General features: G+C 37.4%; 103 protein-coding genes, 1 tRNA gene, 1 pseudogene and 1 riboswitch (2 of these 106 cut by a window edge). Of the genes and pseudogenes, 14 read left to right on the forward strand and 91 right to left on the reverse strand.

Annotated elements, in window-relative coordinates:
* From chbG to OC533_RS07595, 16 genes are all read right to left on the reverse strand, one after another.
* Window positions 1-137, reverse strand: the start of a protein-coding gene (gene chbG / locus OC533_RS07520; RefSeq protein WP_010990287.1) for a chitin disaccharide deacetylase. 601 nt of this gene lie to the left of the window's left edge; the window shows 137 of its 738 coding nt (coding positions 1-137); the start codon lies at window positions 135-137; its stop codon lies beyond the left edge, outside the window.
* A gap of 21 nt (window positions 138-158) precedes the next feature.
* On the reverse strand, window positions 159-1,034 hold the full coding sequence (gene ispE, locus OC533_RS07525) for a 4-(cytidine 5'-diphospho)-2-C-methyl-D-erythritol kinase (protein WP_003759978.1): 876 nt from the start codon (window positions 1,032-1,034) through the stop codon (window positions 159-161).
* A gap of 138 nt (window positions 1,035-1,172) precedes the next feature.
* Window positions 1,173-1,430 (reverse strand): biofilm formation stimulator Veg, encoded by a 258-nt coding sequence (gene veg, locus OC533_RS07530; RefSeq protein WP_003718261.1) that lies wholly within the window; start codon window positions 1,428-1,430, stop codon window positions 1,173-1,175.
* 119 nt (window positions 1,431-1,549) lie between these two features.
* A complete protein-coding gene (gene rsmA, locus OC533_RS07535) occupies window positions 1,550-2,437 on the reverse strand; it encodes a 16S rRNA (adenine(1518)-N(6)/adenine(1519)-N(6))-dimethyltransferase RsmA (protein WP_003772508.1) in 888 nt (295 codons plus the stop codon).
* A complete protein-coding gene (rnmV, locus tag OC533_RS07540; protein ID WP_185325156.1) occupies window positions 2,430-3,005 on the reverse strand; it encodes a ribonuclease M5 in 576 nt (191 codons plus the stop codon). The genes rsmA and rnmV overlap by 8 nt, the downstream gene beginning before the upstream one ends.
* 101 nt (window positions 3,006-3,106) lie before the next feature.
* Window positions 3,107-4,324 carry a ubiquitin-like domain-containing protein gene (locus tag OC533_RS07545; RefSeq protein ID WP_194323770.1) on the reverse strand — a complete coding sequence of 406 codons (1,218 nt, stop codon included), beginning with the start codon at window positions 4,322-4,324 and terminating at the stop codon, window positions 3,107-3,109.
* 291 nt (window positions 4,325-4,615) lie between these two features.
* Entirely contained in the window at window positions 4,616-5,389 is a 774-nt protein-coding gene (locus OC533_RS07550) for a TatD family hydrolase (protein ID WP_194323772.1), read from the reverse strand.
* 99 nt (window positions 5,390-5,488) lie between these two features.
* Window positions 5,489-7,150: a glycoside hydrolase family 13 protein gene (locus OC533_RS07555; protein ID WP_194323774.1), complete on the reverse strand. Its 1,662-nt coding sequence runs from the start codon at window positions 7,148-7,150 to the stop codon at window positions 5,489-5,491.
* Between the two features lie 3 nt (window positions 7,151-7,153).
* Complete coding sequence (locus OC533_RS07560) at window positions 7,154-9,445, reverse strand: glycoside hydrolase family 31 protein (protein ID WP_194323776.1); 2,292 nt, start codon at window positions 9,443-9,445, stop codon at window positions 7,154-7,156.
* A 2-nt stretch (window positions 9,446-9,447) separates the two neighbouring features.
* Window positions 9,448-12,750 (reverse strand): glycoside hydrolase family 31 protein, encoded by a 3,303-nt coding sequence (locus OC533_RS07565; protein ID WP_226894234.1) that lies wholly within the window; start codon window positions 12,748-12,750, stop codon window positions 9,448-9,450.
* Between the two features lie 82 nt (window positions 12,751-12,832).
* Window positions 12,833-14,089 (reverse strand): ABC transporter substrate-binding protein, encoded by a 1,257-nt coding sequence (locus tag OC533_RS07570; protein ID WP_194323778.1) that lies wholly within the window; start codon window positions 14,087-14,089, stop codon window positions 12,833-12,835.
* Window positions 14,090-14,116: 27 nt separating this feature from the next.
* Window positions 14,117-14,965 (reverse strand): carbohydrate ABC transporter permease, encoded by an 849-nt coding sequence (locus OC533_RS07575; protein WP_003759946.1) that lies wholly within the window; start codon window positions 14,963-14,965, stop codon window positions 14,117-14,119.
* Entirely contained in the window at window positions 14,965-15,843 is an 879-nt protein-coding gene (locus OC533_RS07580; protein WP_003722709.1) for a carbohydrate ABC transporter permease, read from the reverse strand. The genes OC533_RS07575 and OC533_RS07580 overlap by 1 nt, the downstream gene beginning before the upstream one ends.
* Before the next feature lie 34 nt (window positions 15,844-15,877).
* The gene (locus OC533_RS07585; RefSeq protein WP_010990281.1) at window positions 15,878-17,092 is read right to left on the reverse strand and encodes an ROK family transcriptional regulator; all 1,215 of its coding nucleotides are present in this window, start codon (window positions 17,090-17,092) and stop codon (window positions 15,878-15,880) included.
* 163 nt (window positions 17,093-17,255) lie between these two features.
* Window positions 17,256-19,256: a methionine--tRNA ligase gene (gene metG / locus OC533_RS07590; RefSeq protein ID WP_255299986.1), complete on the reverse strand. Its 2,001-nt coding sequence runs from the start codon at window positions 19,254-19,256 to the stop codon at window positions 17,256-17,258.
* A 65-nt stretch (window positions 19,257-19,321) separates the two neighbouring features.
* Window positions 19,322-20,182, reverse strand: coding sequence for a GRP family sugar transporter (locus OC533_RS07595; RefSeq protein WP_003759937.1), 861 nt, complete (start codon window positions 20,180-20,182; stop codon window positions 19,322-19,324).
* A 276-nt stretch (window positions 20,183-20,458) separates the two neighbouring features.
* On the opposite strand from OC533_RS07595, the gene OC533_RS07600 reads away from it, so the two are divergent.
* Window positions 20,459-21,697 carry a MucBP domain-containing protein gene (locus OC533_RS07600; protein WP_194323780.1) on the forward strand — a complete coding sequence of 413 codons (1,239 nt, stop codon included), beginning with the start codon at window positions 20,459-20,461 and terminating at the stop codon, window positions 21,695-21,697.
* Between the two features lie 60 nt (window positions 21,698-21,757).
* Here the strand turns inward: OC533_RS07600 and OC533_RS07605 are convergent, their stop codons facing one another.
* Window positions 21,758-23,023 carry a DUF1254 domain-containing protein gene (locus tag OC533_RS07605; RefSeq protein WP_262265255.1) on the reverse strand — a complete coding sequence of 422 codons (1,266 nt, stop codon included), beginning with the start codon at window positions 23,021-23,023 and terminating at the stop codon, window positions 21,758-21,760.
* 62 nt (window positions 23,024-23,085) lie between these two features.
* Entirely contained in the window at window positions 23,086-23,943 is an 858-nt protein-coding gene (locus OC533_RS07610; RefSeq protein WP_003759931.1) for a GRP family sugar transporter, read from the reverse strand.
* A gap of 114 nt (window positions 23,944-24,057) precedes the next feature.
* Here OC533_RS07610 and OC533_RS07615 point away from each other — a divergent pair, with 114 nt between their 5' ends.
* The gene (locus OC533_RS07615; RefSeq protein ID WP_003759929.1) at window positions 24,058-24,342 is read left to right on the forward strand and encodes an AbrB/MazE/SpoVT family DNA-binding domain-containing protein; all 285 of its coding nucleotides are present in this window, start codon (window positions 24,058-24,060) and stop codon (window positions 24,340-24,342) included.
* 45 nt (window positions 24,343-24,387) lie between these two features.
* On the opposite strand, the gene rsmI is transcribed toward OC533_RS07615, so the two are convergent.
* Genes rsmI through holB form a run of 6 tightly spaced genes read right to left on the reverse strand, consistent with a single transcriptional unit; the run spans window position 24,388 to window position 28,563 of the window.
* Window positions 24,388-25,269: a 16S rRNA (cytidine(1402)-2'-O)-methyltransferase gene (gene rsmI / locus OC533_RS07620; protein ID WP_003772523.1), complete on the reverse strand. Its 882-nt coding sequence runs from the start codon at window positions 25,267-25,269 to the stop codon at window positions 24,388-24,390.
* Window positions 25,266-25,538, reverse strand: a complete 273-nt coding sequence (locus OC533_RS07625) for a GIY-YIG nuclease family protein (protein ID WP_003759922.1) — start codon at window positions 25,536-25,538, stop codon at window positions 25,266-25,268. The genes rsmI and OC533_RS07625 overlap by 4 nt, the downstream gene beginning before the upstream one ends.
* Window positions 25,522-26,274, reverse strand: a complete 753-nt coding sequence (locus OC533_RS07630; protein ID WP_010990276.1) for a tRNA1(Val) (adenine(37)-N6)-methyltransferase — start codon at window positions 26,272-26,274, stop codon at window positions 25,522-25,524. The genes OC533_RS07625 and OC533_RS07630 overlap by 17 nt, the downstream gene beginning before the upstream one ends.
* A 57-nt stretch (window positions 26,275-26,331) precedes the next feature.
* Window positions 26,332-26,721 (reverse strand): DNA replication initiation control protein YabA, encoded by a 390-nt coding sequence (gene yabA, locus OC533_RS07635; RefSeq protein WP_010990275.1) that lies wholly within the window; start codon window positions 26,719-26,721, stop codon window positions 26,332-26,334.
* Between the two features lie 10 nt (window positions 26,722-26,731).
* Entirely contained in the window at window positions 26,732-27,565 is an 834-nt protein-coding gene (locus tag OC533_RS07640; protein ID WP_003772526.1) for a stage 0 sporulation family protein, read from the reverse strand.
* Window positions 27,566-27,570: 5 nt separating this feature from the next.
* A complete protein-coding gene (holB, locus tag OC533_RS07645) occupies window positions 27,571-28,563 on the reverse strand; it encodes a DNA polymerase III subunit delta' (RefSeq protein ID WP_070751981.1) in 993 nt (330 codons plus the stop codon).
* A gap of 213 nt (window positions 28,564-28,776) precedes the next feature.
* Between holB and OC533_RS07650 the strand changes: the two genes are divergently transcribed.
* Complete coding sequence (locus OC533_RS07650) at window positions 28,777-29,613, forward strand: STAS domain-containing protein (RefSeq protein ID WP_160464723.1); 837 nt, start codon at window positions 28,777-28,779, stop codon at window positions 29,611-29,613.
* Between the two features lie 48 nt (window positions 29,614-29,661).
* On the opposite strand, the gene OC533_RS07655 is transcribed toward OC533_RS07650, so the two are convergent.
* The 9 genes from OC533_RS07655 to OC533_RS07695 all read right to left on the reverse strand — a co-directional run bounded on the left by OC533_RS07655 (window position 29,662) and on the right by OC533_RS07695 (window position 42,563).
* Window positions 29,662-31,422 (reverse strand): SpaA isopeptide-forming pilin-related protein, encoded by a 1,761-nt coding sequence (locus OC533_RS07655; RefSeq protein ID WP_194323782.1) that lies wholly within the window; start codon window positions 31,420-31,422, stop codon window positions 29,662-29,664.
* A gap of 187 nt (window positions 31,423-31,609) precedes the next feature.
* Window positions 31,610-33,655, reverse strand: coding sequence for a SpaA isopeptide-forming pilin-related protein (locus tag OC533_RS07660; protein WP_194330381.1), 2,046 nt, complete (start codon window positions 33,653-33,655; stop codon window positions 31,610-31,612).
* A 210-nt stretch (window positions 33,656-33,865) separates the two neighbouring features.
* Entirely contained in the window at window positions 33,866-34,684 is an 819-nt protein-coding gene (locus tag OC533_RS07665; RefSeq protein ID WP_185551023.1) for a M55 family metallopeptidase, read from the reverse strand.
* 14 nt (window positions 34,685-34,698) lie between these two features.
* Entirely contained in the window at window positions 34,699-36,348 is a 1,650-nt protein-coding gene (locus tag OC533_RS07670) for a peptide ABC transporter substrate-binding protein (protein ID WP_003759898.1), read from the reverse strand.
* Between the two features lie 21 nt (window positions 36,349-36,369).
* Window positions 36,370-37,149 carry a serine hydrolase gene (locus OC533_RS07675; RefSeq protein ID WP_194323786.1) on the reverse strand — a complete coding sequence of 260 codons (780 nt, stop codon included), beginning with the start codon at window positions 37,147-37,149 and terminating at the stop codon, window positions 36,370-36,372.
* Window positions 37,150-37,158: 9 nt separating this feature from the next.
* Window positions 37,159-38,037: an NlpC/P60 family protein gene (locus OC533_RS07680; RefSeq protein WP_194323788.1), complete on the reverse strand. Its 879-nt coding sequence runs from the start codon at window positions 38,035-38,037 to the stop codon at window positions 37,159-37,161.
* A 16-nt stretch (window positions 38,038-38,053) separates the two neighbouring features.
* Window positions 38,054-39,136 (reverse strand): dipeptide epimerase, encoded by a 1,083-nt coding sequence (locus OC533_RS07685; protein ID WP_226894235.1) that lies wholly within the window; start codon window positions 39,134-39,136, stop codon window positions 38,054-38,056.
* A 230-nt stretch (window positions 39,137-39,366) separates the two neighbouring features.
* A complete protein-coding gene (yidA, locus tag OC533_RS07690; protein WP_003772536.1) occupies window positions 39,367-40,179 on the reverse strand; it encodes a sugar-phosphatase in 813 nt (270 codons plus the stop codon).
* A 44-nt stretch (window positions 40,180-40,223) separates the two neighbouring features.
* Window positions 40,224-42,563 (reverse strand): ATP-dependent DNA helicase, encoded by a 2,340-nt coding sequence (locus tag OC533_RS07695; RefSeq protein ID WP_194323792.1) that lies wholly within the window; start codon window positions 42,561-42,563, stop codon window positions 40,224-40,226.
* Between the two features lie 272 nt (window positions 42,564-42,835).
* On the opposite strand from OC533_RS07695, the gene OC533_RS07700 reads away from it, so the two are divergent.
* Complete coding sequence (locus OC533_RS07700; protein ID WP_003772539.1) at window positions 42,836-43,516, forward strand: Crp/Fnr family transcriptional regulator; 681 nt, start codon at window positions 42,836-42,838, stop codon at window positions 43,514-43,516.
* Between the two features lie 3 nt (window positions 43,517-43,519).
* Here the strand turns inward: OC533_RS07700 and OC533_RS07705 are convergent, their stop codons facing one another.
* Genes OC533_RS07705 through OC533_RS07715 form a run of 3 tightly spaced genes read right to left on the reverse strand, consistent with a single transcriptional unit; the run spans window position 43,520 to window position 45,931 of the window.
* The gene (locus OC533_RS07705) at window positions 43,520-44,326 is read right to left on the reverse strand and encodes a metal ABC transporter permease (RefSeq protein ID WP_010990266.1); all 807 of its coding nucleotides are present in this window, start codon (window positions 44,324-44,326) and stop codon (window positions 43,520-43,522) included.
* A complete protein-coding gene (locus OC533_RS07710) occupies window positions 44,275-44,979 on the reverse strand; it encodes a metal ABC transporter ATP-binding protein (RefSeq protein WP_185485051.1) in 705 nt (234 codons plus the stop codon). Before OC533_RS07710 ends, OC533_RS07705 begins: the two co-directional genes overlap by 52 nt.
* 13 nt (window positions 44,980-44,992) lie before the next feature.
* Window positions 44,993-45,931 carry a metal ABC transporter substrate-binding protein gene (locus OC533_RS07715; protein ID WP_185505089.1) on the reverse strand — a complete coding sequence of 313 codons (939 nt, stop codon included), beginning with the start codon at window positions 45,929-45,931 and terminating at the stop codon, window positions 44,993-44,995.
* 222 nt (window positions 45,932-46,153) lie between these two features.
* Here OC533_RS07715 and OC533_RS07720 point away from each other — a divergent pair, with 222 nt between their 5' ends.
* A complete protein-coding gene (locus tag OC533_RS07720; protein WP_112120343.1) occupies window positions 46,154-47,809 on the forward strand; it encodes a peptide ABC transporter substrate-binding protein in 1,656 nt (551 codons plus the stop codon).
* A 137-nt stretch (window positions 47,810-47,946) separates the two neighbouring features.
* On the opposite strand, the gene OC533_RS07725 is transcribed toward OC533_RS07720, so the two are convergent.
* The 12 genes from OC533_RS07725 to OC533_RS07780 all read right to left on the reverse strand — a co-directional run bounded on the left by OC533_RS07725 (window position 47,947) and on the right by OC533_RS07780 (window position 56,393).
* Window positions 47,947-48,258 carry a hypothetical protein gene (locus OC533_RS07725; RefSeq protein WP_153648479.1) on the reverse strand — a complete coding sequence of 104 codons (312 nt, stop codon included), beginning with the start codon at window positions 48,256-48,258 and terminating at the stop codon, window positions 47,947-47,949.
* A gap of 85 nt (window positions 48,259-48,343) precedes the next feature.
* Window positions 48,344-48,673: a ribonuclease toxin immunity protein CdiI gene (gene cdiI / locus OC533_RS07730; protein WP_185511092.1), complete on the reverse strand. Its 330-nt coding sequence runs from the start codon at window positions 48,671-48,673 to the stop codon at window positions 48,344-48,346.
* Window positions 48,674-48,810: 137 nt separating this feature from the next.
* Window positions 48,811-48,993 carry a hypothetical protein gene (locus tag OC533_RS07735; protein WP_153648481.1) on the reverse strand — a complete coding sequence of 61 codons (183 nt, stop codon included), beginning with the start codon at window positions 48,991-48,993 and terminating at the stop codon, window positions 48,811-48,813.
* 521 nt (window positions 48,994-49,514) lie between these two features.
* The gene (locus tag OC533_RS07740; protein WP_003732237.1) at window positions 49,515-49,748 is read right to left on the reverse strand and encodes an Imm74 family immunity protein; all 234 of its coding nucleotides are present in this window, start codon (window positions 49,746-49,748) and stop codon (window positions 49,515-49,517) included.
* A 5-nt stretch (window positions 49,749-49,753) separates the two neighbouring features.
* A complete protein-coding gene (locus tag OC533_RS07745) occupies window positions 49,754-51,160 on the reverse strand; it encodes a T7SS effector LXG polymorphic toxin (protein ID WP_194323794.1) in 1,407 nt (468 codons plus the stop codon).
* Window positions 51,157-51,525 carry a DNA double-strand break repair Rad50 ATPase gene (locus tag OC533_RS07750; RefSeq protein WP_160464711.1) on the reverse strand — a complete coding sequence of 123 codons (369 nt, stop codon included), beginning with the start codon at window positions 51,523-51,525 and terminating at the stop codon, window positions 51,157-51,159. Before OC533_RS07750 ends, OC533_RS07745 begins: the two co-directional genes overlap by 4 nt.
* Entirely contained in the window at window positions 51,526-51,810 is a 285-nt protein-coding gene (locus tag OC533_RS07755) for a DUF3130 domain-containing protein (protein WP_160464710.1), read from the reverse strand. It lies immediately after the preceding gene.
* A gap of 200 nt (window positions 51,811-52,010) precedes the next feature.
* Window positions 52,011-52,904 (reverse strand): ABC transporter permease, encoded by an 894-nt coding sequence (locus OC533_RS07760; protein ID WP_003724035.1) that lies wholly within the window; start codon window positions 52,902-52,904, stop codon window positions 52,011-52,013.
* Window positions 52,905-52,914: 10 nt separating this feature from the next.
* A complete protein-coding gene (locus OC533_RS07765; RefSeq protein WP_003724034.1) occupies window positions 52,915-53,865 on the reverse strand; it encodes an ABC transporter permease in 951 nt (316 codons plus the stop codon).
* Between the two features lie 101 nt (window positions 53,866-53,966).
* The gene (locus OC533_RS07770; RefSeq protein WP_194323796.1) at window positions 53,967-55,541 is read right to left on the reverse strand and encodes an ABC transporter substrate-binding protein; all 1,575 of its coding nucleotides are present in this window, start codon (window positions 55,539-55,541) and stop codon (window positions 53,967-53,969) included.
* An 85-nt stretch (window positions 55,542-55,626) separates the two neighbouring features.
* Window positions 55,627-55,729: riboswitch (SAM riboswitch) on the reverse strand.
* Between the two features lie 140 nt (window positions 55,730-55,869).
* A complete protein-coding gene (locus OC533_RS07775; protein ID WP_033533702.1) occupies window positions 55,870-56,148 on the reverse strand; it encodes a GNAT family N-acetyltransferase in 279 nt (92 codons plus the stop codon).
* Between the two features lie 11 nt (window positions 56,149-56,159).
* A complete protein-coding gene (locus tag OC533_RS07780; protein ID WP_003772567.1) occupies window positions 56,160-56,393 on the reverse strand; it encodes a (4Fe-4S)-binding protein in 234 nt (77 codons plus the stop codon).
* A gap of 166 nt (window positions 56,394-56,559) precedes the next feature.
* On the opposite strand from OC533_RS07780, the gene OC533_RS07785 reads away from it, so the two are divergent.
* Complete coding sequence (locus OC533_RS07785) at window positions 56,560-58,068, forward strand: IMP dehydrogenase (protein WP_033533703.1); 1,509 nt, start codon at window positions 56,560-56,562, stop codon at window positions 58,066-58,068.
* A 70-nt stretch (window positions 58,069-58,138) separates the two neighbouring features.
* On the opposite strand, the gene OC533_RS07790 is transcribed toward OC533_RS07785, so the two are convergent.
* Window positions 58,139-58,888 (reverse strand): EAL domain-containing protein, encoded by a 750-nt coding sequence (locus tag OC533_RS07790; protein ID WP_194323798.1) that lies wholly within the window; start codon window positions 58,886-58,888, stop codon window positions 58,139-58,141.
* A 187-nt stretch (window positions 58,889-59,075) separates the two neighbouring features.
* Here OC533_RS07790 and OC533_RS07795 point away from each other — a divergent pair, with 187 nt between their 5' ends.
* Window positions 59,076-61,433, forward strand: coding sequence for a bifunctional metallophosphatase/5'-nucleotidase (locus tag OC533_RS07795; protein ID WP_194323800.1), 2,358 nt, complete (start codon window positions 59,076-59,078; stop codon window positions 61,431-61,433).
* A gap of 34 nt (window positions 61,434-61,467) precedes the next feature.
* Here the strand turns inward: OC533_RS07795 and OC533_RS07800 are convergent, their stop codons facing one another.
* The 15 genes from OC533_RS07800 to lmaD form a co-directional block, all read right to left on the reverse strand.
* Window positions 61,468-62,196 carry an N-acetylmuramoyl-L-alanine amidase gene (locus tag OC533_RS07800; RefSeq protein ID WP_194323802.1) on the reverse strand — a complete coding sequence of 243 codons (729 nt, stop codon included), beginning with the start codon at window positions 62,194-62,196 and terminating at the stop codon, window positions 61,468-61,470.
* Window positions 62,177-62,599, reverse strand: a complete 423-nt coding sequence (locus OC533_RS07805; protein WP_003728927.1) for a holin family protein — start codon at window positions 62,597-62,599, stop codon at window positions 62,177-62,179. Before OC533_RS07805 ends, OC533_RS07800 begins: the two co-directional genes overlap by 20 nt.
* An 18-nt stretch (window positions 62,600-62,617) precedes the next feature.
* Window positions 62,618-63,154: a hypothetical protein gene (locus OC533_RS07810; RefSeq protein WP_070752025.1), complete on the reverse strand. Its 537-nt coding sequence runs from the start codon at window positions 63,152-63,154 to the stop codon at window positions 62,618-62,620.
* The gene (locus tag OC533_RS07815; protein ID WP_194323804.1) at window positions 63,151-63,630 is read right to left on the reverse strand and encodes a hypothetical protein; all 480 of its coding nucleotides are present in this window, start codon (window positions 63,628-63,630) and stop codon (window positions 63,151-63,153) included. Before OC533_RS07815 ends, OC533_RS07810 begins: the two co-directional genes overlap by 4 nt.
* 14 nt (window positions 63,631-63,644) lie before the next feature.
* Window positions 63,645-64,220 carry a hypothetical protein gene (locus tag OC533_RS07820; RefSeq protein WP_010990250.1) on the reverse strand — a complete coding sequence of 192 codons (576 nt, stop codon included), beginning with the start codon at window positions 64,218-64,220 and terminating at the stop codon, window positions 63,645-63,647.
* 14 nt (window positions 64,221-64,234) lie between these two features.
* Window positions 64,235-64,534, reverse strand: coding sequence for a hypothetical protein (locus tag OC533_RS07825; RefSeq protein WP_010990249.1), 300 nt, complete (start codon window positions 64,532-64,534; stop codon window positions 64,235-64,237).
* Entirely contained in the window at window positions 64,524-65,660 is a 1,137-nt protein-coding gene (locus OC533_RS07830) for a phage tail protein (protein ID WP_070752029.1), read from the reverse strand. The genes OC533_RS07825 and OC533_RS07830 overlap by 11 nt, the downstream gene beginning before the upstream one ends.
* 9 nt (window positions 65,661-65,669) lie before the next feature.
* Entirely contained in the window at window positions 65,670-66,488 is an 819-nt protein-coding gene (locus tag OC533_RS07835; protein WP_010990247.1) for a phage tail family protein, read from the reverse strand.
* Window positions 66,485-68,353, reverse strand: coding sequence for a hypothetical protein (locus tag OC533_RS07840; RefSeq protein WP_070752031.1), 1,869 nt, complete (start codon window positions 68,351-68,353; stop codon window positions 66,485-66,487). Before OC533_RS07840 ends, OC533_RS07835 begins: the two co-directional genes overlap by 4 nt.
* Window positions 68,340-68,675, reverse strand: a complete 336-nt coding sequence (locus tag OC533_RS07845; protein ID WP_003759834.1) for a hypothetical protein — start codon at window positions 68,673-68,675, stop codon at window positions 68,340-68,342. The genes OC533_RS07840 and OC533_RS07845 overlap by 14 nt, the downstream gene beginning before the upstream one ends.
* 110 nt (window positions 68,676-68,785) lie before the next feature.
* Window positions 68,786-69,088: a hypothetical protein gene (locus OC533_RS07850; protein WP_003759832.1), complete on the reverse strand. Its 303-nt coding sequence runs from the start codon at window positions 69,086-69,088 to the stop codon at window positions 68,786-68,788.
* A gap of 47 nt (window positions 69,089-69,135) precedes the next feature.
* On the reverse strand, window positions 69,136-69,639 hold the full coding sequence (gene lmaA / locus OC533_RS07855; RefSeq protein WP_194323806.1) for a protein LmaA: 504 nt from the start codon (window positions 69,637-69,639) through the stop codon (window positions 69,136-69,138).
* A gap of 12 nt (window positions 69,640-69,651) precedes the next feature.
* On the reverse strand, window positions 69,652-70,041 hold the full coding sequence (locus OC533_RS07860; RefSeq protein ID WP_010990245.1) for a DUF5072 family protein: 390 nt from the start codon (window positions 70,039-70,041) through the stop codon (window positions 69,652-69,654).
* Between the two features lie 279 nt (window positions 70,042-70,320).
* A complete protein-coding gene (locus OC533_RS07865; RefSeq protein ID WP_194323808.1) occupies window positions 70,321-70,737 on the reverse strand; it encodes an ArpU family phage packaging/lysis transcriptional regulator in 417 nt (138 codons plus the stop codon).
* An 11-nt stretch (window positions 70,738-70,748) separates the two neighbouring features.
* A complete protein-coding gene (gene lmaD / locus OC533_RS07870; RefSeq protein ID WP_185323900.1) occupies window positions 70,749-71,177 on the reverse strand; it encodes a protein LmaD in 429 nt (142 codons plus the stop codon).
* 216 nt (window positions 71,178-71,393) lie between these two features.
* On the opposite strand from lmaD, the gene OC533_RS07875 reads away from it, so the two are divergent.
* From OC533_RS07875 to OC533_RS07885, 3 genes are all read left to right on the forward strand, one after another.
* Window positions 71,394-71,729 (forward strand): helix-turn-helix transcriptional regulator, encoded by a 336-nt coding sequence (locus OC533_RS07875; RefSeq protein ID WP_003764864.1) that lies wholly within the window; start codon window positions 71,394-71,396, stop codon window positions 71,727-71,729.
* Between the two features lie 5 nt (window positions 71,730-71,734).
* Entirely contained in the window at window positions 71,735-72,187 is a 453-nt protein-coding gene (locus tag OC533_RS07880) for an ImmA/IrrE family metallo-endopeptidase (RefSeq protein WP_003764863.1), read from the forward strand.
* Window positions 72,188-72,360: 173 nt separating this feature from the next.
* Window positions 72,361-73,056, forward strand: coding sequence for a Crp/Fnr family transcriptional regulator (locus OC533_RS07885; protein WP_003759822.1), 696 nt, complete (start codon window positions 72,361-72,363; stop codon window positions 73,054-73,056).
* Here the strand turns inward: OC533_RS07885 and OC533_RS07890 are convergent.
* Together OC533_RS07890 and OC533_RS07895 are read right to left on the reverse strand one after the other, a co-directional pair.
* On the reverse strand, window positions 73,026-73,724 hold the full coding sequence (locus tag OC533_RS07890) for an EAL domain-containing protein (RefSeq protein ID WP_003759821.1): 699 nt from the start codon (window positions 73,722-73,724) through the stop codon (window positions 73,026-73,028). The genes OC533_RS07885 and OC533_RS07890 overlap by 31 nt on opposite strands.
* Before the next feature lie 150 nt (window positions 73,725-73,874).
* The gene (locus OC533_RS07895; protein WP_003772584.1) at window positions 73,875-74,708 is read right to left on the reverse strand and encodes an AraC family transcriptional regulator; all 834 of its coding nucleotides are present in this window, start codon (window positions 74,706-74,708) and stop codon (window positions 73,875-73,877) included.
* Window positions 74,709-74,850: 142 nt separating this feature from the next.
* On the opposite strand from OC533_RS07895, the gene OC533_RS07900 reads away from it, so the two are divergent.
* Both OC533_RS07900 and OC533_RS07905 read left to right on the forward strand, forming a co-directional pair.
* Window positions 74,851-76,593, forward strand: coding sequence for an ABC transporter ATP-binding protein (locus OC533_RS07900; RefSeq protein WP_033838291.1), 1,743 nt, complete (start codon window positions 74,851-74,853; stop codon window positions 76,591-76,593).
* Window positions 76,586-78,367, forward strand: a complete 1,782-nt coding sequence (locus tag OC533_RS07905) for an ABC transporter ATP-binding protein (protein WP_194323810.1) — start codon at window positions 76,586-76,588, stop codon at window positions 78,365-78,367. Before OC533_RS07900 ends, OC533_RS07905 begins: the two co-directional genes overlap by 8 nt.
* A gap of 136 nt (window positions 78,368-78,503) precedes the next feature.
* On the opposite strand, the gene OC533_RS07910 is transcribed toward OC533_RS07905, so the two are convergent.
* From OC533_RS07910 to OC533_RS07930, 5 genes are all read right to left on the reverse strand, one after another.
* On the reverse strand, window positions 78,504-81,458 hold the full coding sequence (locus tag OC533_RS07910) for a MucBP domain-containing protein (RefSeq protein WP_194330383.1): 2,955 nt from the start codon (window positions 81,456-81,458) through the stop codon (window positions 78,504-78,506).
* A gap of 635 nt (window positions 81,459-82,093) precedes the next feature.
* Entirely contained in the window at window positions 82,094-84,364 is a 2,271-nt protein-coding gene (chiB, locus tag OC533_RS07915; RefSeq protein ID WP_194324002.1) for a chitinase ChiB, read from the reverse strand.
* Between the two features lie 292 nt (window positions 84,365-84,656).
* Window positions 84,657-85,028 (reverse strand): hypothetical protein, encoded by a 372-nt coding sequence (locus tag OC533_RS07920; RefSeq protein ID WP_194323812.1) that lies wholly within the window; start codon window positions 85,026-85,028, stop codon window positions 84,657-84,659.
* 94 nt (window positions 85,029-85,122) lie between these two features.
* Window positions 85,123-85,755: a nitroreductase family protein gene (locus OC533_RS07925; RefSeq protein WP_033838294.1), complete on the reverse strand. Its 633-nt coding sequence runs from the start codon at window positions 85,753-85,755 to the stop codon at window positions 85,123-85,125.
* 13 nt (window positions 85,756-85,768) lie between these two features.
* Window positions 85,769-86,059 carry a putative quinol monooxygenase gene (locus tag OC533_RS07930; protein ID WP_010990237.1) on the reverse strand — a complete coding sequence of 97 codons (291 nt, stop codon included), beginning with the start codon at window positions 86,057-86,059 and terminating at the stop codon, window positions 85,769-85,771.
* Between the two features lie 111 nt (window positions 86,060-86,170).
* Between OC533_RS07930 and OC533_RS07935 the strand changes: the two genes are divergently transcribed.
* Together OC533_RS07935 and OC533_RS07940 are read left to right on the forward strand one after the other, a co-directional pair.
* On the forward strand, window positions 86,171-86,464 hold the full coding sequence (locus OC533_RS07935; RefSeq protein WP_003759790.1) for an ArsR/SmtB family transcription factor: 294 nt from the start codon (window positions 86,171-86,173) through the stop codon (window positions 86,462-86,464).
* Window positions 86,465-86,570: 106 nt separating this feature from the next.
* Window positions 86,571-88,088: pseudogene (locus OC533_RS07940) on the forward strand (polysaccharide pyruvyl transferase family protein).
* Between the two features lie 39 nt (window positions 88,089-88,127).
* Here the strand turns inward: OC533_RS07940 and OC533_RS07945 are convergent.
* The 20 genes from OC533_RS07945 to OC533_RS08040 all read right to left on the reverse strand — a co-directional run.
* Complete coding sequence (locus OC533_RS07945; protein ID WP_194323814.1) at window positions 88,128-88,478, reverse strand: DUF2200 domain-containing protein; 351 nt, start codon at window positions 88,476-88,478, stop codon at window positions 88,128-88,130.
* 133 nt (window positions 88,479-88,611) lie between these two features.
* The gene (locus tag OC533_RS07950; RefSeq protein ID WP_003728941.1) at window positions 88,612-89,001 is read right to left on the reverse strand and encodes a DUF956 family protein; all 390 of its coding nucleotides are present in this window, start codon (window positions 88,999-89,001) and stop codon (window positions 88,612-88,614) included.
* 126 nt (window positions 89,002-89,127) lie between these two features.
* The gene (locus OC533_RS07955; protein ID WP_003728942.1) at window positions 89,128-90,039 is read right to left on the reverse strand and encodes a PTS system mannose/fructose/sorbose family transporter subunit IID; all 912 of its coding nucleotides are present in this window, start codon (window positions 90,037-90,039) and stop codon (window positions 89,128-89,130) included.
* Window positions 90,040-90,060: 21 nt separating this feature from the next.
* The gene (locus tag OC533_RS07960; protein WP_003764836.1) at window positions 90,061-90,867 is read right to left on the reverse strand and encodes a PTS mannose/fructose/sorbose transporter subunit IIC; all 807 of its coding nucleotides are present in this window, start codon (window positions 90,865-90,867) and stop codon (window positions 90,061-90,063) included.
* 23 nt (window positions 90,868-90,890) lie between these two features.
* Window positions 90,891-91,856 carry a mannose/fructose/sorbose PTS transporter subunit IIA gene (locus OC533_RS07965; protein WP_003772614.1) on the reverse strand — a complete coding sequence of 322 codons (966 nt, stop codon included), beginning with the start codon at window positions 91,854-91,856 and terminating at the stop codon, window positions 90,891-90,893.
* A 296-nt stretch (window positions 91,857-92,152) separates the two neighbouring features.
* A complete protein-coding gene (locus OC533_RS07970) occupies window positions 92,153-92,791 on the reverse strand; it encodes a hypothetical protein (protein WP_070752043.1) in 639 nt (212 codons plus the stop codon).
* A gap of 161 nt (window positions 92,792-92,952) precedes the next feature.
* A complete protein-coding gene (locus tag OC533_RS07975; RefSeq protein ID WP_194323818.1) occupies window positions 92,953-98,934 on the reverse strand; it encodes a bacterial Ig-like domain-containing protein in 5,982 nt (1,993 codons plus the stop codon).
* Between the two features lie 143 nt (window positions 98,935-99,077).
* A complete protein-coding gene (locus tag OC533_RS07980) occupies window positions 99,078-99,638 on the reverse strand; it encodes a hypothetical protein (protein WP_194323820.1) in 561 nt (186 codons plus the stop codon).
* On the reverse strand, window positions 99,635-99,952 hold the full coding sequence (locus OC533_RS07985; RefSeq protein ID WP_070752049.1) for a F0F1 ATP synthase subunit epsilon: 318 nt from the start codon (window positions 99,950-99,952) through the stop codon (window positions 99,635-99,637). The genes OC533_RS07980 and OC533_RS07985 overlap by 4 nt, the downstream gene beginning before the upstream one ends.
* A 12-nt stretch (window positions 99,953-99,964) precedes the next feature.
* Entirely contained in the window at window positions 99,965-101,335 is a 1,371-nt protein-coding gene (gene atpD, locus OC533_RS07990) for a F0F1 ATP synthase subunit beta (protein WP_003772623.1), read from the reverse strand.
* Entirely contained in the window at window positions 101,336-102,208 is an 873-nt protein-coding gene (locus OC533_RS07995) for a FoF1 ATP synthase subunit gamma (protein ID WP_045553699.1), read from the reverse strand. It lies immediately after the preceding gene.
* The gene (locus OC533_RS08000; RefSeq protein WP_262265244.1) at window positions 102,205-103,701 is read right to left on the reverse strand and encodes a F0F1 ATP synthase subunit alpha; all 1,497 of its coding nucleotides are present in this window, start codon (window positions 103,699-103,701) and stop codon (window positions 102,205-102,207) included. Before OC533_RS08000 ends, OC533_RS07995 begins: the two co-directional genes overlap by 4 nt.
* On the reverse strand, window positions 103,698-104,729 hold the full coding sequence (locus OC533_RS08005; RefSeq protein WP_194323822.1) for a F0F1 ATP synthase subunit delta: 1,032 nt from the start codon (window positions 104,727-104,729) through the stop codon (window positions 103,698-103,700). Before OC533_RS08005 ends, OC533_RS08000 begins: the two co-directional genes overlap by 4 nt.
* 11 nt (window positions 104,730-104,740) lie before the next feature.
* Complete coding sequence (locus tag OC533_RS08010) at window positions 104,741-104,983, reverse strand: ATP synthase F0 subunit C (RefSeq protein WP_003721714.1); 243 nt, start codon at window positions 104,981-104,983, stop codon at window positions 104,741-104,743.
* 56 nt (window positions 104,984-105,039) lie between these two features.
* Complete coding sequence (locus OC533_RS08015) at window positions 105,040-107,319, reverse strand: hypothetical protein (protein WP_194322811.1); 2,280 nt, start codon at window positions 107,317-107,319, stop codon at window positions 105,040-105,042.
* A complete protein-coding gene (locus OC533_RS08020; protein WP_194323824.1) occupies window positions 107,316-113,162 on the reverse strand; it encodes an ATP phosphoribosyltransferase regulatory subunit in 5,847 nt (1,948 codons plus the stop codon). The genes OC533_RS08015 and OC533_RS08020 overlap by 4 nt, the downstream gene beginning before the upstream one ends.
* A gap of 113 nt (window positions 113,163-113,275) precedes the next feature.
* A complete protein-coding gene (locus tag OC533_RS08025) occupies window positions 113,276-113,935 on the reverse strand; it encodes a Crp/Fnr family transcriptional regulator (RefSeq protein ID WP_010990230.1) in 660 nt (219 codons plus the stop codon).
* Between the two features lie 410 nt (window positions 113,936-114,345).
* Entirely contained in the window at window positions 114,346-114,702 is a 357-nt protein-coding gene (locus tag OC533_RS08030; protein WP_185501676.1) for a hypothetical protein, read from the reverse strand.
* Between the two features lie 172 nt (window positions 114,703-114,874).
* Window positions 114,875-114,947: transfer RNA gene (locus tag OC533_RS08035), tRNA-Lys, on the reverse strand.
* An 85-nt stretch (window positions 114,948-115,032) separates the two neighbouring features.
* On the reverse strand, window positions 115,033-115,343 hold the 3' portion of the coding sequence (locus OC533_RS08040) for a 2-hydroxyacid dehydrogenase family protein (protein ID WP_010990187.1). It continues 646 nt past the right edge of the window; only the last 311 of its 957 coding nucleotides appear in the window; its start codon lies off the right edge, out of view; its stop codon occupies window positions 115,033-115,035.

Consider the following 115,343-nt stretch of genomic DNA (forward strand, 5'->3'; position numbering starts at 1 on the left):
TCTACAGCCAAATCAAAAGCTGGGCTGTTAGCAAGAAGTGTCGTTGATTTTACAACACCTCGTCTATACGATTCTAAAATACCATAAACTGCTCCTGGGCTAATTCCAAAGTCATCTGCATTAAAAATAATTTTCATTTGTCTGACCCCTCTCATCCATTAATTAATCGTATCGTTTTCGCTTTCACTCCACGGTCTAACCATATAAACTTCCTCACAAAAGCCACGCAAGCCATTATAGACACGTTTCGCTCTTGAATACTGTTTGATGAGCGCAAACACTGTCGGGCCGCTACCACTCATTAGAGCCGCCTCAGCACCAAATGCTAACATCCGGTCCTTAATTCGCTTAACTTGTGGATTTTTTTCTAGCGTTACAGACTCTAATACGTTTCCTGTTGAAGCAAAAATTCCGTCTAAATCACCATTTTTGATAGATTCAATCATTTTTTCTGTGTTAGGGTGTTCTACATTATCTACTTGTAATTCTTTATAAATCGTTGGTGTCGACACGCTAATGCTAGGTTTAGCTAGTACTATCCAACAACCAGGCATATTAGGCAATGCAGAGATTTTTTCTCCACGTCCAGTCGCAAGAGCAGTTCCACCATATACGCAAAAAGCTATGTCAGACCCGATTTCGGAACTTATTTCTGCTAATTCTTCTATCGAAAGACCGAGCTCCCAAATGATATTTAAACCTTTGAGCGCAGCAGCAGCATCCGAACTCCCACCAGCTAATCCCGCTGAAACTGGAATGTGCTTATCAATTGTGATGCGCACTCCCATTTTTATGTTAAAACGATTTTTTAAGAGGAGAGCCGCTTGATAAATCAAATTACGACGATCTTCCGGAATAAAATGCGCTTTTACATCTAGCACAATCTTATCCTCGTCTAAGCGTTCTAAGAATAATCTGTCAGCAAGATCTATTGTTGTCATCACCATTTCCACTTCATGATAGCCATCTTCACGTTTGTATAGCGCATCAAGTGAAAGATTAATTTTAGCTGGTGCTGTTATGCTTATTTTCATTTTTCTTGGCCTCCGCGTTCAAAATCTCTTTTTCTATTCTATCATATGAAAGAAAAAATATGTAGCTAGCGGTCCAAAATGGTTTCTATGTAAAGCAAAAACCGAACCATACTAAACGGTTCGGTTACTTCAGCTTCATTATAAAGCTAATTCTTTATTATCATCTGTAAATACAAGTTCTACTGCGTCTGTTAAGATATCCGTATAACTATAGGATACTCTTTCAAAGTTGTTTTCATCTTGATCAAGCTCCACAATGAAAACGGATGGATATGTTTCAGCTAGGATACCGCAACGTTCAATCGTTTTCTTACGACCGCCGTTTGCTTTCAATGTCAATGCTTTACCTAATCTAGAATCTAAATTCGTCTTAATGCTTGCAATGGTTTTTGGCATTTATTTTCCACCTCACTAATATCAATTATAGCACAGATGGGCTCGGAAATCAATAACCAAATATTTTAACAGTTGGAAGGGCTAGCTGTCAACTAAGAAAGCGCTCTTTTTGAAAAAAATTATTTTTCTGCGAGGAAATCAGCAAGAAAGTTACTTAATTTAGCGAATTCTGGTATATCAAGCGTTTCTCCGCGTCTAATTAAGTCTATACCAATTGCATTTAAACCTTCTACCAACTCTTCTTTACGCGGTTTTAAGGCCGGGAACTTGGATGCTAAATTATTCCATAGCGTTTTTCTTCTTTGAGCAAAAGATGCTCTTGTTACTTCAAAGAAAAACTCTTCGTCATTTACTTTAGCTAATGGTTCTTTACGGCGTTTTAAATGAATGACGGCAGAATCGACATTGGGTTGCGGCATAAAGACAGTTTTTGGAACAATAAATGCTAGTTCTGCTTCCATGTAAAATTGGATAGCAATGGTTAAGCTACCGTAACTCTTTGTGCTTGGAACTGCGCTAATTCGGTCAGCAACTTCTTTTTGCAACATAAAAGTCATCGAGTCTGCTGGGATATTATCATGAAGTAATTTCAAAATAATCGGGGTAGTTACATAATAAGGCAGGTTTGCCACAATCTTAAGAGGCAGTTCAGGTTTCGCAAATTGTTCAGTGATTACTTCAGCAACATCGGCTTTGAGCACATCATTATGGACAACGCGCACATTATCGTAGTTACTAAGTGTATCATCCAGAATCGGTAACAAGCGTTGATCAATTTCGAACGCAACGACTTCATTTGCTGTTTTGGCCAACTGCTCAGTTAGCGCACCAATTCCTGGTCCGATTTCGATGACATTCGTTTCTTTCGTAATTTCAGCTGTATCGGTAATCCGTGTCAAAATATTGCTATCGATGAGAAAATTTTGACCGAGACTTTTTTTAAATAAGAAACCATATTTTTTTAAAATTTCCGTAGTTCTTCCGGGAGTTGCAATATCTTTACTCATTTTCTTCCTCCTGCATAATCGTTTGGCACGCGGCTACTAATCGTTCTTCACTAATGGCAAATGATTCCAACCTTGTTTGCAATTGTTTTCCATTCGTATAGCCGATTTTTAAAATGTTGCCGAGTTTTTCTCTACGTTCTTTTGCTCCGATTCCACCTAGAAGACCTAAGTGAATCAGGGTTTCTTTGGAGATATATTGTTTTTCAGTCGGTACGCTGCTTGTATGAAAGTGCTCCAAAGCTTCTCTAATATGGGCGCTGCTCGCATGTTCTACACCGAGTCCACGTCCTGCTTTTGGTAGAGCGTCTTGTCGATTAATAAATGCATGTTTACATCCTGGTACCGCTGAATCAATTTGTTTTCTAATTTTTTCGCCTGGGAAATCTGGGTCCGTAAAAATAATGACTCCCCGCAGTTCTTGAGCGTGTCTAATCTTTTCAATTGTTTCTTGTGAAAGTGCTGAGCCATTGGTTTCGATAGTATCTGCAATAACTGAACGATTGATTGCAGTTGTATCGTCACGTCCTTCTACAACAATAAACTCATGTATTACAGGCTTCCCGCTCATATTGATAACATCCTTTTTTATAAAATAAGTAAATACATCATACCACATTTTGGGCAAAGAAAAAACGAGGCCCTATGAGTCAGCCTCGTTTTTATACGAAATTAGTTTAACACTTTTACAGTAACCATTCTTCTACCCCATGAGTAGCATTGGCTTTCATTTGGGAAATAAACGTCAACGATATTTCCTTTGATAACGCCGCCAGTGTCTCCAGCGATTGCTTCGCCGTAACCTTCAACCCATACTTTAGAACCTAGTGGGATAACGTTTGGATCAACTGCGATTACTTTCATTCCAGGGTTAGCACTTAGGTTAATACCATAAGCTGTCATACCGCCACCTGAATATGCTGTTGATTCCATACGATAAGTTTTACCACCTGATGGAGCTGATGAAGCGTTAGAAGTGGTTGCTTTTGAAGATGAAGCATTTGCGATTTGTGATACTTTCGCTTTTTCTTTTGTGCCACGTACAACTACTTTATCTGTCTTTTCAGAAGTAACGTTTTCTTTAATGATATCGCGTTTTGTTTCTTTGTCATTTTCAAAAGTTACATTATACTCGACAACTTTTTCGCCATTTTTACCTTCTTGAACGACTTTTTCAACGCCTTTATTTAGGCTATCGTCTTCTTTATAAACTGTTTCAAATTTGATTTGTTCATTTTTCTTTTCTGCTTTTGAATTGACGTATGTAACTTGTACGGTCATTTTTTCCTTTAAGTTACTGTCTTTAGCAGGTGACACGCGGTCATCTTTATCAAGTTTGATGTTTTTCTCTGTTAGTAAATCACTAACTTTTTTCTTAGTTGTCCATACTGTATCTTTTTTAGTTCCGTTTTGTAAGGAAAGTTCAATGGCACGGTTAATGTTAACCTCTAGGCCATTTTTTAATTTAGTATCTAATGCAACATTTAAAACATCTTGTGGACGAGTAGTAATATTTTCGTCTTTAAGCAAGTCTGCTACGTTTGTTTTTGTGCTCCAAACGTTTTTCTTTGTACCATTATCATTTATTGTAACTTGACGAGCTGGAAGATATTTAATTTCCATACCGTCTTTAATTTCCGCATTTTTTCCTGGCGCGATTTCATCTTGTGCACTTACTTTAATTCCTGCTTCATCTAATGCTTCAGAAACTGTTTTAGCATGTGTTCTTGATTCAATTTTTTCACCAGCGTTTACTATAGTGATATCGTTTTTAGTTCCTTCGAAAACGAAATAAAAAACCAATGCTACTACAATAACAAATCCTGCAATCATGATTGGTAATTTCCATTTTGATGATTGGGCTACGTTACTGCTGTTTTCCATGGTCATGTATTTCTCCCCTTTCTACTTCGCTAGTGATTATATACAGGGGACTAAAGAACTGTCAATTTTTTCTATAGTTTGTTCACACCTTCGCAAACTTAAAGCATAAACGTTGGTATAAAGCCATTTTTAAATATAAAATTTTTAAAAAGTGTCAAATGTAACAGAAATGTGTCATTTTTCTACGTCTCTGGTCGTAGGCATGAAATAAGGGTTTTTGTCCAAGTAGTGATTTTTATCTTCTAGAAGCTTAAGATTGGGTTACAGACTCGGCCTTATATTACAATTATATTACAATCAGTCTTTAATTTTAAAAAGCCTTATCGCGTTATCTGTTGAGTGCGTGGCGATTTCGCTATATTTCATTTCTTTCAGTTCCGCGATTTTTTCGGCAACTAACTTGACGTATCCTGGTTCATTTCTTTTTCCACGATTTGGGGTTGGAGCGAGATACGGGGCGTCAGTTTCTATTAATAAACGGTCAATTGGTATAGCTTGGGCTGCGATTTTTGGTAATTTTGCGTTTTTAAAAGTGACTGTTCCTCCGAATGAAATATAAAAATTCATTGCTAAACATGCTTCCATCACTTCGACTGTTTCGCCAAAACAATGCATAATTCCGCCTACTTCTTCAGCATGTTCTTCTTGCAAAATGCGAACTACATCTTCTGTAGCTTCGCGGTTATGAATGACTATCGGTAAATTCACTTCTTTAGCTAAACGAATTTGCTTTCTAAAAACTTCAAATTGCGTTTCTTTTGGCGAAGTATCCCAGTGATAGTCCAAGCCCATTTCGCCCAAAGCAACTACTTTCGGGTGCGTTAGGGCTAAATCGCGTAACCATTCTAAATCTTCGTCTGTGAAGGTAATAGCGTCTGTAGGGTGCCAGCCGACGATTAGATAGATAAAATCATATTTATCGGCTAATTTAAGTGCCCGGTCAATTGTTTCTTTATTAAAGCCTACAACGGCCATACGGGTCACGTCGTTTTCTTTTGCGCGTTTTATTACTTCTTCTATATCATCATCAAAAGCCTCGTCATTGAGGTGTACATGCGTATCAAATAGCACGAGAATTCCTCCTAATAAAATCATTTCCTTCTATTATACTATAATTTTTGACGCAAACAAAAAAAGCCACTTAAAACGCAAGTGGCTTTTCTAGTCTGTTTATTTAATTTGATAAACTATCGCTTCGTATGGTCGTAAAGTTCCTTCTATAATATCAGGAACATTATTTGCAAGTACGGAGCCTTTTTTGATGTCGTTTAAAATATTTTCATCGGTAATAACTTGCTCTTCTTCTGTGAAATTACATAAAACGACTAATTTTTCATTTTCTGTATAACGTTCATATGCGAAAATCGCTTCGTCTTTTGGTAATAACAGGCGATAATTACCAGTTGTGATGATTTCTGTTGTTTTGCGTAACTTAATTAGATTTTGGTAGTAGTAGAAAATCGAATCTGGATTTTTCAGCGCTTCTTCGTTGTTGATTTCTGTATAACGCGGGTTAACTTTAAGCCACGGCGTTCCGGTTGTGAAGCCAGCATTTTCGCTATTATCCCACTGGTACGGTGTTCTTGCGTTGTCGCGTCCTTTAGTGTAAATAGACCGCATAATGCTTTCGTGGCTATGTCCTTGCTCTTTACGTTCTTTATACATGTTTAATGTTTCTATATCTCGATATTCTTCCAGCGTTTCAAAATGAACATTAGTCATCCCGATTTCTTCACCTTGATAAATGTACGGTGTTCCTTTCATCATGTGCAGACATGTTGCAAGCATTTTCGCCGAACGAACGCGGAAACGATTATCATTCCCAAAACGAGAAACAATACGTGGTTGGTCATGATTGTTCCAATACAAACTGTTCCAGCCGTTTTCTTGAAGCGCTACTTGCCAATCGGACATGTTTTCTTTTAAATCTGGTAAATAAATTGGTTTTAGATCCCATTTGTTATCACCATCGGAGTCTAGGTTCATATGTTCAAATGTAAAAATCATATCCACTTCATTATTTGCTGGATTTGTATAAATTTGCGCGTCAGTTGTGCTAGCACCTGGCATTTCGCCAACAGTCATTACATCATATTTGGAAGTTACTTCTTGGTTCATCTCTTGCAAGAACTCATGAATACGTGGTCCATTGCAAAAATCGTTACCTGCATCTCCGTAAATTTGACCGTCTGCAACTGGTCCATCTGGGAAAGCTGTGTTTTTGGAAATGAAGTTAATTACGTCCATACGGAACCCATCGATACCTTTATCAAGCCAGAATTTCATCATATTATATACATCTTGGCGTAATTTAGGATTTTCCCAGTTTAAATCTGGTTGTTTTTTAGAGAAAAGGTGTAAGTAGTACTCGCCTGTTTTCTCGTCCAATTCCCATGCTGGACCACTGAAAATCGAGCCCCAGTTGTTGATTTCATTTTCTTCACGCCAGAAATAGTAATCACGATAAGGATTATCTTTGGATTTCCGAGATTCTTCAAACCATTTATGTTCGTCGGATGTGTGGTTAACAACTAAATCCATTACGAGTTTCATATCACGATCATGCAAGCCTTGTAACAATTTGTCAAATGTTGCCATATCGCCATATTCTTCGTAAATTTTTTGGTAATCGCGAATATCGTATCCATTGTCATCTTGTGGCGAATCATACACCGGAGATAGCCAGATAACGTCTACACCAAGCTCTTTTAAATAATCTAATTTCTCAATAATCCCTTGAATATCACCGACTCCATCGCCATTTGAGTCATTGAAACTCTTTGGATAGATTTGGTAAACTACGCTTTTTTTCCACCAGTCTTTTTCTTTCATCGATTAAATTCCCGCCCTTGTAATTTTGTCTGTTTTTTTACCGAAAACTTGTATAGTAGTAACTTTTTGTTGTAAGTTTTCTTCGCCATGATGGTCACCATTTATCTGTACTTCGCCGTTTTTGAAAGTAGCAGTGAAAGCTGTTTTGGATATTTTTCCGCTTTCGTATTGGTAGCTTTTGCCATCATCATTATACACGTATCCGCTTGCCTCGTCGTTATCTAAGTATATTTCTAATGCCAAATCTTGTGTTTCTTTTGTATTTTGAACGCTGGTACCTAATGGTAAAATCGTTCCTGCTTTAATATAAATTGGCATAACGTCAATCGGAGCGTCAGCGATAATATAGTCTCCGCCTTCTACTTGCTCTTTCGTCCAGTAATTAAACCAAGTCCCTTTTGGTAAGCGAACTAAACGCTTCACTTGGCCTTCGCGAACGATTGGCGCAACGAGGATATTTTCACCTAGCATAAATTGATCGTTCACTTGAATTAAATCGCGTTCCTCTTTAAACTCCATATAAAGTGGTCTAACTATCGGCAAGCCATTCTCCGCAGTTTTTTGGAATTCTGTATAAATATACGGTAAAAAGGTGTAGCGCATTTCAATATATTTCTTCACAATTTTCTCCGAGTCTAGCCCGAATGCCCATGGTTCTTGATAAATGCTATCTTGCACGCAATGGTTTCTAAAATATGGTAAAAACGCGCCTGCTTGTGTCCAGCGTATTAGCATTTCTTTCGTACAGTCAGAAGAAAATCCACCAACATCCGCACCTGTAAATGCGACACCAGATAAACCTAAATTCATAATCATTGGCAGCGACATTTCTAAATGCTCCCAGTGACTACGATTATCCCCCGTCCAAACTGCTGAATAACGCTGAACTCCCGCATAACCAGCACGAGTGAGTGAAAACGGACGTTCGTTTGGCACAAGACGTTTTAATCCTTCAAAAGTCGCTTTACTCATATACAATCCGTATAAATTATGCGCTTCTTTATGGGTTACATTTTTTCCGTCCAGATTATGCACAACATCTAAATCCATCGTTTTACTTTCATTAAATACAGAGGGTTCATTCATATCATTCCAAATCCCGCGAATGCCTAAGTCTGTGTAAAACTGATGCAAATCTCCCCACCAGCGTTGAACAGTCGTACTTAGGAAATCCGGGAAAGCACTGACACCTGGCCAAACATCACCATAATAAATCGCACCTTCAAGTTTACGGCAGAAATAATGATGCTTGATTCCTTCTTGATATACGGAATAATTAACATCTTTTTTAATTCCCGGATCAACAATTGGCACAACATCAATGTTTTGTTCACGAAGACGCGCAATTAGTTCTGGTCCATTTGGAAAAGTATCCGGGTTAAAAGTGAACACCCGAAAATCATCCATATAATGTATATCCATAAATACGCAGTCTAGCGGAATTTCTTTTTCTTTAAAAGTGTTGGCAATTCGCTCTACTTCTTCTTCCGATGTGTAGCTATATCTTGATTGATGATAACCTAATGACCATTTTGGCGGAAGTGGTGTTTTTCCTGTTAAATCCGTATAGTTTGCTACAACTTCTTTGACATCTTCACCAAAGATAACGTATAAATTTGCTTGCCCGCCTTCTGCTAAAATCGTATACATCTCTTCAAAACTTTGGAAATCAAATTCTGTCCGGTGTGAATTATCGTAAAACAGACCGTACGTTGTTTCCTCCGTATCCGCAATCATAAATGGGATGGACTGATATAGTTCCACTGTATCTTTGTTATGCGGACTGTATACGTCTGTATTCCACATGCTAATAATGGAGCCAGCTTTATTTAATGCTCCTGTTTTTTCACCCAGGCCAAAAATTGCGGTTCCAGGCTTACTTTGGATAGAAATTTGGTGTTCTTTATCGCGATTAATTGCCAGTCCTTCTGTTTGAAAAATGGTTTTTCCAGCTTGCTTCATTATAATTTGGAAAGGATTTTTTGAAACGATAAGTTTTTTATCTGCAAATTGAAGTTCATAATAATCATTTGTTTCAGTGAACACGGCAGCTTGTTTTTCTGTGTCGTTAATTGCCGCAATAGAAGGTGTCAGATCCGCTTCACCAAACGGATTCACGGTTACGCGTGCAATTTTTTCATTAACAAAATAACAACTGAAATGACCGACATCAAGTGTGCCAGTTAGGCAATTATTCGCCCAACTAGCTGTTTTCACTTGGTTTATTTTTCTCGGGAAAGCTGTTTTTTGTTTTACGTTAGATGGTAAAATAGCAAAACTTGTGGAAGCATCCATCGTTATCTTCCTTTCTTTATTTGTACTTTTTTGGTCGTTCCAATTACTTCAACTTCATATTCTGGCGTATTTGTTTGAACGGAGATAGTTACTTCATCCGCATTTTCGGTAACTTTTACTAGCCATTTTTCTGATAAATGGTCAGTAATTTCTTCAGTGAAATCGCCGTCTAAATAAACTTTGAGTAATGGGGTATCGTATTCCTCCACTGTATTTCCAACCCATGAGCCGAGTTTCAAAGTGGCATCAACGTTACATAGCACGGCTTTCCCGCCACGAATGAATACTGGGATTTCTTCTTTATCCGCTTTACATTTGCGTAAAGTTGGCCCACTTACTCTAGTTCCATTCCAGAAATCATACCAAGTTCCTTCTGGTAAATATACTTCTCTCGAACGCACCCCGTCTTCAATTACTGGCGCGATCAGCATAGCTTCCCCGAATAAGTATTGGTCATACATATCAGAAACACGGGGATCTTCTTTGTAATCAAGCAGAAGCGCACGCATCATCGGTAAGCCAGTTTCGACGCATTTTAACGATTCATTATAAATATAAGGTAAAATGTTCATTCTTACATTCGCGAAATGACGGTATATTGGGATTACCGAGTCATCCCCAGTCCTTGAAGCTATGTTCCACGGTGTCCGGTCTTGGTTGAATTCGGCTTTACTTTCGGCATGATACTGCATAATTGGGCAGAAAGTAGCCATTTCCGCAGAACGGATAAATAGTTCGGCAGTTGGAATGTCACCATTAAATCCTGCAAAATCAAAGCTCCAAAACAGAATTCCAGAAAATCCAGCTGAAAGTCCAGCAATGAGCGATCTTCTAAACGCGTCGAAAGTCGATCTTTCATCACCAGCCCAGTGAGCCGGGAAGTTTTGAGCGCCCGTATAGCCAGCGCGACTAAATGTCATGCCATCGTTTTGTTGCGCAAATTGATAATAAGCTTCCACATAGTCATTTGGATAAAGATTACGCATTTCATCGCCACGTCTACCATCAGCAAACTGCAATCCTTCTCCAAAAACGAATTCGCCGCCATCTGTTTTAAAGCCATCAACGCCAATATCAATCAAATATTGTCGTTTATCAAACCACCATTTTTTTCCTTCTTCATTGGAGAAATCCATAATCAAGCTTTCTGTGAACCAGTTTTCTGGAATACGGTACGGTGAGCCATCCGGATTTTTTACCACATAGCCTTTTTCAATCATATAGGCTTCTTCACGGTCTTTTAGTGGGTGTTGTTGACGATTTAAGTATTTTTGAATTGGGATTTGCCAAAGAATTAATTTCATTTTGTTGTCATGGATGTAGTCAACCATCCCTTTTGGATCTGGCCATCTGCCCCATGAAGGGAATCGAATTTCATCGTAGCTATATGCTTCTGCAGGTGCTTTTTCATCATATTCGGCGTCATTGAACATATAATAGGTAGCCTCATCGCTCCATTGTTCTAATACGACAACCGTTGATGGAATTTGCAGCTCTTGCGTTGTTTCTACTTCATTTCGAACGACAGATTCACGGTCCCAGTTATTACTAGACATCCACGGTCCAAGCGCCCAGACTGGAACCATTGCAGGCTTGCCAGTTTTTTTCATATAATTAGCAACTGCACTACGAATATCTCCCATTAGAAGACAAATATCCGTATCACAGCCATTTATTTCTACTGTAATCGTATGCTTATCCGCTAATTGGTTACCTAAATCAAAACTTGTGTAACGAGCGGTATCAACGAACACACTATAATCACGATTCGTATGATAAAACGGCATCGGGATGTAGGTTCTTGTTCCTTGGTCGCGGTATTGATTATAAACAAAGCAATCAAGTACATTCCCGCGCTGACCTAATGCATTGTAGCGTTCACCGAAGCCGTAATACTCTTCTTCTTTTGGCGCGTCTAAATGCAGTTTTACTTTGTTAATCGTGCCAGTTTTATCGGTATACCATTGTAACGCTGGGTAAATTTTATGCGATTCTAGAATTAATTTGCCTTTAAAGTGAACCTCAAGACGCACTGGATTATTTGAAACGATAATCTCTAAATCATCTTTTTTCAATTGGCCCGATGATTTTGTTTTAACATTGCTCGCTTCAAATGAAGGTTTTAATCCGATTACAAGTTCATCTGATTTCACGGCGAACTCGACCGGGATGACACTTGATGGATTTTCTTTAAATAAAACCATTAAGCCTTGCTCTGTTTCACAAATTGCTGCTTCTTCTGACCAGTGTTTCCAGATTGGTTCGACAGTATAATCATCTGATGTCAAAGTGGTTTGGTCTTTCATTGTCGCCCGGAAATAATACGTGTATTCGCCAACTTCTTCTAATGGCGGAACGAGTGCTTCCCAGATTTGGACATCATTTTTCTCTTTTTTCTCACATAAAATGGTCCAGTCTTTTTCTTTTAATACAAGTTCGACTTGGATTGCTTCGATTCCAGAAATAACTTCACACGCAGCCGAAAAATGCATTTCTGTTTCGGGGTAATGTGGCGTACGTTCAGTTAACTGCTGCTCATAGCGATTTTCATTCCCGAAAGGATCGTGTGAAATATGCGCTGTTACTTCACTTTCCATCGCCCGGAAAGCTTGATTAATTTGAATAAAAATCGTGCCAAGTTCATCATTATCTTCCATCTTCATTGCCATATTCAAATAGTGTAACGCTTTATCTTGGTCACTTTTTTCTAAGAAATATAGCGCCATTAGAGCCGTTGCAAAGGAATTAACTTTCGGAGCTCCTGAATAAGGCAATACTCCATCATCTTGCACTAATTGTTGTTCCATTTTGCCAACAGCCGCCACCATTACAAGATCTTCGGGCGAAAATAACCCAAACGGAAGCACGGATAGAAGTTGGTCGGTTGACACTTTCCGCGTGTTAAAGCCAGTAAGGATGCTATCACCTTTTAATAAATTATCAAAACAATAGTCGCGGATAATTGTAATTGTTTGTTGTAACTCCGGTTTTGGAAAAGTGTTTTTCACATCTAATAATGCAGAGTATACACTTGAAATAGTTGCTAAATAAATATCATTTTCACCTGAACCCCAAATAGACTTTTCAGGACGATTCCAGTTTTCAACTAAAAATGCAATTACTGGCTCTACTTCTTCTCTGTCATAATGGTTGATTTTACTGCTAAGCCATAGCCAAGAAGCGGTTTCAAGTACTGAATCAGTTGTAAAGTCAGGTTTTGTTTCCAGTAGGATTGGCTTGATATTTTCATTTTTTCCTTCTATTAAATGCAAGTAACCCTGCATTAATTTTGTGAATTTAGACATGTTTTATTTCCTTTCTTGGATATACTAAAGTGGCAGTCTAATTTGTAAAGGTACTTACAAACGTCCCTGCCACTCTCGTTACTTATTTAAAGCCCATTGTTTTGTTGATGTTATCTTCACTATTTTTCAGTGCTTTTTCTGGTGTAGATTCGCCGTTTAGCACTTTTTCAAATTCTGAGTTTGTATAATCACTAATTTTGTTCCAATCTTTTACAACTGGAGGTAATACCATATATTGTAAGGACTCGAAAACTGCTTCTCTGTTATCTGGAGGAGTCGCATCTAGATACGGTTGTAAAATTTCTTTGTTTTCGGTTGCTGGTAGTTCCCAGTTGTTTGCAATTCTAATTTTTGCCGCTTCTTTATTTGCACTCATGAAGGAAGCAAATTTGAACGCTGCTTCTTTTTTATCTGAGTCTTTAGAAACACCGATTCCATTAGCGAAGAAGTGAGTCGCTTTTTGCTTATTGCCTGCTTCTACTTGTACGTCCCATTTAAATGGTGCATCTTGGAACATATCGAATAACCAAATACCTGTATGAAGCATTGCGATTTGACCATTCATGAATAAGTCTTCTGGTAATTGTCCAGATAAATCAGATGGTGAAGGAGCAACCTTAGATTCTGTTACTTCATTAGTTAAGTGAGTTAATGCTTCTAAGTTTTCAGGGCTGTTAATAGTAGTTTTTGTCATATCTTTATCGAAAATTGAACCACCATTTTGTGCAGCTACTTTGAAGAATTCGTTCATTGTTACTGGTTGGGAAGTTCCCCAAACTTTATTTTTAGCATCTGTTAATTTTTTCGCTGCAGCTTCTTCGTCTTTCCAAGTCCAGTCAGCAGTTGGGTATTCAACTCCGGCTTTGTCAAAAAGGTCTTTATTATAAATTGTTACAACGTTGGAGAAACTTTCTACCATACCGTATTGTTTGCCTTCATATTTGAAAGCATCATACGCTTGTTTATTAAGAGTAGATGGATCAAAATCTTTATCTTTTTCGATATAGCTTGTTAAATCTGCAAGAACACCTTTTTCAGCGTATTGCATGAATGTTTCGTAGTTAAGTTCAAAGGCATCAGGAGCATCGCCACCTGCGATTTGTGTTTGTAGTTTAGTGAAATAGTCGTTAAATGCGATTGTTTGAACGTTTACTTTAATATCAGGGTTTTGCTTTTCAAATTCTTTTACCATTTTATCAAGTGCTTTTCCATCCGCTGGGGCAGAGAATTGATAATACGTTATTTCTGTTTTATCGCCGCTGCTACTACCACCGCCGCAAGCTGAGAGACCAAATACAGACAGTACAACTACCATTAACAATAATAAACCTTTTTTCATTTGTAACACTCCTTTTTTGTTGGTTTTTTATTCTTTCATTCCGCTCATTGCCATTCCTTGGATGAAATATTTTTGAGCAAAAAGGTACACTGCTAGAATCGGGATAACACTAATAAGTACACCCGCCATCATTAAGCCGTAATTCGTTCCATATCTACCTTGTAAAAGAGATAATCCTAAAGGTAAAGTTGCCATTTCTTGTGAACTTGTCACGATTAATGGCCATAAATAACTGTTCCAAGATTGCATAAAAGTTAAAATTCCAAGTGTTGCAAATGTAGGTTTCGCAAGTGGTAAAATAACTTTTCGGAAAATAGTAAAATGATTTGCCCCATCCATAAATGCGGCTTCTTCTAATTCTTTTGGAATTCCCATGAAAGCTTGGCGTAATAAGAAAGTGCCGAAAACGCTGAATAACGCTGGTACAATCAGCCCTGCATAAGAATCTAACCAACCAAATTGTTTCATTAAGATAAATTGCGGAATCATCGTAACTTGAGCTGGAACCATCATTGTCGCTAAATAAAGTAAAAATAACTTATCGCGGCCCCAGAAAGGTATTCTCGCAAATGCGTATGCTGCCATCGAACAAAACAGCATTTGACCAAGTGTCGTTACAACGGCAACAACAACTGAGTTCATTAAAAATCTTAACATTGGGAACATTTCAAATACTTGAGTGAAGTTTGCGGTTGTCGGTTCTTTGGGAATAAATTGTGGCGGTAGAACCATGTTTGCCGCACCTGTTTTAAAGGCTGTTGAAATCATCCAAACAAACGGCATAAGCATGATAATTCCACCAAGACAGATAATCGTATAGGTAAGAATATTTTTTATTAGTTGCCATTTTGGTGAACCACTTTTTTCTGTTTTCATTAGTAATTGGACCACCTTTTTTGAAGTTTATTTTGAATAATTGTAATGATGAAAATAACAATAAACAATATCCAACTCATCGCGGAAGCATAGCCCATTTCGAAGTATCTAAATGCATGATTGTAAATGTTTTGGACTAAGGTCATCGTCGCTCCACTTGGTCCACCTTCTGTCATAATCATCACTTGGTCAAACACCTGGAATGAGTTGATAAGTGAAATTATCGTCACAAAGAATGTAGTCGGAGTAAGAAGCGGAATGGTGATTGAGAATAATTGGCGAAGTTTTGACGCTCCGTCCATATTTGCAGCTTCGTAATAGGAAGGTGAAATATTTTGCAAACCACCCAAAAACAGTACCATAACGAAACCAATATCTTTCCACGCACTAGTTATAATAACTGCAATCATCGCTGTTTGTGGATCTGTTAACCAGTTCGGTCCAGCAATTCCAATTAACGATAAGAAATAATTGATGAGACCGTATGAAGGGTTGAAAAGCCATTTCCAAACGAGTGAAACAGCTACCCATGAAGTAATCACGGGTAAGAAGTACACTGCTCGGAAAAATGGTCTAAGTTTAATTTTTTGGTTTAACATCAAGGCACAAGCTAGCCCAAGAATCATTACACTTGGCAAGTAACCGATGATAAATGTGATAGTATTTCTAAATGACTTCCAAAATTCTGGGTCATTAAATAACCGTTTGTAATTTTCAAATCCAGTAAAGTGAATCGTACTCACTAAGTCCCAATCGGTAAAACTAATACCGAGCGAGCCAAGGATTGGGATAGCAATAAAAATGAGAAAACCTAATAAATTGGGCAACAAGAAAATGCATAGCCAAAATAGTGTTTTCTTTCTAGTCATACCAACCATGTAAAAATAACCTCCCGAAATAATTTATGTACTTTTAACGTAATAAAGTTTGTTCTTCTTCATAGATTGGCACTTGGAATAGTTGGTGGATGACTAGTAAAGCCGCACCTTGTAACCACGCAGGATCCTCTAGAGAAGTTGTTGTAATTTCCGTTTCAAAGCCAGCCCCTGAAAAAAAGTTCTGTGAAGCAATTTCATCAATTTTAGTTAAGAATAAATCTCTGTGGTGTAAGCCTTCCCCGACAATAATTACTTTCTCTGGGTTAAAGGTGTTAATGATATTTCGAATCCCGTATCCTAAATATTCTCCCATTTTCCCCATAAGTTCTATCGCCATTTCGTCACCAGCACGCGCGCTTTTTGCTACATTATCAAAATGAAAATCATTTAATTCAGATGTAGGAAAAGCTTCTTTTATTTCTTCGCCGCGGTTTCGGAAGTAAAATTCGGATGCGTACATTTCTAAGCACCCTTTTTGACCACAGTGGCACTTGTATCCGCCTGGTTGGATTGTTGTATGACCAAATTCTCCAGCTCCACCTTGCGCACCGTAATAAATTTGACGGTTAATAACAACAGATAAACCAAGTCCAGCACCAACTGAAACGGTTGCAAAATTATTGGATTGTTTCCCTTCACCTAACCAAAGTTCTGCGAGTGTGTAGCAGTTTATATTTTTATCTACATACACTGGAATATCAGGGAAATGTACATGTAACATCGCTTCTAAGGCGACATTTTCCCAGCCCAGCATAGTAGAGCGGATTACTGTTCCTTTTTTACGATTCACTAGACCTGAAATAGCAATCCCAACGCCTAGCAAGTTTTTCATATCTCTGTTTTTACACATTTTCTTTACATTTTCAGCAATTAAGTCTATTGCATCTTCCGGTTTTTTCTCTGATGAAAATGGTATGGAAGTATTTTTAATAATTTCTGCATTTAAGTCTGTTAACGCAAAAAGAAGTTGTTCCTCTTCTACTTTGACACTAACAACAAATCCATAATCTTTATTAAATCTTACTAGTTTGGCACGTCTGCCCCCAGTAGATGATGTTTCCGCACCTTCTAGAATAATGCCTTCTTGTTGCAAGTCATCTAGAATATACGTTAATGTAGACATCCCAAAATCGCATTTTTTAGCTATTTCTGTACGTGTGATTTCTCCTTTTTCACGGATTAAATTCAGCACGGTATAGCGATTTATATCTTTAATTAAGTCTTTGTTCCCTTTTCTTAAGATATCCATAGTCCGGCTCCTTTACTTCTGGATGAGCACTTACTTCGTTCATTGAATTAAGTAAGTATAGTTACATTATATTGTAATCGTTTGCATTATGCAATCTTTTTTTAAAAAGTTTTTTTCGATAAAAAAATGAACCCTAACTCCAGCGAATTAGGGCTCGTTTTTATTATTTTACTTTTGCGCCATTTGGAAGTGCGCTATTTGCTTCAATTACGCTTAGTTTTCCATCTTTTTCTCCTGAGAGAATCATGCCTTCGCTCATTAGTCCGCGAAGTTTCACAGGTTTTAAGTTAGAAACAACGATAACTTTTTTGCCAATTAACTCTTCTGGTTGGTAGAATTCTGCAATACCTGAAAGAACTTGGCGTAGTTTACCTTCACCTAAGTCTAATTGGAAACAAAGAAGTTTATCTGCTTTTTTCACTTTGTCTACTTGTTTTACTTCCGCAACCCGAAGATCAATTTTGTCGAAATCTTCAATACCGATTTGCGGGGTTTCAAGTGCTTCAACTTCTGCAGTTTCTTCAGCAGGAGCTGGTGCAGAGCCTTTCATTTCATCTTGAATATAAGTAACTTCGACTTCTGCATCGAGTCTTGGGAAAATCGGCGTACCTTTTTTCACTACCGTTGTACCTTCTGGAATTTCGCCGTAGCCATAGATACTATCCCATTTCTTCAAGTTTTCTTCTTGTAAGCCAAGTTGTAAGAAGATTTCACCTGGAGTTCTTGTTAGGAATGGTTGAAGTAAAACTGCGATGATACGTAAGTTTTCAGCTAAATGCGTCATTACGCTCGCTAGTTCTGTACGCTTATCTTCCTCTTTAGCTAGTGCCCATGGAGCAGTTTCATCAATATATTTATTTGTACGAGAAATTAGTGACCATAGTTGGTTTAATGCTACTGAAAACTGCATATGGTCCATACTACCTTCGTATTCTTTCACGACGTTATTTTTGAAATCTACTAATGTTTGATCGAATTCTGTTACATTACCTTGATAAGCTGGAATTTCACCATCAAAGTATTTATTAATCATTGCAACTGTACGATTAAGTAAGTTTCCTAAGTCATTAGCAAGATCATAGTTTACGCGGTCAACAAAGTCTTCCGGCGTAAATAAACCATCTGAACCAAATGGAACTTCACGTAATAAATAGTAACGAAGCGCGTCTAGGCCGTAGCGGTCAATCAACATATAAGGATCTACTACGTTACCTTTGGATTTCGACATTTTACCGTCTTTCATCAAAATCCAGCCATGACCGAATACCATTTTTGGAAGTGGTAAATCTAGTGCCATCAACATAATTGGCCAATAAATCGTATGGAAACGAACAATTTCTTTCCCAACAATTTGCACATCAGCTGGCCAGTATTTTTGGAATTTCGTATCATTGTCGGTGTTGTACCCAAGCGCAGTAATATAGTTAGAAAGCGCATCAATCCACACATAAACAACATGTTTTGGATTGCCAGGAACTTTAATACCCCAATCAAAAGTGGTTCTAGATACAGCTAAGTCCTCTAAGCCAGGCTTGATGAAATTGTTAATCATTTCATTTTTTCTGGATTCAGGTAGTATAAATTCTGGGTGCGAATTATAATATTCTACTAAACGATCCGCGTATTTACTCATACGGAAAAAGTAGGATTCTTCTTTCACAAGCTCGACTTCATTACCACTTGGAGCTTTTCCGCCGATTACTTTACCATTTTCATCTTTGTATACTTCTTCTAATTGTGTTTCTGTAAAGTATTCTTCATCAGAAACAGAGTACCAACCTTCGTATTCACCTAAGTAAATGTCGCCTTGCTCTAAAAGTTGTTCAAAGATTTTTTCTACGGATGTTTTATGACGGTCTTGTGTTGTACGAATAAAATCAGTATTAGAAATTTCTAGTTTTTTCCAAAGTTCTTGGAAACCTTCTGCAATTTCATCCACGTATTCTTGTTCAGAAATCCCGCGTTCTTTTGCTTTTGCTTGGATTTTCTGACCGTGTTCATCTGTTCCAGTTAAGTAAAACACATCATATCCTTTTAAGCGTTTATAACGAGCCATCGCGTCCCCCGCAACAGTCGTATAAGCATGTCCGATATGCGCTTTTCCGCTTGGATAATAGATTGGTGTTGTAATATAAAACGTATTTTTCTCTTCAGGCAACACAATTCCCTCCTTAAAAATAAAACAATTAGTATCATTATATCATTTTTCGCGCTAAACGAAATAATTAATTAAGCGCCTTTTGCGACGCCGATTAAAATCCCGCCGAGAACGACTAAAACTACGCCCACAATAACATAAAGCATTTCTTTTTGGGTTTTCTTTTCTTTTAATAGTACAATGCCGCCAATAGTTGAGATGACAACACCTAACTGCGAAAGTGAAAAACCAGTCGCGACTCCGACAAGTTGGTTTGCGTGTACCATCGCTACATTTCCTGCTGCCCAAATCATTCCCGGTATAATGAGCAACAATGTACGTTTATTAAAGCGTTTTTCCGTGCCACCACTATGCGTCATAATTAAGGCACTTAAAACCATTCCAATCGCTTGCGGTAAAATCGCATTAATTCCGTCGATTTTAAACCCTTGAATGAGAACGACTAACCCTACATACCCTAAAGATGAAATAACTAATGTAATTAAGCCTTGTTTTAAAGCGTTAGTTCCATCTTCTTCTTTTTCCGCATAGGAAGTTAGGAAAATCCCTCCAACGATAAGCGCAAGTGCGATAAATCCAAGAATAATGCGTAACGTCGTATCCCATTCATGAAATAGAATAACGCCGCAAAGTGTTGTTCCAACTAATTGCATTCCGGTTGAAATCGGCATCGCTTTTGAAACGCCGATGATTTTAAAAGCGCGCAATTGGAACATCTGTCCGACAGTCCATAAACACCCTGTTATAAAACTAATTCCTACTGTTTTAAGTGTATAAACCGGGTCAGTAAAGAAGAAAACGATTACTGCAAAAGTGAGCGCCCCTAGCGTCATCCCCATTGTTTGTTGTCGTGTCGAACCGCCAAATTTTGTAATAATTAGCGGAACTGTTCCCCAAAGTAATGCAGGAATCAGCGCAATCATAATGTTCAAATCGTTTTCCTCCTTGTTTGCCGTTTAATTTAGTTTTCAATTACTTCATTATAGCGGAAATAACAGGAAGATGATAGAGGTTTTCGGAGTAAAAGTATTTAATAGAGCTAATCGCCAAAGTTTAAATGAACGTTTTATATTTTTATGATTCTCATTAGCCACTATTTCGACAAAGTATCCCGCGTTATACTACCACTAGTACACTTGTACTCCAAAATCTAGTGCTACAATTAAATTGTATTAAATTTCAACATCAGGAAAGAGGTTATTTAAACAATGTTTACTAAGAAAAAAACTATTGCTAGCCTTATCATTTTAAGCACTCTGGCTGGCCAAATAGCACTTACGCCCGTTTCTGCACTTGCTGATACTCGTGATACAAATGATATTTCATTACTACAAAATACCAATGAGAATTTTCCATATAAATATACATCAACTATTACATTTCCAGATTTAACGAATCAAACCAAAGAAGACTATAAACTGGAAATAAAATTAGCTCTACCAACCGGCATGAACTATACGGATTTACAAGTTTCTGTTGGTGGGGAAGATATTACAAATCAAGTAGGGACAACTAGCTTTGACAGTTCCACTAATACCGTTACTTTTAAATTCGACAAAGTAACAAGTTGGGACAATTTATCCAAAGCAAAAGTAAAATTCGACTGGAAAACCTCTTATTCAGGTGAAGGCGGAGAAGCCAAAATCGATTCCTTAATTGCGACTGCCACTATTACAAGTCAAGACAAGGCTGGTAACAAGTCAACCTCTACTGGCTCTTTAAAACCAAAAGATATTAATGCTCCTGTTGTTAAAGCTGATAAAACTGAAATCACGTACAGCCCCGGAAGCAGTGTTACGGAAGAACAATTTTTAACGGATATTAATGCTAGTGTTACTGATAATTACGACTCCACCGTTAGCCTCTCAAGCGATTTTACTTCCTCTGTTAATTTAGCAGTTAGTGGCGATTATTCCGTCAATGTTCAAGCAACCGATAAGGCTGGCAACGTTTCAAATGTAGTAAACGTTACAGTTCACGTAGCAACTCCTGCTCCAGTAGCCGGGGCAAACATCACAGTGAATTATCTTGATAGCGATGGTAATAAAATCGCAGAATCAGATACATTAACTGGAGTTCTCAATAGTAATTACCAATCAACAAGCAAGAAAATTGCTGGTTATACTTTAGAAACCACACCTACAAATGCAACTGGTACTTTCACTGATACTGAACAAACAATTGACTATATTTATAAAAAAGCTGCCGTTATACCAACACCTATTACGGTTGATCCCGTTAAATCAGTTGACTCTGTTAATCCAGATAACCCGGCAGCTCATAATCCGGTCACTGTAAAACCAGCTAGTTCTAGTCATTCAATAGAAAAAACAACCTATAACTCTTTACCAAAAACTGGTGATACTGATCAAAGTACATCATCCACTATCTTCGGAGCTCTACTTCTTTTAATTAGCGCCCCTTTACTATTATTTAAAAAGAAATAAAAAAAGCTAAGTATGTTACTATCTGAAATCGATAGTTTCATACTTAGCTTTTTTCGTTTATTAAAGGACTTCAAGTGGTGGTAAGAATACTTTTCCTTCTAATACTTCTTTTTTCGGAACATAGAGTCGGAAGTTTAGTGAGAATCCTTTGCCAGCTTTACTTGACAGCCAATTACCAGGATCAACATCTGCTGGTTTTTCTGCTGCAATATAAAGTGATAGGCTTCCGTCCTCATTTGTCTTAGGACCAGTATAGTCATTGATACTGAATTTGTTTAGTTTATTTGGAATAACATGATAGTCTGGAACGCCGTAGAGTGTAACGGACCAGAAAGCTTCTGCAAGGCCATTTGGAAGTTGATCTTTCGGGAAATGGATTTTGTATACTTTATCCCCACTTAAAAGTTCGCCGTCCGTACCTTGTTGCCCGATGAAATATAAAGCTTCTTGGATGGAGTTCGCCCAGATACCTCCGTAATTAATAATCGCTCGTGCTAAAATGTCGTTTTCGAAGGCGCCTGCCACATAAGTAACTGACCATCCGCCTTTTTGCGTTCCGAAACCTTTTGCCCCGTCAGTAAAATAAGGAATGGCTTCTTTTACAATGAGGTTTCTTACTTCTGCTTTTTGCTCGTCGCCAAGCTCAATATAAGCTGCAACTTGTCTTGCTTTATCTTGGAATTCAGCCGCTTTTGGCATTTTATCTGGATACGTTGCTAGAAGTTCTTCTAAATTGGAATAAATTTCTTCTAATAAAAAGTCTGCATTAGTGAAATGTGGAATCTCAAGTGGTTCTTTGATTTTTATATTATCTGGTGCGTCGAATTTGAATGCTTTTTGAAGTTTTACTGCGCCTTCAGGATCGTCTTTTTGTTCTACGCGAAGGAGTACTTTTACTTTCTCTGATGGTAATTCGATTTTTACAGCGTCACTTGGAACGGAAGGATTTGTTCCTTTTTTAACGAAAGCAAATTTTCCGTATGGATGATCTGGGTAGTTACGTTCATTGATATTTGTTACCACTTCGCCCCAGCCGTCTAAAAGTTGCACAGTATAGTAGCGATTTTTAATTTCTGGTACTTCTAAAATAACAGCATTATCGTCATCTACAGCGATCCAAGCTTCTGAATAAACCACATCAAAGTTAGGATTCACAAAATTCGCATCTGCTGGAGCTACCGAATTATGCTTAAGTGTGTTATATGGAATTTTATCTTCTTTCGTATCAAAATTTTCTTGACGTAAAACGAGATACCGCGACAATAAATAAACATAAGATTCTTTTACAAGCTCACCATTTACTTCTAATTTCGCATTCATTTTCACCATAACCACCTTTAATTTAGATTAATTTAAGTATAGCATTTTATCAAACCGGAAGCTTGGTCTTAGCTTTTAGCAATTCCTATCATCGTACCACCGATAATAACTAAGATAACCCCGATAATGACCAGAATAAGTTCTTTCTTGGTTTTTTTCTCTCCAAGGAAAAGGATTCCTCCAATGGTCGAAATTACAACACCCATTTGTGAAAGTGAAAAACCTGTAGCGATCCCAACCAATTTGTTTGAGAAAAGTAGAGCCAAGTTACCAGTAGCCCACATCACCCCTGGAATCATATTTAACCATGTTTGCTTTGTAAAACGTTTTTCTTCGGACTTGATGGAAAATAATAATCCTGCGACTACCATCCCGATTGCTTGAGGTAAAATCGCGTCCCATCCACTAATATCAAACCAACGAGTGATAACGACATATCCTACATAACCTACTGATGAAATAAGTAAAGTGACAATTCCTTTTTTCATATTTTGGCCGGAATTTTCGTCTTTATGTTGTTGATAACTCGTTAAAAATATCCCGATAATAATAAGTGCTAACGCGGAAAAACCTAGGATTAGCTTCGATGTTGTTCCCCACTCATGGAAAGCAAAAACACCAAACAGTGAGGTACCGACTAACTGCATTCCTGTTGAAAGTGGCATTGTTTTAGAAACGCCCACTTGCGTAAAGGCCCGGAACTGATTCATTTGCCCTAAGCTCCAAAATGCCCCGGAAATAAAACTAGCAATAATGATTGTTGCTGTATATTCTGGATTTGTAAAAATAAAAACGCCGATTGCGAAAGCTAGTGCCCCGAATGTTGTACCAATAATTTGTTGCCTCGGTTTACCGCCAATTTTCGAAACAACTAACGGCATAATCCCCCACATCACTGCCGGAATTAATGCGATAACTATGTTCATTTTTTATTCCCCCTAATTCTTCTGCTTAAGGTCTATACCCTTTTCACCTCGAATTCATTCCTATTATATTGATAATCTGTTAAAATGAATTAAAATTATCAAGAAGGTGAGAAAATGAAATCAACTGGAATGGTAAGAAAAATCGATGAGTTGGGTCGTGTCGTTATCCCGATTGAAATCAGACGCACAATGAATTTAAACGTTAAAGACCCTCTAGAAATTTTTACTGATGAAGATGCAATTGTATTAAAAAAATATTCGGCTGGCTTGGTTTGTGATGTTACTGGAGAGTTTTCTGTTGATAATAAAAAATTTGTGGATGGTAAACTGACTCTTAGTAAAGAAGGCGCTGCGGAGTTAATGGAAGAAATCAAACGTCGCTTTGGAGATACGATTTAAAAAAATCATGCGAGAGATCTAGAACAAGATCTCTCGCATGATTTTTTATTTTATTTCATGATAAGCAGCGTAGACTTCGCGCTTTGGTAAATTTCTCGCTTTCATAACGGTTTTAATGGCATCTTTAGAACTAATATTTTCTTGTTCCATCACGGTACTTACATGTGTTTTAATATCCAATTCCTGCCACCAAAGTAGTTCTTCCTCTAAAGGCGGGTTCGCATTTCCTTCAATAATAATACAAAATTCCCCGCGAACTTCTTCGTCGGTTGCCCAGTTAAGCGCATCTTCAACCGTTCCTCGTAAAAATTCTTCAAAACGTTTGGTAAGCTCACGACATAAAACCATTTTCCGGTCATTTCCAGTGATTTTAATAATCGCTTTTAACGTTTCTTTTAAACGATGTGGTGATTCATATAAAATCCAAGTTTCCTCGCGCGCTGCTAGTTTTTCAATTGCCTGCGTGCGCTCTTTATTTTGGCGAGGAAGGAAACCATAAAAATAAAACGGCTGGGGCGCTAAACCTGAAGCAATCAAGGCGGTTAAAGCAGCGTTCGCGCCCGGTAATGGAATGACTGGAATATTTGCATTTAGCGCATTTTGGACTAGTTCATAACCTGGATCAGAAATAGAAGGCATGCCCGCATCACTAACCAGCGCAACCACTTCACCGTCTAACATCCGCTGAATAATATTATCTTCTTTATTCTCTTTCGTAAACTGATGGTAACTCGTCATTCGGGTCGTAATTTCAAAATGATTTAATAGTTTCACGGTGTTTCGCGTGTCTTCCGCTGCAATAATATCTGCTTCTTTTAGCATTCGGATTGCGCGGAATGTCATATCTTCTAAATTCCCTATTGGTGTTGGGACTAAGTATAGCGCCCCTTGAATGTCTCCGCTAAAACTTTTTTGGCTCTGTATCACTTCGACTCCTCCTCCCGTTCGCTTAAGTAGCTGTCTTTATTTTTGCGCGATAATTTTTTGAAAGCCGCTTCAGCTTTAGTGGCTTCACTTCTCGTTTCAAATTTTTCAAAATGAATGACTTTTACTGGGCGGCGTGTTTTAGTGTATTTGCATCTAATTCCCGCATTGTGCTCGGCTTCTCGGCGCGTTACATCCGTCGTATAGCCACCATAATAAGAATTATCGCTACATTTTAATACGTAAAAGAAATGTTCATTCGCTTTCGCCATATAAAATCTCCTTAATAACCGGGGTATACTCACCTAGCTCATCGTACACGATAACAGGGGGGACATACTTCACGCCCGGCTTCCCGTCCTTGATGCCTTCTACGAGAACCGTGTTTGCTTCTCGGTCAATTCGCGGATGGACAAACTGGATGCGTTTCGGTTCTAAGCGGTATTTTCGCATTAAATCAATAATATCTAGTAAGCGCTCTGGCCTGTGAACAAAATTCGCTTTACCACCTTGTTTTAAAAGACTTGCGGCAACTCGAATTGTATCTTCTAGCGTGCACATAATTTCGTGACGGGCGATACGATAATGTTCGTTTTCGTTTTTCAAGCTTGTAGATGGGGTTGCAAAATACGGTGGATTGCACGTAACAATATCTGCGCGCTCTTTTGGAATTAAATCGGTAATATGGTTCAAATCGTATTCGATTATTTCGATTTGGTCTTCCAGTTGATTATAAGCAACACTTCTTTTCGCCATGTCTGCAAGTCGCTCTTGAATTTCAACGCCAACTATTTGCGCTTTTGTTCGCGTACTAAGTAGTAAAGGAATAATACCATTTCCGCTACATAAATCAATTATTTTCCCTTTACGGATTGGTAAATAACTAAATTTCGCGAGGAGAACCGCGTCTATCGAGAAAGAAAATACCGATGGACTTTGAATAATCCGCAAATTTTCTGCTAGTAAATAATCGAGCCTTTCATCGCCTATTAATTTGAGTTTTTCCAAATGATTCACCTTTTCTAGCAAAAAGCCCTTCTCCTGAATCGAGAAAGGCCCGTCATGTTATTTTTTGTTAAGCAAGGATAGGCAAAATAAACAATCTTCATCATTGCCACGCGGACTGCCGAAATGTACATTACAAACGTGAAATCCTTCCTTGTAAAGTTGGACAAGATTATCATAACCTTCCCCGAGTTCAATCATTTGTTGCATTGCTTCTTTGCGATTCGGCGCCATCACTCCATGAACTGCCTCTTCTTCGGCCACTGGTTCAGGAGCCACTTCATCCGTCAAAGAAAGTCTGCGTCGTAAATGCTCATTCTCAAGGTTTAACCGGTTATTCTCTTCCAACATTTCGCCTAAGTTTGTCTTTAGATCTCCAAGTTGCTGATACAATTCGCCAATTTGCTCCTCCATATTGCTGACTGAGTCAAAAATAGCTTTTTTATCCAATTTTTTCACCTCAAGACTTTGCCGGTTGTTTTAGAAATTCGTTATATGGACGTAACTCATCCAATTCGTATTCTATAACCGTCTCTTCTTCGGGCAAACTCACTTGTAGGATTCTAGACAGCAAGTTGATTCCCGAAACACGTGCTTCTACGCCTTCTGGAGTTTTTACTTTTACACCAACATCTGGCATTTCACGTTTTGCTTGCTCATATTCATCATTCTCGTATTTCAAACAACACATTAAGCGTCCACATAAACCAGAGATTTTCGTTGGATTAAGGGACAAGTTTTGGTCTTTAGCCATTTTGATAGACACTGGTTCGAAGTCGCCTAGGAAAGTGGAACAGCAAAGCATACGACCACATGGGCCAATTCCGCCAAGCAATTTCGCTTCATCACGAACGCCGATTTGGCGCAGTTCGATGCGAGTCCGGAAAACAGACGCTAAATCTTTCACGAGTTCCCGAAAATCAACGCGACCTTCCGCAGTAAAGTAAAAAATAATTTTGTTTCGATCAAACGTGTAATCCACATCCACCAAGCTCATATCTAATTCACGCTCACGGATTTTTTCATCACACAGTAAAAAGGCTTTCTGACAAGAGTCGCCATTTTCAGCGACACATTTATAATCTGCTTCTGTTGCAACACGAAGTACTTTTTTTAGCGGTAAAACAACATCTTCTTCGTCCACATAGCGCGGCTCAATGACCGTTTTCCCAAATTCGATACCTTGTGCATTTTCAACGATGACACCTTGGTTTTCTGTGATTTCCAGATCTCCAGGTGAGAAATAATATATTTTACCAACGTCTTTAAAACGGACGCCTACAATTTTAAGCATGGCGATTACCTCCCTTGGATTTCAAGAACTAACTGCTCCATTAGAAGTTGCGTGTTCATATTGGAATCCAGTTTTGATTTCGCAGCGAGAATCTTCTCGATTTCCCCTGTGGTTTCGGACAGTGACTTACGTAGCGCATCTTGTCCGAGCATTTCTTTTTGCGCAGTGCAAATAGGTTCGTAGTTCTCATCAAGCGTAAGATGCAGCCTATCGCGGTAAAGCAGTAACAATAATTCGAGTCCAAGCGCCATCTTATCTTTCTCTTTAAATAGTGGCATCCATGATTCTTGAATGATAATTAATGGGCTCGTTCCTTGATGGTGTATTCCTTCGTATAACTTGATGACAACATTTCTTGCATCACTAAACCAGTCACCCTCTTCAAACGTCTTCGCTTCTTCTACGCTACCAGTAATACTAGCATAAATCCGCGCTTTTTGTTCGGAAATGTCCGCTGCCGTTAGTGAAGCTACAAGACTATCAAAAGTTAGTGATTTAAACGTGACAGGTTGCAGTCTTGATTGAATTGTTGGCAAAATTTGCCCAGGATTTGTCGTTAAAAATAGTAATAACAAACCGCCTTCTGGTTCTTCTATAAATTTCAGCAGACTATTGGCTGATTGCACAGTCATTTTTTCTGCATCGTAAATGATAACTACTTTTTGATCTGATTCCATCCCGCGTTTACTTAATTCTTGCTTAAGCGCGCGAACCTGATCTATTTTAATACTAGCTCCATCTGGCTCTAGCAAATGAACATCCGGATGATTATGACTCGCTATTCTCATGCAATTGGCACACTCGCCACAAGCAAGGTTGGTTTCAGTCCGCTCCAAACAAAAAAGACTCTGAGCTAACCAAAGTGCTGTGCGTTTCTTGCCTGTACCTCTTGACCCTTCTAATAAATAGCCGTGAGATAATCGGTTTTCGCGGACACTTTTTGAAAAAATCTTCATGACCACTGGTTGCATCATTGTAAGTTCATCCTGTAATCCCACAAAAAACTTCCTTTCTATCCATATTGTAATATTATACCATGACAAGGCTTAAATAGCTTCGGAATTTTAACAAAAAAATAACGACTGATTTGTTAAATAATATTACATTTTCAATAAATTAACTTTTTTTCCAAAATATAAATGGACAGTACACCTTTTTGGGCATAGAATAAAAGAAAAGTATTATACTTAGACTTAAAGGGGTTGTCTGGTATGAATGAAGCGAATGGAAGTATGGAACTTTATTTAAGGGCCCATACAGAAGAAATTATTAACAACTGGCTTTCGAAAATTTATGAAAATGAAAATACGTATACGAGTTTCGTTTATTCCCCGCGATATAAAGATGAACTTCGCGCAGATAGCGAGCAAACAGCCGACCTAATCATTTCTTATTTCACAGGTAAAAAGGCTTTCTTTCTGAAACTTGATAAATGGCTTGATAACATGTACGCGCGTCGTATGGAAAATGAAGTTCCTTTGCCTGAAGTAATTACTACCCTAGATAAACTACGCCGTGAATTTGTTTCGGCAGTTAACGATTTTTGCATCCATAATGATGAGGTTTCTAAATGTGATTTTTCTTCCAGCTTAGCGATGGTTAATCACGGGTTTGACCGAATCAATGAAGCTTTTTCTGCAATGTATTATAACGATATTGTGAAACATTTAGAACAACAGCATCGTTTAATTGAGGAAATTAGCACTCCGGTTATTTCTATAACTGACAAATTGGCGATACTTCCTTTAATGGGAGGAATTGACCGTGAAAGAGCAGATAAATTAACTGAAATTACTTCTAAGAAATGCGTTCAACTGGGTGTTGAGCAACTTTGTATTGATTTATCAGGAATAACTTACTTTGACGATGCACTTGGAGACATGCTAAATAATTTAGTAACTGTTCTCAAGCTTCTAGGTGTCGAGGCGTTCATCTCTGGCATTCAACCAAAAATGGCGCAGCAAATAAATCGAGTGGATTTAAATATATCAATTCCAGCTTATCACTCATTAAAAGCTGTTTTACAAGATCAAACTCGGACAATATAAGAAAAGGAACCGAAAGCGACTATCTCTGTGCTTTTGGTTCCTTTTTTGTTATTTTCTTCTAAATGCAATTAATCCAGCGGTAGAAAGCGCTACGAGCAGGATTCCGAAGCCGCTAGCAAATGAAGTGTCACCTGTTTTTGGTAATATTGTTGGTTGCTCATCTGAACTTACTATTTTATCTGGTACTACTGGTGTTTTTGGCACAGTAGGTTTTTCCGGAATATCAGGTTTACTTGGAATTATAGGTTTTTCTGGAACTACAGGTATTTCAGGTTCTTTCGTGTTTTCTTTTGTAACAGTTAAATTAAGTTGTGCTTCACTAATAGTAAAGTTAATCGGGGTGGCATCAAGGATATAGCCAACCGGTGCTTTTGTTTCTACAAGTCGATAATCCCCAAGTGCAAGATCTGTGATATTTAGCTTTCCAGCGTTATCCGTGATTAAATTCGAGCGCAACGTATTACCGGCTTTATCTTGTAATTCAAATTCAGCGCCTGCTAAAGTTGCTTTTGTTTCACTATCTTCTTTTACGAGTGAAACAGATCCTTTAATTGCCTTATTTTCTTTTGAAACAAATATAGCTTGGTGGGTGGCATCGATTGTAAATTCTACTGGTGACGCATCTAATACGTATCCCGCGGGTGCTTTTGTTTCGATTAATTGATATGTGTCGTACTTCAAGCTTGTGATAGCTAGTTTTCCATCGGTACCAGTTGCAAGGTTTTCTTGCATTACTGTTCCTGCTGAGTTGACTAATTTAAATTCGGCACCTGCTAGAGGGTTTCTCTCCGCGGTATCATCTGTTTTAGTTAATTCTACAGAACCGGTTGTTCCTTCTCCGCCGCCGCTACCGCCAGATGTCGGGGTCGCCACTTCGATTTCTTGGGTAACATAGTTGTCGCCAGTTAGTTGCCCTTTATTTGTATAACTAGGGGAGGCTCCGTTATCTGTGGAGGTAGTATAGTAAGAAATTTTTACAGAATCTGTTAAATTCCCTAGGTTTACTTTAAAACCATCTGTTGTTTGAATGATGTCTGAGGACGGGACTGCAGCTCCTGGGGTGAAATTATCATCAGGGTCAAACTCGCCGTGTACTGCTTGGATAGAATTAAAATCAATTACTTGTTTAGGTCCAACAAAATCTTCATAAACAGCATTTTGAATGTTTTCTTTGGCATAATTAACTCGAACTACCCACTGGATAAGTTCCGGGTTTTTGGCATTAGCCCAGCCATATTTGTATAAAGTTTCGGTTGGATCGATTTGATTTTTCCCGCCGACTTCTACGGTAATAGTTTCTGTAGTGCCATTTACTGGAAATACTAATGGAACTTTTTCGTTTCCTTCAACTAAAGATTTATCCCAGTTACTCCAAAAATCAAGATAACCGCTAACGTCTGAGTTTTTTTCTACAAAGTCTGTAAAAGTAATGACTACTTTGCCGGTGTCTTTAGTTGCGACTACATTTCCCACTACATTGCCTTTATGGTCTTTCAATGAAAAATCTAAATCTGTTACTATTTGTAGTTCTGGAGGTAATACAAATTGCATTGTATCCCCTGCCTTCACATTACTCGAATTAGGGATTGCCCAAGTATAATGAACTTGAACACTATCATAATAACCAAAATCAGTTGTTGGATTACCATCTGCATCTAACAATTCAACTGATTGCAAAAAACTAGAGCCATAGTCAGTTGCTGCTTTAACAAAGTTAGTTTGAAATAAAACATTTGCAAGTAAGATAACGCTAAGAAGTGCTAAACCTATTTTCTTTAGATTACGTTTTAAAATGACGCGCTCTTTCATAAAAACCATCCTTTTCAAATTAATCCCAATAAAATATTCTTACTAATTCATTGTGAGTATACCGTAAAATTTATCTCGATTGACGTTTTTTCGGAAAAATTCCACCTATTTGTGAACATTTTGTGAACTTTAGTAATAATTATTGACCTAAAAAGAAGACCTAGATGATTTATCTAGGTCTTCTTTTTTATTTTCGTTTTATAAGAAAACCGCTTATTGACAGGGCTAGAAGAATCATTCCCAATCCCGCCCAGTTTTGTGTATCGCCTGTTTTTGGTAACTTTTCAGCTGCGGATATTTTGTATAATTTTAGACTTTCTTCACTTTTTTCTGATTGCACTGGCTTTTCAGGGATAATTGGTACTTTTGGTTCAATAGGCACTGGTGACGTTGGTATAAGCGGTGTTGGAGGGGGTGTAGTTTCCGCTTTATTTTCTTTGGTTACTTTAACGACTTGATTGTTTTCTCCAGAGAGAATTTCGAACACGACGGGACTAGCATCAAGTTCATAACCAATTGGCGCATTAGTTTCTACAAACTGGTACGTGCCTGGGACTAAATCAGTGACTTTTAACACGCCATTCTCATCTGTTGTTAAGCCTGTTTGCAAAGTCTTTCCGTCTTTATCTTGTAATTCGAATGTGGCTCCTGCAAGCAGGGCTTTTGTTGCGGCATCTACTTTAGTAAGTTCTACTGCGCCGACTTCCAAGATGTTTTCTTTTGTTACTTTTACTATTTGATCTGTTTTATCTGCAATAATTTCAAATGGAACGGGACTGCTGTCTAATATATAGCCGGTAGGTGCACTTGTTTCGACAAATTGGTAATTGCCAGGCACTAGGTCAGTTACCTTTAAAATACCATTTTCATCTGTTTTTAAGTCTGTTTGAAGAACGCTGCCGTCTTTATCTTGCAATTCGAATGTGGCTCCTGCAAGTGTGGCTTTTGTCGCGGCATCTACTTTAGTAAGTTCTACCGCACCAGTGTTCAGGGTATTTTCTTTTGTTACCGTAATTTCTTTATTATTTTCGCCAATTGTAAATTCTACTGGCGTGCTATCCAGTTTATAGCCTGTCGGGGCTTTTGTTTCGATTAATTGGTAGGTAGCGAATTTGAGGTTAGAAACGTTTAATTGGCCGCTTGCATCTGTTGTGATATTTTCTTGTAAAATAGTACCATTTGCATCGACTAATTTAAATTCTGCCCCTTCAAGGGTTGCTTTCGTTTTCGCATCTTGTTTTGTTAGTGTAACCGAACCTGTTGTGCCGTCCGCTCCACCTCCACCACCGGATGCTGGGGTCCAAGTAGACGTTTGTTTCGTTACAAAATCCTCGCCCGCTAACTTAGCAGTGTTGTCATATTGAGTAGACTTCCCGCCATCTGTCGCAGTTGTTGTATATGAAATTTGTACCGAGTCCGTTAAATTTCCCAATGTTACTCTAAAACCATCACTTGTCTTAGAAAAATTGGTATTTGAAATCGGCGTGCCTGCTGTAAATACGCGATCAGTTGAATAGGTTCCGTGAAAAGCTTTGATAGAGTCAAAATTCAACGTCTGCTTTGCACCGATAATATCAGTAAAAACGGCATTAGGAATGTTATTTTGAGCATAGTTTACGCGGACAACCCAATGAATTAAACTCGGATTGTTAGCATCAACCCAGCCATATTTGAAAATCGTTTCTGTTGGACTAACAGGTGTTTTTTCACCAACATTGACGTCTACATTAATTGTGCTATTTTCAATTGGAAATTCTAAATTAATTTTTTCGTTCCCAGTAATCACTTTTTGATTAAATGTAGTCCAAAAATCAAGTTCACCTTTAATATCTGAATGTTTTTCAACATAATCACTAAATACGACTGTTACTTGGTTAGTTGCTCGTTTTACAGTAGCTGTTCCGACTGTTTGGCCTTTACTGTCTTTCACGTCAAAAGCAAGATCTGTCGCAAGTGCTAACTGGCTTGGTAATGTGAAATCCATTGAGTCGCCTGCTTTTACATTTGTTGAGTTAGGAATCGACCAAGTGTAGTGCACATTCATATTATCGTAATAGCCAAAATCCGTTTTAGGCGTACCATCTTTATCTAAAAGTTCTACTGTATTTAAAAACTCAGATCCGTAACTCGTTGCTGCTTTTACAATGGTCGTTTGGAAAATCGTGCTAGCTATGATCAAAACACTTAGAAACGCTAACCCTACTCTTTTTAAAAGATTTCCGTTTTTACTCATTACAAATTCATCCTTTACAATTGAAGTTTTGTTATTATCAAATATCATATGACAATAGAGTAACTCCAATCTACCTCACTTTCCGGAAGTATCGCACTATAATTAACAACTTTATGGAGATTTAGTGACAGTTTGAGGAGGCGATTTGTAAGATTGTAATTAATTAAACAACAAAGCCGAAACTCCTCTATAGAAAGTTTCGGCTTTGTTTTATGAAAAGGCGCACTTCATAGCAAGCTCCGTCATTGCAACCATCGCTTGGTACGCTTCTAATATATCTTCCGCTTCGAACACAACGGTAGTTTCATCAATGATTTTAGTTTTCGGGACAAGTGCTGCCCACTCCGCTTGACCGTAATTACAGAACTCTATTTTTAATACTGTTTTTTCTGGTGGTACAAGTACAGCGGCTTGTTTATGTTTTAAAGCAAGCGCCACTTTTTCGCGGATGATTTTCTCTGCTTTTGACTTTGAGAAAGCTACTGCGGACGAACGGGATACCGCTTCTTTTACAACAGCTGTCTCAATTCCAGGTATAAGCTCTTTCGCCTCACGAGCAATATAATCATCGCCAGAAACGAGAATGACCGGGACTCCGTAAGCTCCCGCAACATATGCATTTAAGCCAAATTCGCCAATTACCACGTCATTAATATAAAAATTACGAACGCCTGAGGTCATCGAGTGGCTCATTACGCCTGGTTGACCAGCACGCGAATGATAACCAATAAAAACAGCCGCATCCGCGCTTGAATCTAAGCCTTGCACCATCGAAAAAGGTTTTACGTCACCAGTGATGAGTCTTGCTTCTTCATGTAAATCTTCTATCAATATATTATTCATTTTTGAATGACTATCATTCACGATAATATCATCATATCCTGCTTTTAAAGCTTCTTCTACTACCCAGTTAGTTTCTTCTGTCATTATTTTTTGTCCTCTAGTATAATTTCGCATACTAGAATCAACAAAAGTATCATCAGGAAGGCCATTTATCCCTTCCATATCTACGGAAATCCAAAGTTTCATTTTGCTCTCTCCTTTTATTCTACGTAAGCACCTTTATAGGAAAAGCTTGTTCCAAAATTATGGTGAACGATTCCTTTTACAGTATCTTTTTTCAAATTACATACTGCAGTTTGATAGAGCGGAATCATGGCTGCATCGGTTTCTATTAGTAATTTTTCGGCATCAATAAAGGTTTCCCAGCGTTCTTCTGGTTTAGTTGTGAGTGTTGTTGAAGTTGCGTTTATCATTTTATCGTAATCGGCGCTTGAATATCCGCTCGCATTATATGTGTTTCCCGTTGTGTAGTTTCCTAGGAATGTAAGTGGATCTTGGAAATCGGGACCCCAGTTTGATAAAACGATTTCGTATTTTTGCTCACGTGTTAATTGCAATAAGTTCTTTTTAGGGACGGTTTTCAAGTTTACTTTTAAGCCTGGTAATGCGGATTCTAGTTGACTTTGTAGGTACTCGCCGACTTTTTTGCTTGATTCTAAATCAGAGTTAAGCAGTTCTACAGTCACTTCACCGCCACCGAGTTCTTGTTTTGCTTTATCAAAATAGCTTTTCGCCTCAGCTTTGTCTTGCTTCATGTAGTCGCCACTTTCTTTCCGGAAATCTTCGCCAGTTTCTGGATTCGTGACAAATTTTTCTGGAACATAGCCATAAATCGCTTTTGAGCCATCAGCCAAGATTTTCTTCGTAAGCGATTCTTTATCTACTGCAAGGGAAAGTGCTTTTCTTAAGTTTTCGTTAGCTAAAGGTGTTTTCTTCCCATCCAGTTCTTGATTTAGTTTTAGGTGAGTCACGTAGGCATCTAGCTCAGAGTGGTAGTCTTTGTCGTTGCTTTTTTGTGAAGCGTAGTCGCCAGAAAGTGTTGCTACATCAAGTTTTCCAGTGTCGTATAGATTTACTGCTGTGTTCGGAGCTTTTACTACGCTCACTTCGATTTTGTCGGATTTCACGTTCTTTTTATCCCAGTACTCGGGATTTTTTTCTAAAGTCCAAGCTTTTTCTGTGTTTGTCCAGCCTTTCATAACAAAAGGACCGTTGTAAATCATGTTTTCACTGCTCTGCGCGTATTTATCGCCTTGCTCTTTTACATAATCTTCATTTTGAGGGTAAAAGGAGTTGAATGCTAGAAGCGAAGTGAAATAAGGTACTGGTTGTTCTAATTGAATTTCAATTGTGTAGTCATCAAGGGCTTTAAATCCTAGTTCGTCCACGCTTTTCTTACCATTTACAACATCGGTTCCGTTTTTAACGGTCCCATCAAGCAGGAAAGAATACTGGGCGGCGGTGTCTGGATTTGCTAGTTTTTTCCAAGCGAAAATGAAATCATTTGCAGTGACTTTCGTGCCGTTTGACCATTTGGCATCGTCGCGCAGTTTGATTGTATATGTTTTTTGGTCCTCACTTAACTTCGGCATATCTTTTGCAATTGCCGGAACTGCTTGGTCTTTGTCGTTTAAAGTATAAAGACCTTCGAAGACTTGGCCTTGTTCAGTGAAACTTGGAACGTCTTGCGATAAAGTTGAGTCCATGGAAGAAACTTCAGCGTTTTCCATGATTTTCAGTGTCTTTTTGCCTTGTGATTTGCTCGCTTCGTCTTTATTTCCCCCGCATGCCATTAAAAAGGTTGAGATAGATAGAATCATAATACAAACTAACGCTAATCTTTTTTTCATTTTAGTTCCCCCTATTTTGGTTTATGTCATCTCAGAAAATAATTGTTTGCCGACTGTCTGCATCCAAGCTGTCGCATTCGCTTCTAATCCCGTGTTATTCGTCAGTGCGGCTGCATATCTGGTCTTTCCTTTATACTCAAAAACGGCCACATCATGCTGGATATTTTTTAGTTCGCCCGTTTTATTTAACATTTGAAGTCCCGAAATTCCAGCTTCTTCCAACGTGCCCGCTAGGTTGGATCGAAATTGCTGATTTAGTAGCGGTCGCCGAATAGTTTCTTTTAAGTCTGGATAAGCTTCACTAAGCATCATTATTTTTTGTAAAATGGTCACGGCTGCCTTAGCACTGATTTTATTTTGCTTTACGGTCTTGAAATCCATCATTTGCCGTTCTAGCTGAATTCCATCTTCCCAGTTGTTTTCACGTAACCATGATTGTAGTTTGGTGATAGTTGCTAGCTCGATTAATTGGTTGGTAGCTGTATTGTCCGAAACAGCTATCATTAAATGTAGTAATTCTTCCAATGTCCAAATTCTTTTTTGCGGAAGAATTTGGATGATTCCTGCTCCAGCTACTACTTTTTCGCTTGGAATTTGGAAATCCGTTTGTAAGTCTAACTCTTTTTTGGCAATTTTTTCGAAAAAATATAAATAAATCGGTAGTTTGATGACACTTGCAGCAGTAAAAAGCTGGTTTTCATTTTCTGCAAAAAGCACCGTTTCTCCATCTGATATAAAAAGTGCTTTTGAATCAATTATGTTGAAATCTTGATTAATTTCTTGATAATTAGTCAGTTTCATCCACCCCCTTTATCGATGTCTTGAGGTCACACAAAGTTCTGGTTCGTACTTACTGCCTGCGATTTTAGTTAAAATTACTTTAGATCCTGGTGTTTGCGAATGAATCATCTCGTCATTTCCGATGTAAACTCCCACGTGATGGACTTCCCCTTTGCCTTCCTCATAAGCAAAAAACAGCAAATCTCCTGGTTCAGCGTTTGCGTAATCAATTTTTTTCCCTGTGAAAGATTGCTCTGTGGCATCGCGACCGATATATTTCCCACATGTCCGGTAAAGAGTAAACGCAAATCCTGAACAGTCAAAACCGGCACTGCTAATTCCCGCCCAAACGTATGGTAAGTCAAGGAATTGCATCGCCATTTGCACCACAGTGATGCCAATGTTGTCGCCTTGTTTATGTTGTAAATCTACTTGAGTTCGTAAAATGCTCGCTAGTCCATGAGGTGTTTCAATTGTATATTTATCCTCAGTTTCAGCAATTTTGGTGAAAAGTGTGCCAAATGAAACAGTGCGCGTTTCACCATTTTCGTATGTAATTTCTGCTTTTGGCACGACAACTGCGATTTTTTCACCCATATCGCTAGTTTTATCTGTATCTTCTAAGTCAGAAAGAAGCATCCAACCAGGATAGCCGCGCTCATCTTGAAAACTTTGTTGGGAAGGAACGACTACTTTTGCCCAGTCGCCCTCGATTTCGTCGACAATTACGAAGTCGTTATAAAGCAAATCCGAGTCAACAAGGCTATCCTCGTATAATTTCATCGCATCTTCTTGGTTAATTTGAACCAAGTCAGTTTCTTTTCTAGCCTCTAAAATATTGGCTAAAACCGGGTTCATTTCATTTTTCCTCCAAAGAAATGCATTACTTTGACTAACTAATTTGTTCATATTATCCCTACTTTCTTTAATAAGCTGGAATGCCAATCCCATCTTCTTCTGTTAAAAGCACTTGTCCACGACCAATTTCAAGGCCAATATCAGCCATGTTTTTACCATGTAAATCCCACATAAACGGCACATCTAAATCATAAAACTTCACTTGTTTGGAAGCTGCCGCGAAATGTGCTGCGGCTGATAAACTTGCATATCCTTCAATCATCGTACCAATCATACAGTCCACATTATAACTGCCCGCTAAATCATGTATCGCTTGCGCTTCTTTGATTCCTGCACTTTTCATCAATTTAATATTAAGCAAATTACAGCATTTTTCGTCTAAAAGTCGTTTAGCATCGTGAAAGCCAAATAAACTTTCATCAGCCATGATTGGAATACTAGTGTTCGCAGTCACTTTTGCCATACCGGTAAAATCCCAACTTTTTACTGGTTGTTCGATGAAGTCAATTGGAATATCTTGCCACTCATTTAGGATTTGAATGGCTTCATCCGCAGTCCATCCTTGGTTTGCATCAATTCTAAAAGGAATCTTCCCGCCTAACGCGTCATTCATTTGCCTAATTTTTGCTACTTCTATTTCAACTGGATCAAGACCTAATTTAACTTTAAGGGACTGAAATCCTTCCGCTACTTTGGTTTCTGCATCTCGAACCATTTTTTCTGGCGTCCCAATGCTAATGGTATAATCTGTTTCAAGCCCCGCTAAGCCACCGCCGAGGAATTCATATAATGGCTTTGAATGAGCTTTTGCCAGTGCATCATGTAAAGCAATATCAATGGCGGCTTTTGGACTTGAATTATGTACTAATAAAGATTTCATTTCATCTAAAATTGTAAGTTCTTCGTCTAGTTCGCGATTAATTAAAAAAGGACCGAAAATATCATTTATTGCACTCAAAATGCTGACTTCCGTATCCCCTGTTATTACATGCGTTGGAGCAGCTTCTCCAATACCTATAATCCCGTTATCAAAATGAATATAAACTCGTACCACGTTCACATGACTAACTTCCCTAAGCGCCGTCTTAAAAGTAGCACTTAGCTGAATCGGTAAAATGTGTGTTTTAATTTTTGTGATTTTCAAGCACATTCACTCCTTTTTATTTAAATGTCAAACTATTCCTAAAACAATAACAAAGGAACGTTTTTTTGGCAAGATAGCCTCGAGAGAAAAACTTCCATGAATAAATGATTTTCTGCCAACCCTACCAAAAAAACTTCCACAGTACGTTAGTTTTGTATCTTCTATTTTCGCTCATTAAATAAAGCGCTGTCAATATTTATACCTCTAAAGAAAAACTCACATGGAATGTTTTTCTTTTAACGGTCGAGAACGAGCATTTGAATTGCGTTTGCTACCCCGTCTTCATTATTTGTAGTTGTGGTATAATTGGCGATTTCTTTAATATGCTCCGTTGCATTTCCCATTGCTACACCCATTCCCGCATATTCTATCATCGTAATATCATTTTCTTGATCGCCAATACTCATTACTTCCCCTTGAGAAATGCCAAGTTTGTTCACGAGAAGTTCCAGTGCAGAACCTTTATTGACGCCTTTTTGCAAGAATTCTAGGTTGTAAGGAACACTTCGAACTACATAAAAGTTCTCTTTAATTGTCTCTGGTAAGTTTTTAATAACATCCGTGATTTTTTCTGGCGTATCTAATAACATCACTTTGGAGACATGAATTGACTCAGGTGCTTCTTCTACAGGCAAATGATAGAGTGGCGTTTGAAGCAACAAAGCATCCTGGCATGTAATTTCGGTGATTTTTCGACTTGGTACATACATGTTTTTTCCGTCAAAATACGTTACATTAACATCTTGCGCATGACAAAATGCATAAATTTCCTCTAATTCTGATTTATTTAAAGTAATATCTGCTAATGGTTCTTCCGTCGCTGTTTCTAGGATAACTGCTCCATTAAAGGTAATCGCATAATCACCAATATCTAAAAGATCTAGTTCTATCAAGCTTTTTTTAATTCCAGCAAGTGGGCGCCCTGTACAAAGCACTACTTTGACCCCTTTTTGTTTTGCAGCTTTAATCGCCTCGCGTACAGCTGGGGTAATTTCGTGCGCATCGTTTAAAAGCGTCCCGTCAATGTCTATCGCAATAATTTTATACATAATTTCCTCCTAAATCGACTCATTACAACCATTCTACTAGAAAATCAGTTGTTCCGCCAAAATTCGTTTACTTCTCGCTCGATTTGTAGCGTATTTTTCACTGTCCTAGCGTGGTTCCAATGAGCCGGAAACAAAGCTTTATACCGATCTGTTGCAAAACGTTCTTCTATCAGTAAGACAACGCCTTGATCTTTTTCGCCGCGAATAACACGTCCTACCGCTTGAAGGACTTTGTTCATACCGGGAATCTGATACGCATAATCAAATCCGCGCCCGATTGTTTCATTATAATAATCTTTAATTAAATCAGATTCCACATTCATTTGCGCAAGTCCCACGCCTACTATTGCCGTTCCGATTAAGCGTTCCCCTCGAAGATCAACGCCTTCAGAAAAAACGCCTCCTAAGACACAAAAACCGACGAACGTTTCTTCACGCCCCGTTTCAAAAGCTGCTAGAAATTCCTCGCGCTCTGTTTCGTTCATAAAAGATTGTTGTTTTTGCGCTCGCACTTCGGGATATTTTTCGCTAAACAATTCAAATGCCGTTTCTAAATATTGGAATGATGGAAAGAAAAACAAATAATTGCCTTTTTTCCCGGAAAGCATCGCATAAAGCGCATCAATAACTGATTCCAAACTATTTTCACGCCTTTGATACTTTGTACTAATATAATCCGCTACCATTAAATGCATATTATTCTGTTTAAACGGAGACGCAAAAGTAAGACGACTTGTATCATTATTTCCACCAAGTAAATTCGTGTAGTAATCAATCGGTCTAAGCGTCGCCGAAAAAAGTACTGAACTAGCACCTAATTTCAATTTCTCTGATAGTAAAAACGCCGGATCTAAGCATAGTTGTTTTATCAGTATATCGGACCGGTTTCGCGTAATTTGAGTGACATAGCGCTTATCGTATAGCTCAGCAATCTTTAAATACCTTAAACTTTCAAAATAAAGTTCCAGTACATCTGCTTGAGCTTTTGCCTCTGTATTTTTTGGCAACCAGTCTTTTGCTACATAACTAAATTTTAAAACAGCTTCATTCCAATCGGCCAAGGCTTCTTTTTTTACATAGATCGTTTTATTTTCTTCGGCTAGTTGCTTATTTAGGGCAATCATTATTTTATTCATTGCCGTTACTGAATTTAGTAGTTTTTTATCGGTTTTTTTGTCTAATTCACGTTTTACTTGCATGATGATTGATTTACTTAATGTCGCCGAGAACATCGAACGAGCTCTGTCCACCAAATTATGCACTTCATCCACTAAAAAAGTATATCTGCCAGGTCCATCCGCAAAAAAACGTTTCAAATAAACGACTGGGTCAAATAAATAGTTATAATCACACACAATTACATCACAAAAAAGCGCCACATCAAGCGATAACTCAAACGGACATAAAGTATATTTCCGGGCAAATGCTTCGACGACCGACCGAGTTATAGTTTCTTCTGTTTGCAGCATATCGAACAACGCTTCATTCAAGCGATCGTAATAGCCACGCGCAAATTGGCAGTGCTCCGGGTCACATTTTCGTTCATCTAAAAAGCATATTTTATCTTTTGCTGTAATTGTGACACTTCTTGCCGCTAGTCCTTTACGGCGCATTTCATCTAAAGCATCTTCGGCAACCTGTCTCGTAATTGTTTTTGCTGTAAAATAAAAAAGCTTGTCTGCCTTCCCCTCGCCCATTGCTTTTACACTGGGAAATAGCGTTGACATTGTTTTTCCAATGCCTGTAGGCGCTTCACAAAATAGCTTTTCATCATCCATCACTGTCCGATAAACGGCAATTGCTAGCTCTCTTTGACCACGTCTATAGCTGTCATATGGGAAAGTTAATTCTTGAATAGATTTATTTCGCTTCATTTCCCAAGCTGCAGACATTTTTGCCCAAATAGCATATTTTGAAAGCAAATCGTCCACAAAAGTACTCATTTCTTCACGACTCATGACTCGAGTGAATTGTTTCACTTCTTTATCGGCTACTTGATAGTACGTTAATTGAAGCGTGACTTCTGCTAAATCAGACTTCTCCGCTAACATGAATCCATAACAAATGAGCTGGGCCCAGTGCAGCGGGCGAAAGTCTTCAGTAATTTCATCCATTTCTACCTCGGTAGTTTTAATCTCATCTATCATTTCTCCGTTTATGACGCCATCCGCTCGGCCTTCAAGTGTAAAAGAAATGTCATCTATTACTCGTACAAGCTTTAATGATACCTCGGCTTCGTATTCTTCTCCTGCTTCTTTTTGGAGTAATTGATGAATTTTCGTCCCTTCCAAAGCGCGATCTGAACTAGTCATTCGGCTATCAATACTGCCGCTTTTTAAGACAAATTCTACTAAGCGCCTCACTGAGATTTGTACGTTTTTCATCAATAATCCTCCTCTATTTTCTAGTAGAATTATAACACAGAACCTACGTTCGCATCAATTTTAATTTTTTCTCCCAAAAGTCCAAAAATAGTCAACACTATCAATTAAATAACATTTTTTTGTGCTTATCAGCATTATACGATTTAAATAATTCACATTTTAGAAACATTTATTCGTGAAATACTACTTTACTCCATACAATCGACTTTTTTGTTTCTGATACAATTATTTATACAAAAGTAAAGACATAAAAAAAGATTGGAGTCATCATTATGCCTAAGTCATTGTATAATTACCACGAATTCATTCACCTATCTCATGACGGAAGAATACCCTTTGAAAAAATAGAAGTTCCAAAAAACGCCATTTTACTAAACAACAGCGCAGATTTAGACAACTATGTTTACCTTATTATTGATGGTTATGTGGCTTTATTTTTAAACGATGGGAAAGAACAATCCAAAATTTATTCCATTCAAGGTGAAGGAGCTTTTCTAAATTATTTTACATTACTAGACCATAGCATTAATCGTTTTCGATATAAAACGCTCTCGAAATGTTTCTTATATAGATACTCAAAACTTGATATAGAATACTTTCTATCTATGTTCCCCGAGAATTTCGGTTTTCAATTTTTCATCATGAAAAACCAGACTACCCATATTTACTTTAAAAGTTTAATGGCGAGTAGTCCGGCTTCTGAAAAACTTATGCTTACTTTTTCCAATCTTGCTCTACTTCATGGTATTCCTACTGAGGATGGTACAGTTATCTTACCTCCCGCAATTAAAACAAGTCACTTGCTTTCGTATAGCAACCTTTCAAAAAGCTGTTTTTATAAAGATTTACAATATTTGAAAACGACTAATCAAATCGAAAAACAGGATAATTCCTGGATAATTCATAATAAAGAGCTAAACCTAATGTTGCAAAATGGAGAAACATATATATAGAAATTACTTTCGCGCTATTTTTAATACAACGGTTGCTATTATGAAAAGAATGATAAACATCAGCGTAATGGTAGCACCTGGTGGGGTTCCTAATTGATAAGAAGATACTAGCCCCGAAAACATTCCTATTAAACCAATTAATATTGCGCTAACTACACACATGAGAAACCCTTTTGAAATCCGCATACCAATAGCTGCTGGAAGAATGATAAGTGCAGATACGAGTAGCGCCCCAGCTATTGGCATAATAACCGCAATTGCAATACCCGTAACAACGCTAAACAAAAGAGAAATCAAGCGTACAGGAACACCTTCAGCGACCGCAACATCTTCACTAAAAGTAAGTACAAACATAAACCGTTTAAACACCAGAAACAATACAACAATAGCAATCCCTAGAATGACTAAAAGCTGTACTTGAGCTTTGCTGATGGTCACGATGGAACCAAATAAATATTGCTGTACACTCGTTGTAATTCCGCCCTGATCCAAACTCATCAATACTAACGCCACTGCAAGTCCCCCGGCCATGAGGATTGCAATCGACAACTCCGAGTAAGTTGCATAAACCCCGCGTAAATACTCTATCCCAAGTGCTGCGATTACTACAACAATAAGCGTTGTCACACTTGGATTCACATTTAAAACCAGCCCAAAAGCAACTCCCGCAAGCGACACATGCGAAAGCGTATCCGCCATAAGTGACTGTCTTCGTATAATTAAGAAAACCCCTAAAAGAGGAGCAATAATAGCAATAATCATTGAAGCTTGGAAGGCTCTTTGCATAAATCCATAGAGAAACATTTCCATGACACATCCTCCTTTCTAACGAGGCGAATATGCTTATCAACATAATCTTCCATCTCTTCACTATCATGCGTTACCATCAAAATCGCCTTACCGTGCACTTGTGCTTCATGCTTTAATAAGTCATAAAAACGAATTTTACTTTGTTTATCCATTGCGGTTTGCGGTTCATCCAAAATTAATATATCAGGATCAGTTGCAAACATTCGCGCCAAACAAATCCGCTGTTTTTGACCTCCTGATAGCTCACCGATACGTTTATGACGATAATCCCACATTTCAACAGATTTTAATGCTTTTTCGACATGGGCATGATCTTTTTCCGTCAGCCGTTTGAACCACTTACCATTTGGAAAGCGACCTGACCTTACTAATTCGAGGACCGTACTTGGAAATCCAGCGTTAAATGAAGCTATTTGTTGTGGTACATAACCTACTAAAAGTCGTCCGCCATTTGTATTCTTCATTGAGAAAGTAACAGAACCTTTATCAGGTTGTAAAATCCCCAAAATAATACGGAGCAGTGTTGATTTAGCTGCTCCGTTTTCTCCTGTTAGTATGATAAATTCTCCTGCGCTGACTTGAAATGAAATATTTTCAAGTACTGGCTCGGATTCGTATTTAAAACCAATATTGGCTATATCAATATATTTCATTCTTATCGCTTCCTTATTTAATTGTTTTTTGCAAGGCTTGTAAGTTTTGTTCCATATAAGCGATGTAATCCATGCCTTTTTTCTGTTCTTTATCGGTAATACCTTCGATTGGGCTTAGTACTTCTAATTTTGCACCTGTTTCGTTAGCAAGCGTTTCTGCTACTTTTGGTGATGCTACTTCTTCAAAATAAATTGTGCTGATATTGTTTTCTTTTACATATTTTTGTAATTCTGCTAAACGCGCTGGGCTAGGTTCTTGGTCAGGTGAAAGACCCGCGATTGCCACTTGATGCAAATCATATTCGTTTGCTAAATATTGGAATGCAGCATGTTGCGTTACGAAATCGCGTTGTTTCGCTCCTTCAAAAGCTGTTTTAAATTTATTGTCGAGTGTTTTTAATTTGTCCGTATATTTTTCTGCATTCTTTTTATATGTATCTGCATTTGCTTTATCCGCTTTGCTTAAACCGCTCTGGATGTTTTTCACTTCTTTTTCAGCAAGGACAGGGCTTAACCATACGTGCGGATCATGTTCATGATGATGACCTTCTTCGCCGTGGTCATGGTCGTGCTCTTCTTCTTCGCTACCTTCTAATAGTTTAATTCCTTTACTAGCATCAATTATCGTTAATTTTTTCGAATCTAGGCTTTTAAGTACGCTTGGCACCCACGTTTCCATGTCTTCACTGTTATAAATAAAAACATCAGCTGCCTCAATTTTAGCAATATCTTTGGCACTCGGCTCGTAATCATGCGGTTCAGTTCCGGCATCAATTAACATATCAATCGAAGCATTATCTCCCGCTACATTTTTGGTAAAATCATACATTGGATAAAATGTTGTCACTACCTTGAGCTTATCCCCACTTGCTTTATCAGCACTCGCGCCACATCCTGCCAAAACTAAAACGAACGCCAAGACTGTTACAACTAAAAACGACCATTTCTTCATATTATCTCTCCTTTTTCGTAATGATTACGATTTAAACCTTAAAGCCATACTATGTAAATTTTGATTACGCATCGTAAAACGTAATCATTCTTATTTGCACAAAATATCTTATCATGGGATTTTTTTTGCGTCAAGCAGTTTTTTCAAGAAACCATTAACTTGACTTATCTTATCGGAATACTTATAATAACGATAAATACACAGATAGAAGGGGAGAAAACCATGCATTTTTTAAAGAAAACATTGCCTATTTTTGCCATTTTGACAGTACTTTTACTTACAGCTTGCGGAAATGACAATGATAAATCTGCGACAAAAACTTCCCCGGACAAAATTAAATTTCTTGAAACCAGTGAATTACTGACTTTAAATACGACAGCTGAAGAAGACTTTGCTAGCTTCACCGCACAAAACCAAGTCTTCGAGGGATTATACACACTTGATCAAAAAGATAACTTTGTTCCTGGGGTTGCTGATGGAATGCCAGAAATCAGCGCTGACCAAACGAAATATACCATTAAATTAAAGAAAAACGCGAAATGGTCCGATGGTTCCCAAGTAACCGCCGATGATTTCGTCTATGCGTGGCGCCGTGCCGTTGATCCAAAAACCGCACCAGGATATTCCGCGCTCTTTAAAGATTCGATTAAAAACGCCACTGAAATCAATGAAGGCAAATTACCTGTAACTGACCTTGGAGTCGTTGCAACTGACCCAACAACACTTGAAATCACACTTAAAAAACCAGTTCCATACTTCATTTCACTTCTTTCTTTTGAAACATTTTTCCCACAAAAAGAAAGCTATGTGAAAAAACAAGGCGACAAATACGGAACAGATAGTGCGCACACTTTATACAACGGTCCTTTTGTCATGAAGGATTGGGGCGGCAACATTACGAATAAATGGACTTACGCGAAAAACGACCAATATTGGGACAAAGATAATGTCAAAGTAAACGAAATCAATGTGCAAGTTGCGAAAGATATTAACGCTGGTGTGAACCTTTATAATACAAACGAGGCTGACCGTGTGCCACTTTCAGGCGATTTCGCCAAACAATACAAAGGCAAGAAAGATTTCCAAACGGAAAAAGATGCGCTGATAAGTTACTTGCGCATGAACCAAAAACGTGACGGTAAAGCGACTCCGCTTGCGAACAATTCCTTACGTCACGCGCTTAATTTAGCCGTTGATAAAAAACAATTAACAGACCGCATTCTCGGCGATGGCTCATTCCCAGCGAACGGACTTCTTCCAAAAGATTTCGTCCAAAATCCAACAACGGGCGCTGATTTCCGCACAGATAGTGGCGACCATTTAGTTTATAACAAAGAAGAAGCTTTAAAATATTGGAAACAAGCACAAAAAGAACTTGGAACTGATAAAGTAACAATCGAACTGCTCGGCGATGACCAAGAAACGACGAAAACCATTTTCGCATATTTGAAAGCGCAGTTTGAAGATAATTTGCCAGGTGTGACGATTAAAGTGAAAAACATGCCTTCGAAGAGCGCGACACAGCTAACTTCTGATGGTAATTATGACATGTCACTGGCTGCTTGGATGCCTGATTTTAAGGATCCGTGGACATATAGTAGTTTATTCTTATCCGATTACTTTAACAATCATATGAGTTACAATAGTCCCGCTTATGATAAACTTGTAAAATCAACGGACACAACGCTTGCGACGAAACCAGAAGAACGTTGGAATGCGTTCGTAGCTTCTGAGAAAGTTCTGCTTGATGATGACGCGGCGATTTTACCACTTTATCAACATCAAACAGCAGTGTTGCAACGTACGGATATTACCGGCGTGCAGAAACATGCTTTTGGTTCGCCTTATAGTTATAAGTTTATTCGGGTGGAGAAGTAATTCGCCAGTTTTGAAGAAACCCAGCAATTTTAAAAATTGCTGGGTTTTTGTTGTATAAAATATTAAATTTTATCTTTGCAAGTAAGCGTGTATCTCATTTACTAACGACACCAACCAGATAATATAATACTTTTTATTTAATTTTCAATGTAACCTTCAGCATCATCAATAAAAAATGTTAATTTCAAATCGGGAAATTTTTTATCTAGTTCTCTTAAACAAGAAATAAATTTCCTGCTTTGTATTTTTTCGGAAACATCATCAAAAACCGAACTAATTAACAATACATCTTCCTTTGAACAATTCTTTAAATAATTGATAGTTTCATCTTCGCTCATAGATAAAATATTGGTTAGTTCTGCCCAATTTCTTTCAAGTCCAAAGTCATCTTCTTCATGTATACTTCTTCGTTGTTCTAAATTCTCTTTAATTTGATTAGATATATTCATAATTGTCCTCCCATTTACATATTTATTTTATGTAATTAAGATATCTATATTGAATACAATTCTTGATATTTTTTTAACTCATTATCTAGGAGTAATTTTTTTCGGGGTAGGATTCCACATACCTGTTACATATAATATTCAAATAATAATAAAATTGTTTATAGTCAATCACTATTTCACTTCCAGAGTATAATCCAAACTCTACTCCGTCAACCCCTTCCCCCTGAGCAATATCATATTCATCTAAATCTTCCGGAAAAAGACATGTACCCGATTCCACTCCAAATCCCTCTCCTTTTGAAACGGAATTTATTATTGAAATAAATTCTTCATCAGAAATTTCATCAAAAACTACTTTTACTGGGTATTGTTTTTCATTAATTAAATCGCTATTTTTGATTCTTTCATGAAACACATTATTTTTCCTCCTACTCATTCAGGATAAGTGGTTAAAAACCGAATTCTTAATTGTCACTGTAGTTGTGGACATAGAATTTTTAGTTAAAGCCCTCTCATATGATACCAACCATGTAATAAGGTGCTTTTATTCTACTACTTATCTTCCCCCAAAAAAGAGATATTTTTTTGATCCAATTCTTCCACAATAATATCTTTACAAACTATAGAAATTGTCATAATTGATAAATTAAGGAAAGAATCAATAAATTCTTCGTTATCTCCATGCTTTTCCAGAGAAATATCTTGCATAAAGTATCCTAATTGTCCCTTACTCATATCTCTAACTTTCATATTAGTGTCTGGAGCAAAACTTTTTTGTACGATACCTTGTAACAATTCATAAATTTAATTATATATACTTGGTCCTCTTCTCCCTCAAATATTACATGAAATTCATCCCCAAAATAGAGTGTTTACAATCAAATACTCTAGCATCCCAGTATTCTGTATCCTCAATCACTTTTTGTATCATTTCAATTTTTTTCATAGTTCCTCCTACTTTTTATATGGAATATGAGCATCTAAAACTTTCCGCTCGAAATAAACCCGAAACACTAGATTTCTAGGTTCTCCCTTATTCGTAAGATAAATTTGTTGTATTGCTAGAAAATACAACGTAGAATACAATTCCCTGTTGCCCTGTGACTTGTTTTGAACGTCTTTTCCTTTGCCCGAGGAACTCACGAAATAGCTAGTACCTTGACTTGTCCCTCGAGCCTTTTCAGCATAACATGCCCATCGTTTGCATTGATATTTGAATTTGTTCTTTCAAACCTACTCTACTTCTCGCATTTCTTTTATTCAAATGAAATTTGTACTGTATTTTCATTTGTGCTCTGTTTTACCTGTTGAATAATTTCTTGCACTTCAGATTCAGAAAGCTTTTTATTTTCATATGGAGGTTCCCAATTCTTCATAGAATCTTTAAATACAACAAATTTACCTCCAACTAACATTTCTCCATCTGCTTTCACTACATATCCATTCTCTAAATCAAATTTCACATGTGAACTATTACCTGTAATTTTCATTTCACTTACTTCCTTTCAAAAATTATTTTTTCAAGTCCTGTTTTAGGATCAATCGTTGTTATCTTCGTTACGTTAGGATTATTTTTTAATCTAGGTAACTCAACATTTTCCCAAATATTTCCTTTTCTCAAATCCGAACCAACTACTGCACGAACTTCACCAGAAACTTGTTCTGCATAAGAACCAGAAGCCAAATCCCATGCTTTCATTGACTCAGGATTATTAAAATCCCAGTCTGGCATTTCAATATTTTTATTTCCTATTGTTGATTCTAAAGTAACGCCACCTTTACTTTTAGCTACATCAGCCGCTATATCAGCTCCACCAACGCCTTCTGTTCTACCAGACCAGAAAAATGCAGTATCTGGTTCTGTTTTCAATTTAGGATGAATTTCGTCAATATTAAATCCTTTAGCTCCACTAGCTTTCTTTCTTCTACGTAGCCAATCTTTTGGAATCTTGAACTTCTTCCCTTTATAACCTCCAACAGTATAATGGAAAACAAGACCACTTATAATACCAAACCCTTGCGCTTTACTTATCTCTTGCCCAGTAACCGGGTCTATTCCTTCTTTCACCGATTGAATAACTGCCTGCAACAACTCAGCTTCTTCTTGCGCTTCATTGCTTTCATGCGGTAATCCCCCGTTAAGCACGGCGGCATTGTACGCGTTCGTTGCTTCAACATCTACTATACCATTTTTCATTAACACCCACATTTGACCACGGTACGTTTTTTGATATTCGTCAAAATTGAATGTTTTTTCGTTATTTTTTAGCGCTTTTCCTAAGGCGTTTTGCATCCGGGTTACGGTGGTGAAATTCAGTTTGCTCATATCATAGGTGCCCGTTTTACTGTTAAATTGAATGTTCGACTGGAGTTCGCGAATGGTTTGCTGAATTCCTCGGACTAAATCGGTTAAATTATCAAAAAAACCACCATGACTTTGTTCAAAAGCCAAGTATTTTTCTAAGATATTTTCCTGTTTGTAGGCGATGCTTAGCTGGGAGCGATAACTTTGCATTTGCCCTTCTGTTCCGGTATTCATCCGCTGGGCTAGTGCCTCTTTTTTCGCTTCAATACGATCAATCATTTTCCCGAGTTCGTATAAACCGTCCGCATCAATTTTCGCATCCGCAGAACCATCCACTTGGGCGTGAAAATCGGCTATATACTGCGCTAATCGTTCTTCGCTCTCGTTCATGGCTTCGATTATCGCATCACATAATGGGAAATAGGTCATTTGGTAATAATTTTTCGATGCATCAACTGCTTTTCCTTTTAAACTGCCGTCTTCGGTATAATTTTTCACGGCAGTTTTGATGTCTTTGATACTCTTTCTTGCTGCTTCATTAGCTGTATGTAGTTGGTACGCAAAGGTTTGTATTTCTCCGATGTCAATTCGGCTCACTGTAACAACTCCTTTTGTAAATCTTGTTGTTGATTTTCTAATTGGTAGATGTTTTTTTGGCAAGCGGTGATTTTTTGCTTACATTCCTCTTGGTTCGCTTGGATTTTTTTATGCCACTTCTGTTTTTCTTCTTCCTGTAAATCCGCCAAATAGTAGCCGAAACTTCGTGATTCCGCGCCTTGCCAAACTTCGCGCAAAAGCTCCAGCGACTCCCGTTCTTCTTGGTGAACACGCGCAACATCTTCCGCTAACCACTCTTGTTCATTTTGTTGTCGTTGTAAATCTTGCAAAAAATCTTCGGCCCCGGATTGTTCTTTTTTCAGCAGTTGCAGTTGTGCCTCCCCTTGCTGGCTCTTTGCATCCATTTATTTACCTCCCAATCCCATGCCTCGTTCAAGCTCTTGGTCTTTGTGAGTAAATGATGCGCCTAATTCTTTCAATCTTTTGGCATCCGTTCCTACCACACCTTGAAAATTGTCCACCGCGTCTACCAAGTCAAACAATGCTGTCCGAAAATGATTGATGGAATTGGCTTGACTATAGGCCATATTGCCACCTTTCATCGGTAAATATTCGGTTGATTTGCCTTTTGATTCTAACTTTGTCGCGTGTTTTTTCAATGTTGCTTCTTTAACTTTTATTTCACTCATTTCTGCGCCTCATCTCTGTCTATAATAATGAAACCTTGTCCTTTAATTATAGCACCGCACGCATTCTCGTTTTGTGAGCGTTTTGTGAATTTATGCCTTGGAAATTGGCTAAAACACGTTTTTTACGTTTCTATTTTAAGTACATTTTCTTTAAAAAACAAAAAAACACTTTGACTGAAAAAATCAAAGTGTTTTTACATTTAATATCTACGTGACAAACCTTTCCTCAGCACATCGCCAAGCACGTTAAATGAAAGAATCGTCATTAAAATTAATAATCCAGGGAAAAGCGCCAAGTAAGTTGCTTCTCCGACGTAGCCTTGCGCATTGTTCAGCATGCTGCCCCACGAAGCGTTAGGCTGTTGAACACCGAGGCCAAGGAAACTCAGTGCTGACTCGGTTAAAATGGCTGTAGCGACGTTTAATGAAGCTGCAACGACGATGGATGGCATCGCGTTTGGAATAATATGCTTGAACATAATGTGGAAAAATCCGCCACCCGAAGACTTGGAGTACAAAATGAATTCACGTTCTTTTAATGTTAACGTCTCTGCTCGAACAATCCGCGCCACTTCCATCCAAGAAAGCAATCCGATAATGATGATAATGTTTGAAATTCCCGGTTTTAAGTACGCATTTAAAATCATTAGTAGGAAAAATGACGGAATTGACATGAAAATATCTAGAAAACGCATCACCATATTGTCAATGAAGCCACCAAAGTAGCCACTAACTGTCCCCGCAAGTGTTCCAACGACAACGGCAATCATCATCGCAAACACGCCAACAAGTAATGAAACCCGGCCGCCGTACAAGACACGCGTCAAGTAATCCCGACCATGGTCATCCGTCCCAAACCAGTGCGACGAATTTGGCGGCATCAGTTTGTCCTGAACGGAAAGAGCATTGGGGTCATAAGGCGAAAGGAACGCGAAAATACAAGCGACTGTAATAAGAATCAGCACACTCGTCGCAAAAACAGCGCGGCGGTCAGCCAGCATAAAACGCCAAAAACTCCGCTCTCTGGTAGCATGAACAACCTCCGCATCCCGCTCGAAATCTTGCATTGTTTTTTTCGAAAAATCTAATCGCATCATGAATTCCTCACCCCATTTCCCTAATCCGTGGATCGACAATCATATAAGCTAAATCGGCCAACAAGTTCCCAATAATTAATAATAGCGCTGAAAAAAGTGTAATCGCCATAATAACTGGATAATCTAGTTGGAAAATCGCATTAATCCCAAGCGACCCCATTCCCGGCCATGAAAAAATACTTTCGGTAATAAAAGCGCCTGTAATGACTTGCGGAAGTGACATCCCAAGTAGTGTTATGACTGGCAACAAGGAATTTTTCAAGACATGATGCCCCATAATTTGTACTTTGGATAACCCTTTCGCATAACCGAATAAAACATATTCTTCTTTTAATTGGTTAATCGTATTCGAGCGGACGTAACGATAATATGCCGCGCACCCTTGGAAAGTCAGCGTTATAACTGGCAAAATCGCATGCTCCGCCATATCCCAGAAGGAGTCGACCCCAATCGTTCGCATCCCTAGACTTGGGAGCCACCCTAATTGAATCGAGAACACATCTATTAAAATCATCCCAAACCAAAAAATCGGAATCGAAATCCCAATATATGAAATTCCATTTAACACTTTATCAATCCAAGTATTTTCGTAATTCGCCGCAACTAAACCAAGTGGAATTGACAACAATAGCGTCAGCACAAGCGAAGTCCCAACCAAACCAAGTGTCGCTGGAATTCTCTCTAAAATTTGTTGTAAAACTGGTTGGCTGTTCACAATCGAATAACCAAGATTACCTTGGAGCAAATTTCCAAGCCAAATAAAATACTGTACATAAATCGGTTGATCCAGCCCTAAGCTCTGTCTAATCCGCTCGACATCATCAGGATTCATATCAGGCGTAACAAACGAATTCACGGGATCCCCGGGCGCTAATTTTATAAGTGCAAACGAAATAATCGAGATAATAAACAGCATCGGAATAATTTGCAATACGCGTTTTATGATTGTTTTTAGCATAATTTATCTCCTATCTAAAACACTAAAAATGACAAGTAAAAACCTGAACCTGCCAAAAACAAGCATGGCAGGCCAGATTTTTTACGAATGATTTTTAATTATTATTCCGTTAAATATAGTTTAGAAAGATCACGGAACATTGTTACTGGTTGTGGTGTTGCAGCTTTTTGGCCACCGTAACGGCTATCAAGAGCTAGCACTGCATTATCATAAGAAATTGGATAAATTACAGCATCGTCAGCAATGGTGTTTTGGATTTTTTCATAGATTTCTTGACGTTCTTTATCGTCCGCAGTTACAGCACCTTTTTCCCAAAGTGCATCTAGATCTTTGTTGTGGTAGTTCGAATAGTTGTATGGCGCATCGCTTAGGTATAGGGATTTATACGCATCAGGATCGTTCCCCATGATATAACCATTTAGTGCGATAGAGTAGTCTGCGTTTTTGCGGTCAAGTGTGATGTTGCTTAGTGCATTTGGATCTGTTGGTTTCAAGTCAAGTGTCACGCCGATTTCTTTGTATTGTTGTTGCAAGTAAAGCGCGATACTTTCTTGTGATTTACTGTTGTTTAAATAGTAAACAGTTAGTTTTTGGCTTGTATCAAAACCGCTTTCTTTTACTAATTTTTTCGCTTTGGCAATGTCTTGGTCGTATGTTTCTACTTTATCTGTGAAGTATTTCGTGTTTTCTGTTAGGAACGAAGAAGCTGGTTTTGCGTATTCATCTGAACCGTAAGCTGCATCAATGATTTCTTCACGGTCAAGCGCATAAGAAAGGGCTTGGCGAAGTTCTTTTGATTTAAGAGCTGGTTGGTTTTCGTTGAACGTTGCATAGCTTAAGCGGTTTTCCGGGTAAGTGATAATGTTTACCGCGCTCGCTTTTTCTACTTTTTTTCTATCAGAAGGTTGAATGGATTTTAAGTTAATTTCGCCATTTTGCAGTGCTAAATTAGCTGCGTTTTGGTCTTTTGTGATTCGGAAAGTAACTTTATCCAATTTTGGTTTGCCGTCAAAATAGTCGTTGAACCGTTCTAGGGAAACATATTCACCTGTTTTGTATTCAACAAATTTGTACGGACCTGAGCCGATTGGATTTTTGTTTTTATCACTTTTCTCGATGTTTTCTACCCCTTCAAAAATGTGTTTTGGAATTGGGAAGAACGTTTTAATTGTATTTTCAAAGGCTGGAGCAACAGTTGGTAAAGTGAATTTCACTGTTGTGGCATCCACTGCTTCTACTTTTACAGGTTTATCATCAAAAACAAAGTTCCCACGGTTCGGGCTGTTTTGTTTTGTATCTAAAATAGAATTTACAGTAAATACTACGTCATCTGCAGTCAAAGGCTTACCGTCATGCCAAGTTAAACCATCTTTTAGTTTCACAGTGTAAGTTAAGTTGTCGTCTGAAATATCTAAGCTTTTTGCAAGTGCCGGTTTCCCGTCAACTTCCCAAAATAGCGGTGCGTATACAGCTTGTTGAATCGTTAATGTTACACGGTCAGAAGCGTAGTTCGGATTGATAACTTCTGGATCCCCAGTAACGCCGATAATTAGAGAGCCGCCGTCTTTCGCTTTGCCTGAACCGTTTGCTTTGTCTGAACTAGCGCCAGAGCCTCCGCAAGCTGTTAACACCAAGGCAAAAACCGAGATAACCGCTACTAATAAAAATTTCTTCATCTAACAAAAACTCCCCTCTTTAAGCGCTAAAAATAACGCTTCCTCTGTTTTTTGGTCAGAATCGAAGCGCCTCATTAAAAGCTACTACTTATCTGCCAGAATATTACTTCTGATCGGAATTAGCATAGAACTTGCGCTCCGCTGCCGGGTTTCACTGGGCCGATTCCCTCCACCACTCTGGATAAGAAATTGTAATACTATTATTCCTATAAGTTTACTGTGAATTAAAGATACACTGAAAAGAACCAGATGTCAAGAAGAGAAAACTGGATTTTTAAAAATAATTTTATAAAAAAATAGACTGGGTTTGTTCCCAGTCTACGCTTAATTATTTATCGGCTTGAACTTCCTGATATTCTGGCTTCTTAGAAAACTCAGCTTTTGCAAACGGGCAAAGCGGAATAATTTTCTTTCCTTCCGTTTTTGCTTTCTCGACAGCGCGTTTCACAAGTTCTTGAGCTATTCCTTGACCACGAGCCGCATCATCAACGCCTGTGTGGTCAATAATAAACATGTCTTCCCCAGTTGGCACAAAAGTCACTTCACCGACCTCTACACCTTCCTCATTTACTGCATAAATTCTGTTTTCACCGTTTTTATATTCCATTTGTTATCCTCCTATTTCTCTATATACTGAAGCGCTCCACTTGGGCAAGTATGAATCACCCGTTTTGCCTCTTCTTTTGGTACGTTATCTGGCATAATCCATGGTTTTCTATCCAAATTAAAAAGTTCTGCGTTACCTTTTACACAATTACCGGAATGTGCGCAAATATTCGTATTAAAATAAATATCTACATCTGCCCCGCGATACTTGCGGTAGCCTTGTTCTAATAGTGTTTCTTCTTCCATCTGATTACCTCCTTCGCCAAAGTTTCCTTACTTTTAGTATATTCCACTCATCTACTAAAAGAAAACGTCCCGAAAAAGCATCCCAGTCATTGACTTTCAAGCCAGTTATTGAAATAATAAAGATATTTTATAAGTACATTTAACAATAGAAGAAGGAGTGGAAATAATGGCATTTTATTTTGAAGAACCGTCCCGCACATTTAGTGAGTTTTTACTAGTTCCAGGCTACTCATCGGCTGAATGTGTACCAACAAACGTTAGCTTAAAAACACCGATTGTAAAATTTAAAAAAGGGGAAGAATCTGCTATCACAATGAACATTCCGCTTGTTTCCGCAATTATGCAAGCTGTTTCTGATGATAACATGGGAATTGCTCTCGCTAAAGAAGGCGGCGTATCCTTCATTTTCGGATCTCAATCAATCGAAAGTGAGGCTGCAATGGTTTCTCGCGTGAAAAATCATAAAGCTGGATTCGTCATTAGCGATTCTAATATCAGCCCAGATAAAACCCTCCAAGACATTCTTGATTTAAAAGAAAAAACTGGTCATTCTACAGTTGCAGTTACAGAAGACGGCACAGCGCACGGTAAATTACTTGGAATCGTGACAAGTCGCGACTACCGAGTGACGCGTATGAGTCCTGATGAAAAAGTAGCAGATTTCATGACGCCTTTTGAAAAACTAGTTACTGCTAAAAAATCGACCACTTTAAAAGAAGCTAACAACATTATTTGGGACCACAAATTAAATGCTTTACCACTTGTAGACGATAACGAACACTTGGTTCACATGGTGTTCCGCAAAGACTACGACTCAAATAAAGAAAATAAATTAGAATTACTTGATTCCTCCAAACGTTATGTAGTTGGAGCTGGAATTAACACACGCGACTATGAAGAACGTGTTCCCGCTCTAGTAGAAGCTGGCGCAGATATTTTGTGTATCGATTCCTCTGAAGGTTACTCCGAATGGCAAAAACGTACACTTGACTACGTTCGCGGTAAATACGGCGATACAGTCAAAGTCGGCGCAGGAAATGTTGTTGACCGCGATGGTTTCCGTTATCTTGCAGAAGCTGGCGCAGATTTCGTTAAAGTTGGCGTTGGTGGTGGTTCCATTTGTATCACGCGTGAACAAAAAGGTATCGGCCGCGGACAAGCAACCGCCCTAATTGATGTTGCTAAAGCTCGCGATGAATATTTTGAAGAAACAGGTGTATACATTCCGATTTGTTCTGATGGCGGCATTGTTTATGATTACCATATGACGCTAGCTCTAGCAATGGGCGCTGACTTTATCATGCTTGGTCGTTATTTCTCTCGTTTTGATGAAAGTCCTACTAATAAAGTGAATTTAAACGGCACGTATATGAAAGAATATTGGGGCGAAGGAGCTAACCGCGCGCGCAACTGGCAACGTTATGACCTTGGCGGCGATAAGAAATTATCTTTTGAAGAAGGCGTAGATTCTTATGTTCCTTACGCTGGTTCCTTGAAAGACAATGTTGCCATCAGCCTTAGCAAAGTCCGCTCTACTATGTGTAACTGCGGCGCGCTCAATATCCCTGAATTACAACAAAAAGCAAAAATCACGCTCGTTTCTTCTACTTCTATCGTAGAAGGTGGCGCGCATGACGTTGTTGTAAAAGATGCTTCAAACAATTTAATCAAATAAAATAAAATTGGTTGGTGTGAATTTGGTAAATTACCATTCTCACACCAACCAATTTTTTCATTTAGGCATCTCAGACAATCGAATATTTTTCTTTAATTTCTTTCATTGGTAGTGGGCGGCTAAAATAATAGCCTTGGAAATAATCCACTTTCATTTTGCGTAACGTCTTCACTTGTTCGATGTCTTCTACGCCTTCTGTAACGACTTTCCCGCCTAAATCATGACATAAATTAACAATTGCTTGAATAATAATTTGTTGCTTTCGATCCGTTTTTAAAAGAGCAATAAATGACATATCCGTTTTTACAATATCAATTGGTAAACTTCGCAAATATGCCAGCGAGCTATAGCCTTTTCCAAAATCATCCATGCTCACTGTGACACCGAGTTTTTTAATTTTACGTAAGTTTTTATCTGCAACAGCTAGCTCCGTAATTTCGCCCCGTTCGATAATTTCTATTTCTAAGCACTCCGGATACTTTAAATGTTCTTTCACATAATCATATAAAAAAGCCATATAATTACTACTTACAACATAATGTGCCGGAATATTAATCGAAATCGAAAAACGTCCCCCTAGCTGATTAATTTGTTCAATTGCTGTTTCAGCCACGAAATCCTGCATTTCTCGCGTAGCATTTAAAAGGGCAATATCTTCAAAGAAATCCGCTGGAGCTAGAATCGCCGTCGCTGTTTTTAGTCGAATTAAACCTTCAAATCCGATAAGCTCATTCGTTTTGGCATCTACTTTTGGTTGATAATACAGTAAGAAACTATTTCTTCTAATCGCATCCCAAATTTCCGTACTAGAGATATCCATCTTATCCCTCCTTTATCTATAGTTTACCCTTTTTTCAACCGAAATGAAAATATAGCCAAAAATTATCGTTACATTTACACAAAATCCACATTTCCTATTGCTAGGGTGATTCCTCTTTGCTACAATTATAGCTAGGCACCTTTGAGTTAGCGCTTACAAAATTGCCACTGGCGAAAAAAGGGAGAGTGTGAAAGTGAACAAATTTTTCAAGAAAACCACACATGTTTTACTCGTAGCAGGGCTCACAATCGGACTTACAGCACCATTCACCGGGACAACATCACAAGCAGCAGCGGATACCGTTCCCATTCAAATTTTGGGAATAAATGATTTCCACGGAGCGCTTGAAACAGCCTCTAAAGATGCATCGGGCTCACCAATTGGCGGAGCAGATTACTTAGCTACCAATTTGGATAATGCCACTAACTCATTTTTACAGGCAAATCCTGGGGCGACAACTGACAATGCTATCCGTGTTCAAGCGGGTGACATGGTCGGCGCAAGTCCAGCAGTATCAGGTTTACTTCAAGACGAGCCAACAATGAAAGTTCTCCAAAAAATGAATTTCGAAGTCGGCACATTAGGTAACCATGAGTTTGATGAAGGATTACCTGAATACAAACGAATTTTGGACGGAGTTTCTACAAACAAATTCGGACCAATCGTAGAAGCTTATCCACGCGTTAAAAGTGACATGAAAATCGTCGCAGCTAACGTGGTCAACAAAGGAACAAACACAGTCGCAGAAGGCTTTTTACCATACTATGTAAAAGAAATTGATGGTGTCAAAGTTGGCTTCATCGGTATCGTTACAACAGAAATTCCTAATTTAGTTCTTGCAAATCATATTAAAGACTACGATTTCCTTGATGAAGCAGAAACAATCGTTAAATACTCTGCTGAACTTAGAGGCCAAGGCGTTAACGCAATCGTTGTTCTATCCCACGTTCCAGCACTTTCCACTGGGAACCCAAACACCGGAACAAAACAAGATGTAGCCGGGGAAGCTGCGAATATGATGACAAAAGCAAATGAATTAGACCCAAATAACTCGGTAGATTTAGTCCTTGCAGGGCACAATCACCAATACACAAACGGATTAGTTGGAAAAACTCGTATCGTCCAAAGTTACAACAATGGTAAAGCTTTTTCAGATGTAACTGGCGAACTTGATAAAACTACCGGCGATTTCGTTACACCACCTGACGCTAAAATTACATATAACTCGAGAAGCGTCACACCAAATGCCGATATTACCGCAGTAACCGAAGATGCGAAAAGCCGCATTGAAGGTGTTATTAACGAAACTATCGGACTAGCAAACAAAGACGTTATTTCTCGTGACACAAATCCAGACAACAAAGCAATTGATGATAAAGAATCTGAGCTTGGTAACATGATTACGGATGCGCAACGTTACATGGCAAATAAAGCCGGCGCCGATGTCGACTTTGCTATGACTAACAATGGCGGAATTCGTTCTGATCTTACTACTCGTCTTGCAAATGGCCAAAACGAAATCACATGGGGCGCGGCACAAGCTGTTCAACCATTTGGTAACATTCTTCAAGTAGTCGAAATGACTGGTGCTGATATTCTGGAAGCTCTAAACCAACAATATTTAAGCAACCAAACTTATTTCCTACAAATTTCTGGATTAAAATATACTTTCACTGATACAGATGATCTAGACCATGCTTACAAAGTTGCGAGCGTTACAACAGAAGACGGCACTCCTTTAAAAGCTGACCAAAAATACAAAGTCGTAATCAATGACTTCCTATTTGGCGGTGGCGATGGATTCTCAGCCTTCAAAAAAGCAAATCTAGTAACTGCAATCGATCCAGATACAGAAACATTCATCAACTACATTAAAGACCAAAAAGCTGCCGGAAAAGTCATTACAGCTCAAAAAGAAGGACGTAAAGTCTACAAATCCCAAGCTGAAATCGACAAAGAAACCGAAGATGCAGCTATCAAAGCAATTAAAGACGCTACAAAAATCAATAAATTAGCTGAAAAAGACAAAAATCTAACTGGAACTACTTTACCAGGTGCAACTGTCTCTGTTCAAAAAGCAACTGCTAATGCAAGAATGGCACTCGCTGCCGGACCTAACGCAACAGCTGATGCAAACGGTAAGTTCTCCGTAGATGTTACTTCTTTAAACCTTAAAAAAGGCGACCAAGTAACAACAACAATCACTGACACAAACGGCTACAGCACAACTTTCCAAGCAACTGTTCAAGAAGCAGCTTCAACTACCCCTCCAGATAATGGAAACGGTAATGGCGGAACGGACAATGGCAACGGAAATAACGGCGGAACAGATGGAAATAGTGGTACAGATAACGGTAATGGTTCCGGAAATACTGGCGGAACTACAACTACCGAAGACCCAACAACCTCCACACCAAATGCATCTAACTCAGGGACATCTTCCAACACTTCCCTACCAACAACTGGTGACACAGCTGGACTTGCAACTGTGTTTGGAGTTATTTTAACAGCTACCGCGCTTTATACTTTGCGTAAGAGAAGTTAATAAAAAAGGAGCGACCTATCAGTCGCTCCTTTTTTTATCTTTTACCCGTATTTACTTCCGTTTTTAGAACCCAGCTTCCCGGAACTCCTTTTGTAGTAGTTAGGTTGAGTGTTTTTGCTGTTTCTTTATAAACAAAAACTTTTGTCCCGGCTTCTAAATAACCTTTAATATTTTTGCCGGAAATAGCATCATTACTTGTCAAATATTTCCCTGCTCGATATTTCGTTACGGGAGTACCAAAAAGCTCTTGTACTCCTGAGATAATTCCTGCACAAAAATCCGTTTGATATGCTTTTTTTGCAAGTATAGTTGCATCACTGCTGTCACAAAAACCTGCCTCCAGCAAAATTGCATCCATTGCCGTTTCTCGCAGCACAGCAAAATTAGCTCTTTTCATTCCACGATCACGCATACCATGTTTGGTAATTTTAGCGATAATATTTTTGTGAATTATTTTCTGTGCTTCTACTGTTCCAGCTGGTGTTGATGTATAAATATAATCTTCAAAACCTTTGCCACCACCAGCATTAAAATGAATCGAAATAAATAAGTCAGCCTTAAAACTATTTGCTTTCTTAGCTCGGTCACTTAATTCATAGAATGTATCATTTGTTCGAGTCATACCTACTTCAAAACCAGCTTTTACTAATTCTAATTGAAGCTGATTCGCAACTGATAGTACCCAATTTTTTTCAACAAGTCCGTTACCAGTCGCACCAGAATCCTTGCCGCCATGACCGGCATCAATCCATATCTTTGTCATGCTTTTCCTCCTCGTCTCCTGATTTCGCATCAAAAATCAAAATTAAATTTTTCAATACTTCCGGGACCTTCATTCCCATTCGAACGAAATTTTCCAATATAGAAATCAGCTCATTCGCCAAATAGAAAAAGATAACCGCATCCCGCGTCGTATTATGCGTTCCCAGAATCAAATCTATTTGATGCGCAATAGCCACTAAAATTAAGATAGCGATTTTTTTCGCGATTCCTTTGAAACCCATTTTGCTGCTAAGTTCCCCCAGATACCCTGAAGCGAGTAGCCCAGAAATATAGTCAGCTACAATAAAGCACACCAGCACTTTTACCAATAAATCCACTTCCCCAAACAAGTATCCAAACACCGCGCCAAAACCTAAAATCCCAATTTTTAGTATGACTTCCATGGAAAACCTCCTTTTTGATTACATGATTGTGATTTGACGAAGTGCCCATGAATTATACTTCGAATTATCAGCATGTCCTGAAAGACCAGTTATGGAGATATAGAAATATTTTCGTTCCCCATATGTTGATGAAGGCATTTGCATTAAAACTCCTCCACCTGCTACCTCCAAAAGTTGTGCTCTGGATATGAAAACTGGATGGTAATAGTAATCTTGCGGTGTGTTATTGGCGGAATCGTAACGGCTGAATAGTAAAGTCACTCCTAATTTCACCTTATCAGGATTCCATGTATAAGCTTGACCCGCACCCATAATATTTGCTCCCTTAAAAATCACTGTTCCTTTCCCAATCGTATCTACATATTCTTTCGCACTATTCAAAGCTGTATTCGCCTTTTGTTCCGCACCCGCAGTAGTTTCTTTCTCGTTCCAAGTCGTCTTTTCTTCCTCTGTAACACTCACAAGCCCTTTAACAGCCTCGGCGTGTGTTTCTGGATAGAATTGCTCCAACGTTCCATGTTCATTTTTCTCTGACATTTTTACAATTTTAGTCATTCTATAACCTCCTTAATAGTTTCCAGTGCGATTACTGGCATCGCATCTAGTTTTTCTTTATCTTCTTTTGATAAAAAGCCACTTTCACTAGCTGATGCTTCTGGATGAGTATGGTTTAATTCCGCCGCCTCTACATCAGCTGCAAATAAGTCGACAATTCCTGTTTTACCGTTTACACTTGTTACGCCTGCTTCCGGAGATACTAATTGATCTATTTTTTGTTTATCAAAAGAACTCATAAATCCATCTGTTGTGTACGTTGCGACTTCATGTTCATGGATTTTCTTAGCAGCATGAAGGTCTTCTGCTTCTAGTAATACTCTGCCTGCCTTTCCATTGACACTAACGACACCAGTCGGAATCTGACCAGAAACATATTCTGTAAGTCCAACAATTCCCGCCACATGTGTCTCTGGATAAAATTGTTCTTTAGAATTATCGTCTTTTGTTTGTAGCATTCGTTTAATTTCAGTCATTCTTCACTCCTCCTTTACGCACCAGTTGACTCCATTTGGTAACGTTCATTCGTCCCTAATTTTGCAAAAACTAAACTTGTTAAACTTTCTGAAAAGCTCGTTTCACTAGTCTTTTCAAGAACAATATCCGCATTCTCATTGAAGCTTGATATATTTAAAAAACAAACTGTTTGCGCTTCAGTAATTGATTTACTGGTCAACAAACCAATATCTTGTTTATCCATACCTATAACATTATCCACATCAAAATGTGCCGTACTTTTCTTGTTAAAAATTTGCTGTTCTTGGTTTAGACGTTCTCTTAAAACCGGATACCTAGTGCCAAATGCATCTGCTCTGGCATCAACAACTTCACTTAGCTGTTCTGTCCCACTAATCAACTCGTTAACTCTTGCATTCACTGCTTTATCAACTGTTTCAATTTTGGCATTTAAGGTAGCATCTGCTTTGTTTACGTAGGTATAAATCGTATCTATTCCCGTAGAAATAAAGTTAGACCAATCCATTAGTTTCTGCCAATTATCATTGGTTTTATTTCTAAATTCACGACCTTGAAGAAGCATTTCCCATTTCCACAAATCTAACTTCATATGCAACCTCCTTCCTATTCCAATTTCGTTGTCTTTAGTTCGCCTGTATTCGTCACTGTTATTTTGAAATTAGAACCATTTTCCGAAACTAAAATCGCATCTTGTTTTTTATTCCAATTTGAAATATCGCTTGCAGTCACATTATTTTTTTCTGCATTTGCTTCAATTCCATTTAATTTGACTTTATCAGTTGGAGTCATTAATCCAGAAGCGTTTGTTGAAACTTCATTCAGACCCTCGACAGCAGTTACATGTGTTTTCGGATAGAAAACTGTTTCATCCACATTTTTTAAAACTCTAATTTCAGTCGCCATCTACAACACCTACTACTTCCGTTAAAATCCGCGAATCATATGCATTCATTGCGATGCTTGAAAACGAATTAATCTTATTTGTATCTACGCTAGCCTTTTTCACTTGATTTGCAATTTGAGTCTGAATTCGTACCATATCACGCCGCGAATTACTAAAACCGATTTCTTGAAATTTCTTACTCCACGGATGAGCTGATTTAATTCTCGTAACCTTCACTTCCGTTTCAAATCCCATTGGTTCATGAATAAAGTACCAAATATCTCGTTCTGTAACTGCTTCATCTCCTCTATAAGTAATCGTTAAAGAGGTTTCCGGAACATCCAGAATCTGTTTTTTGGCAAAAATCAATAAGTCGTTATTATTCGTAATTTTATCGTCGGTTTTTGAATTAGCCATTCGTTTTCCATAAATAGATACGTTGGGCGAAGTATAAGTAACAACCGCCATATATTTATTATCACCCGTTAGCTTGTCGGCATTTTCTTTTTGTTTGCCATAACATTTTATCTCTGTTTTTAAATTATCAGTATTTGTATCCACTGAAACATCTTCTGTATTGTATAAATAGCGTAATTGCTTCTCTGTTTTCAAATACCAACTCGCTTCATCATAAAAATAAAGTTTCTTATTATCCGCAAATAGTATTGCTCCAAATTCTTCCAAACATAAATTCACTAATTCTAATCCATTTTTATTTCCTAAATCTTCTAACTCGACTAATGGAAAACTACCCTGTATTTCATGAGAAAATCCTAGCTCATTGTCTTTTAGGGCAAATTCCATTACCGTCTGAATCGAATATTTTTTCCGCCCAGTTTTCACGTTATACTGAACATGATCTTGCACTGTATAACTTATATGCTGGGCAGTTATTTGTTTAGAAATCGTTTTTCCAACAGCCTTAGGAGTACATTTTTTTATGACAAATTGTTGACCTTGATAGGTTAGAATTGCTTCATTTCCAACCAGATTGAATACATCAGCATTCTGTTTTGTTTTATTAACTGTAAACGAGATGGAACGACTCGTGTTTTTTTCATAATCATAAGAAAAAGAGCCATAATCAATATCTGTTAAAATCTCTTCTACTTCTCTATCCATACTTTGAATAATTAAATAGTCCATAGTTATCACCTACCGATAAATGAACGGAAAATTAAAAGCAATAGTTACATCCGTTACACCTTTAATTTCAAATTCATTCCATCCCTTTTCAAGGGTAATAATGCCGTGGTTTGTGTCTTTTCCAACGCGACGATTATTTACAAGCGGATAGATATTATTTAACAGCAAAACATCAGTCTTTTTGAGTTCATTACGATATTGAAATGAATCACCGGTTGTTAAATTATTAATAGTCGGGATTCCATTTGCCGTCATAGCTATGTCTAACTCATGTCGCATCAACGGATTAACTCGATCGCTTCCTGCATTATAAACGCGAAATGTATTCTCTTTAAAAACATAAAACAAATCATCTCGGTTAGATAAATTCATGCCCATTTGCCATAAATCTACTTCAAAAGTCATTGGGTCCAGGCTTGTACCACGAGATTCCGCATAGCCTTTAAACACATCAAACTCTAAATTAAGAAGCCCAACCCGATCTGATTCTCGACTAAAATCAAATGGTTTTGGATGCACTTCATACCGAATTCCCGGCATTTGATCGCTCCAAATATAGTAACTATCTCGCTGAAATAAGAACTCATAAATTTCTCTAACTGCTAAATGATAATCCGGTATATCAAGTGCCTGTAAATTGCATTTTGCTGAAAAAATAAAAGGTTTAAATTGGATAGTACCTGGAATAACTCCGTCCGTTCCAGAAATCTCAGCAGTTTCCATACTCAATTGCGGACTTTGCCTCGCTACTTCTTGAACGGAAAGTCCCGGAAATGTTTCACTAAGCGAATGAATTTTTCCATTTAGTTCTAAAAATAAGTCACTCATGAATAAGCCGCACCTCCCATTGTATAATTGTATTGATCAAACGAGTTTGCCTGGTTACGACTAACTACCTCAGATACAACTTTATCGTCCATTTTAATAACTGGATTTTTTTGTAGTAAACGTTCTAGAAGGTTTTCTACTCTAGCTAAATCAGTGCCTTGGTTTGTAAAGAGCATTGATTTATTACCACGCGCACTTTCTCTTGCATATTTCATCGTTGCATCGTGCGGGATTACTTGAGAGCCAGACGGTAAGACCACCATTTCACCGCGACCGCCTTCATTCATTCGTGCAAAACCGCCTTGGAAATTTGTAGTTCCTGAAATTAATTGCGGGATTTTATCAAGTTCAACGCCAGGGATTTTATTAATTAAACCAATCGCTGAATTAATCCCTCGAATTACCACGTTCACAAACCCTTTGACATTATCTACAACTGTCTGAATTGCATTTGAAACCCCGTCGAAAATAGTTCCAACAAATTCTGTTAAACCACCCCAAGCGCTTTTAATTCCATCAAAAACACCGGTAATAATTCGTTTGACTCCATTGAATACGGAAGAAACTGTCGTAGAAATCCCAGTAATAACTGATTTTATTCCATCAATAATACCTGAAATTGTTGCCATTATTGCATTCCAAATTTTTGATGCAACTGCAAAAACCATTTGGAAGGCTGCTCCGATAACTGTAACGATAGAGCTGAAAATATTGGTAATGAAACCAATAATCGGCTGCACAATCCCGATAATCGACGTAATAACACTTGCAATAAAGCTTATAATTTTCCCAATAACATTTGAAATTGTCGTTGCAATAACAACAATATAACTAATAATCGTAGTAATAATCGAAATAATAACACCTATAATCATCATGACAATCGGCATAATTTTACTTATATAAGAAATAATTGTTACAACAATTTGCACAACGACCGTGGCAATTTGCATAATTATAGGAATCAAGAATTGTATAACACTCATAATGCCTTGGATAACCGTCATAATGCTTGGTAAAAGCGCCGAAACTAGCGACATAACAACTTGAACAATCTGCATAATTACTGGCATGAGCATCGCAATGAGCATATTGATAAATGGCATTAATTGAGCTAACAATTGAGCGAAAAAGCTAATAAATTGCATAACTATTGGCATTAAAGCCGCACCAATTTGCATGACTGCTGTGATAATTTGCATGATAATCGGCATCAGACTAGCCACTAGCTGACCAAACAACTGAGCTACCTGCGTGACAACTGACATAACAGTATTTCGGAATGATTCATTCGTCGTCATCAAGTACGTAAATGCAGCGACTAACGCTACAATCCCGATAATAACCAACCCCATTGGAGAAGTCAGTTTGCCCATAATTCCTCCGACACCGCCAATAGAAGACATTAAGCCGCCCAAGTGATTCTTCAATTCCATAAAACCACTAGCTAGATTCGTAATTCCTTGAACTCCACCAGTTACTCCACCAAGCATTGTACTCATACCACCTATTCCAGTGGACAAGCTTGAAAATAACGTACCATTTTGGACACTTGAACCTAGGTTTTTAAAAGCATCCGTAATTCCGCCAACAGAACCAACCGCTGTTCCAAATCCTGATGTAATTGCCTCGCTACTAGAACCTAATTGCCCAAACGCTGAACTAATAGTGCCGAGACCAGATTGCAATCCGCCCAAAGACTCGGTAATTTTCGAACCTGGATCGGCATTTCCAACATCTTCAATCGTCATTTTTAATTCTGAAAATCGTCGCTCTACAACGCCTGCCATTTCATCTAACCTACTAAATTGAGCTGTTAAGACACTCTCGTTCATTTCAAATGTAATTTTTTTAGAATCCGCCATTCGTTTTCCCCCTTTCTTGTTTATTTTTAGGTCTGCGTAGGCCATTTGCACCGTAAATCCGGTCAATCCACGCTTTACCTTCAAGCGCTTCATTCTCAGAAATTGCTTGAAGTGCATTTACTGTATAATTAACATCTGCTTTCTTCTGGCGCTTCTTATGCAAATCAATAAAACGCGAATTTCGTTTGCGATTGAGATTTTGTTCAGCATTCAAGACGGCATTTCGAAGCATAGTAGACTCAAAAATGACCTTGTTTTCCCATTCTTTCATGATGAAATTTTTCTCAACTTCTGTTAATGCTTCAAAATCATGTTTTGACATTTGAAAATTAACAACGAAAAACGCGAATTGTTTTTCGAGGTCAAAATCATGGTTGCTTTCACTATCAGATTCTTCGTTCTCTGCGCCAAAATATTCAAACTCAATCTGCTTTAACGGAACAAAAAACCCATGTCCTCTTGTAATTTCTCAATAACTGCTACATTAAGCGAAATTAAGCCCTGTTCTTCCACTAACTTATCAAAAATCTCCAAAGCTTCTTTTTGTTTTACTGGCACTAAACCTTTTTCTTCCACTAGTCCAGAAGCAAAAAGAGTTTCAATCACTTGGTAACTCAAAATTCCTTTATTTGCAGTCAAAGCCGCTACTAGACTAATTCCTGACGTTAGTTCCACCGTTTTCACTTTTTGTTTATTGAATCGTAAAATATAATTAGTATCATTCACTTCAAACATTTATTTTCCTCCTAAGGGAAAGCCACTTATTTCAGTGGCTTTCTATTTTATTCTGCTGGTGTTTCGCCGGGCATTTGATCTCCGCCCTCAGTAATAGTTAAATCAACAAGCGCTCCCATTCCGTCTAGTTTTACAGAATAAGTCATCGCTTCATCAAAAGGAGCCTCAAAACTGTAGTCTGCTACAATTGCTAAGCCGCCAAAAAGACCTTTTTTAGATGCTTGGTTAATAACTTTCACACAGACCGGACTATCACTTTCGAAATATTTCGCCAATTCTTTATGAGAATCCGCATCAGCAACGTATAAACCATCATTTTCAATAGACCATTCTTTCATACCGCCGATTTTAGACTTCCATCCACCTAATGTATCTTTAGATGTGATTTCAATACTATCTTTTGAACGGTTAACAGTTAGACCCTGTTGTCCTGCAACCGCTAATAATTTATCTCCTGCTGCGTTAAAAATTGCTAAGATTACGTCTTTCCCCGCGACCGCTTTAGCAGCTCCCGGTGTATAATCACAATATAAATTTTCTTCAAATGCCATTAATAATTCCTCCTAAATTTTTACTTTTAATTCACGACAAATACTTACTTCAAAACTAGTTTTTGCATGAATCAACGTATTTTCTTTAACTAAATTTTGTTTTCCGAAATGACGAACTGCGATTAATTTGTATCCTTCAGGCAAATTAAAACCCGCTTGGATAAAATTATCAATCTGTTCGACACCCGCTAAATCCAGTTCATTTGTATAATGATGAACGGCAAAGCGGTATTTTTCTTTCCAGGAAGTGCGGCTCTCTTCTTCCTCTTGATCAATCATCTCCATCATCGTTGAAGGCAATTCCACTTGGTCATGCATTACAATAGAAACATCTAGTCCGCCTTTTTCCTGAAGCATTGTTCTCACTGCTTCCAAAACTCTCACGAAGCTCAAACTCTTCACCAAGCGCTCACTCCTTTAAAAATAGAAAGTAAAATTCGGTCAAGACCATTTTTAATAATTTATTCCTCCAAACTTTACTTTCCAAAAATAGAATATTTGTTTATCTCAACGGATTTAAAACCCAATAATAAAAACAAATTTCTTTTAAAACCTCATGTATATCAGAAAATCGGTGCACCTTCATTCTGACGCAGCTTTTATTGTCATCCGCTTGCTGGACAATTGGCTTACTTTTATATTAACGGTAAAATGCTACTGTAAAATATCAAAAAAGTATCATCATTTCCTTACTAAAATTCCCATTATTGTTGCAAGTTCTAGAACTGCTCGTCTTTTTATACGTTTAAACTGAGCTATTTCATAAGGCAGACTCATCATTACTGCTATATCTTTCTCTTTTTCCACATAACACTCTATTAAAATTTTTCGATATAAATCATCCATTTGATTTAACATTTCTGTATATCTTTGTACTAACAAACGCGCTTCCTTTATTAATTCTATGTTATGCCTTGCAGAAAATGCCACCGAACCAAAATGTGGCGTCTCCAGTAAACCATTACTTTCTATAAATGGCTTTTGGGATAATCCCGTCATCACGCGGAAACGCTGAAAGTCTGCAAAAAATCGTTTCACTTCTTGGACAGTTTTTATATAATTAATATCTTTATTTTCTGGTAAAACTAAAACTTGCATTTGATCACTCCTTAATTGTGTGCTTCATTAATTACAAACGCTTCATACTGACACTCAATGGCAGAAGCCGGTAAAGAGCCAATCTCTTCTTTCGTCTTATCCAAATGAAAAGCCAATACATCAATCATCTCCTGCTGAACCGGCCGTTGCTTTTTTCTGTTCAAGCCGTTTTTTCGTTTCCATTCGGCAAGTGAGGACCTTGATACTCCAATTAATTTGCTGATTTCTACATCTGACTTTGTTTTTTTATGTTCGCGGTATTCATTTGGTGTTAAAATAAGTAGTTTTTGTTCCGCCGTTAAAAGTCCTTTCTCTCTATCCCCTAGTGCTTCAAAAAACTCCAACTCTTCTATTAAACGTTTCCGAATAAATCTATTTTCTTCTTGTTCCAGTTGAAAAATTAGTTGGATTTGCTTTTCTTTTAAAAGTTTTCTATCCATCCATTCCCACTTCCATCTCATAAATTAATATAGTAGTTTTGTCACCAATTCGGTGCTATCGATGCAAAATCAGCCGCTTTTATTTTCTAGCTCTAAACATATTATAGCACCATTTTGGTTACAGGTAAACTTTATCCGACAAATATGTTCGAAAAAGTTCCATTTTGGTGCTAAAAATGCTATACTGGAGCCATAAACATGTGGAGGACAATTATTATGGAGTTAAATAAATTTGTAGGAAATAAAATAAAACAATATCGTGAGGAACGAGGCCTAAATCAAGAAGCACTAGCAGAAAAGCTTCATACGACGCGCCAAACTATTAGTCGTTACGAAAATGGCGACCGTAAAGCAAATCAAGATGTTTTATTTGAACTTGCAAAAATCTTCAACAAGCGATTAGATGACTTTTTTCCTGAAAGAAATTTACCACCTGTTGACGAACGCTCGGTGACGATTGCGGCCCATATTGATGACGATGTTACAGAGGAAGAAATGCGAGATATTCTAGCTTATATAGAGATGAAGAAAAAACTCCATCGCGGGATGTGATTTTATTGTACGAAAAATTGGTAAACAAATACCAAGATGAGGTAACAATTAGAGAAGAAAAAATGCCTTACAAATTACCTGGCTTATATTTGAATGGAATGATTTTTATAAGTAAAGATAAATCTTCCATTGAAAAAGGCTGCATTTTAGTGGAAGAATTGATGCATTATAAGTACACGGTAGGAAATATTACAAAACAAGAAAGCCTTTCAGATAAAAAACAAGAACTTTTTGCTCGTCGCAAGGGTTACGAAGAATTAATTCCACTGGAAGACATCATTACTTGTTTTTATCTTGGTTTAAAAGAGTATTTCGAGGTTGCTGAATTTTTAGAAGTGACCGAGGAATTTTTGCGCCGTACCGTTTCTCATTATGCGGAAAAATATGGTCCAATGTATGATTGCGGCGATTATTTAATCAATTTTGGCAACTCTATTGATGTTTATAAGAAATTTTAACGAAGACTCTACCACTAGAGTCTTTTTATTATATATTTTTGCTCAAATGTAGCGAATGAGTGTCTTTTTTTTGTCTAAATTGTGACAGCAGCTTTGATTTAGTTTCTTTTTCATAGGAATAGAAGTACAGTTAAATGGTAGATAAAAATTTCATTCGTATAGGAGTTTTAACCATGCTTCACACTACCGATTTTTCTGATATTTTTTCGAGCGATTACTCTAGCAAGGTGTCTTTTAAAAAAGGAGATATTATTCATTCGTTTAAAGATTACGAAAAAAAACCACCTCAAATAGGCGTGATTTTGGAAGGTACTGCTGTTTTAGAGGGACCTACTAATGAAGGACGCTGGATGATAAATGCACTTATTTCTGAGAACGCAATTTTTGGAATGGAAAGTTTACTCGAAACAAAAACGGCTCCAGAGCTTACTGAATACCGTGTTCGCGCACTAGAAAACGGGCGGGCGCTGTTCATTGATCGTGAGTTTTTCCTTAATTACTTGTATGCAAACCCACATTTCTTCCATCTGGTACTTGATGATGTAATAGTTAGATATTTATTTACTGCCAAAAATTATAAAAATATTAATCAACCACCAATAATCAAAGTGACTCGTATTTTTGTGGAAATTATTGAACTACTGAATCTCCATCAAACAGAAGGCCCGATCGTTTTACCTTCCTATATCACACAAACATTTTTAGCTGATTATTGCCGTTCTAGTCGCGCTCGAATCACTGAATCATTAGAAGAATTACTCATAAATGGGCTGCTAGTATCCAAAAAACCGATTACTATTAGCTCACACGAAAAACTCCTTGATCAAATAGATAGTTTTCAGACAGGAAATGGTTTATTAACTAAATAACCTTGGAAAATGGAGACGCCATGGCTTTCTAAGATTGCCATGGTTTCTTTTGTTTCAATGCCCTCGACCACAAAATCGAGGTTATTTTTATGCGCAAAATTCGCCCAAGCTTTAATGAATAAAAGTAAATCCTCTAAATCAATATTATTAAAATGAATCAAAGAGAATTTGAGCTCGATTATGTAAGGGAGATAACTCAGTACGCGCTCTAAACTATTGAGTCCACACCCCACGTCATCTATTGCAACATGGTAACCTAAGCCGTGAATTATTTTAATTTTGTTTAAAATAAAAGCATCTTTATCATCAGCATTTAAATGTCGCTTATGAGCGGGAACATCAAAAATATCTTCGGTCATTTCTATAGTAATACGATGACTCTCACTTCTTAGTTTGTCTAACATATGGAGCGTTTCCATATAAAAAAGTTGTTGCGGCGCTATATTTATTGCAAAGCGATCATTTGGATATTTTTTTAGAACATCAAAGAAAGCGTCACTAAACCACTCACAAAATGTAAGGTATAATTCTTCGTCCGCAAGTACAGCTTCTAACTCCGACAAAGGAAATCTAGGAACTTCACTATCGTCGCGTAAAAGTATTTCGTATTCGACAATGTTACCTTGAAGAATATCTAACTTTGGTTGAATATAAAGTTGAAATTTCATTGCGTCCCATCACCCTTCCCATTTCTCTTTTCTATTCTAATACATTTTTAGTACTAATCGCAAAATTTAATCCAATAAAAAGCAGGCATTTCGAAAAACACCTGCTAATTTTCCTTCAAAATACCGCTTTTATCATTCAGCATTTTTAAATTAACTTGATTTGCGCCAGTTTTCTGATGGTGGAAAGCCATAATATTTTTTGAAAAGTTTACTGAAATAATAGGCATCGTTGTAGCCGACCATGTTAGCAGCTTGCTTCACAGTTACATCTTTATTTTTCAGTAGCTCTTCCGCACGTGTCAGGCGGATTTTGATTAGATAATTAATTGGCGACTCGCCAGTTTCTTCTTTAAAAACTTTGGAAATATAGGCTGGGCTGATGTACATTGTTTGCGAGAGTGTCGAAAGCGAGACATCTTCTGTGTGGTGTTTTTCCATATAATGAATAATTTCATTGACGAGCATTTGTTTTTGCTGCTCATCGGTGGATAATTTCACGCCATTATTTTCAAGTTGTTCGGGCGTAGCTTCCCGCAAAACATGGATAATTAACTGCATGACAAAAGCTTTCAAAATCAAGTCATATCCAGGTTTTTCAGCATCTTTTTCTTCTATAATTTGTTTAGAAATGGATAAAATAGCAGATTCATCTTCTTTTTTCCGTAAAAAGGCTTTTTTAAATGGGAAAGTGTTTCGCGAGTATCCTTCCAGTGCAAAATTCCGAAAACCGATGTGAAGTTGCGCATTTGTCATACCAGGTTCGGTTATATCGTAATGGTTTACACCAGGATTAAAAATCAACATATCCCCTTTTTCTAATGCGACTCGCTCCCCTTCAATATCATAAATAACGTTTCCCTCACAAATAATGGAGATTTCTAAAAAGTCATGATGATGATTTTCGCCCACTCGTACTTCGTTGGTATAGCAATTAGCTATATACAAAATTTGCGGGTTAAATGTGGTTGTGTTTATTTTCAGCATCGTTTCACCTCCTAAATATAACGCTTACAATTATCTTTTAATTATATAACATTGTCCATGCTTCCAGCGAATATAAACCATTCTTTTTCGAAATTAGGAGTGTAAACTAAATGGATATATGAATGTTAAAGGATGTGAAAAAATGGAGAGTATGAAATGGATTTGGCAATATGTCCGGAAATATCGTTTACTTATGGTTGGTGTATTTATTTTAATTTTTATTGCTTCTGGTATTAGCATTATTTATCCGTTACTAGGCGGGAAAGTGATTGATGATGTTGTCTATCAAAACAAACCGAATTTGCTTATCCCGCTACTTTTAATCATGATAGTTTCGACCATTATTCGAACTATTTGCCGTTATTCCTATCAGATTATGTGCGAGCGAATTGGGCAAAATTCCCTTTTTCAGATTCGGGAAGATTTGTATAAAAAGTTGCAGTCACTTGATTTTGATTTTTTCAATAATACGCGTGTTGGAGATATTATGGCGCGGATGACTGGTGATACAGATGCGATCCGCCATTTTGTTTCATGGGTATCGTACAATATTTTGGAAAACGTGTTCCTGTTTAGCTTTGCAATTATTATTATGGCCACGATTGACTGGAAACTAACGCTCGCACTGGTTATCATCACGCCACTCATTGCCATTTTAACGATGAAAATGTCGAGTAAAGCACAACCAGTTTTTTATGAAATTCGAGAAAGCTTTTCGCGACTTAATTCAATGGTAGAAGAAAATATAAGTGGAAACCGCGTCGTAAAAGCATTCGCGCGGGAAGATTTTGAAATGAAGAAATTCCACGAGCATAACGAAGACTTCAAAAAACGCAATTTAGATTCAGCCGATGTTTCTAGAGCCTACTTGCCAGTGCTTGACTCGCTCGCTGGAATTCTAGTTGTTATCACGCTTATTTTCGGTGGTTATTTAGTAATCAAAGGACAAATGACGCTGGGAGATCTAGTTGCCTTTAATGGATTTCTATGGATGCTGAATGGCCCGATGCGCATGAGTGGCTGGCTTATTAATGACGTACAACGTTTCATCGCTTCTTCGTTTAAAATTCAAGATATGATGGCAACGAATGCTAAAATTCCTATCCACGCTGAAAAACCGGCGCCATCATTACAAGGTCATGTTGAGTTTAATAATGTTAGTTTTCATTTTGAAGATGACCCAAATACGGACGTTCTGAAAAATATTTCTTTGAAAGCTTCTCCGGGTCAAACGGTGGCTATTTTGGGAGAAACTGGGTCAGGGAAATCAACGCTCGTCAACTTGATTTGTCGCTTTTACGATCCGACTTCTGGTGAAATTTTAATTGACGGGGTTGATGCCCGAAAATGGCATGTCCGGGAACTTCGAAATCACATTGCTACGGTGATGCAAGATATTTTCCTGTTTTCCGATACGATTGAAGGTAATATAGCATTTGGAGCACCCGAAGCAACGATGGAAGATGTCCGGAAAATGGCGCGAATTGCTGATGCCGACCACTTTATTGAGACAATGCCAGAGAGTTATGACACGATTGTTGGTGAACGCGGGGTTGGACTTTCCGGCGGGCAAAAGCAGCGTATATCGTTAGCTCGTGCTCTCTTAAAAAATCCATCTATTTTGATTTTGGATGATACCACTTCTGCTGTTGACATGGAAACAGAAGTGAAAATCCAAGGCGAATTAAAGAAAATCACCGAAAATACAACAACCTTTATTATCGCGCACCGCATATCTTCTGTAAAAGAAGCTGATGAAATTTTAATTTTAAACCATGGTGAAATTATTGAACGTGGAACACATGCAAGTTTATTAGCGGAAAAAGGTTATTATTTTGATATTTACAATAAACAACTTGGGACGGAGGCGAATGTGAATGGCTAGAAATAAATTTGATATTGATGAAGAACTAGAAACAGCATTCAGCGCCGCACATTTAAAACGTATTCTAGTATATGTAAAACCCTATCAAAAATCTATCTATATCACGCTTTTTGTAATCTTACTGGCAAATGTTGCGACAATGATTGGACCATATTTAACCAAAGTCGTGATTGATGAAACGATCCCAAATAAAAACATGACTCAACTATTCTGGATTGCGGTTATTTTCATTGTTTCTGTCATTGTAACTGGGCTTTGTATGCGATACCGAATTAGGTCGATTACGCTTATTGGACAAGATATTTTAAAGGATATGAGAACGGCAATTTTCGGTCATTTGCAAAAACTTCCTTTTTCTTATTTTGATAGTCGTCCGCACGGAAAAATCTTGATTCGAGTTGTTAATTATATCAATATGCTGAGTGATTTATTATCTAACGGGCTTATTAATTTGATTTCTGATATTTTAAGTGTCATTGTAACACTTGGCTTTATGCTGATGATTGATCCCGTTTTAACGTTGTATAGTTTAGCGCTTATTCCAGTTCTTTTCGTGATTGTCATGGTCATTAAAACAGCTCAACGTAAGGCGTATCAGGTTCTTAGCAATAAACAATCCAACATGAACGCTTATATCCACGAGAGCATTGCTGGGATTAAAGTAACGCAAAGTTTTTCGCGGGAAGAAGAGAACTTTGAGATTTTCACCGAAGTTAGTAATGAATATCGTCGTTCTTGGATGAAAGCCGTGAAAATTCAATTCTTGCTTTGGCCCGGTGTGCAGAATATTGCCGTAATGACGACTTGCTTAATTTATTTTGTTGGAATTAAAGGCTACGGGGTGGATGTTTCAACTGGGACACTTATTGCTTTCATCGGTTATGTGGGTAATTTTTGGAATCCCGTTATTAATATTGGTAACTTCTATAATTCGCTTATTACAGCTACTACTTATTTGGAGCGGATTTTCGAAACGATGGATGTCGAACCAGATATTAAAGACGTTCCAAATGCGAAAAAAATGCCACCAATCGTCGGAAATGTTGACTTTAAAGATGTTTATTTCCGTTACGAGGAAGGCGTAGACATTTTGAAAGGAATTAATTTTCATGTTGACGCGGGCGAATCAATTGCACTCGTTGGGCCGACTGGTGCTGGAAAAACGACAATTATTAATTTGCTTAGCCGTTTTTACAATATTAATTCCGGGGAGATTTTAGTTGATGGGGAAAATGTCGAGAAAGTAACGCTCAGGTCGCTTAGGTCACAAATGGGCGTCATGCTCCAAGATACTTTTATTTTCTCCGGAACAATTATTGAAAATATTCGCTACGGCAAACTAGATGCAACCGAAGAAGAAATTATCGCAGCAGCCAAAGTCGTCCGCGCCCATGATTTCATTTCCGTATTAAAAGATGGCTATTATACGGAGGTAAAAGAACGGGGTAGCACTCTTTCTGCGGGTCAGCGGCAACTGATTTCCTTTGCCAGAGCACTTTTGGCTGATCCAAAAATCCTCATTCTCGATGAGGCGACTTCAAGTATTGATACACAAACTGAAATCTTGCTGCAAGAAGGACTAGAGCGGCTACTTGAAGGACGGACTTCTTTCATTATCGCGCATCGCCTTTCTACAATCAAAAACAGTTCGCGCATCTTTTACATTGATAATGGTCGCATTCAAGAAGCAGGCAGCCACGAAGAACTAATGGCACAACATGGTTATTACTATAATTTATACCAATCACAATTTGATATGTTGCAAGCTCTATAGAAAAAAGGTAACTAGAGATTCTAGTTACCTTTCTTGTACTTAAACCACATCCAATGAATAGAAGCTCTATTTTGAATTTAAAAGTAACGCCACAAAATTGATTTGTGGCGTTACTAAATCTATGCCTATTCAATATCTACCTTAATTTTCTTCTACCAACAATTAAGAATAATTCCAAAATTAGTACTATTCCTATAATTTGTAGCAGATTTGATAAGGCAATATCATCCCCCGTTTTAGGTAGGGTTTTCTTCTCTACTTTAGTTATACTTTCTTGGCTTTCAGGTGTTTTTATTGTAAAAATATCAAGTGTTGTTTCTGGTGCTTTTATGGTGAAAACATCAGGCGTTTCTATAGTAATCATAGTTGGTGTTGTGGGAACAACCGGTTTACTAATTATTTGCTCTGCATATACATAATTCACAGTTACATCACTTGCTCCAAAAGTACCTTCTTCATTAGCGGGTGTCTCAACTAATGTATAACCAGGAATTGCTAGGGCAGTTGTTTTGTAAGTGTCTTCAATATGATACTTTTTCGTATCTACATTAGGTGCCTGTAGTTCTTTGCCTTCTGCATCTTTGTAAGTGGTTGTTAACGTATAATCATTCGCCTTATACACGTAATTAACGGTTTCATCACTTGTTCCAAAAATACCTTTTTCATTAGCGGGTGTCGTTACTAAGGTGTAACCCGGGATAGTTTTGGCTTCGGTTGTATAGGGATCATTCATATAATACGTTTTAGTATCGACTTTATCTGGTGCAATCTTCTTCCCTTGTTGATCTTTAAAAGTAGACGTTAATTGATAGCTATTCGCTTTATATACATAATTAACGGTCACATGTTGAGAACCGAATGTTCCTTTAGCATTTGTTGGCGTGGCTACTAATGTATAACCTGGAAAAACTTCGGGAGTTGTTTTGTAGGTGTCTTGGATGTTATATTTTTTCGCATCTACTTTAGGCTCTTGTAGTTCTTTGCCTTCTGTGTCTTTGTGAATGGTTGTTAACGTATAATCATTCGCTTTATATACGTAATTAACGGTTACATCACTTGCTCCAAAAGTACCTTCTTCATTAGCGGGTGTCTCGACTAAGGTGTAGCCAGGAATCGCTAGAGCTGTTGTTTTGTAGGTATCTTCAATATGATACTTTTTCGTATCTACTTTAGGTGCTTTTAGTTCTTTGCCTTCCGTATCTTTGTAAGTGGTTGTTAACGTATAATCATTCGCTTTATATATGTAATTAACGGTTACATCACTTGTTCCAAAAGTACCTTCTTCATTAGTGGGTGTCTCGACTAATGTATAACCCGGGAAAACTTCGGGATTTGTTTTGTAGGCGTCTTCGATATGATACTTTTTCGCATCTACTTTAGGTGTTTGTAGTTCTTTGCCTTCTGTGTCTTTGTAAGTGGTTGTTAACGTATAATCATTCACTTTATATACGTAATTAACAGTTTCATCCCCTGCTCCAAAAGTACCTTCTTCATTAGCGGGTGTCGCTACTAAGGTGTAGCCAGGAATCGCTAGGGCTGTTGTTTTGTAGGTGTCGTGGATATGATACTTTTTCTCATCTACTTTGGGTGCTTTTAGTTCTTTGCCTTGGTCGTCTTTGTAAGTAATTGTTAACGTATAATCATTCGCTTTATATACGTAATTGACGGTTTCATCACTTGCTCCAAAAACGCCTTTTTCATTAGCGGGTGTCTCGACTAATGTATAACCAGGGATAGTTTTGGCTTTTGTTGTATAGGAATCGTTTATATGATACGTTTTAGTATCGACAGCATCTGGCGCAATCGTCTTCCCTTGTTGATCTTTAAAAGTGGAAATTAATTGATAGGCATTTGCTTGATATACATAATCGACAGTGATGTTTGAAGTATCAAATGTTCCCTTAGCGTTCGTTGGTGTCTCGACTAATGTATAACCAGGAAAAACTTCGGGATTTGTTGCATAAGTATCTTGATAATGGTATGTTTTCGCATCTACAACTGGCGCTTTCAGTTCTTGACCATTCGTATCTTTGTAGGTGGAAGTGAGTGTATAATCGTCTAGTTTATACACGTAGTTGACTGTAGCCGGGTTTAAAGTAAATGTTCCATTCTGATTTGTTGGCGCAGCTACTAATGTATATCCTGGGAAACTTTTTTCTGTTGATGTATAAGAATCTCCCACTTTACCATTCAAGATGACAGGTGACGCTAATTCTTTGCCGTCTGTATCTTCATACTTCACTGTAATAGGTCCGGCGATATTTACAGTGACTTTTGTTTTGGCAAATTTGTTCGATTTCGTTGAGAATTTACTTTTAACGTAAATGCTGGTTTGCCCTGGTGCTGTTGCCACTCCATTTTGGATAAGCTGGCTGGAACCATCATCATAAAATTCAAATTCGTGATGATCGAATAGAGCTCGGCCAGATTTTAATTCAAGTTTTGTTTTATCTGGTGTTAATTGACTAAAATCAGTCCCAACAGTTACATCGAGAGTATACCCGTCAGTAGTTGTTAGTTGGTCTTGTTTTTGGAATTGACCATCATAAAATTCGGCCATATTATTCCCATTGTTAAATGCACTAGCACCAGGAGGAATATGCGATGTAATTTGATTGTCACCAAAATGTACAAGTAAATTTTGATAATCTCCAGCATTTGTCCACTTAGTATTGAAAATTTTGTCTGGAAGCCTCACTAAACGGTTCCTCGATACCCCAAGGATTTTTAAGTGACTTGCCATTTCTGTTATTGATTCAGGGATTTCTTCTATCGTCCCCCCATTGAGTTGTAAGTTTTCTAACTTAGGTAGTTGAAAAGCAATCATCGGAAATGTACTTAAATTATTATTACTAAGATTTAATTCTTTTAACTCCTTTAAATTTCCCACTGAGTCAGGTAATGAGGAAACCGTCCCTGTTGTAACATTTAACCTAGTTGCGTTCTTCAGCAAATCGATATTATCAGGAATTTCACTTGCTTTTACTACTGTTAGTTCCTTTATATTTTCTAAATCGGTTTGTGTGATATTCGCTCGCGTTTTACTAGTAGCATTTTCAATCGCTTGTATAAACGGTTCATTATTATCCATGGTTTCCTCTAACCATGTAGGTGTGCTAGCAGAAACTGTTGTAAAACTAACCGTGTTAATTACAACTAGTGTAGCTATCATGATGATCCACAATTTTTTTAAAATAGTAATTTTCCTCCTTTAACATATTTTTCCACGTAATCGATCGTTCTTTTGGATAAAACCTTTATTAACAGCGCTAACAAATGGAGTTATAAAAGTTTTTTCACAATCCGACTCCTCAGTTTTATATTATAACTGCTTGTAAAAAAGTAGCTCTATTAAAAACAGACCATCCGTTGACCATTTTTGTCGAATTTGTGTCTTATTTATTTCATATTGTCGAATTTAATGCGTTTCACGGACAAACATAAATTTTTTCACCAACTAGCTAGTTTCAGCTGTGCCAACGTTTCGCGCGTTTTAAAACACTTAATACACCCTTGCGCATGGTTAAAGTGGTTATAGAAAAAACAACCAAAATTAATTTTTTAGCTGTTTTTTGTTATATTTTCCTTTTCTAAATAATTTTTTAATTAACAGTAAGCACCCAATTATATTCGCAATCCACTGGAGCCCTAGGGAAACGCTCTATTAATGGCTACATTTTTAAATAAAAACAGAGATTCTCAGGTGAGAATCTCTGTTTTTGTCTATTAATTTATTAACAACCAAGGACCCCACTGTTCAGCTCCTGGCTCATTTCCTTGAGTCCACCACTGTGCTTCGTATGTTTTCCCTTTGTAAGAAACCCTATCTCCCTTATTATAGGTTTTTGCAGCGTCCCATGCTGGAGTTGCTGGTGGTGTTGCCGCATCAAGCGTTGTTACAGTTAAGGCAGAACTTGCTGCCGAGAAATTTCCTGCCGCATCGTATGCTTTTACTGTATAAGAATACGCTGTTTTTGCAGTTAAGCCACTATCTGTAAAAGTAGTTCCTGAAACAGAGCCAACTTCGGTCCCATTTCGGTACACTTTATATCCAGCCACTGCTTTATTATCTGTTGAAGCTGTCCACGTTAGAGTAGCCGATTTGTCTGTTACATTAGAAGATGCGAGTGATTTTGGCACTGTTGGAGCTTCTGTATCGCTTGGATCAGGTACAACAGTTCCCCCACCAAAAATAGTTTGTTTACCAAATTCGACACTCGATTTTACCATCCGTTGTGTTAAATCAATTTTAGAAATATTATTTACATCCACACTAGATGCACTCGATTTTAAGCGGAAAGTATAAGATGCGCCTTGCGGAATTTGCTGTGCATCATACACCGAAGCTAAATCAACTACTGTATTGCCACCTGAAGTAGTAACCGTACCTGCTTTATAATCTCCAGCAGTAAGCGTTTCGCCGGCTTTTACTGGAATATAAAACTTAGGTAATTTTACTGTTTCAAAAGATAGCTCTGTTGATTTCAAGACTTCATTTGTTTCATCCGCTTTTTCATTATTAGTAATCGTAATTTCGTATCCGACTCCATTTTCACTATAAGGTTTTACAGTTGCTACCACATTTAAATTCGCATATGTGATTGCGTTTTGCGGGATTGCACTTGTACCGAACAATCCAGTTTTAATAGCCTTTGTAAGTTCATCGCGCTTAGTTGAAGTCGTGGTTTTATCCTGCGACTGCATCCAAGAAATCATCCCACCAAGATTATTATCTTTTACATACTGTGCCTTATAGCCAATTGAACGAGTATTGTCATATGTGTAAAACTCCCCAGTTTCCTTACTATAAAGATACGGCGCTTTGGCAGTATCATCCCAATATTCTTTTAAAGTTGGCGTCTTGGCTTTTAGAGCATCAATACTTCTATACGCCCAAACTCCACCAGCACGGCCCCCATCACCAGTTTTAATTGGGTTTTCATTGTTTGCCCCATAAGTGAGCGAGCCATCTGCATCCTTATTCGTTTTTTCAGCCGCTTGGAAAAGTCCTGGCAATGCAGTGTCTGTTCCCTCAGCTACTTTATTCCAACCTCGAGTATAAAATGCTGCCCCAACAACAATTTTATTCGAAACTGCTCCCTTTTCTTTTAAGTATTTTACGGTTTGGTCGACAGAAAAACCACTATTGTAATTCGGGTCTTTCGGATTGCCGTAAAGCGCTGTATGATGCGCACTATTCGGTGTCCAAGCACCATTTAAATCATAGGTCATCACATTCGCAAAATCGACTACTTTAAACAGATTCGCTACATCCACTCCATTTTCTAAAGTAGATTTTGCAGCTGGTAAAGCGACCGATAACTCGTATTTCTTGTTAATTTCAACGCCTTGTTTATCCAAAGCTGTTCTTAAATCTTGTAAAAGTGTAATAAAATTTTGTTTGTCCGCAGGTTTTGCATTTGGCGTGCCTTCATCGTTTTTATTATCAACAAGGTCAGCATCCCGTACCGAAGCAGGATATTCCCAGTCCAAATCAACAAAATCCATATTAGTATATTTCACAAATTTCATCACATTTTTGACAAAATTAGCCCGTTTTGTCGGATCTGCTGCAACTGTCGAGAAATCACCCGACTTAGACCAGCCTCCAACCGAAACCCCTATTTTCAAATTCGGATTTTGAGCGCGTAGATCTTGAATCGCATTCAATACACCCGCATTCGCTCCGCCCCACTGAACTCCCTCTTGTCCAACAGGCGCTCCAACAGCAGCATCTTTATCAGTAAAAACTAAATCTCCATTACTATTAAAATCCAAGAAAGCAAAATTTAAATGTGTTAATTGATCAGCTGGAATATCTTTCGGATAAAAATTCCCTTCTCCTCCCCAAATCGACCAATCACCATAATACATAACATTTCGATACTGTGGTACATTTTCAGCCGCTTTCGCCCGTTTTGACTCTGCACCAATTGATACAACCACTAACGATAATACTAACAACACAACAGAAGTAATACTAAAAAGCTTTTTCATCTTCTTATTCATCTCTTCACCCCGATTTTTGATTTATAAACCTCATTTCGGTAGTTCTAAGTTTGTCTCTCTGTACCCCTTTTTGTGTGGTTGCCAGAATGTTTCTTTTCTCTAAGTTCCTCCCTCCAATTAAAGATTCATTCTGAGCAACTGTATAACATGCAATTATCATGCCAAAAGAAAGCGTTGTCATTTAGCGGTTTCAAGCTTGTTCCTAAGCTACACAGATGGAATAAAAACTTACACAGATAAAAAATAGTACAAGCACTTGGCTCATACTATCGATTAATTATTATTTAATTTTCACAAATTCAAACCAATGCTTTCGCGAATAAAAAATTGATGCCAAAAAGAGACCGAGTGCAATTAACGTAGAAGCCAAACTAGTCATTACGAAACCGTAAAAAAGAAACGGGAACATTGAATAATTTAATATTAGTGCTTTACGGTTAATCCGCACAATAACATCATTACTATTTTCCAAAACTGCTTCCTGACTCCCAAAGAACCAATCAGTCACGCGAACCTTTGTTTTCTCCATCTTAGGCATAAAAAAATGAGACTGATGATTGTCGAGTTTTACAATTTCTTCATTTTCGATTCTAACTTTCACTGGAGTAATACCGCCGCCAATACCTGTTTTACGAGTTATTTTGATCGTCATAGTTGCTTTTCCTCCTCGGCTTTATGTTGCTTTTATTATACCAAGAAGAACAAAAAGGAACAAGGAAATATCGGCTATTCCCTCGTTCCACCCTTTAAGCGAAAGTCGTTACGTCTGTGATTGGTAAACGATAAGACTCGTAACCGGAATTTTTAGCTTTTCCGATAGAAACGAGCATCACTGGGACGTAGCGTTCTGGATCCATGTTAAATGCTTCGGCCACTTCTTTACGCTCAAAACCACCAATTGGATTTGTATCATAACCATGCGCACGTGCAACCAACATTAACTGCATCGCCACTAGACCACCATCAATTAATACAACTCGTTCTGCTTCCGAACGCGGAATTGTTTCAAAGTACTGGCTTAATTTTGCCATTTGTTGTTCTTTTATTTCGGCGGGCATTAAACCGCGATTCACAGCTTCCCCGTAAATTTTTTCGCCATTTTCAAAGTTTTGTAGGTCCCCGAAAATTAAGATCATTGCGGAAGAAGTTTCGTTTTGGCGTGTGTTAAAGCGTACTAATGAACTTAATTTTTCTTTACCAGCATCACTTTCTACAACCACAAAGCGCCACGGCTGCATATTTACAGATGACGGAGCAGTTACCGCATCCTCCAAAATAGCTTTCATTTCTTCTTGGCTAATTTTCACCGTTTCATCGTATTCTCGAATCGAACGACGGTTTTTCATTAAATCTTCAAAATCATTATTTAAATAAGTCATCTCTTTCTCCTCCTTATCGCGCAAGTGGCGTTAAAACTGAAATTTCAAGTGGTTTTGCAACAAAATTAGTAGCGGCGTTCTGAAATTTTTTGAAATGCTCGCTTTCATTGTGTTGTTGAATAGCATCCATATCCGCCCATTTTTCCAGCATATAAAAAACTGTCTCATTTTCAGTAGATTGTACTAATTCATAGCCATGATTTCCTGTTTCTGCTTGTGACGCGGCAATAACTTCCTTAGCTGCCTGCAAAAAAGCTTCTATTTGCTCTTTTTTTATCGTCATTTGTGCTTCAATATGCAACATTTACCAACAACTTCTTTCGGATTTGATAGTTCGATTTTTTTCGAACTATCATAATATAACATAACAGCAAGTTCCGCGCAATTAAAATGTAAGTTATGATATGATAATCATATGAAAAAGTTAAATGAGCTATCAAAATCAGATTTATTATTAATTTTCCAAGCCTTAAGCGATCCAATTCGCCTGGATATTTTCCTATGTTTACTAAAAAGTAAAGAAAAACGTTTCTCTGGCGAAACATACAATATTTCCAAATCAACCATGTCACACCACATTAAACTGCTTAAAGAAGCACAACTAATTAATTTAAGAAAGGAAGGGACAACGCATATTTATTCGGTTAACGAAGGACTAGTGGAACAAATCGGTTTCTTCTTTGATTCGTGTAAAAATAAACTTAAATAACTTCATCCCGGAAATTGTTAACTTAATTAATATTTTGATATACTTTAAATATTAACTAGGTTAAGGATGTGGTTTTTTAGTGAAAAGAATACTCATTAGGTCCGGTATGCGCCCTACAAACGTATACATGCCTGAAGATATTTATTTAAAGGATCGAACTGGATTTAACAATGGTAATCTAGCTTACCAATACAGCATTTATAGGACATTATGGAATGACAATGTAGAAATACACGCTGATGGGTTATCTTCTAATCCTAATTTAGCAGAAAAAATTAATGAAAATTACGATTTGTACATTGTGCCTCTAGCTGATGCTTTCCGTGAAGATTTTCGACCCGTGCTCCGTAATTATACACAGTTGATTCGTAAGCTGAAAATCCCGGTTGTAGTCACAGGGGTAGGTTTACGAGCAAACTATTAACCTCAGTTAGATGAAGGTTTCACTTTTGATGAAGATGTTACTAATTTTGTAAAAGCAGTCCTTGAAAAATCGGCTCAAATAGGAGTTCGAGGACAGATTACAGCAGATTATTTAAAAAAACTCGGATTTAATGAAGATATAGACTATCGAGTAATTGGCTGTCCTTCCCTTTATACATTTGGTCGAGAAATAAAAATCAGAGAACTCCACTTAACAGAACAATCCTCCATTGCTATCAATGCATCTCCAACCTCTTCAGATATAGCTATCGAGTTCTTAAACAACTTGATTAATACATATAAAGATTACCAATTTATCCCTCAACACCTAGACGAATTCCATTTAATGTATGCTGGCGGTCCAGACATCTCTAGTGATGTCAATGGCTACCCAACAAATATCCAACATAAGTATTACCAAGAAGGTCGAGTAAAATATTTCACTAGCATGCCTAGTTGGTTCGATTTTGTGAAGAATATTGATTTTAGCATTGGCTCTCGCTTACATGGAAATGTCATTCCAACAATAGTCGGAACACCTAATATTTCATTTGTCCAAGATGCCAGAATGCGTGAACTAGCCTCCTACCATGCGCTTCCTCACGTCACCATCGATGAATTGGAAAAAACAAGCAACCTCCAAGAATTACTAACTAAAGTGGACCTGAAATCAGCCGAAAAAGTCCAAGCAAGGAATTTTGATAACTATATTGATTTCTTAGATACAAACGGTCTCAATCATATCTACAAACACGATAAAAACAGAAAATCAGCTCCTATGGATGAACTTATAAACTCCATTACTTTCCCATCAAGTCCAGACCCCATTTCCATATTAAATCCTCAAGAAATGCTAAACCGAGTAAAAATCTCCACCAACTTATTAAAAGAAAGACATGATTTTAGCACAAGATACCGCGTTAATCTCGTAAATAATCAACTCACCCAACTGAAAAAAACAACTTCTGAGCAAAACAAAAAATACCAACAGAAAATTACTGAATCACAAGAAAAAAATCAGCAATTAGAAAAACAACTGACAGATACTAAACAAAAATTACAGTTGACGCTAAAGAAAAATCATGAACTTACAAATAAAATCAGACATTATCAAGGCACATTAAACCGAAAATCTGTGAAAACGACTTTAAAAGTAGCGAATTCATTAGCAGCTTTAAAAAAGAAAGTTTCTAAAAGCTAACCAACAAAAAAGCAGCCATTCAAAACGGCTGCTTTTTACTTATCTTCTTAAAATTTTCTCCATTTTCTTTCCTTTTGCAAGTTCATCAACTAATTTATCTAGGTATCGTATTTGTTGCATAAGTTTATCTTCAATTTCTTCCACTCGGTAGCCACATATAACTCCGGTGATTAAAGAGGCATTGGGATTCATTTTTGGTGCTTGCTCGAAAAAAGTCTCAAAGTCGATTTCTTGATCTATGGCTTTTTGTAAGGAAGCTTGGTCATAGCCAGTTAGCCAAAAAATAACTTCATCCACTTCTTCTTTTGTGCGATCTTTTTTCTCCACTTTTTGTATGTAAAGAGGGTATACACTAGCGAATGACATCGTGTAGATTCTTGGTTTTTTCATGTTGGTGTTCCTCCTTCGTTTACTTTTGATTTCACTTTCTATTGTACCAAAATGCGCTGTTTGTTCAATTATTATGTACGAAAAAAAGCATCAACAGACATCAGTCCATTGAAGCTTTTCGGTATAAATCGGCTTATTTATTTTTGTTTTTCTTCTTGCTAAATATCGACCGAAACGAGCGCTTCATAACATCAAAGAAACTTAGCGAGCTCACCATATTGGCTGGGTCGACATAAACTCTTATTTTACGTAAAACTTCTTTAGGCTTTTTAGAAGCAAATGTATATGTGCCGTTGCGCTTTGTTTTAATGGCGTAGCGAGGGATCCACTTACCTTTTAGCATAACGGATACAATAACTTGATCTACTTCTTCCCAAGGGATTTGGACGAATTTACGCACATCACGTGAGTTGAAAAATTCAAAACCTTTGTCGCCAATCATAATTTTCCCGTAATCTGTAAGTCCAGTATACGCGGTGGCATCTATTGTTAAGTCTACCTTTGTATTAATCGATTGAACCAACTGTATTCGCTCCATTTCTTTTCGCTTGTTTTGTTTATTATACCGTATTCGTTTATCTGTGTCATATATCTAAACGAAAAGAGGCTCGGTGAATATTGCACCAGCCTCTTTTCGATCAGCTTATTTTTACAGAAGCCCGATTAAGTGACCAACTATACCAACTACGAATAGACCTAGAATGATGATAATTGGGCTGATTTTTTTCTTAAGTAACCACATACATAGGAATGTAAGAGCTACTGCTGCAAGTCCTGGGATTAAGTTATCCAAGTTATTTTGCAAGGTTGTTACTTTAATTTCAGAAAGAGCTAATCCTGCTTGTTGTTGTTCTAAAGCAGTTTTGATACCTTGTGCACCTTGTGGAAGATGGCTCCAATCAATATACGCACCTTCATCAAGTTTAACTTTCGAGATAATTGGCGCAAACTGGATATTTACCCATCTCTGCACCAAGGCGGCGAGGACGAACATCCCGAGTATCGAAGCACCTTTTGTAATGTCTTGCAGTAATCCACCAGAAAGGTCATCAGTAATTTTAGAACCAGCTTTGTAGCCGAATTCTTGTGTATACCACATGAAGCCCCAACGGATTACGTTCCAAGCAACGAAGAATAAGATAGGTCCAAGAATGTTTCCACTCAAGGCAAGAGAAGCACCTAATGCTCCTAACATTGGACGAATTGTAAACCAGAATACTGGGTCACCAACACCAGCTAGAGGTCCCATCATACCAACTTTAACCCCTTGAATTGCTACATCATCAACTTCTGCACCATTTGCACGTTCTTCTTCAAGTGCAAGTGTTACCCCAAGAATTGGAGATGCAATATATGGATGTGTATTAAAGAATTCTAAATGACGTTTTAACGCAGATGAACGGTCTTCTTTTGTTTTATATAATTTTTTAATAGCGGGAATCATAGAGAATGCCCAGCCACCATTTTGCATACGTTCGTAGTTCCATGAACCTTGAATGAACGTAGAGCGCCATGCTACGCGTAGACGGTCTCTCTTTGATAATTCGATTTTTTCTGCCATTCTATTCTCCTCCTTTTTTTATTAATAGTCGTTTAATATATCGCCGAGTGGATCGCGTGAGTTTCCGCCTCCACCGCCATTTGAATTACCGCCACCCATTTTAGATAGGTTAAGGTAAATAAGAGCAAGTGCAACACCTAGAGCACCAATTGCGATAAGTGTAAGTTGAGAAATTGCAGCTACTACGAAACCGATAACGAAGAACGGCCATACTTCTTTAGTAGCCATCATGTTGATAACAAGCGCATAACCAACGGCAACTACCATTCCTCCGCCGATAGCCATACCATCTGTTAACCAAGCTGGCATTGCTTCTAAGAAAGATTGAACGCTGTCTGCTGGAATGAATAAAAGTGCTGCTGCAGGGATTGCGATACGAATACCTTGCATACAAATTGCTGAAATATGTAACCACTCTACGGTGCGAATATTCCCTTTTTCAGCGGCTCTGTCCATCAAGTGAACAATTGGAACTGCCAATGTACGAACGATCATAGTTAAGAAAAGACCTGCTACTGCAAGCGGAATTGCAATTGCGATTGCGGACGGAATACCTGCTACCCCTTGTCCACCTAAAACTAATATAATTGCTGAAGCTACTGAGGCAAGCGCGGCATCTGGTGCTACGGCTGCTCCGATGTTTGCCCATCCAAGTGCGATCATTTGTAGAGTTCCGCCAAGGATGATACATGCTGTTAAGTTACCTGTTACGAGACCAATTAATGTACATGCGATTAATGGCTGATGGAACTGAAATTCATCTAGAATTCCTTCGATACCTGCTAAAAATGCAATAAGTACTACTAAAATTATTGATATGACAGACATAATAAACCTCCTATTTTAATTTTTTATTGTGTCTTTAGTTCATTTTTTGCTTTTTTGATGATGTCTTCCATGTTAGCGCTTGAGTCATTAGGGACTTTACGCACATCGAATTTAACACCTTTTTCTTTTAATTTTTCAAAAGTGGCTACATCATCTTTCCCCATGGAAAGTACTTTGCTAACAACAACTTTACCTACAGAGTGAGCCATGGAACCAACGTTTACTTGTTCGATTTCTACGCCACCTTCAATTGCGCGTAAAACATCTTGAGGATTTTCGAATAATAAAAGTGCTTTTGTATTGCCGAAACGTGGATCTTTTGAAATCTCAATCATTTTTTGGACTGGGATAACGTTAGCTTTTACTCCTGGTGGTGCTGCTTGTTCGATTAATTTTTTACGAAGATCGTCTTTTGCAACTGCATCTGAAACGACGATGATTCTTGTTGGGTGTGTTGCTTTTGTCCAAGCAGTGGCTACTTGACCATGCAAGAGACGAGAATCAACACGAGTTAAAACGAATTCAATTTTGCCATCACCAACTGCAGCGATTTCTGCTTGTGGTTGTTCAGTAGCTGTTACTTGCGGCTGAAGTTCTTCTGGTTTCACACGGATACCTTCTTGAGCTGGCGCAAGGATATTTGCTGCGATTTCGTGTGCGCTTTCCATTGTGAAACGTGATGAGAAAGCTTCAATCAGCATTGGCAAATTAAGTCCTGCTACGATTGCCCACTTATCTTTATGTAATTCATAAAGACCGTTTGCTTGATTGAATGGTGTGCCTCCCCAAAGATCCACTAAGAATAAAACTTCATCTTGGCTATCAAAGGATGCTATTGCAGCTTCCATCTTAGCTTTGATGTCTTCTGGACCTTCGCTTGGCATCAAAGTGATTGCTTTAACGTTTTCTTGCTCGCCGAAAATCATTGTTCCGGACTGCAAAATACCTTCAGCAAATTCACCGTGAGTTGCGAGGATAATTCCTACCATCTTTTTCCCTCCTAATATAATTCATTTATTTTGCTACCCGCTTAATATATTGCAAGTTCTGTGCCAACTTATTAGTATTGCACCCAAAACCCTTATTTACCAATACTTTATCATTCTAAATTATAAAGATATTAAATAGTGTATCGCTCATTAATACAGAAAATAGATACTCAAATTTTAGTGTATCTAAAAAATGAACAAAGTATATTGAAAAAAGTTATTAATTTCATATTAACCCTACTAAAAAACAAAAAAACTACTCAAAAATTAAATTTGAGTAGTTTTTTATAGTTTTATTAAGAGACACAATATGCTGGTGAATTCTGCATTAATACCCAAGGAGTCATTTTAACATTAATTTCACCCTTCTCAGCTAAATCATTTACTATCATAGAAGTTGTTGAGACGGAACATTTTGCGAACTTTGCTAGAACATAAATTTTAAGCCATCTTGGAAATACTGGATTGTGCACAGGATCTAGTTTATATCGTTCAATTACTCTTCTCAAAACCATTCTGACCCGTTCCTCTGGATAAGATGACATTAACTTTCTTTGCCATTCGATACTTAGCTCAAAATCTTCAGCTATTTGTAAAAAGAAATTAGGTAACAATTGATCCTCATCCAATTTCTCAAACAATTCGTCTGTAGGGATAACGCTATAAACCGTATCTTCTAGAGCAGCTAGCGTAAGGCTTCCACCTGTCGTAAAAATAATCCGTTGATCCGCGAATACTCGTTGAATCGTATTTTTCTTATCTTCTTCGCTTTTTTGTATCAGCAGACCTTTTTCCATGATGATTAGTTGTTCATGTTGCATTTTAAGTTCCTTACCTGCCTCCAACTCCTGGTGAACAAAAGAAAAATTTTTCCTAATCCATGAATAAATCAGTGAATCTTGGCTGATTAGTTGATGAAATTCTAAAAAGGTCATTTTTCTACTTCCTTTCCTCCTAGATGTCTAAAACCCTTGGCTATCGGTTGAACCGTATTATCTGTATAACTAACTCTCTATAGAAAAACTTGTTTAAATGTCCGGAAAAGGTAGGCTAGTCTAAACCTGACATACCTACCTCCCCGAAACTATTCTTTCAATTATCCGTGACGTCTTCTTTGTCTAAACGTCCATAAGAACAACGCAAATCCTACTAGGCAAGCGCCCATTACAACAACCCATAAATTCATTTGGTCACCTGTTCTTGGTATTGCTTGTTGGTATGTTGCTGTCTTTTGCTTACCAGGTTTTACATCTGAATTGCTATTTTCTGATGGGGTTATCGCTACTTTTCCTTCTACTACTTCGATTGTAGCTGTAACAGAAAGCTCTTCTTTACCAGCATCTACTGTTCCTTCATTAGGATCAATTGTATAAGTTACTTGGTATTTCCCAGCTTTTTTCGTATTAACTTTACCTTCAACTTTTACTTTAGACATTGGAATTTCGCTACCGTCTCTAGACATTGCGCGAACGAAATTATCTTTCGCATCCCAATCTGCATTTGTTTTCAGCTTACTATCATTAACAATGATTTTGGCATGATTTTGTAAAACTGTCACGCGAGAAACGCTTGTTACACCGTCATAACGATAAGTGATTTCATATGTGCCTGGTGTTTGGTTATCAACACGGCCAATTACAGTCACATCAGATAGTTTGACGTCATCGCCTTTTTTATCTATCGCTGAATCGAAGTTGTCTTTGGCGTTCCAACTTGCTCCTGCATAAATCGTGCTATCGTGAGATTCTACTTTAGTTTGTCTTGGTTTCACAGTAATTTGTACTACTTTAGATATACCTTGATATTTATACGTTACTGAGTAGGTTCCTGGTGTATTTAAGTCCACTGTTGGATCTTCTTCCACCGTAATATCCCTATAAGCTACTGGTTTTCCAGCCTTATCAATTGCACTATCAAAGTTATCTTTAGCACTCCAATTGTCTCCTGTATAAACCACAGAATCATGTGCAGTTATTGCAGTTAGTGGATTTTTAACTGTTACTTTAATTGTTTTAGAAAAACCGTCGTATTTGTATGTGATTGAATATGTTCCTGCTACGGTCATATCCACATTTCCTTCTACTTCTACATCTGCAAAAGCGACTGTTTCTCCGTCTTTATTTCGTGCACTGTCGAAGTTATCCTTCGCTTCCCATGTTTCTCCTACATAAACTGTGGAGTTGTGGGCATTAACAGCAGTTTGAATATTTTTAACTGTAAGAGTAACTGTTTTGGAAGCTCCATCAAAAGTATATTTCAATTGATAAGTTCCTGCTTTATTAGTATTAACATTAGGTGTTTCAGTTACTGTCACTTTTGAAAATTCTACTGGATTGCCATCTTTATCAACAGCATTATCAAAATTATCTTCTGCTGTCCAGCTATCTCCTACATAAATTGTAGCGTTATGGGCATTAATTCCTTTTTTATTTTCTTTAACTGTTACTGTAATAGTTTTTGATACACCACCATACGTATACGTGATTGGGTAAGTGCCAGCTTGTGCTGTATTAACTGTATTAGTAACTGTTACTTTTGATAAAGCTACTTCATTTCCATCTCTATCTGCAGCGCTATCGAAGTTATCTTTTGCACTCCAAGTATCGCCTGTATAGATTGTGGAATCATGCGCGTTAATTTCGGTCGCATCATCTTTTACCGTGATAGTTACTGTTTTAGTAGTATCATTGTATTTATAAGTGACCGGATATTCACCCGCTTTTGTTGTATCAACTGTTCCAGTAGCCTCGATGTCCGCAAAAGTAAGCGTTTCGCCTTCTTTATTTAGCGCACTATCAAAGTTATCAGCCGCACGCCAGTTATCTCCAACATAAATAGTAGAATCATGAGCATTTACTTCTGTTAGGTCTTTTTCTACTTTTACATCAACAACTGTTTCAACTTCTTTACCATTTTTTTCAAGAGTAAATGTTAGTGGATACGTACCACCGCGGTTAGAACCGTTTTTAAGAGCTTTTAATTGGTTTTCGTCTACTTTGACAACATCAGTGCGATCTTCAGCGTCTGAATTCACACCGTTTTTCACTTCTTCAAATGCTGCTGTTTTGGCTTTAGTTACTGCTTGTGCTTCACTAAGGACAACTGCATCTTTGTATTCTAATGTGAAGTTAGTTGCTCCAATTTTAAGTTCATCTTTTTGAGCAACTTTACCGTTTGCTGTTGTTACATAAAGAGGGGCAGTTGATTTTTTCTCTGTGCCAAAAATATCTTTAAGAGCAATTGTTAAATCTGTAACCCTAATTGTTTTTCCATTCGTAGAACCACCTACAATTGCGACAGAACCATCAGTTAGTGTTTTTGCTGTTGCTACGGAAGCATCAGCTGTAGTCCACTTATACCCATCTGTGTTAGCTTGGATTTTTTGGAAAATGTCTGGTTCAATTGTATCTTCTGCTGCTTCACCATTTGTAGGAGCTACTTTTGGTAAAGTGATTTTCAGGCTCTTACCTTCTTGAACTGTTTTTTCATTTAAGTTAACTTTTAAATCTGTTTCAGGAACGTAAGAAATGTACCCTGCATTAATGTGCTGAGCATCTGGTTGTGCTGGATCAATATCTTTAACCCAACCAATTTCAGTACCCATATTTGGTGCTGCACTATTTAAGTCTTTATCTCTACCAACATTTTGTAACGTATGCTTGTAACCTGCTTTTTCAGGGAATTTCACAGCATATTTTCCGTAACCAATTCCTAAATTATAATCAAACTTATATTTTCCATCGGCATCGGTTGTCGTTGTTACATTTTGTCCATCTTTGGTGAATGGTTCATAGGTGGATGTAGCTTCATCCCATTTGTATAATTCAACCGTTTCATTTGCTAGTGGAGTATCGCCTTGTGCGGTTTCATAAATACCACTCGCGTTTTTATCTTTGAATAACTTACCTGCTACTTCTACAATTACTAACTCTGCTCCTACTCGAGTTCCTGCGATAGAACCAGAATAAGTGTTAGTTTCAACTGTATAGTAAGGGTTGTATATATCACGTTCACCAATTTTGTTACCAGCTGTAGCAGAATCAAATGTTTCATCTACTTTCAGCGGTACTTTGATTGTTTGAGATTCGCCTGACTCAATTTTAGTTTTAACTTTGATACGAACCATGTTAGCTTTTCCGTAATCAGTGAGTGTATTACTGTAAATGCTATCAGACGTATAATTATCTGCAGTGGCTTCAGTAGTATAGGTTAAATCAAACTGAGATTTTTGCTGAGCTGTCATAGGAACTTCTCCGTTTAGCTTCATGTCCCATTTGAAAGGTTCACTTTGGAATTTTGTACCAAAGTCTTGTCCAGTTTTTGGAATTGGGATAAAAATATCTAAGCTACTTGCGCTACCGCTAGAAGTATTCGTAATTTTAACCATATAATCAGCGTCAGTTCCAGGTGTGAAATAGGAAACAGTACTGTCATCGCCTTCTACATAACCAGCTTTAATTCCTTCTCCGGCTACATTTAAGAAAGTCTCTACGGCAACTGTATCTTGTTTCGGAACACTTAGAGTACTTGTATTAGTTGAAAGTAAACGTTCCGCATCTCTACCATTTTGGTTTACGTCTAATCCATTATCTGGGAAGACGTTCGCTCCTAGTGCAGAAGTTACGTTACTTCCACCCCAAGCAAGTAATTCTTGAATATCAGTGTGAATGCTTTTACTTAATGTCATATCAAATGTGGTGTTATAGCTGATATTCAAATATTGTTTTTTGGATGGGTAACCAACAAATTCCCCTACTGTTACATCTTTTGTTTTAATGACATAAACTTTATCGCCAGTTTTAGCTGTTTTTGCTTCTACTGTGAAATCAACTTCTTTGCCATCTTGATCTGTCAATTTAATAGAAGATGGTTTAACCGTAGTTCCTTCTATTTGGCGTAGATAAATTTCCGGATTATTAAGAACAGATCTTGTTCCATAAGGATAATCATGCATAACTAATGATGCTTTAGTTGTTACTGTTTCTCCTGCACGAGCAGTTTTAATTGGCGAACCTTCGCTATTATAGAATGAAGCCGTACCATTTGCTGCCGTACTTATATTATTAGCAACTGTATATGTGGATGATCCTGAAACTTTTGTATTTTCTTCATCATCTGCGTTCCAAATATTCACGTCAAATTGAACAGATGTAATACCTGGTTTAACAATCCCGTATGAAGCAGAATTTGCTGCTTTAAATGGAGCAGCTGTGTCAATATTAGTAAAACCTACAGAGAAGTCTCCAACGTTAGCTTTTACTTCTGTAAAGTACTCGCCTTCTTGAAGTCCAACTGCTGCCGAATCTAAAGTAAGCATTTTATTACCATTTGTTTTCGGAAGAGTTCCATCGTAAGTTCGATATTCCGAATTTAAGTTCGTTTTATACTGTACGTCTTTTACCTTATTACCTGGGTAAGTTCCATCAAAAGGTATGTTGACAGTATAGGCTTCCCAGTTTTCATCAAATTTAATTTGGTAAATTTGGTTTGTTTTCACTCCGGCAGTTTGCCTATTATTGATTTGAATAAGCCCCGCCCAAGATTCGTTTTCTGGATTTATATAGTAGTTTCTTGGTAGCATAACCATTTTATTTGCTGCTTTACCTACTACTTTACATGTGTCTTTTGCTGCTAGTGTTGTTGTATCGCTTGCATCATTAGTTAATGCATCTGTTTCAAACACTTTATCATCATATGTCGTAATAACAGCATGCGGTACTTTAGGAGAAGTATAAGTCCCTTCTTCTGTTCCTTCTGGTACCTTGTATTTTACTGCTAAAATAGTTTCAATAATACCGTAGTAATTTTCTTGTTTAAAGTCAATTTCTACTTTATTTTCGTTTGGATAATGCGTGATTGTTCTATTTTCGTTGTTTGTTAATAAACTCTTGTTTTCATTAACTACGCCTACATACTCCATACCTTCTGGGTAATAAAGAGTAGTTTTAACGTTTTTAGGAACAAAGATTTTTGAACCACGTCCATCCATTTGGCTGATACCATTTACAACTGAATAAGGTTTAGTGTAGTTATAAGAATCTTCAGTGGCTGTACTTGGACTTACTTCTGGTAAAAATGAAGATGTATACCAGTTTCTAAACATTGTGTCTACCTGTTTTTGATTTGCATAGCCGACAACAGTTTTACCCTCGGCACGAATGCTTTGCTCTGAGGATGCTGCTGGAGTACTTCCTTCTCCCATATAAGCATCAACTTTAATTGGAGACTTCAAGTCAGTAGGACCATAGTATTTAGCTGCATCTACTTGTACAGAGAAGTTTAGAGTTAGTTTTTCAGTAGCTGGATCTAGTTCATAACTCAAAGTACCATAAGTTGCTTTATTGTAGCCTGTTTCTTTATCTGGAACAGTTACTGAAGTAATCGAATCTCCAACTGGATTACCTGCGCCAAAATAACTTAAAATATTCGAGTCTACACTACTAGGTGCTTGATAACTACTTGGAACTGGTAGAGAAACAAAACGCATTCCGTCTGGCAAAGTGAAATTAACCTTTTTACCAGAAGCATTGTTGTTGTTAAACTCAACTGTTACAGAAACGTCTTTAATGTCTCCATTATTCCAATTTGTTTTGTTATAATCAGGGATTTTCATTGACACGGTAGGAGCGCTTGATTTAAGCAAGTTAGATCCTTTTTTAGGAGTATTTCCTTCCGTGACAGTCGGTTTCGGTGTATTTTGTACTTCTTCAGAAATATCATTTACTTCATAAGAAGCAGTATAAGTTTTTTCTGTTTTATCTTGGTCTTGATAGTTAATTACAAAATCCACAGTACCATTTTTCGTAGCTGTATATTCTGCTTCTTGACCTTCTACTTTTTTACCATCTGGTGTTTGTATCGTTAAGATTTTAACTTCCTCGTTTTTAGGGGTTGTTTTAATCTTCAATTTAGCTTTTTTCTTGTCGCTTGAAAGTTCATTTTGTATCTCATAAGAAACTGATTCGTTACCTTTTTCTTCCGCGAATACTCGGAAGGACGAAAGATTCAATTGACCGATAATCAGTAAAGCTGCCATGACAAATAATAATGGACGCCTCAAGCTTTTAAGTTTCATCATATAAAGTTATCTCCTTTAAAATTTTTTAGACCATTTTTCCAGTGATATAAGTCCCGTTCTCTTTAATTAATCCCATTAAATCTCGTAAGTTTTCATTAGCAAGAAACGGTCTGTACACAGGATTTTTAGAGACTTTTATTAAACTATTTCAGTAAATTAGCGTAAATTCGTTGCCATACAATTAGTGCTCCACTGGCTACAAGTAAACTACATATAATTAAATAACTTCTTACGCCGAGTTGGATATGCCAAGGGGCTTCTGCTACCTGCACAAGTACTAAATACATTGACTTAAGTGCAAAGTATCCAGCGAAGTACAAAGCTGTAATTAAAACTAAGCCGAGTAGCTGCATAATTTCTTTTTTGAGTTTTTGTGGCGTACTCATTTTTTTCCAATAAGAAAATGGATGAAACAGCCAGCTACTCCAAAACATTAATAATGTAAATTGGAACGGAATGGCGGTTATTTGGACTGCAGATAAACATACTAGAAGTGTCGCAGTAATAACGACAAGAAAGGCTGTCACCTCTGCATCAAATTGGTAGCGGTTATGCCACAATTGGTAACGTTGAATTTTTTCTAATGGAACTTCATCTTTTGATAGAAAATATCGAATACCAGTAAGAAGGAGCAAAACAATAAGAAAAAATGCGGACAGAAGAGCAATAATTTGTAGCAGTGTATCAAAAAATCCGCTTATCATGTGATCCTCCTGTTCTCCATTTGTTTTCGTTTGTTGAGCCTTTCAAAAATTCGTTCAGCTTGATCGGCATCTTTTGAAGCATACTGAGCCATGATATTCGCTTCATTTTGAACGAGATGTAAATAACCGAGGGCGACAAAGATAGGCTCTGTAGCTGCACTATCTAAAATGATGATTTCACTATAGTCGAAAAAACTTAAACAATCGATGTGTTCTTCTAATACAGTTTGCTGGCCTTCTTTAGTGTTAATAACAAAGCCCTCAACATCACCTTCAAAAAATTGGCCCATCGGCGAGACGATTTTAAGTTTCATTTGCCTCTCCTCCTATTTCAAATCTTTGTAGGATCCGATAAACAAGAATTCCCGCTCAGAACGTTCATCATATTCACCATTCAAAATACGTTCAACGCTACTCAACAAGTCTTCAATTTCCACAAATATTCCTTCTGTACCAGTGAATTTTTCAGAAACATAAAATGGTTGTGATAAGAAGTTACGAATTTTCCTTGCGCGATGAACGAGTTTTTTATCCTCATCACTCAACTCAGCCATACCAAGAACGTTGATAATTTCTTGCAACTCCATGTAACGTTGTAAAATAAATTTGACTTGAACTGCCAACTGATAATGACGTTCCCCAACAAAAGTTGGATTAAGTGCCCGTGAGAACGATTGAAGCGGGTTAACAGCTGGGAAAATACCTAATGCTGCTATCGAACGCTCAAGTACAATCGTTGAGTCTAAATGGCTAAATGTTGCAACTGCGGAAGGATCATCAATATCATCAGCTGGTAAAAATACACATTGAATGGATGTAATCGAACCATTCTTAGTCGACGCGATGCGGTCTTGGAAGTCACCAACTTCTTTTGAAAGGGTCGATTGGTATCCACCTGTAATTGGGATTTTACCCTGTAAGGAAGATACTTCAGAACCCGCTTGAATGAAACGAAAAACATTATCGATAAACAATAGAACATCTTTTTTCTCTTCATCACGCAAATATTCCGCTATCGTAAGGCCAGTAAGTGCTACACGCATACGTACGCCAGGCGATTCATTCATTTGCCCGAGTACAACTGTTGTTTGAGGTAAAACCCCACTTGATTCTAATTCATTATATAAACCAATACCTTCTCTGACGCGCTCACCTACTCCAGTGAAAACGGAATTTCCGCCCATCATACTGATATTGTTAATTAACTCTTGCATTAATACTGATTTTCCTACACCAGCACCACCGAAAAGTCCTGTTTTACCACCTTTTAAAATGGGGCAAATCAAGTCTATAACTTTAATGCCTGTATATAGGATTTCTTTATTTGTATCAAGTTCGCGAAGTAAAGGTTGTTCCCGAAAAATTGGCCATTTAACTTCTGCTTCTGGTTCTGGTAAGCCATCAATTGCCTTTCCATAAACATTTAACATACGACCTTGTACAGTTTCTCCAACAGGAACTTCAATAGGATGCCCTAGATTAATAACTTCTGCTCCTCGGGCTAGACCACTAACTTCACCAATCGCAATCGCTGAAACAGTGTTAATTCCTGTATGTTGAACAACTTCTGCTAAATAGGTGCCTTGATGTGTTTTATATTCAAGCGCATGGCTGATTTCAGGTAGTTCGCTCTCATTAAATTCGATTTTTAAAACAAAACCACTAATACTAATAATGGTTCCTATGTTTTTTTTCATTTATTCTTCTTCCTTCCTGATCGTCTGTGCGCCACTGATAATATCTAATAGCTCGCCTGTTTTTTGTTGCAATGCTTTTTTTCTAGCATCAAAAACGGCTTCTTCATGCTGTTTATGAATATTATCTTTTGCTTGTTTCATCGCAATCCGGCGCATACAGTACTCACTTGCAACCGAATAACGAAACATACTATAAAGCAGACCACATAGATAATTTTCTAGTAACAATTGCTCTACTTGTTCATCATCTGTCTCAATATCTAGCACATAATCAACTTCAATGGTTTCTGCATCTGGTCCTTCAGGAATGTCTGGATATATTTTTTCGCACATTGCTTCTGAATGAACTGCATTGAAGTATTTCGTGAAGATAACGTATAAAGCATCCATTTCTTGTTTATTGATTTGGTCAATAAAATCTGCTGTTACTTCTGTAGTTGTTTCCAAATCAATATTTTCAAGTGAGAACTGCAAGTATTCACTAATATTCTGACCTAGTTTCGTTAAATAGCGATGACCTTGTTCGCCCACTACGATCCAATTGATTGTAACTTGATTTCCAAGTGTTTCAATCAGCCGGTCTATTTCAGCAAATACTTCACTGTTGTAGGCTCCGCATAGTCCTCGTTCAGATGTAATTGCAAGGGCAGTGACGTTCTTCTCTTCGGTTGTTTGTAAATTATTACCGTTGTACATTGTTTTTCTAACCCAACGCAAACTTTTCAAGATAGTTTCGTAATAACTAACTGCTGCTTCGGCTTTTGTCCGTAGTCCAGAAAGTTTACCAAGGGTTGCTAATTCCGTTACGTGGACAATTTTATAAGTTGAGTTCAATGCTTTAATCTTTTTTCGCGCTTGATCTATGCTACTCAACTGAAAGGCCTCCCCGCTTCCTGAATAATCTCTTCTAACATTTTGACATGTGATTCATTCAGTTCACTAATTTCCTCTATTTGGTTCGAGAATTCTTCAAAATTCTGATGCGCATGAGCTTTTTCTAATAACAAGCCTTTGAACGATTGAACATTAGCAGGCGCCATTTTTGTTAAAAAGCCATTTTGGAAAGCATATAAAATGGTGATTAATTCAGTCACAGATAGTGGGCTCAAAATGTTTTGTTTAAATAACTCTGTTAGCATACGGCCATCTGTTACCATTTTCATACTTCCATCATCAAGTGCATTACCAAAATCAAGTAATTCTTTTAATTCCTCGTACTGAGAAAGGATAAGCGTTAAATTCTTACTAAGTTTACGAATAATTGGATGTTGCGCGTCTCCACCGATTCTGGAAACTGATACACCGACATCCACTGCAGGTTTTTGACCACGGTTGAACAAATCGGATTTTAAGAATAACTGACCATCTGTGATAGAGATAACGTTTGTTGGAATATACGCTGTTACATCATCCGATAGTGTTTCAATCATTGGAATAGCTGTGATTGAGCCGCCGCCATGATCCTGATTCATTTGTACCGCTCGTTCTAAGAGACTCGAGTGAATATAAAAACTATCTCCAGGATATGCTTCTCTTCCTGGTGGACGATTAAAGAGCAACGTAATCGCTCGATAAGCATCCGCATGTTTAGTTAAATCATCAAAAATAATTAAAACGTCTTTTCCTTGATCACGTAGCGCTTCTGCAACGGCCATTCCAGCATAAGGAGTTAAATACTGTGCAGTAAGAGAATCACTTGCTGCTGTCGCTACTACTGTGGAATAATCCATTGCGCCATGCTTACGAAGAGTTTCAATAACCTCTGCAATATAGGCTGCTTTTAACCCAATTGCTACGTAAATACAGTGCACATTTTGATTGTGTTGATTAATTATTGTATCTACAGCAATCTGCGTTTTTCCTGATTGGCGATTTCCAAGGATTAACTGACGCTGACCTCGACCAATCGGTGTTATCGAATCAATAACCGCAAGTCCTGTATTGAGCGGACGCGTTACACTATCAATAGTCATAATCGCTGGCGTTACACAGAATAGCGGGCTGCTAGCAGTTGGCTGTTCATCGCTTACGTCGTATAGCATTTTTCCTGTAGTATCAATAATACGGCCAGCCATATCTTCAAAAAGATTTACTTCTATAAAATGATCTGTAACAGAAACACTCATTCCTTCTAAAATGTCATTTGTTTTATCAATTAAGCCGATACCAACAAATTCTTCATTTAGTTCTAGGATTACGCCGCGATATCTGCCATCGATTGTAACGGCTTGGTGGAGTGCCGCATTTTCTAATCCTGAAGAAAAAATTACACCATCAGAGATTTTCTCAACCCTGCCATTTTCTTTTAAATATTCCAAGTCCACATGGGCTTCGTATTTGTTTATATCAAAATGAATATTTTTCAAAGTCTCACTTCCGCTTCCATTTTTTCTGTTGTGCGTTTGATTAGTTCCTGATAGCTCATATCAATCGACTTTGTTCCATAATTGATAATAACTCCACCAATTAATTCTTTTTGTACTTGATATTCGATTTTATAGTTTGTATGGGTTGGCTGCCACAGCTTGTCAAAATGATTTGCTGCATCATCACTAGCCACATCTACACGAATAAGCCCTGTATAAAAGTGAATGTTATAAACCTCTAAATAATTTCTGTAAAGTCCACGAGTTTGACGATAAGAGAAATGTGTCAACATATAGAATAGGAACTCAACAAATTCATGATTTAATTTATCTAATGTGCCGTCTTCACGCATAACTTTAAGCTTTTGTTCCGGCGACAAGTAACTACTTTGATAAATTTGTTTAACAGAAAGCTTACTTGCACGCTCATGGAACATTTCGAACGACTTTGTAAATGCATGTAGCTCTTCTGAAGTATGCAATTCGAACAAACGTAAAAGTACTTTATATGGAAGTGCTAGACGGATTTTTTCGGTCCGTACTAGTGCATCAAATTCACGAATTGCTTCTGTAAATAATTGCGCTTCCTCTTCTTCTGACTCAACAAATACTTTTTGCAAGATTTCATTAACACAGCTACTTAGTGATTTATAAGGTGCATGTGGAGTTGTTTCAATACTAGGAACTTCAACAATTTGTTTAGGTTTTTCATTTTGCCACATTTGTAATTCTTGTTCGTATTGTCTATTTCGAGCAACTAACTGATCGATTTCTTCAAGAAAAATAGTCTCTTTTTGTTCAGCTTCAATAGCTAATTGCCTATTTTTCTGCTCTTCTTTGTTTGTAGCGACCTTTTGTCTTTTTAGTCGACGTAATAAACTTTCTTTTTCAAGTGACTTATCTTGGCTAACTTCGTAAAAAAAGCTAGTTAAAATATTTTCCAGTTTTTGCAAGGTAAAATATAGTAAATATAAGAAACCCACTCCAAAAATACTGTAAAGGACTATTGTTTGAATCAATTTTTCCATGCTCTCACCTATCATATGAACGGGTTAACCCAAAGCAAGATGACTGCAATTGCCAGTGCAAAAAGCATTAATGCAACTATCATTAGGAGTCCCAAAAAGAGACCTCCCATAACTTCTTTTTTTGCATTCGGGTTTTTTCCGATAATTTCTGTTGCTCTACTAACCGCGATTCCCTGTCCAATTGCAGCTCCTAAAGTCGCAAGCCCAATTGCTAGTGCGGCGCCAATTACGCTACATGCAACTACTAAATCCATTATTATTTTCCTACTTTCTGTTTGAGATTGGGGCACGAAGAAGATGTGCCCCTCTACTATTCTTGATATACGTACAGTTGCAGTGCGCCATTAGTATCATAAACTGCAACACGGTAATCAAAATTTTCTTTTGCAATTTTCGAGATTGTCTCCATGTGATTGACTAGACCAGCTTCGTCAGCTTGCAGTTCTTTACTACTGAATGCAGTCCAACTATTCTCTGTTCCAGCTGCACGTCTTTCAATGGCAATCCGATAAGTCTCGCCTGCTTTGCGCTGCATGGTAAATTTCATGTCATAAGTGGCATTTTGCGGGGCCAGAACTTCTTCTATTGGAGTTGTTAAGCCGCCATTTTGTGCCTTTTCTTGTTCCGTTTCTTCTGTTTGTTTTACACTATTATCTTCTGTTTGGAACGGTGTTAGAGAAATAGTGAATTTCGCATCTTTGTCATATTCAATGTCTTGTTTAATTGGATATTCAAAAGTTTTTGTTTCATTTGTGTTGTTTTTGGTTGTTTTAAGAACTAATTTAGCTTCTAAATCAACTTTTTCTTCATCAGTAATTGGTACTAAGCGAATATTTCCTTTTTCTTGATTAACGATTTTGTAATCTACTTTGGATTGATCTTTTTCATCCTTTAATTCAACAGTAGCTTGATTTATCGTGTAATCTGTGGAATTCCAGTCATACTCAACTTGAACAACTTTATTTACTGATAAATTAGCTCGTAAACTTCTTAATACAGTTGCCTGCATTGTGTAGTATTTTTCTGAGCTATTTAATTCAATTGTTTCGCCATTTTTCATTTCAATGATGGCTTGGAATTGGTATGCGGTACTTGGAGATAAGTCTGTTACATTTAGAAGTTCTCCGTTGCCGTTAATGAAGTTTGTACCAACATTCATATAGAAAGAATCACCATTTGCTTGTTTAACTTTGATACGAGCGCGTTTAACATCTTCTATTTGTGCATCTAGAGAAATGTTTACTTTCATTGACGTACTCGTAACACTTTGCATTTGGTAAACTGCTGAAACTGATTGGGTTGTAAAAGATTCGCTCTTCATTTTAACTTCTTGAATGCCTTTATCTGTTCCTAAATCGTACTGATAAGTGAATTCAAGATGATACTTCCCATTTGGAGAAAGACCTGTTAGTGTTGCTTCTGTATCAACAGCTGATACATAGCGAGTGTTAACTGTTTTACCAGTTTTTTCGTCTACAACACTGATTTTAGTTACTCCAATCAAGGTATTATTTGGATCCGAGTAACTATAGCTAACTTTCGCACTAGTTACGCCAGGCGCAATATATCCAATTCTGAGTACTGGAATATTTCGCTCCAATTTCTTGTTCAATTCCTCGATTTTTTTAAGGACTGCTTCGTAATTATCAATTTCTTCTAAATCTTTTTGAGCTTTTCCAGGTGAACCACCCGTATTACCTTTAGAGGCTGTTTCTGATGAACCACTGCCAGCCTTTAAATCATTTCCGTATTTCTTCGTTGCATTTAGACCACCATTTGATGATCCATTTTGGTTACTTGCTTTATTGGTTGAATCTTTGTCATTAGCCGCTGTTTTATCGCTTGCTTCGGTTTTATCTTCAGCAGCTTTTTTATTTTCGGCTTCTTTTTCGTCTTTTTTAACAACGATTTTTTTATTGTCTGTTCCACCAAAACTAGCAAGGTCAATCTTGCGTTCGCCAATTGTATAAGTTTCATTACTAGCATCTAAAACCGTCTCATCGTTAACTTTTAATGTCATATGGCCTAAATAACGGCTTTTCTTTTTATTTTCATAAATAGTGACACTACCAGTTTTATCTATTAGTAGAAGCGGTTTAGAAACTTTCTTAATTTCTTTTCCACCAAGGTACAGTGTTGCATCTGCATTCAAGAAATATTGACGATTAGCTAGTTTAACAACACTTTTTTCGGCGATTTCAGAGTTTTTATATAGATAGGAAGCGGCTTTTTGTTCATATACTTGTCTTCCTTTTAACTTAGTACTCACGCCGTTTATATCAATGACTGGGACGTTTTTAGTGAACATTAATGCATCTTTGTCTAAATAAAGAATCGTGCTTTGCATAATTTGGTTACGCGTATCGTCTTCATCATTTTTAGCGATTAGCTGGTCATCATTCCAGCTTCGGTAAAGCGTGTGGCCTTTTTGAAATTGCAATGTTTCTTGTTCATTATTTAGAACCACACCATTACTAGGGAGGGAGACAAGATCGTATCTTGCCTCCTTAAAGGACCCCCATAAGATTACAGAAATAATGATTAACGGAACAGCTGCAACGATTAGACCTATTTTCCATGTAGGTTTCATTTACTTGCCTCCAGTTCGATAATCCCAAAAGTTTTTCCTGATTCTTTTTCTTTAACAGTAACTTTCGAATCATGATAATTTGCATCGATTTCGACCCCGGCATCTAGATCTTCTTTTTTAATCGTTTTTGTTTCTTTGAAGTCTTTTCCGAACCACGACTGCACTTTTTCCATAGTAGTAAGTTCTTTTGGTTCAATAGTGACAGTAAGTTCTGTTTTTGCATCACCGGTATCTTCGGTCATCAATGTAAAGCTATCTTTAGTAATATTAGCTTTAAGGTTATTTTCATCGTTATTTCCTTGGTAAAGAGCAACTGGCTTATCTTTCTCATCAGTAACAGTTATTGCATAATTGCTAGTTGGTTTAATCGATAAATCAACTGTTTTTGCAATATCTTTCGCTGCAACTTTTTCTGTATCTAGTACTTTGCCAGCTTCATCTTTTAGTTCAAACGTGTAAGTTTGTTTGTCTTCTTTGTCCATTTCCTTCGCATCTAAAGCCACGCTTACTTTTTCGTCAGTAGTTTGTACTTTTCTAAACGATTTTAAGTTCGCCGCAATATCTTCTTGCAAGGTAATAAAGTTGGACATTTTTTCATAAGTTTTAACTTCATTTAATTGTGTGCGGTAAGTGATGACCATCTTACCTAAGAAACTTTGATTTTGCTTCTTACCAGCGACACTGAAGTTTGCAGAAACTGTTCCAGGATAAGAACTTGGTAAAGTAACTGTTTTTCTTTCAACTAAACTTGTTCGCTCGTTATTACCACCATAATCAAGTAACTCGTAGAACTCCATTTGGATTTTTTCAATGGTTGTTGATCCTGGACTCACTTCTTTTGCTTGTAACTTGATTTGTTTAGTTGCTGCATCAAGTTGAATAGTAAGTGAGTTCGAGGTTACATATTCAGCATCAGTCGTAAAGTTTAAACTATTACTCCATGACTGACTTCCATCTCCACCCAAGTTATCGTATTTTGTACTGATTGTTAATGTATAACCTGTTGCGGGTTCTAAGTTCTCGAAGGTGTTTAGCCAACTTGCTGTATTTCCACCTGTGAAGGCACCTTTTTTAACTGTTTTACCAGTCGTTGTTTCTTTTAATACATATTGGAACTGTTTATTTGTTCCACCAACAAAGTAACTGTCAGGATCGTTATAAGAGAATTTCAATGTTGCTTCTCTCGTAGAAACGTTTTCTAACTTGATTGGTGCCGAAACTGCTCTTGGCGGATTAATATAAATTGCTTGTGCATTACTTAAGAAAATTGGTGCCTTAGCTAGGCTTGTTTTCATAAAGGCTGCAATTACATAAGTTTTTCCGGCAGAATAGTTCTGAGCACCAAGGCTGTTATACAGATCAAATTCTGGCGTTTTCGATAAACTTTCAAAAGTTGCAGCTGGCGTCTTAGTACCTAATTCTTGTTCCAGCGCTACTAAATCGGATAAATCAGCATTTATTGTTGAAGCATCATATAAACGATACTCAATATTAGTTAAAACGCTACTTTCATCGATAAAATTGTTATTTCCTTTGATTGTTCTCGCTCCATAAGCTGGGCTCCATGAGTAGCTTGTTGATTCCATGCTCGGTAGACTTTTCTCTGTAGTTATTGTTTCAGTATAATAAACTTTATTTTGTGGACCTTCACCATCTAACAAATCATATTTACCTTCTATTTTGATGACATATTTTTTGTCAGGAGAGAGGTCTGTAACGAAAATGTCTCGAGTTGGTAAGCCGTCAATTCGAACAGATTTGACAAGTGTTTCTCCATCTTCTTTGTACGCATTAACAAATAACTCATTTTCGTTATCTTTTTTAACTGTTGTATTATCTTTATCTTCACCAACAACATCTAACTTAACGCGTCTGTCATAAATACTAACCTCTTCAGCAGTAATATTTGGTTCTACTAAAGCTTTAGTAGTAATTGCTTGCGAGACTTGTGAAACGCCTTCTTGTGCTGAATAAAGATCAATTTTTGAGCCCGCTGCTTCCGTAGAAACAAGCCCTGACGAGAAGTCAACATAACGACCATTTAGTTCTGCTACATAGCTTCCGTCTTCTTGACGTCTAAAGCTAAATGGATCGGCTGTTTCACTGTTGCTTATCATAACCCCACCGCGATATGCGATGTACTTGTTTGTCCAGATGTTTTTGAATTTAACACCAGCGATATTACCTTCTGAGTCAGTTGGACCTTTCGTTACTCGGTAGACATCTGCACGATTTAGGTTTCTCGTTGTAGACAAGCCACCGTTAGACGAGGTTACAAATGCCGAGCTATTATCAATAGAAACATAATAGTTTTCAAATAACTTCTCATTGTTCATTCGGTTTTCTGAGTAGTTCATTTTCATATCGAGTGTTAACTCATGCGATTTGTTAAACCACACATTTCCGAATGGCAAGCTAAGGTTTTGTGGATCAAATTGCTCGTCACCAATTTTAGCCTCTGTATAATCTGGGCTTGTACTTTTTGCTTCTTGAAGACTGTAGGTTGTTTTCATTACATTACTTTTTGCCACATCATCAGGTTCAGGTGTTATTTTTAGAGACCGACCAGTTTCATCTAATGCGATTTGCGCACTAGCTTTTGGTGCAGTAGTATTCATCGCTACCAAAGTTTTTGTCATAAAGTCAGTTGTTACTGCTGGTTCGCCCGCTGTAATAACATAGTCTCCAGTTGTTTTAATAGTTGTCGCACCTTCACTTGAAAGCGGCAATGTTACTGTATTTTTACCATTTTTAAGTTGTTCAGAACCACCAGTTGAGCTAGTAATTTCAAGTTTTCCAGGTACAATAGCGCCCTCAATGTCTCTTACATAAACATTTAGTTTTACTTCTGTCGCTGTTCTTCTTAAAATTTCGTATTCAACAGTTGGTTTTTCTTTTTTGATTTGAATTGTTTCGGAACTGATTTCAATACGATGATCTTCATAATTATCGTTCCAAATTACTTCTGCTTTAATTACGTAATCAAAACCACGACCTAAAGCATTATTCGTTAGATCAAAGTAAGAGTGTCTTTCAAACTCAGCCGCTGTTGAAACTTCTTGTTCAACAAGTGGCGTATTTAAGTCATCTACTTTATAGATACGATAAGTGATGGAACTAACTGCATTATAATCATCAATCAGTGGTTTTTCTGTAGCTTCAATACCTGCTAGTCCGCCTACTTTCAATTTATTCGGTTGATAATCAAGTAGCACTTTATCAGTTATTGGTGATGCCTTTTTCGTTTTGAAAACAAGTTGACCTTCAACTGGGACTTGGTTCATGCCGCTGTCTAAACCATCTTCTACTTTTACTAGATATTCTTTATTAATAGCTAGTTCTTCAAAAAGATAGGTCACGCCATCTTCAGTCATTAACTTGTTAAAATCATCATTTAGAGGAACTGTTTTTACTAATGTGTTATTTCTCTTATCATAGATTTTTAAGTTCGCGGAGTTTAGTTTCTTCGCGGCTTCAGATAATTTGATATTAACTTCTGCTTGGTTAGTCGTTACGGATTTCAACGTGAAAGTAGCATTAACTTTCGCGATTTCTTTCGTTTGGAACGCTCCGGATTGACCAATAAGCTGATCTACCATAATTCCTGCGCCATCATCTAAGTTATAAGAAGCTGTCATAACAACAACGTAATAAGTTTCACTCTCTAAACCGCCGAATTCAAGTAAGTTTGTAATCTCGTTTTTATTTCTAAGATCCACAGTAGCAACTGGACTTCCATCGTACATTCCTTGTGCATCAGATTTATAAAGTTTTAAGGTTGGATGCGTCAAATTATCGTAAAGTAATGTATTATCTGCATCAAAAACTTCATAATTGATTGTTAGTTTGTCCTGCTCTGCTTCTTTCAAAGAAAATTCTACAGTTGGTTTACTTTTCAATCCGACCACTACGGCATTAGAAACTGGTGTAGCCAACGTAAAGTCAGATTGATTATTATTACCAGAAATGTACGCTACAAAAACGTAATTTCCATCGCTCATATCAACCGTACGTCCAACTTTTACCGCCGTTTTCTTTTGACTTGCATTGACAACAGAATAAGCATATTCTTTTGCATTCTGGCCGTTTGCTTTGTAATCCTCTTCTAAATAAGCTACATAGCGTATATTAGTAATAGAATTATCTGTATCGATTAGATTGATTGGTACGGCAGTGAATTCACCTTTTTCAGTACTATATGAAAGGTCTATTCCTGCCATTGATGGTTTTGCTTTTAGTGTAGATGCAATGAAATACCAATTATCATCAGTTACTTCTTTACCATCAACTACTAATTTCTCCATCTCAATAATGTATTCTTTACTACTATTTAACGAATCAAATTTAACGTCTACTTTGCCGTTTTGCGTTAGCTTATTAGCATCAACTTTCACCGTTTTCGAAGTAGCTACATTACTGTTGTTTTCTTTAACTCTTAAGACTAATTCATCTATTTTGCCGTATAGCTCTGTTGCAGTTAGCTCAGCTGTTAAATAATTTTCGCCGCGTTCGATAACTTTTGGCGTTAATACAACTGGTTTAGCTTCTACTGTTTGGCGGAAGAAAATCGTCTCTTGTATTTTGTCGCTGGCGGATTTATATTTCCCTTGCACAACGACTTGGTAGCTTTCGCCGTATTTCAAACTATTAAAATCAAAAGTTTGATTTGCTTTTGAAGAGCTTAATGCTACTTTCTTCACAACTTTATTTTCACTGTCGTAAAGAATTGCTTCCAAGGATTGCAGTCGTTCGGAAGAATCTGTTAGCTTTAATTTTGCTGAAGCTTTTTGTCCTTCAACTGCTAATTCAACATCGACAATTGGTACTTGGAATGTCTTTAGTCCTTCAGCCTCGTTTAGCTTTTTGATAATTTCATTCGCTTTATCGACATCTGTAGTATTTTGGTTGTCTTTTGTGGTTCCACCTTCATTTGCGTTACCCTTAGTAGTTGTTCCAGTGTCCCCGCCATTAGCAGATCCGTTTGCTCCCTCTGCCTTATTTGTATTATCATTTGTAGCTTGATTTGTATTTGTATTTGTTTCTGTTTTTGTTTGTTCGTTGTTTTTTTCTTCTTGTTTTTTCGTTTCATCTTTTGTTGTTTTATCTGTTGTTTCTTTTGTCTCTTTTAGATTACGGTTTTCAGCTTTGTCATCTATTTCGACTTTAATCGACCGAATATCAATATCTTCTTCATTATCCGTTTGACTAACTAATATTTCTTTACTTAAATCAAATTGATAACGATTATTTTCCATCTCAATATAGGCATCATCGCCAGCTAACTCTTCTAAAGTTTTTTCTCCCATTAATAAAACTTTCTTATTCTCGTCAATGGAAACTATTGTGTTTTTGGGTAATTTTTTGTTAAGTCCTTTTTTGTTCTTCAAATAGGCATTATCTAAAATAATGTAACGTCCTTCAGCAAGCTTAACTACTGTGCCTTTTGGAAGTTGTGCAATCGCTTTGTCTTTTGTGTCTGTTGCTTTATACGTTCCTTTGCTTTCAGTGACAGATGTTTTTGACGGCATCTCAATTAGGTCTGATGCACTTTTAATAGCTACACTTTTACCTAAAAATTGAATTCGTCCATCTTTTAAAAATAATGTTCTCGCCAAATTGATTGGCTTTACTTCTTTTCCATCCGAAATAGTTTTTTCGTTATTAAGCCAAGCATCGTTGTACTTTGCATCCGGTGAAAAAGTAACTAGTTTTCCTTTAGGGCTGTAGGTAAACCCTTCCGTTTCAATAGCATAAGCATCATTTCGCGTTAGAAAAAATGCTGAAACAATTGCGCTTATAGCAAGTACTGAAACAATAATTACGACTAAAATATTTTTCTTCAAGTCCTACTTCCACCTCGTTTGTGTGTATATTTTTTATGCTTGGAAAAGAACTTGAGATGTTGCTTCAAGTCTTGTACCATTAGAAAACATTCATTTCTTGTTTTCTTTTTAAATTAATCCGCTACTTTTTGAACATCTCGTTCAAAGTATTCAAGTCTCATTTCGCGTCCTTTAAGTTTCCATGGAGAAGATTTAATATCCAGCATTCCTTTGTTGTGTAATTCATTTACGGTAGAAGATATCGTGGAAATGGAGCAGTTTGCTAATTTGGCCAGAATATTTATTTGAAGCCATTCTGGGAAAACTGGTAATGTGGTATTAGATAAGTTATTTTCTAATAAAAAATTGAGAGTAGAGACAACTTTATTTTTCGAGTTTTCAATACCAAGTAACGCTTGCCTCTTTAAATCTTGTTCATTTTTTTCTGCTATTTGTAAGAAGAAGTTTGATAAAATTTGATCTTCTTCCAACTTTCCAAATACACCTTCTGCACTTATTAAACAAATTTCAGATGTTTCTAGAGCTTTTAATACCACTGGATTTCTAGTTGGGAAAATGAGATTCTTTTGAAAGAAGCAGCGAACGATTCCCTTTTTCTTTCCGTCACTTTCTTCAATTAATGTTCCGCTTTTTACTAACAATACGTGTTCTCTATCTATCGTAATGCTTTCCCATGCTTTAATTTGCTTGCAAACATAAGAAAAGTTATCAAGTAAATAAGCGTAAATAATCGCATCTCTTTTAATGTAATCATGGTATTCAATATACTTCATTTGTGTAATCATCCTTTCTGAAATTCCACCACAAACTTATTATCTTAGAAAACAAAATATTTTCGTACAGGCAATTACACCTAATTTACGAGAAAAGATACTCTCTTAGACACTATTTCGTAACATTTACCGTTTGAACAAAATCTCAGAAAACTTCAAAATCATTGATAGAACTTAATTAACAAAAAGAACCAAAAAAAAACGATTTCCTCAAACAATATCAAAATAGCTAAAAAAGAAGCGATATTCGATAAAATTTCATCAAATAACGCTTCTTTTTTTATTAAAACTATCACTATTGTACTATTCCATTAGTTTATATTGTTATATTTTTATTAATAATTTCCATTTTTTACAACTAGAAGCACCATTTTTAAGCTTGACTTCAATCAAAATTTGCTAAAAAACTTCTATTTTTGCTCCATAGTTTCCGATGCAATGTAATATTCTCCGTTCTCTTTAAACAGAATTGTCCTTGGAAACTCATCCCCATTTTTCGCTTTATAAAGTTCTGTTCCTTCACTTAAATAATTAGAGGTGAAATTTTTATTTGGTATTCGGTAATGGCGAATTCTATGCTCTATCTCACCAATTTTCTCCAAAGCATCCTCTTTCTGTGCCGGTTCGTACGTCACTATATATAGAACGTCGTCAACTTTCATCATTTCTACAAGGTTGTCTCTATATAACAACCACTTTATTCCGAATACTACTGCACAGATAATTACTACTACCAAAATTACGGTGAACCATTTCTTCATCTTCATGGATTAGCTCTCTTTCTATGATGTATTTATGTACTTATATAAGGATATAACAGGAAGACGAACTGTACAACTAAAATATGATGTATGGAATGTTTTTCAACATATACCAGCTACTTTAAAAGTTTGCAAACAAAAAACCGCCTAAACGCTTTGTTTAGGCGGTTTTCATATATGGGTTGTGAGGGTTTCGAACCCCCGACCCGCTGATTAAGAGTCAGCTGCTCTACCAACTGAGCTAACAACCCTCGTCGTATTCCGACAAAAAACATTATACCATAATTTGGTGTAAAAACACAGCCACAGCACCTTGCCATGACTGTATTTCTTAACTTAGTAAACGGAATGTAATGGTTGTTTTCCTGCTAAAACTGCTTCAACGTTCGAAATGGCCATTCGACCCATTTCTGTGCGGGTTTCTACGGTCGCATTGCCGATGTGCGGCGTTAAAACGACATTTTCTAGTTTGCCTAGTTCAGCTCCAATTTTAGGTTCAAATTCAAATACATCAAGCGCAGCACCAGCAATAACACCTTTTTCGAGCGCATTAATTAATGCAGATTCTTCTACAACAGGACCGCGAGCCGCATTGATTAAAAAAGCACTCGACTTCATTGTATTTAGTGTAGTTTCATTGAGTAAAT

The organism is Listeria sp. Marseille-Q6474 (genome assembly GCF_946902005.1).
In the GTDB taxonomy this organism is placed as follows: domain Bacteria; phylum Bacillota; class Bacilli; order Lactobacillales; family Listeriaceae; genus Listeria; species Listeria innocua.

What these genes read in the sequence shown, in the direction of transcription:
- ispE (WP_003759978.1), bottom strand. Translation starts at nt 1,034, where the DNA reads ATGAAAATAAGCATAACAGCACCAGCTAAAATTAATCTTTCACTTGAT.
- veg (WP_003718261.1), bottom strand. Translation starts at nt 1,430, where the DNA reads ATGCCAAAAACCATTGCAAGCATTAAGACGAATTTAGATTCTAGATTA.
- rsmA (WP_003772508.1), bottom strand. Translation starts at nt 2,437, where the DNA reads ATGAGTAAAGATATTGCAACTCCCGGAAGAACTACGGAAATTTTAAAA.
- rnmV (WP_185325156.1), bottom strand. Translation starts at nt 3,005, where the DNA reads ATGAGCGGGAAGCCTGTAATACATGAGTTTATTGTTGTAGAAGGACGT.
- OC533_RS07545 (WP_194323770.1), bottom strand. Translation starts at nt 4,324, where the DNA reads ATGACCATGGAAAACAGCAGTAACGTAGCCCAATCATCAAAATGGAAA.
- OC533_RS07555 (WP_194323774.1), bottom strand. Translation starts at nt 7,150, where the DNA reads ATGAAAGAAAAAGACTGGTGGAAAAAAAGCGTAGTTTACCAAATCTAT.
- OC533_RS07560 (WP_194323776.1), bottom strand. Translation starts at nt 9,445, where the DNA reads ATGGATGCTTCCACAAGTTTTGCTATTTTACCATCTAACGTAAAACAA.
- OC533_RS07565 (WP_226894234.1), bottom strand. Translation starts at nt 12,750, where the DNA reads ATGTCTAAATTCACAAAATTAATGCAGGGTTACTTGCATTTAATAGAA.
- OC533_RS07570 (WP_194323778.1), bottom strand. Translation starts at nt 14,089, where the DNA reads ATGAAAAAAGGTTTATTATTGTTAATGGTAGTTGTACTGTCTGTATTT.
- OC533_RS07575 (WP_003759946.1), bottom strand. Translation starts at nt 14,965, where the DNA reads ATGAAAACAGAAAAAAGTGGTTCACCAAAATGGCAACTAATAAAAAAT.
- OC533_RS07580 (WP_003722709.1), bottom strand. Translation starts at nt 15,843, where the DNA reads ATGGTTGGTATGACTAGAAAGAAAACACTATTTTGGCTATGCATTTTC.
- OC533_RS07585 (WP_010990281.1), bottom strand. Translation starts at nt 17,092, where the DNA reads ATGGATATCTTAAGAAAAGGGAACAAAGACTTAATTAAAGATATAAAT.
- OC533_RS07600 (WP_194323780.1), top strand. Translation starts at nt 20,459, where the DNA reads ATGTTTACTAAGAAAAAAACTATTGCTAGCCTTATCATTTTAAGCACT.
- OC533_RS07610 (WP_003759931.1), bottom strand. Translation starts at nt 23,943, where the DNA reads ATGAACATAGTTATCGCATTAATTCCGGCAGTGATGTGGGGGATTATG.
- OC533_RS07615 (WP_003759929.1), top strand. Translation starts at nt 24,058, where the DNA reads ATGAAATCAACTGGAATGGTAAGAAAAATCGATGAGTTGGGTCGTGTC.
- OC533_RS07625 (WP_003759922.1), bottom strand. Translation starts at nt 25,538, where the DNA reads ATGGCGAAAGCGAATGAACATTTCTTTTACGTATTAAAATGTAGCGAT.
- OC533_RS07640 (WP_003772526.1), bottom strand. Translation starts at nt 27,565, where the DNA reads ATGCTTAAAATTGTAGGCGTCCGTTTTAAAGACGTTGGTAAAATATAT.
- OC533_RS07650 (WP_160464723.1), top strand. Translation starts at nt 28,777, where the DNA reads ATGAATGAAGCGAATGGAAGTATGGAACTTTATTTAAGGGCCCATACA.
- OC533_RS07655 (WP_194323782.1), bottom strand. Translation starts at nt 31,422, where the DNA reads ATGAAAGAGCGCGTCATTTTAAAACGTAATCTAAAGAAAATAGGTTTA.
- OC533_RS07660 (WP_194330381.1), bottom strand. Translation starts at nt 33,655, where the DNA reads ATGAGTAAAAACGGAAATCTTTTAAAAAGAGTAGGGTTAGCGTTTCTA.
- OC533_RS07665 (WP_185551023.1), bottom strand. Translation starts at nt 34,684, where the DNA reads ATGAAACTTTGGATTTCCGTAGATATGGAAGGGATAAATGGCCTTCCT.
- OC533_RS07670 (WP_003759898.1), bottom strand. Translation starts at nt 36,348, where the DNA reads ATGAAAAAAAGATTAGCGTTAGTTTGTATTATGATTCTATCTATCTCA.
- OC533_RS07675 (WP_194323786.1), bottom strand. Translation starts at nt 37,149, where the DNA reads ATGAAACTGACTAATTATCAAGAAATTAATCAAGATTTCAACATAATT.
- OC533_RS07680 (WP_194323788.1), bottom strand. Translation starts at nt 38,037, where the DNA reads ATGAACAAATTAGTTAGTCAAAGTAATGCATTTCTTTGGAGGAAAAAT.
- OC533_RS07685 (WP_226894235.1), bottom strand. Translation starts at nt 39,136, where the DNA reads ATGTGCTTGAAAATCACAAAAATTAAAACACACATTTTACCGATTCAG.
- yidA (WP_003772536.1), bottom strand. Translation starts at nt 40,179, where the DNA reads ATGTATAAAATTATTGCGATAGACATTGACGGGACGCTTTTAAACGAT.
- OC533_RS07695 (WP_194323792.1), bottom strand. Translation starts at nt 42,563, where the DNA reads ATGAAAAACGTACAAATCTCAGTGAGGCGCTTAGTAGAATTTGTCTTA.
- OC533_RS07700 (WP_003772539.1), top strand. Translation starts at nt 42,836, where the DNA reads ATGCCTAAGTCATTGTATAATTACCACGAATTCATTCACCTATCTCAT.
- OC533_RS07705 (WP_010990266.1), bottom strand. Translation starts at nt 44,326, where the DNA reads ATGGAAATGTTTCTCTATGGATTTATGCAAAGAGCCTTCCAAGCTTCA.
- OC533_RS07710 (WP_185485051.1), bottom strand. Translation starts at nt 44,979, where the DNA reads ATGAAATATATTGATATAGCCAATATTGGTTTTAAATACGAATCCGAG.
- OC533_RS07715 (WP_185505089.1), bottom strand. Translation starts at nt 45,931, where the DNA reads ATGAAGAAATGGTCGTTTTTAGTTGTAACAGTCTTGGCGTTCGTTTTA.
- OC533_RS07720 (WP_112120343.1), top strand. Translation starts at nt 46,154, where the DNA reads ATGCATTTTTTAAAGAAAACATTGCCTATTTTTGCCATTTTGACAGTA.
- OC533_RS07725 (WP_153648479.1), bottom strand. Translation starts at nt 48,258, where the DNA reads ATGAATATATCTAATCAAATTAAAGAGAATTTAGAACAACGAAGAAGT.
- OC533_RS07735 (WP_153648481.1), bottom strand. Translation starts at nt 48,993, where the DNA reads ATGAGTAAGGGACAATTAGGATACTTTATGCAAGATATTTCTCTGGAA.
- OC533_RS07740 (WP_003732237.1), bottom strand. Translation starts at nt 49,748, where the DNA reads ATGAAAATTACAGGTAATAGTTCACATGTGAAATTTGATTTAGAGAAT.
- OC533_RS07750 (WP_160464711.1), bottom strand. Translation starts at nt 51,525, where the DNA reads ATGGATGCAAAGAGCCAGCAAGGGGAGGCACAACTGCAACTGCTGAAA.
- OC533_RS07755 (WP_160464710.1), bottom strand. Translation starts at nt 51,810, where the DNA reads ATGAGTGAAATAAAAGTTAAAGAAGCAACATTGAAAAAACACGCGACA.
- OC533_RS07760 (WP_003724035.1), bottom strand. Translation starts at nt 52,904, where the DNA reads ATGCGATTAGATTTTTCGAAAAAAACAATGCAAGATTTCGAGCGGGAT.
- OC533_RS07765 (WP_003724034.1), bottom strand. Translation starts at nt 53,865, where the DNA reads ATGCTAAAAACAATCATAAAACGCGTATTGCAAATTATTCCGATGCTG.
- OC533_RS07770 (WP_194323796.1), bottom strand. Translation starts at nt 55,541, where the DNA reads ATGAAGAAATTTTTATTAGTAGCGGTTATCTCGGTTTTTGCCTTGGTG.
- OC533_RS07775 (WP_033533702.1), bottom strand. Translation starts at nt 56,148, where the DNA reads ATGGAATATAAAAACGGTGAAAACAGAATTTATGCAGTAAATGAGGAA.
- OC533_RS07780 (WP_003772567.1), bottom strand. Translation starts at nt 56,393, where the DNA reads ATGGAAGAAGAAACACTATTAGAACAAGGCTACCGCAAGTATCGCGGG.
- OC533_RS07785 (WP_033533703.1), top strand. Translation starts at nt 56,560, where the DNA reads ATGGCATTTTATTTTGAAGAACCGTCCCGCACATTTAGTGAGTTTTTA.
- OC533_RS07790 (WP_194323798.1), bottom strand. Translation starts at nt 58,888, where the DNA reads ATGGATATCTCTAGTACGGAAATTTGGGATGCGATTAGAAGAAATAGT.
- OC533_RS07800 (WP_194323802.1), bottom strand. Translation starts at nt 62,196, where the DNA reads ATGACAAAGATATGGATTGATGCCGGTCATGGCGGCAAGGATTCTGGT.
- OC533_RS07805 (WP_003728927.1), bottom strand. Translation starts at nt 62,599, where the DNA reads ATGGAAGTCATACTAAAAATTGGGATTTTAGGTTTTGGCGCGGTGTTT.
- OC533_RS07810 (WP_070752025.1), bottom strand. Translation starts at nt 63,154, where the DNA reads ATGACTAAAATTGTAAAAATGTCAGAGAAAAATGAACATGGAACGTTG.
- OC533_RS07815 (WP_194323804.1), bottom strand. Translation starts at nt 63,630, where the DNA reads ATGACTGAAATTAAACGAATGCTACAAACAAAAGACGATAATTCTAAA.
- OC533_RS07820 (WP_010990250.1), bottom strand. Translation starts at nt 64,220, where the DNA reads ATGAAGTTAGATTTGTGGAAATGGGAAATGCTTCTTCAAGGTCGTGAA.
- OC533_RS07825 (WP_010990249.1), bottom strand. Translation starts at nt 64,534, where the DNA reads ATGGCGACTGAAATTAGAGTTTTAAAAAATGTGGATGAAACAGTTTTC.
- OC533_RS07830 (WP_070752029.1), bottom strand. Translation starts at nt 65,660, where the DNA reads ATGGACTATTTAATTATTCAAAGTATGGATAGAGAAGTAGAAGAGATT.
- OC533_RS07835 (WP_010990247.1), bottom strand. Translation starts at nt 66,488, where the DNA reads ATGAGTGACTTATTTTTAGAACTAAATGGAAAAATTCATTCGCTTAGT.
- OC533_RS07840 (WP_070752031.1), bottom strand. Translation starts at nt 68,353, where the DNA reads ATGGCGGATTCTAAAAAAATTACATTTGAAATGAACGAGAGTGTCTTA.
- OC533_RS07845 (WP_003759834.1), bottom strand. Translation starts at nt 68,675, where the DNA reads ATGTCAAAACATGATTTTGAAGCATTAACAGAAGTTGAGAAAAATTTC.
- OC533_RS07850 (WP_003759832.1), bottom strand. Translation starts at nt 69,088, where the DNA reads ATGTTTGAAGTGAATGATACTAATTATATTTTACGATTCAATAAACAA.
- lmaA (WP_194323806.1), bottom strand. Translation starts at nt 69,639, where the DNA reads ATGGCATTTGAAGAAAATTTATATTGTGATTATACACCGGGAGCTGCT.
- OC533_RS07865 (WP_194323808.1), bottom strand. Translation starts at nt 70,737, where the DNA reads ATGCAAGTTTTAGTTTTACCAGAAAATAAAGATATTAATTATATAAAA.
- lmaD (WP_185323900.1), bottom strand. Translation starts at nt 71,177, where the DNA reads ATGGATAGAAAACTTTTAAAAGAAAAGCAAATCCAACTAATTTTTCAA.
- OC533_RS07875 (WP_003764864.1), top strand. Translation starts at nt 71,394, where the DNA reads ATGGAGTTAAATAAATTTGTAGGAAATAAAATAAAACAATATCGTGAG.
- OC533_RS07885 (WP_003759822.1), top strand. Translation starts at nt 72,361, where the DNA reads ATGCTTCACACTACCGATTTTTCTGATATTTTTTCGAGCGATTACTCT.
- OC533_RS07890 (WP_003759821.1), bottom strand. Translation starts at nt 73,724, where the DNA reads ATGAAATTTCAACTTTATATTCAACCAAAGTTAGATATTCTTCAAGGT.
- OC533_RS07895 (WP_003772584.1), bottom strand. Translation starts at nt 74,708, where the DNA reads ATGCTGAAAATAAACACAACCACATTTAACCCGCAAATTTTGTATATA.
- OC533_RS07900 (WP_033838291.1), top strand. Translation starts at nt 74,851, where the DNA reads ATGGAGAGTATGAAATGGATTTGGCAATATGTCCGGAAATATCGTTTA.
- OC533_RS07905 (WP_194323810.1), top strand. Translation starts at nt 76,586, where the DNA reads ATGGCTAGAAATAAATTTGATATTGATGAAGAACTAGAAACAGCATTC.
- OC533_RS07910 (WP_194330383.1), bottom strand. Translation starts at nt 81,458, where the DNA reads ATGGATAATAATGAACCGTTTATACAAGCGATTGAAAATGCTACTAGT.
- chiB (WP_194324002.1), bottom strand. Translation starts at nt 84,364, where the DNA reads ATGAAAAAGCTTTTTAGTATTACTTCTGTTGTGTTGTTAGTATTATCG.
- OC533_RS07920 (WP_194323812.1), bottom strand. Translation starts at nt 85,028, where the DNA reads ATGACGATCAAAATAACTCGTAAAACAGGTATTGGCGGCGGTATTACT.
- OC533_RS07925 (WP_033838294.1), bottom strand. Translation starts at nt 85,755, where the DNA reads ATGACTTATTTAAATAATGATTTTGAAGATTTAATGAAAAACCGTCGT.
- OC533_RS07930 (WP_010990237.1), bottom strand. Translation starts at nt 86,059, where the DNA reads ATGTTGCATATTGAAGCACAAATGACGATAAAAAAAGAGCAAATAGAA.
- OC533_RS07935 (WP_003759790.1), top strand. Translation starts at nt 86,171, where the DNA reads ATGAAAAAGTTAAATGAGCTATCAAAATCAGATTTATTATTAATTTTC.
- OC533_RS07945 (WP_194323814.1), bottom strand. Translation starts at nt 88,478, where the DNA reads ATGAAAAAACCAAGAATCTACACGATGTCATTCGCTAGTGTATACCCT.
- OC533_RS07955 (WP_003728942.1), bottom strand. Translation starts at nt 90,039, where the DNA reads ATGGCAGAAAAAATCGAATTATCAAAGAGAGACCGTCTACGCGTAGCA.
- OC533_RS07960 (WP_003764836.1), bottom strand. Translation starts at nt 90,867, where the DNA reads ATGTCTGTCATATCAATAATTTTAGTAGTACTTATTGCATTTTTAGCA.
- OC533_RS07965 (WP_003772614.1), bottom strand. Translation starts at nt 91,856, where the DNA reads ATGGTAGGAATTATCCTCGCAACTCACGGTGAATTTGCTGAAGGTATT.
- OC533_RS07970 (WP_070752043.1), bottom strand. Translation starts at nt 92,791, where the DNA reads ATGACCTTTTTAGAATTTCATCAACTAATCAGCCAAGATTCACTGATT.
- OC533_RS07975 (WP_194323818.1), bottom strand. Translation starts at nt 98,934, where the DNA reads ATGATGAAACTTAAAAGCTTGAGGCGTCCATTATTATTTGTCATGGCA.
- OC533_RS07980 (WP_194323820.1), bottom strand. Translation starts at nt 99,638, where the DNA reads ATGATAAGCGGATTTTTTGATACACTGCTACAAATTATTGCTCTTCTG.
- OC533_RS07985 (WP_070752049.1), bottom strand. Translation starts at nt 99,952, where the DNA reads ATGAAACTTAAAATCGTCTCGCCGATGGGCCAATTTTTTGAAGGTGAT.
- atpD (WP_003772623.1), bottom strand. Translation starts at nt 101,335, where the DNA reads ATGAAAAAAAACATAGGAACCATTATTAGTATTAGTGGTTTTGTTTTA.
- OC533_RS08005 (WP_194323822.1), bottom strand. Translation starts at nt 104,729, where the DNA reads ATGGAAAAATTGATTCAAACAATAGTCCTTTACAGTATTTTTGGAGTG.
- OC533_RS08010 (WP_003721714.1), bottom strand. Translation starts at nt 104,983, where the DNA reads ATGGATTTAGTAGTTGCATGTAGCGTAATTGGCGCCGCACTAGCAATT.
- OC533_RS08015 (WP_194322811.1), bottom strand. Translation starts at nt 107,319, where the DNA reads ATGAAACCTACATGGAAAATAGGTCTAATCGTTGCAGCTGTTCCGTTA.
- OC533_RS08025 (WP_010990230.1), bottom strand. Translation starts at nt 113,935, where the DNA reads ATGAAGTATATTGAATACCATGATTACATTAAAAGAGATGCGATTATT.
- OC533_RS08030 (WP_185501676.1), bottom strand. Translation starts at nt 114,702, where the DNA reads ATGAAGATGAAGAAATGGTTCACCGTAATTTTGGTAGTAGTAATTATC.